Source organism: Parablautia sp. Marseille-Q6255 (assembly GCF_951230155.1).
Taxonomy (GTDB): Bacteria; Bacillota; Clostridia; order Lachnospirales; family Lachnospiraceae; genus Choladousia.
Genome location: NZ_CATNVD010000014.1, coordinates 1 through 115,343, shown reverse-complemented (window position 1 = coordinate 115,343; position 115,343 = coordinate 1). Strand labels below are relative to the sequence as shown.

The following is a 115,343-nucleotide window of genomic DNA, read 5'->3' as shown; positions in this document are numbered from 1 at the left end:
GCCATCTCATCCAGCAATGCAATCAGAATACTGTAGATCTGCGCATACTCCCGTGCTTCCTCGCGCGCGCCCTCCTGCATCAGCAAAAGCTCACGGTCCTTTAACTGCTGCTGTATCCCGCACGTCTCCAGCAGGCTGCACAAAACCTGCGCGTAAAAAAGAAGCGGCTGCTCCTTCTGGCTCATCTTCTCGAAAAACGGAAGAAACAGCTCTGCTGTCTGCGCACGATACACATTGCACTGCTGCAGCTCTTCCGGCGTCATCCCGCCCGGAAGATACGTCCATTCCTGCGACCATGCTCTGTGTCCCCGGATGCCCGCAGCCAGTACATAATTTTCCAGCCGGTCCACCGCCTCCATCGCAAGCCCTGCCATGGTAGTGCGCAGCACCCGGAATATCGTCTCACAGGAGAAATCCTTCTGCACCATAAGCAGCGCTCCCCGGATAAATTCCAGGCACGGATTCAGCAGGATATGCCGCGTTTCGTCGAGAAACGCCGGAACCTCATACTGCGGAAATATATTTTTGATATAATTATCATAAGCGCTCAGGTTTCCTGTGATCACGGCAATATCCTGATAGCGCAGCCCTTCTTCCCGCACCAGACGGCAGATCGTCCGGGCCGCAAAGTGTACCTCCTGCGCAGGATTGACTGATATATGAAACGAGATCCCTTCTCGATCCTCCCCGCGATAAATGCGGCTGCTCTTGCGAAACAGATTCTGCTCCAGATGCTGCAGCGCTCCTTCTGCGCAAAACCGCGGCAGCTTCCCGTCTCCGAGAAGCACCGGATCTTCTATAGAAGAAACTCGTCTGGCAGCCTCACTCACATGCCGGATCAGCTTCTTGCTCGGAGCAAACAGCTCATGCTCCTGGATTTTTCCGTAAATATTTTCCCGCACATCTATAGTCACTGTGATCCACAAAGCAGGGCAGATCGTCAAAAGCACCTCTATTACCTTCATCTGAGAAGGCGTAAAGCCTGCAAATCCGTCAAGCGCCAGCACACTGTTCTTCAGAAGCCGCGACTGATCCGCTACACTGCACAAAACATCCAGCAGCTCTTCCGGCTTCATGAAGCGCTCCCTCTGGTATTCCAAAAACGCGCGGTACAGTACCCTCACGTCCTCAAGCTTGGCGCGAAGCAGCGGTCTGTTCTGGGCAAAGCGGATCATCTCCTGAAGCTCAAAATCAGTAATCTCATACTGCATCAGCTCCGACAAAATCGACTTCACCTCTGAGACGTACCCCGGTCTGTCCATGCGCCTGCCCAGCACCTGCAGCTTTTCCTTCTGCTCTATCGCTACCTTGCGCAGCATCAGGTTTTTTCCTGTCTCCGTCAGCACCGTCCTGCGGTCGGCGCCGACCTCCTCAAAAATACGGTGCGCCAGACGGCGAAAGCTCAGAACATCGATATTCATGATCCCCCGGTCCGGATGCATCATCACAAGATCCTTCTGTGTCTGCATCGTAAACTGCTCCGGCACGATCACAATATAATTTTTCTTTGGATGTCTGCGCGACTCCTCAATAATTTTCTGGTATAAAAAATGGGACTTTCCGCTTCCGGAATTCCCCATAATAAACTGAAGCGACATACCTTCTCCTTCTAAAAAGTCCAAAACAGCATTTTCTTATTTATTGTACTAGGTTGTACTAGTATACCGCAAATCAAACTGCGTTGTCCAGCGCAACAGTATTTAGATTTTTTTCTAAATAGGTATTGACTTTTCCAGAAATCCATACTATATTCAATCTAAACTATTTAGATTTTTTTCTAAATACTATCCAGACTATTTTTTACAGGAGGTGACGTATGAGCTTCGCAGAAACTTTTAAGGCACTGTCTGACCCCGCGCGGCGTGAAATACTGATGCTGCTGCGGCAGGGCTCCCTCTCAGCCGGAGAGATCGGAAGCCATTTCGATATGAGCGGTGCAACCATATCCTACCATCTCGGCATACTGAAAAAGGCCGATCTGGTATGGGAAACACGGCATAAAAATTTTATTTATTATGAACTGAATACCTCAGCCGTAGAAGAGATCATGCTGTGGCTGTCAAATCTGAAAGGAGATACAAAAAAATGAAAGAACTGAAACCATACAGAAACAAGCTCATCTTAACCTGCTTTCTCACCTGTCTGCCCCTGTTTATCGGACTGCTTTTGTGGGATCGCCTTCCAGAGCAGATGGCAACCCACTTCGGTGCAGATAATGTCGCCAACGGCTGGAGCAGCAAGCCCTTTACTGTGATCGGCATGCCGCTGCTGCTGACGGCGCTCCATCTGTTCACGGTCCTGATAACACTTAATGATCCAAAAAAGAAAAATATCGGCGGAAAGATCTTTTCCTTTATCTTCTGGATCATTCCGGCAGTTTCTCTGATCTGCTGTCTTTCCACGTACGCATATGCCCTCGGACTTCCTGTTAATATCGGTCTGATCGTAAATCTGATGCTAGGTATCGTCTTCATCGTGCTGGGGAATTACATGTCAAAAAACCATCAGAACTACACCATAGGCATCAGGCTTCCATGGACACTCGACAGCTCGGAAAACTGGAACCGGACACACCGTCTCGCCTCTGTGCTCTGGGTCCTTGCCGGCATTGCCATTCTCGCAAACAGCTTTTTCCAGTCCACAGCCGTTTTGTTCCTTGTGATCATCGCTGCTTCCATGATCCCTGCTGTGTATTCCTTCATTTTACATACGAAGGGAATCTGACACAGGCGTTGCATGACGGCAGACTCCAAATGGCAGATTTTTTAATGATGGCTCATCTAACTACAATTTTTTCTTAAGAGTATTCTGAATCTCAACAGCGTCAGGGCTGTAAGGCCATTGATGCTGTGATTCAGCTCCGTTTCCAGCTGCGCAGCGGTGATCGTATCCAGCCGTCCAACCAGTGCAAGTTTTTCATACGATCTCGGCTTGTGCATTCAGCCGGATCCGCGTTGTAAAGGTTTCCGTCCCGGCATTAAACCTAAACTCTGCACTTCCGCCATACTTCTTTGCCGTATGAGCTATGCTGCGAAGGCCGTATCCGCCGTTATCCCGGTCGCTTACGAAGGCCTCCGCAGGTGAAAATCCATTTTCCGTCTGGTACTTACGATTAAGATGCACTCTCTTGCAGGCATTTGATATCTCGATAGCCAATGAATCTTGTACTGTCCCCACCCGAACGGTAATCCACTGATTTTCTGCGCATTCCTGACAGGCACGAATCGCATTTTCTATGACATTTCCGAACAGTATCGTCAGATCTACCGGTTCTATTGCTATTTCTCCGCATCTGGCATAAATTTCGCAGCTAATATTTTCATCTCTGGCCCGCCCTGCATAGTACTGCAGCAGACCGTTGATCGTCATGTTTTTGCAGTAAACCTCATTTTCCCGTCTGGCAGTAGCATCAATGATCTGGGAGAGATATTTTTTCATCTCATCCAGCTCTCCTTTTTCCAGCATATCGTTCAGAAAATTGTAATGATGCCTCAGATCATGTCGCATTCTCCGGGCATTCTCTATCTCTTTGGTGATCTTCTCATACTGTTGCTGCTGGATCTCTGCAGCATGCCGCTGATCACTGTCACGTTTATACCGCACCGATTCCCGGAATACCAGCCAGTAAATGACAGCCTGGTCGATAATCAGAAACAGCATCACCGGCAGCAGACAGAGCACATGGGCCACCGTCCAGCCAAAAGTCGTCCGCCACAGCGAGTTGCAGTAGAACATCAGCACAAAACAGACGGCGCTGGAGAAAATCGCCATGAAAAACTCCCGCTTCATCGTTTTCGGATTGATCTCCCGATTAAATTCTCCCAGCGGCCGGAGCACTACAAAAAACTCTACCGGGCACAGCAGCGCTGTGGTCGCAAAGTATAACAGCACATCGAGCAGACTGTAGACACTCATCGGCGGATACACAAAGCTACTTGTTACGGAGATAGAAATTATATTGACCAGCCAATATTGGACCGCCGCATAAAATAACACACTGAAAAAAGCCAGAAACTTTTTCGTCAGCGTCTCCTGTACCAGCCACACATAGGCCGCCAGCATCAGCAGGATCGCCGCAACCATATACAGATTCGCCGGCGCTCCGGAATCTATCTCAGGCCATACATGCAGCACATAGCAGATCAGTGCAGGAAACGCCAGTGCCAGAATTGCCGAACCCAGAATGATCCCTGTAAAAATATACTTTCGCCGGAAACGGTAAGCTTCTTCACCAAATGGAAGGAAAAGCATCAAACTGCAGGGAAATAACTGAAGGAAGAAACCGATAACATTACGCAAATAAATCCCCATATTGCACCTCACTCAAATTCTTTTCTCTGTGGAAGCTGCTGAAACACGTATTCATTGTAAGCCGAATGGATGGCGGCATTCTGCCGGACTGCGATAGGCAGCCGACTGCCATCCCGCAAAATACAGATACCGGTCCGCATCTGTGCAATATATTCCATGTTGACAACAATCCCACGATTGATCCGCAAAAAGCTTTTGTCCAGCTTTTGCTCAAGCTCATTTAAAGATGCGTAAATCCTCAGCCGCCGCCCGTCCGCCAAAGAGACATTTACGAAGTGATCATTGCTCTCAAGAAGGCAGACCTGATCCAGATACATCGTATATTTTGTCCCTCCCGCTGTGAACGTAATGCGCTCTCTGGGTTTGAAGCGGGCCTGCGTCAAACGCCGGAAGGCTTCTGTGATTCCCGCCGTCGTTACCGGCTTGACAAGATAGTGCAGCGAATGCAGAGAAAATGCATCAACCGCGTGTTCCGTGCTGGTTGTAACAAATACAATCCCTTTCCATAATCGCTTAACTTACAGTATACCATATTTCTTTAACACTAACACTGACGTTTACGAAGTAAAACATGACTTTTACGAATTTTCCTCTTTCTTTTTTCTTCTGATCCTCGTAGCTGATCTGTTATTTTGGCCTTTTATTTTTATTTCCAAATGGTATATTCTATGATAAAGTAAGCCCGAAAGAAGATTTTTATGAGACAATATACGTTACCGATCCGCATAATGATCGAACAAATTATGGATATTTTCTGTATCAAAAGAGGGGCACAATATGAACAGTCTGTTTCACGAATCTGCCGAGCAGCTATCTTATTTAAAAAAAGGTACCTTAAACCATTTTCCCATTTATCAGAGAGTCGAACTGTCTTTTACAGAATTCTCTTCTGAAGAAATTTCCTTTGAGCACAGCTCTGATGAACATATTTTGGAGGTCAATTATTGTCACAAAGGAATTATCGGCTGGGATATGAAAAATAATACTTCTGTGTATTTAAACCCGGGAGACCTGGAAATACATACGCTGGACTGTTGTGCTTCCTCTGTGATTCATCTTCCCTTATCCTGTTATGAGGGTATCACCATTTTGATCGATCCTTTTCATCTGGATCCTGTTCTGCAGAATATTTTTAAAGACTGGGGATACGATCCACATAATCTGATTGCAAAGCTCTGCCCTCTTGGAGAACCTCTTTCCCTGTCCTCAAGTATGCTGATCAGTTCTATTTTTGCAAACTTATATGATATGCCAGAACAATATCTTCTTCCCTATGCACGCTTAAAGGTGCAGGAATTGCTTTTTTTCCTGACTACGATTTACAGGCAGACAATTTCCAAGGTTCAGCCTTTTACCTTATCACAGGCAGAGCTCATACAGGAAATCCACGATTTTTTGATCCAGAATATCGAAAATCGCTTTACAATAGAGGAATTATCAAAAAAGTACTTACTGAATACTACTTCTCTCAAACACCTTTTTAAAGGAATTTACGGAAAACCGATCGCTACTTACTTAAAAGAATACCGTTTACAAATTGCGAAAAAAATGTTGTCCGAAACGACCAAACCGATTTCAGAAATTTCTTCCGAAATAGGTTATGAAAGTCCGGGAAAATTTACAGAGGCCTTTCGGAGTTATACAGGATTTCTTCCTACAAACTACAGGAAACAATATAAAACGATTACAAAGAAGGTGTTATCATAAAAAACCAGACGCGGAAAAATTCCGGAGAACGATGTAAAAAATTTTAAATGCCCAAATGGGATATTTTCTTTCCCATTTGGGTATTTTTTTCTGATGCTTTTGCAGATAAAATGAAAACGGTAATCATTATATAAGAAAGCGAGGCATATTTATGAAAATTATACTACCAAATGGAAATATACAAGATGCCGACTCCCCTCTGTCCATCATCCGTCACAGCACTTCTCATATTCTGGCCCAGGCAGTGAAGCGATTATACCCGGAAACACGATTAGCGATCGGACCGGCTGTTGACGATGGGTTCTATTATGATTTCGACCGGGAAACAGGTTTTTCTTCTGAAGATCTGGCAGCCCTGGAAAACGAGATGGCAAAAATTATAAAAGAAAACCTTCCAATAAAGCCCTTTATTCTTCCGAAAGATCAGGCGCTCAAGCTTATGGAAGAGCGAAATGAGCCTTATAAAATGGAACTCATTCAGGATCTGCCAGATGATGTGCCTATCAGTTTTTATCAACAGGGGGAATTCGTCGACTTATGTTCCGGCCCTCACATTCTTTATACAAAAGGTATCAAAGCCTTTAAGCTTACTAGCGTAGCAGGGGCTTACTGGCGCGGAAATGAGCATAACAAAATGCTCACCAGAATTTATGGCACGGCATTTGAGTCGAAAGCCGAATTAGCAGATCACCTTCATATGATCGAAGAAGCGAAGAAAAGAGATCACAGAAAATTAGGAAAAGAGCTTGGATTATTTCTGTTCACACCAGAAGGTCCGGGATTTCCTTTCTTTCTCCCAAAAGGTTTAACACTCAAAAATACACTGATTGATTTTTGGCGTGATATACACAAACGGGAAAATTATTCAGAAGTATCCACACCTGCTATTTTAAGCAGAAAGCTCTGGGAAACTTCCGGTCACTGGGAGCATTATAAAGAGAACATGTACACAACGATTATTGATGAGGAAGATTTTGCAGTCAAGCCTATGAACTGTCCCGGCGGTATGCTTGTCTATAAAAGTCAGATGCACTCTTACAGAGATCTGCCTTTGCGGATCGGAGAGCTTGGTGTTGTACATCGTCATGAAAAAAGCGGTCAGCTTCATGGATTAATGCGTGTGCGCTGCTTTACACAGGATGATGCGCACATTTTTATGCGGGAAGACCAGATTGAGGAAGAAATCGAAAACGTAACCAGACTCATTGATGAGGTGTACCGCCAGTTTGGCTTTGAATACTTTGTAGAATTATCTACCCGTCCTGATAATTCCATCGGAACTGATGAAGAATGGGATCTGGCTACCACCGGACTGCGCAATGCTTTAGAAAATATGAATATGGACTATACTGTAAATGAAGGCGACGGAGCCTTTTACGGTCCTAAAATTGATTTTCACCTCAGAGATTCCATAGGACGTACCTGGCAATGCGGTACCATACAGCTTGACTTCCAGTTGCCGCAGAGATTTGAGCTGGAATACACAGATGAGCACGGAAACAGTAAACGTCCGATCATGCTCCATCGAGTATGCTTTGGCTCTATCGAACGCTTTATTGGAATTTTAATCGAGCATTATGCAGGCCAATTTCCACTTTGGCTATCTCCTGTACAGGTAAAAGTCCTTCCTGTTTCTGAAAAATCTCTGGAATACTCAGTTCAGGTTTATGAAACTTTGAGAAAAGCCGGAATCCGCTGCGAGATTGATCGCAGAGACGAAAAAATCGGCTATAAAATCCGTCAGGCACAGTTAGAGAAAATTCCTTATATGCTTATTTTAGGAGAAAAGGAAGCCTCCAGCAGTACAATCACCGTTCGCAGCCATAAACAGGGGGATTTAGGCAGTGCACTGTTAGATGATTTCATAAATAAAATAACAACTGCTATTCACATGAAAAATGAATAGTGGATAGAAAATGGGGGAAACATCTTAAGCTAAATGTTTCCCTCATTTTTTATGTGTCCTCCCTAATCATTCCTTATTGCTTGACAAGTAAACGATTGTTTACTATACTGTATCAGTAAACATTCGTTTACTAATTGGAGGCTTAGGATGAGAAATACAAAGGAAAAAATATTAGTAGCTGCTTTGCGGCTATTTGCTGTCAATGGGTATGAGGCAGTATCTGTCAGCCAGATTGCCGGAGAACTGGGCATGACAAAGGGCGCGTTATACCGGCATTATAAAAACAAGAGAGATATTTTTAATTGCATATTTGAATATGTCTGCCAGCTGGATGTGGAACGTTCCAGAATGAATGGTGTTCCGGAAAAGGATTATTCGGATATGCCGGAAGCATTCTCTCACGTATCTCCAAAAAGCTTAGGCGATTATATGAAGGCGCAGTTCCGTTATTGGAGTGAGGATGAAATTGCCTGCAACTTCCGCAAAATGCTGACGCTGGAGCAATATAAATCTCCTGAAATGAATGCTTTATACCAGAAGGTTCTCGTCAGCGGACCTTTGGAGTATATCGAGAATCTACTTTGTGAAATGTCAAATGAACAAAAAGAGCCGCTGCCCTCCCCTCATGCGCTGGCGATCGAGTTTTATTCCCCCTTTTATCTTCTGCTCAACATGTCAGATGGCGCAGATGCAAAAGAAACAAAAGAAGAAATCGCTCAAAGCTATATGCGCTATATCGATGATTTCTTCCAAAAATATTTTTCGTAAAAAAACAAGAAGAAAGGAAATTACAGTGGACCATTCAATAAACATAAAAAAATACGGCTTCTCAGAAATATTTTCCAGTAAGCTCTCACAAGACAGCCCTTTAGAACCAGCTCGTGTTCTTTCCCAGGAGAAAGGGTTCTATCGAATCATAACGGACAAGGGAGAAAAACTGGCAGAGGTGTCAGGAAAGTTCCGCTTCCAGGCTACGGCTTCTTCTGAATACCCGGCTGTTGGCGACTTTGTACTGGTAAATTGGAATGCATCCGGAAACAGTGCCATCATTGAATCGCTGTTGCCCCGAAAAAGTGCTTTTATCCGAAAAGCAGCCGGTGAACCACAGCAGGAGCAGATTGTTGCTGCAAACATTGATATCGTATTTTTGTGCATGGCATTAAACAATGATTTTAACCTGAGACGCCTGGAACGATATATTGCGATTGCATGGGACAGTGGCGCTACGCCGGTTGTGGTGCTGACAAAATCAGATTTGTGTGATGATCTGGAGAATAAGCTTACAGAAGTATCTTCCGTTGCTTTCGGGGTGGATATTCTGGTTACAACTTCAACTGAGGAAAATGGATATAAGGAACTTCTGCCATTTATTTCGGACGGCAAAACGATTGCATTTATCGGTTCCTCCGGTGTGGGAAAATCCACCCTTATCAATCGCCTGTTGGGTAAAGAACAGCTAAAAACGAACGGACTTCGCAATGACGATAAAGGCAGACACACCACTACCCACAGAGAGTTATTCCTGCTCCCTTCGGGCGGTATGGTAATCGATACTCCGGGTATGCGTGAATTTGGAATGTGGGATAACGATACAGGAATTGAAAAAACCTTTGCAGACATAGAAACCCTTGCCTCTTTATGCAAATTCCGCAACTGCACGCACACAGGTGAACCCGGGTGCGCCATTCAGAAAGCACTGGAAACGGGAGAATTAGAGGCAGACCGATGGCAAGCCTATCAGAAGCTAAAAGCTGAAAATGATTATATAGAAGATAAAGAAAGCTACATGGCTGCAAAGGGGAAACAGGAAAAGGAAATTTCAAAACTGATCAAGAAAATGCCAATCAGGGTATAAAAAGGAGAACTTACTTTATGGAAGAAAAAATTATTATCAGAAATGAAAAAAAAGAAGACCGGGAAATTGTAGAGAAGATCACAAGACAGGCCTTCTATAATCTTTATGTGCCAGGCTGTGTGGAGCACTATTTAGTCCATATCATGAGAGAACATGAGGACTTTATTCCGGAACTGGATTTTGTTCTCGAACGGAACGGTGATGTGATTGGCAATATCATGTACACAAAAGCAACATTAACGGACGAAAACGGGAATGAAAAAGATATATTAACCTTCGGTCCGGTTAGTATCCTTCCGGCTTATCAGAGAATGGGGTATGGAAAAATGCTTATAGAGCATTCATTCCAGGCAGCCATGCAGTCAGGCTATGATACGATTGTCATCTTCGGAAGCCCTGCCAACTATGTCAGCCGCGGATTCAAAAGCTGCAAAAAATACAATGTCTGTATCGAAAATGGGAAATACCCTGCGGCAATGATGGTCAAAGAGCTTGTCCCTCATGTGCTGGACGGTCATAAATGGATTTATCAGGACAGCCCTGTTATGGCGATCAGCGAAGAAGAAGCAAAACGCTATGACGACACATTGGAGCCAATGGAAAAGAAGTATCTTCCAGGTCAAGAAGAGTTTTATATTCTGAGTCAGGCTTTCGTGGAGGAATAAAAAAGATACAACTAAAACAGCCAGTAAACCTTTTCCTCCGAAATCTGCATTCCCAGCTTTTTCTGCAGGTTCAGGGACTTTTCGTTCCATGTTTCTATCTGTGCAAATGCAAAAAGCCCCTGCCTGTGCATATGAGCGATCATAAACTGTTCCAGTTCCACAGCATATCCCCGCCTGCGATACGCAGGGAGGACCTCAAGCAATCCCATACTGCCCTCCAGATGGCTTCCGATAAAGCCGACACACACACCGTCCAGATATCCGGCATAGAGATTGTGGAGTCTGCGGATCTGCCACAGCTCCTCCTCCGAGATCTTGTCATAGTGGTGCTGTATCAACTCCATTGTCGCATCATCCGGCTCACAGATTACAAGCTTTCCGGGATTTTCCGGATTGCTTATCCCTGACCCGTCTTTCCCATCCTCTTTTTCTTTTACCCCCGCTGTCTCTTTGCCTTCTGCTGTCAAATCGGAAATCTGCGACGCGCCCTGCCCTTCATAAATTGCCTGCACGCAGATAAGCTCCGTCTCAAATCCGTACTTTCGTTTTGCATGCTCCACTGCCTCTTTATTACATATCTGCATCAGCGAATAGGAACGACTTTCAAACGCAGCCATCCACTCTATACCCGCCGCCGCATCATCTGTCGACAGCATATATGCATCACTCACCGTATCGCGCAGATATACGCCATTTTCATATGCACACAGGATTTCTGCCGTTCCCCTTCGCAGTACCTGAAGCATACCGATATTCAATATTCTGTTTCTGTTTAAATAGGCAAGTGCAATGTCCTTATCTTTCATCCTCTGTCTCCTCTATTTTTTTTTACTTTTTTACTTTTTCAAAATATACGGGAGAACTATTCTGGCTATTGTTTCTTCGCCTTTCTGACTTTCAAAAGTTAATCCGTATTCCACTCCAAATACATTTTTAATTCTTGCATTAATATTAAAAATTCCATATCCTGTCTGATTGACCGCCCGTTTAGAAAAATCTGTTTTTTCTAATTCTCTATTTAAATTAGTCAAGTATTCCTTTTCCATACCCGTGCCATTATCCTTCACTTCAAATATTATTTTCTCTTGCCCGCAATCCACTGTGATCAAAATCATTCCCCCTTCCTGTATTTCTTCAAATCCATGATAAATTGCATTTTCAGCCAACGGCTGAAGAATCAGTTTTGGTACATAGTACCGCATCATATCTTCCAATCCTATATAGGAATCTACCGAATAATCAAACCGCTTCCCATATCGCTTTTTCTGAAGTTTTAAATAAAGTTTTACATGCTCCATCTCATTTCTGACAGATACCATATCTGCACCTCTACTCAGAGATAAGCGAAAAAATCTGCTCAGGCTTACCACTTCTTCAATTGCATCCTGTTGGTTCCCTGTACGTATTTTCCAAGTAATATTATCTAACGTATTATAAAGAAAATGCGGATTAATCTGTGCCTGCAATGCTACATACTCTGATTTTCTCAACGCTTTTTGTTTTTCTTCTAACTCGCAAAATAATATTCTAAGGCGTTGTATCATTTGTTCATATTTTTGAAACAAACTCTTGACTTCACAAATGTCCGTACTAATCTTTACCTGTTCGTGATACTGCAATAACTCCTCATTCTTCATAATTTCAAGAAGCTGATGAATCGGTTCCGATATAGACGCGACAATTTTTCTGCTGAGAAAAAGAGAAATGCAAATCATTATTACTGACAAAACACCACCCAGTAGTAACGCCATTCCTACTGTTTGTCCAACCATACTCCACAAATCACAGCTAAAGCACAAACACCAGCCATTGCTCATATCTATCTTGCTCTCTATCCGCACGCTTTCCCTATCTAACTGCTTAATAATTCCGAAAAGCAACTCAGCATTACTGTCATAAATCTGCACATTTATATCTTCTAAGTAACCCGCTGCTACAAGGCTTTCTTCTATCGTCTGTATAAGAATCTCTTCTAATACTATGCCTTCACTTTTCCCAGTTCTTATATTATAAAGAGGATAACAGACTGACACATATCCACTTTTATAATTATTTGCCACTAGTGATTTTTCATATGCGGACATCCAAGTCATTTCTTTATACTGCCGAAGCTTTTCATAAGATGGCACTTCTTGCGCGCTACTATAAAAAAGAGGAAAATTTGTTGATTTAAACTGCCGTCCATCATCCAATGGTGCTAGAATATAAATAGTACAAGTCAAAATGAGAATTCCTTATAAGAAAAATCATGGTACAATGTAGGTACCGCACTGAAGGAGGAACTCATTATGGCAAAGCACTATGACAAACAATTTAAGCTGGATGCAGTCCAGTATTATCATGATCACAAGAACTTAGGACTGCAAGGCTGTGCTACAAACTTAGGAATCAGTCAGCAGACATTATCACGCTGGCAGAAAGAACTGCGTGAAACAGGTGATATTGAAAGCCGTGGTTCCGGTAACTATGCTTCTGATGAAGCAAAAGAAATCGCACGATTAAAACGAGAATTACGAGATGCACAGGATGCCCTTGAAGTATTAAAAAAAGCAATCAACATTCTGGGAAAATGACGGAAGCCATTTATCTCGAAGTTAAGGAGATGGCAGAAACTGCCCATAAGGCAAAACGCCGGGTTTCTGTCTCCGGAATGTTGAAACATCTTGGCGTTTCTCGTTCTGGTTATCATGCATGGCTAAAACGTGTTCCTTCTAATACAGAAAAAAGACGTGAAGCCGTAAAAGCTAAAATCAAAGATATTTATGATGAATCTAAACAGAATTATGGTGCCCCTAAAATTACCAGGGAATTGCGTAAATCAGGAGAAATCATCTCCGAGCGTACCGTTGGTAAGTATATGAAACAAATGGGCATCAAAGCTCAATGGAGCAAGCCATGGACCATCACGACCAAAGATTCTGACTTCAGCAGCGAATTAAAAAATATCCTTGATGAACAGTTTCATCCAGAACGACCAAATGCTGTTTGGTGTTCTGACATCACATATATCTGGACGATAGACGGATTTGTTTATCTGACCAGTATTATGGACTTATATTCCAGAAAAATCATTGCCTGGACACTTTCCAAAACATTGGAAGTATCCTGCGTGATTGAAACAATAAAGAAAGCCAAAGCAAGACGCAATATCGATAAACCTTTAATTTTGCATTCAGACCGCGGAAGCCAGTATGTATCAAAAGAATACAAACGTGTAACCGCAACCATGCAGTGTAGTTATTCTAAAAAGGCATATCCATGGGATAATGCATGTATTGAGTCGTTCCACTCCCTGATTAAGAGAGAATGGCTGAATCGGTTTAAGATTCGAGATTATGATCATGCATATCGTTTGATTTTCGAATATTTAGAAGCATTCTACAATACGAAACGAATTCATAGTCACTGTGATTATATGTCACCAAATGATTATGAAGAGCTGTATCGTAGGCTTCAGCAGGGCGAATTGCAGATGGCAGGTTAAGATGAGGAAAACCTCATTTTAACTTGTACTAAATCTTGACATAGGACCACAATAATACATAAAACGAATCTATATACGAAGTATTGTTTTCCTGTAAAGTGTAAAAATATCCATTAATTTGCAATTTTTGAGAATATGTACCGTTCTTACTCTTAGGCACATTACGCAACGCTTCTTGTACACCAGAATCATTTTGAATCAACGTATTAATCAACGCAGTTTCCTCGATAAGTTTTTCCAAAACATTACTGCTATAGTAAGCGGACGAGTCTAGAGAAATCTGCGCATTTTTTATAGAAACTGCAATAAAATAAACCAGAAAGAAACCATCTGTCAATAGTACTGTCATAATAACCACTGAAGCAAATCTTTTAAAAATCTTTTCATATAATTTTTTCATACCCTACCCATTCCATTGTTCACGATAATCTCTCGGAGAGCAGCCTTTCAGCTTTTTAAATACTTTATTGAAATACGTAGTATTCGAATATCCAACTTGGTCTGATATGCTGGAAACTTTAAAGTATTCGTCACGAAGCATTCTACAAGCAGCTTCCACTCTTACAGTATTTATATAATCTGTTATAGTTTGTCTGCAATTATTCTTAAATAGTGTAGAAATATATGCCGGGCTAAAACTAAATGCCTCCGCAATCCTAGATAAAGAAAGATCTGTCTGTGCGTAATGTTCTTTAATATATTGCTCAATACACACCACTGTCTGATTAGGCTTCTTTATTTTCACCTTATTTAACTGTCTCCCTATGGTGTGTAAAAATGATTTTAATTTTTCCCACATTTTTTCTTTGTCATCACAACTGCAAAAATCCATTATTACTGCTCCCGTATTTGAATATAAGGAAGCAATATCTATGTTAACCAATGCCTCATGACGAATAATTCCCACTAAAATAAGATACGTTGCCTGCCTCATATAATCACAATCAATTTTTCTTTTTTGAGCCTCTTCATAGAACTGTTCTAACAGATAGTCTATACTCTGTTCATTATAATAAACTGTATATTCAATAATTTTCTGAATCATTTTATTTAAAGCTAAACTCTCTGGTTCTGCATATGAAAAATCTGAATTTGTATAATACACCCTTCCACTACCATATATAAATTTCATATTCAATGCTCTGCTTGCCTCTAAAAAAGACTTTCCTGATTCTTCAACTGTATAATTTGTCGCACTTACTCCAACTGTATAATTACTATAATTTGCTCTCAGCAATGTATTCTGCACTATTTCTATCAATTCATCCGTCAATTTTCCTATATCTTCCTTTTCTTCCGCCAAAAAATAAATCATAATATTCTGTGGGCATTTTTCTAGAAGATAGCTTTCTGTATGTAAACTACAGTATTCTTTTATTTTCTGAAGTAAATTTTTATATATGCTTGATGCTCCGATATATAAAGCTTCACTAATATCTTCCATTTGTAACAATAGCACAGCCTGCCAGTTGTTCCATACCTTCTTAACCCTTTCATAAATTTTATCCAGTTGTTCTGGAGTATACTCCATATAAATAAGATTACGAATTACATTCTCAAAACCATTTACATTTTCTAGGCTTTCTCTTTTTTGTATCCTTTTCTCTTGGAGCATAATTATAATATTCAATAATTCGGATAAATCGACTGGTTTAAGCAGATAATTCTTAGCTCCTAAGTTTAATGCCTTCTGTGCAAACTCAAACTCATCAAATCCGCTCAATATCACTGTATCGATATCTAATCTGGCATTTTCAATTTTCTCAAGTAATTCTAAGCCATTTAATCTTGGCATTTTAATATCAACTATCACAAAATCTGGATTTAGAACACAAATCTTTTCCCAGGCGTCAATGCCATCAATAGCAGTACCAACTACTTCTATATCATAAGAATTCCAATCCATCTGTTCCGACACACACTTTCTGGTAAAATCCTCATCATCCACAACTAATAATTTCATTTTTCCCCCTCAGTTTTATACAGTCCCTACATTTCATAAAATCAGTGTATTATGCTACAAAAGTATCCCGCTGATCAGCAATTCAGCGGGATACTTCTACCATTGGGCATTGTGTGAAATATGATGTACAAAAATATTGTATTTTTCTTCCCATACTTCTGTATTTTTAGGGTAATACATTTTTGTACTATATGTATTGCACACTACCTGCCGCATTTCTTTTTTATCTTTTATTTCATTCGATCCATAGGCCTGCAGCAAAATATTTGCAATACTACTTCCTTCTGTTACTCCAGTATATACTGGATACCCCGTTGCGTTTGCCGTCAACTGATTTAGAAGACCATTCTTACTTCCTCCACCTAAAATATAAATTTTGGAAATTGTTTTATCTGCTACTTCTAAAATCTTATCACAATAATAACGATATTTCAATGCAAGGCTCTCATAGCAAATTCTGGAAATTTTTCCATAATCTTCCCAATCCACATCTACTCCAAAATCTCTTTTTACTGCTGTTGCTACTGCTTTGGCCATATTTTCCGGGGAATAAAACTCCTCCATGTCTACATCAATATATACCTGATTTTCTGAAACAGAACATGCCAATTCTACTAATTCACTATAAGAATAATCGTTATTCCACGCGCGCAGACACTGTTGAATAACCCACATTCCCTGTATATTTTTCTTCAACATATTAGTGCCAAGCGGCATAGAAGAATTAGACAAATTATAACGATATGACAATTCATTAATAATCGGAGCTTTCGTCTCTGTCCCCATCAGTGACCATGTACCACTACTAATAAACATCCAATCCTCTCCCAGATCCGGTACAGCTAACGCTGCACATGCTGTATCATGTGTACATGGTGTAATAATTTTAACCTCGTTATGAATTCCTGCTTCTTTTAAAATTTCTGAATCTACGTGGCCTATTACATCTCCCGCCCGAACAACTGGAAGCATGACTGAATCCGGAATATGAAATGCTCTCATAATTGTTTGATCCCATGCATCAGTATGATTATTATAAAATCTACAATAACTAGCTAAAGAATGTTCACAGCAAGGTTGTGCCCCCAGCATGTAATGATACACATCACCCATAAAAAGAATCCCCTGCGGATTATCCATAGATGAGTCTCCCTCTCGTATCAGGCGGATAAGCTGACTCAATGTATCTGTCGGCATTGCCTGGTTTCCAGTTCTCATATAGATTTCTTGAACTCCTATATTCTGCTCCAGGATTCTCACTACATCCATTGTCTTAGAAGTGGTCCGATATGATGCAGGAAGCCTGCTTATATTCCCGCTCCGATCCAATAAGACAAAATCACTTCCCCAACTATCAACTCCTATGCTTTCCAATGTATCCCCATATTTCTGCGCGTATAACTGTAGCGCCTTAATAATTTCTTCATGATATCGGTATATATTACGTAAACTTTTTCTATGAACCTGCATGAATTGCGTCTTAAAACGATGAATTTCTTCTGTAACAATCCTGCCATTTTTCAGATGCCCTATGTAAACACGGCCGCTCTCTGACCCAATATCAACTGCCATATGTCTGTGCACCATATTTTTCCCTCCAGTACATAGCACATTCTTTCTATTATTTTAATTTAAGAATAATCTTCTCTGCCAATTTTTCAATTGAGGTATCTGAAAGTTCAAGTTTCAAACAAGAATAGGCAGCTAAAGATATTCCTTTCTCCTCATTTGTTGTTTTATCCGGCGCATTTACCATTCGCTTGGGATTAATTTCCAATCCATGCGTATCTGCCAAAAGCTGTATTTGCTTTTTTGTAATTGGCCGATACATCCCTGTTATAAATTTATGAATCAGTGCCATTTTTGCATACGCTTCTGCATCCTCCAGAGTATACCATGCCTCTTTGGGTGTTTTCCCCCAAGCTATAGGTCCATGATTGGCTAAGAGTACAGCATTAAAATCTTTCACATATGGTGCCACTGAATCCGCTAGCTCATTAGACCCTGGATTACGATACGGAGCTACTGGAATTCTTCCCGAAATTGCCGCTGTTGCCGGAGTAATAGGCAAATCCAATTCTAATCCCATATTAGCAAATATGCTTAAATAGCACGGATGGGCGTGTGCAGTTGACATCACCTCATCATTTTCCTGATAAATTCGTAAATGCATTGGCAATTCAGAAGTCACCTTCCAGGTTCCATCCAAAATATTTCCTTCAAAGTCTGTTTTAACCAACATATCCGGAGTTAAATCTCCTTTAGATACACCCGTAGGGGTTACTATAACCTCTCTCTCCCCTACTCGTATTGTAATATTTCCATCATTTGCAGATACAAACTGCTTCTGATACATCTTACGCCCAATAGTACAAACCAATTCTTTTGCTTCTGTTTCTGGAATAAATGTTCTCATCTTCTCCTCCTTTAAAAGCAACTTACTGCATTTCATATATTTTTCTGTTATGCTCTGCCCTTCTTGCCGATATCTGCTGTAGCAAAACAACAATTAACACAAGAGAACCAGTAATAACACTTTCCCAAAATGTACTCAATAGTGACTGCATATTAAAAATGTTGGTTAAAAGTCCAACAATAACAGATCCAATAAACGCACCACTTATTTTTCCTCTGCCGCCTGTCAGATAAATGCCACCCACAACACAGGCAGCTATCGCATACATTTCATTTCCGTCTCCCGCAAGAGGAGAAACTGAGCCTAACCGGGCAGCCAAAATAATACCAGATATAGCACACATCAAACCACTTAAAACAAATGCCATGTTAATCGCCCGGTTCACATTGATTCCCATCATTTTTGCAGCTTCCCGATTACCACCACACACATAAAAATCTCTTCCTATCCTCGTATATTTCATCATAAATACAAAGGCTGCCACAAGTATTATGGTAATAATCAACGGATAATTCAAATATGGACCGATACTTCCTCTTGCAACTGCTTCAAATGATATATTTGGAACTTTAGGTTTATATGTATTTTCTCCAGTCAACACCAGAACCATCCCCCGCAATCCTAACATCATAGATAATGTCGCAATCCACGGATGAATCCTCATTCTAGTTACCAATATTCCATTCACATATCCTACTAAAGCGCCAAATAACAATGTTCCCGCGATTGCCAGTACCGTGTTATATTGGCTTAAATAACTGCTTACAAAAGCAGATAAACAAAACAACGAGCCAACGCTTAAATCAATAGAACCGGATATAATTACAACCGCCATCCCGAGCGTTACAATCGTAATTGTGCTGTTCTGACGCAATATATTTGAAAGATTACCTAAGGTCAAAAAACTGGAATTAATCAGTGTTCCCAACAATAACATAAATAAAAGACCAATAATTGCAGCGTTATCACCCAGAAAATGTTTTATCTTTCTCATATTTATCCCCTCCTTGTTTTTTTCACATTCTGCAAAAACACGGCTAAAATAATTATACCCGCCTTAATAATTTTTGCATAAGAGGATGATATGTTATTCATATTTACCATAATAGTAATCATTTGCAATACAATTGCACCACAAACAGTTCCCCAAATATGTGTCTTTCCCCCATCTATTGAGGTTCCTCCCAGTACAGTTGCCGCAATAGCATCCATCTCTTTTGTCAACCCCATGTTTCCAGGATCTACAATTGATGAATATCCCATTTCAATATATCCAGCTATACAAGCCAATATATTGCAAATGATATAAGAAGCCGTAATTATAAGTGTTACATTAATCCCGGCAATTCTGGCTGCACGTCCATTGTCTCCATAACTTTCAATACAAATCCCAAATCTTGTCTTTGCAACAAGCACAAATATAACAATAACAATTGCAAACCACATAACCGTTCGTACCGATATAGGACCTACCATTTCATATAAAAAATTATTTAATTCTCGATTACCCGGATTCATATTTTTTCCATCATTTAACAACTTTGCTATGCCTCTTAAAATAAACATCATAGACAACGAAGCAATCATCGGTTGCACATCAAATTTTATAATGACATATCCTGTAACTGCCCCACATATTATAGCAACACCTAATCCGAATACCATTCCCTGCCACATATACCCAGCTTTAATAAATTTTGCTGCTATCATAGCTGATACTGCCATTACAGAACCAACAGAAATATTAATTCCACCTGTTGCAATTACTACAGTCATTCCTACTCCCAGAAAAACTGTTGTGGCACACTGTGACAGAATATTTTGTATCGTTGTAATACTCAGAAAATTCTTAGTAAAAAGAGAATTTCCTATAAATAAAAGAATAAATGCTATAAACACCCCGTAATCTCCCAGGACTTTCCATATTCCTTTTTCATTCTTTATTTTTAATTGCTGCATATTCTCCACCTCCCATCTATTATTTTATATTTTGCAGTCCGATATCACCTCTGTAATTGTAGCCGGGCAGATTTCTTGTTCACTAATTTCTCCTGCCACGCATCCATCTCTCAATACATATACCCGATCACAATTCCGGGCTAGTTCTGACATTTCAGATGAAATCAGTAAAACCGCCAATCCCATGTCCGCAACTTCTGCTATCAAATTTTCAACGTCTCGTTTTGCACCAACATCAATTCCCCGGGTCGGTTCATCGAAAATAATAAATTCCGGATTTGTCGCAAGCCAACGAGCCAAAATTACTTTCTGTTGATTTCCACCCGACAAATTCTTTATCTTCTGATTTGGGCTTGGGGTCTTAATCTTGAATCTGTCAATATATTTTTGTACAATTTCATCTCCTTTAGATTTATTCAGGAAACCATAATTGCTGATTCCTTTTAAACTGGAAAGAAGTATATTATTACGAACACTCATATTAGGAATAATCCCTTCCTCTCTCCTATTTTCTGTACAAAAAGCCATCCGGTTTTTCACACCATCTCTTGGATTTCTTAGAAAAATATTTGCTTCTTTTAACCGAATTTTTCCCGAATCTGGAATTGTGTAACCGAACATTACCTGTGCCGTCTCTGTGCGCCCAGACCCAAGAAGTCCTGCCAATCCTACAATCTCTCCCTTTTTAATATGTATGGAAATATTCTTTAATTTTGGCTTCGAAACAATTGAATCCAGTGCAATTACACACTCCTCGCTGCTATATTGATGCGTTCTCTCAATCTTGTCTTTCTGCTCAATTTCATGCCCTACCATTTTTGTAATAAGTTCATTCTGACTCAATTCTTTGGTCAAGTACGTTCCTTCATACCTTCCATCTTTTAAAATCGTAATACGATCACTAATTTTATACACTTCATCAAGGCGGTGTGAAATAAACAAAATTGCAATCCCCTTTGTTTTTAATTCTCTTACCAAGCGAAACAGCATTTCCACCTCTTCTGTATCCAAAGATGAAGTAGGTTCATCTAGCACAATAATTTTACAGTGCAAACTAATTGCCCTTGCAATAGATACCATCTGTTGCGCAGCTGTTCCATAATTGCTTAACATTGCTTTTGCATTGATATTTAGTCCCATACTATCCAGAAGTTTCTGTGCATCTGAAAATAATGTTTTCCAATCTATTACATTATTCTTTTTAGGGTATCTTCCGACAAATATATTTTCGCCTACGCTCAAATGGGGAACCATATTTAATTCTTGATAGACCGTACTGATTCCAAGATTCTGTGCATCAATTGTATTTTTTATTTCTACTTTTTTTCCATTAAATATAATCGTTCCTTCATCTTTTTCATACACACCAGTTAATATTTTTATTAAAGTCGACTTTCCTGCCCCATTTTCCCCCATTAAAGAATGAATTTCTCCTGGTTTCATTCTAAAATCAACTTCTTGCAATGCTTTAACCCCAGGAAAAGATTTTTGAATCTTTTTCATTTCAAGAATAAATTCCATATTCCACCACCATTTTCTGTCAGCAAAAGGACTGCCCACATCTGCTTCCAATTTTCTGTCATACTTTTTCTGCAGTTTTGTGAGACAGTCCTCTTTCGTTTCCTGTCTTAAGTTTTATTTTTGTAAAACTCTTTTCATCAGAATCCAAATTCCAGCTGCTCTTCTGCATTTTCTGCCGTAATCAGTGTTTCCTGATTAATAATCTTCTCTGGCAGTTTCTCGCCCGCTAAGTATTTCTCCATTGCATCAAATGCTGCTTCACCAAACCTTGGACTGCAAGTTGCAATACAGTTAATTTCACCAGCAATAATCCCCTCTATTGCCTCCGCCTGACCATCAATGGCTACTACTTGTACATCTTCTCCTGGTTTCATACCTGCTGCTTTTAAAGCAAGTACAACACCAAGGGCCATCTCATCATTGTGACAATAAACCACATCAAAATCACCATTTGTTGCCTGGATAATATTCTCAGTAACTTCTTGAGCTGTTGTTCTAGACCATTCTCCAGACTGTGAAGAAACAATCTCAATATTATCATACTGTTCAGTAACATTACGCAATCCCTGAGCTCGGTCTCTCACATCAGATCCGCCTTGTACCCCAGTAATTTCAACAATTTTCAGTTCTTCATCCATATTGTTATTTTCAACAATCCATTCACCGCACATCTCACCCTGCTGTACATAATCTGCAATGATGGTTGTCAGCCAATCTTCTCCCCATGTTCCCGCTGCTTCACGATCCAAAAGCACCACTGGAATTTCTGCTTTTTTTGCAGCATCCAATGCAGGGACAATAGCATCCATATCAATCGGAGCTATGAACAGAAAATTGCATCCCTGTGCGATCAAATCTTCTACATCTGCAACCTGTTTTTCTGTATCATATTCTGCATTTGTCATCACATAATCATACCCTCTCGCGTTTGCCTGTTCCTGCATTGAATCTGTTTGACAAATACGCCACGCACCATCAATATCCAGTTCTGAAAATCCCACTTTAATATCTGTCTTTTCATTTGCAGATACTGGAAGCACAAGCATTGTACCTGTCATAATCCATGCCATTAACCCGATCAACTTTTTTTTCATTTTCCTGCCTCCTTGAATTATATATTTTTGATGTCCTAATCATAGCAAATAGAATGTACAAATTGAATAAACTTTTTTTCTCTCTTCTTCAACTTTTTTACTTTTTTATTGTTTTATCTACAATTTTTTATTTTTTTGTGTTTTTTTGCATAGTATTTCTGTTTTAATTTATACTCAAACCCATATCTAGATACAATTCAATCAGTCATCGCATTGTACAAAAACTCAGCATTTCCTGCAATCGCACATTTTCACACTCATAAATTCATAATTATTTTTCGCAAAAAGACCAGCGCATTTCCAGCAACTGCCCTTTTTAGATGATTAATGAATTTTTCTACTTACGAATCACGAACATATTACAAATTTTTCTATAAATAGCCAGAGACGATTTGTAAAGGACTTTTTAATCAAATTCATAAAGAATTCATAAGGCAAGGCGGCAGCTCTTTTTCCCTCCCGGTAAGTTTACTTTTATCACTGAATGGGATATACTATAAATGACCTCAAGTTTTCTTTAGTTCTCAAGAATAGAAAGGGTGATTTTTATGAATTTAGCGAAAATTTCTGCAAACGGTCAGATCACTGTGCCGGTAGAAATCCGGCGGCTGCTCGGCTTGAAGTCCGGGGATAAAATTTTGTTCTTCCAGAAGCAGGATGGGGAAATCGTTGTAAGCAACGCTTCTTCCAAAGCAATCTGCAAAGCGCAGGCTGCCTTTGCCGGTGCTGCTGAGACAATGGGTGTTATCAGCGAGGACGATATTCAGGCACTTGTGGACGAAGTACGCTACGGAAAGGAACGGTAATATGCGGATATTGGTTGACACAAATATCTTGTTCTCCGCATTGGTTTTCCCTCGTTCCAAACCAGCACGAGCGCTGTTGTATGTCGCGGATAATCACGAAATCGTTTTGTGTGACCGCAACATCGTGGAGCTGCGGGATATTTTGAAAAGGAAAGCTCCAAAGTTCTTGCCAGACGCAGAAGTGCTGCTTGCGGAAATGTCCTATGAATTGATTCTGGCGGTAGATCATGCGGAAAAGCTGATACGCGATGCAAAAGACCAGCCGATCTTAAATGCGGCGATTGTGTCCGATGTGGATATTATTTTGACAGGGGACAAAGACTTTTTAAGTCTGGAAATGGAACATCCGAAATGTATGACAGTTGCACAGTTCTTTGAAAGTGAGGGTGTGGAAGAATAACCCCCATATTCAACGAGTCAAGACCACCGGCTAAGCCCAACATCATAAACTTAAGAGAATCTGCTTTGAGATGGGCAGATTCTTTTATTTATGATAAAATTTAGGCAGGGGTGTATATGAGGGGTACCTATATTGAAAGAATCCAAAAACTTTCTGAAAAACTGTCAGATCCTGCTTTGGCAGAGCGTGCAAGAAAAATAAACAGCAATACTTTTTCAAGAAACAGAAAGATGCCTTTAAAAGATATCCTGCTGTGCTGTCTTTCTAAAAAAGGGCTTACTACTGCACTGGAACTGAGAAACTATTTTATACAAAAGGATATTCCCTCCATGAAAATGTCGAAACAAGGGTATTTACAACAGCGAAAACGTCTTAATCCTGAAGTTTTTTCTTATCTGAATGATGAATATATGGCTGATTTCTATCATTCTTCCGAGCCAAGGCTCTGGAATGGATTTCTGTTACTGGCAATTGATGGAAGTAAAGCAGAAGTGCCGAATTCAACAGAAAACCGAGAGCGTTTTGGAAAAAGCAACAATCAACACTCAGAACTTGGACAGGTGCGGGCACTGGTAAGTGGCATGTATGATATTTTGAATCAGTTTTATCTGGATATTGAAATTTCACATATTTCTACCAGCGAAACGGAGCTTGCCAAGAAAAATTTGCATCACTTAACGCATATGGATATCAAACAGCCCGTATTAGCTATTTTTGACAGGGGATATCCATCTATAGAATTTATTGATTTTCTGGAAACGGAAAAAATCAGTTACTTATTCCGCCTTTCTTCCAATGATTATAAATTTGAGCGCAGAAATATGAAATCGACTGACGAAACGGTTATTTTACGGCATACCTGTCAGCGATTAGAGAAAATAAGAAAAAAGCATCCTGAGAGACTAGAGCGCATGAAAGAAAAAGGAAATACGAATACAAGGATCATGACCTCTATGCTTCCTTCTGGAAATGAATTGGCACTTATGACAAATCTGCCCTTTGAATTTTCCCAGAAACAACTGGAGGATTTATATTATCAAAGATGGGAAATAGAGAAGAAATATCATACACTTAAAAATAAAATGAAGTTTGAAAGTGTAACAGGAAAATCAACCATCTATGTAGATCAGGATTTTCGTGCACAAGTGTTGGTATATAATATGCTGCAGGACATACGCAAAGAAGCCGATGAGGAGGTATTCGTAAAAGGTCGTGAAAAAGGCAGCAAATATCCTATGCATACAAACGAAAATATTTCCATAGGACTGTTTAAAGAACAGATGATAAAACTAATCCTTGAAAAAAATGCTGTAAGAAGAGAGCAATTGCTTTTTAAACTGCAAGCAGAAATGGAAGAATATATTTTGCCCCAAAGAAATTTGCCTGGAAGGGAACGGAAAAAGAATATTTCAAATAAATACAAAAACAATCAAAAAAATAGTTTTTAAAAAAGTCCATACAATTCCATTGGAGAAAGTATGGACTTTTTTCTATAAAATATAATTGTTATATTTAGGACTTGTTACAATGTTCCTTTCGGCATTTGTTCATTTGATGATTACCTGTATCGCGATCGTGCTGCTTGCCCCTGTTTTATTTGAAGCAACTTTGCCGACACAACTTCCGTTTTTCTTTCTTGCACTTGCTATATACATTATTGTGTCGTTAAGTATCGGAAGTGTTTTAGGATTGGTGGTAAAAAATCAAGCAAAACTGACAATGATAGCACAATTAGTGTTCTTGCCCTCAATTATGCTTTCGGGAATTATGTTTCCTATCGACTTGCTGCCTGATTTTCTTGAAACCATAGGGCATATTTTCCCTGCTTCTTGGGGATACCGATTAATGTTGGATAATGGATTTTGTTTTGAAAATCTATGGTACTTAATTGTTATCTTTTTTGCAGCAATATTCGTATGTGGAATAGTTTTGAAAAAACAAAAGGCAAAATGATTTGGAGTGGAAAAGGCTTGATCAAAACACAATGGATACTTTGTCCTGTCTGCGGAAATAAAACCCGAACAATGATACAAGAAAATACTGAGATGAAAAACTTCCCTCTCTATTGTCCAAAGTGCAAAAAAGAAACAATCATCAATGTTCGGGATATGAAAATCACGCTTGCAGACAGTAAATAATTATATATACCGCCGCTATGGGTAACGCCATAACGGCGGTTTTGAACTAAACGGTAAAATAAATACTGTTAAAATAAAGCGATAATAACAAGTTTTAATTTGCTATTTCGTATTAAATGTTAATATGCGTTGCTTGTGGCAACGAGCAATTTTTCGTACAATAACGGTGACCGATAAGAGAAAAAAGAGGATTGAATAGATATTTTTAATAAAGCAAAAAACAGCTGGGTGTATCATTTTTTGGTACACCCAACTGTATCTTTTTATTTCATTCCAAGGTTCTTTCTTTTAGTACAGCTTCGCTCCTGCCGGGATCTTATCATCCACGATCAGGACATTCAGTCCTTCTCTGCCCTCTACGATATGTGTCGCAGAGATGATCATACCGCAGGAATCAATCCCCATCATCTTGCGCGGCGGAAGGTTCGTGATCGCGATCAGTGTCTTTCCGATCAGCTCTTCCGGTTCGTAATAGTCGTGAATACCACTTAAGATCACACGGTCTGTACCGCTTCCATCGTCCAGAACGAACTTGAGCAGCTTCTTGCTCTTCGGCACTGCCTCACACGCTTTTACTTTTACGGCACGGAAATCAGATTTGCTGAAGGTATCAAAATCCACCATATCCTCAAACAGAGGCTCTACCTCTACCTTAGAAAAGTCGATCTCTGCCTTTGCCACAGCCTGTACGGATACTTCCTCTGCCTTATCAGACGGCTGCTCTGAGCCCTTTGCCGGCTCCGCTGCCTTCTTTGCTGTCTCAGCTCCGCCCAGCGTCTTAAGCGTCGGGAAAGATTTCACGTTTTCTTCATGATTCTTCGGGATGCGTCATTGTACTATATTGTCTAAATTTATAAACCTTATAATCACTTCATTATTCGTCATTATTAAATTTACTTTGTTGTCAATTTGCTGTAAACCAAACAAATTGTTGTCATCCGTTATACTAAGCACTTCTCAAAAAATATCTAATTTTGTTGCTAAATTCTCGAATGACTCTTGTTTCTTTTCTTCTGTTGCTTCCGCATAAATGTCCATCGTTGTTTCAATGTTTCTATGTCCCATAATGGATTGAATAACTTTTAAATTTGTTTCATTTTCGCAAAGTCGTGTACAAAAAGTATGTCTCAGATGATGGCAAGAAAAATTAGGTAGTATAATAGGATCTCTTCGTTCTTTTTTAGCTCGCACCACTTCGTCTGCATTATAACTATTCGCTATACGCTTAATCGTATGATTGACTGTTTGTGGATTTGGAACCATTCCAAAACGATTACAAAAAATAAATCCTGACATTCCATCAATTTCTGATTCATTAAAACCATTTTCCAGTTGTTCTTCATAAAGCATTTCAAAAGCATCTTTCACAATATCCAACATTGGAATTGTACGAATTCCCGCTTCCGTTTTGGGTTTGGATATTCTCAATACACTTTTGTTGCTTTCTGGTTTTTGATAATAACTCAAACTGTGATTGATACTGACTGTTCTTTTGTCATAATCTAGGTCTTGCCATCGAAGCCCTAATGCCTCACCAATTCTACATCCTGTTCCAAGCAACACCGTAAACATAGGCCACCAATGATAATATATCGGATGGTTCGCAATATATTCCATAAATGCTCTTTGCTGCTCTACTGTCAATGCATGTCTGATTCCTCTGTTCTTCCCGGATTCTTTGCTAATTTCTTTCATTACTCCATCAGTAGGATTATTTCGTATAATCTCATCCCGCACTGCCAACTGAAATGTTGGATGAAGTAAACAATGAATAGTATCTAATGTTCCTAATGAAATTTTTACTTCATTAAGAAGATAATAATAAAACTGCAATACATCAGAATACTTTATATCTGCAATCCGCTTTTTTCCAAAGGTGTCACGTACATAATGATCGTACGTATATAAATATGAACTTTTTGTAGATTCACGCAAATTATACTTCGTGGACATATACCGATCAAACGTATCATTCACACTTGCCTTGCCAGCAACATAGAGATCCAATCCGTCCAACTGATCCTTCATCAGTTTAGATTCTTTCTCTCTTAGTTCTGCCAGATCGTTAGCATATATAAATTTACGTCTACCCATCGGATCTGTATAGGTGTACATGTATCTTTTATCTGATGATCTTTGTACTTCTCCTTTACGTAAAGTTCTTCCTCGCAAATCTTTTCTTACTTTCGCCATAATAGTTTCCTCCTCTTAAGAGAGAAGCACTTACTATTTTTTCTGCTCGGATAAAAGTATCTCTACCCCTTTTAGGACAATGTCCGTTGTATTCATTTTATGTTGTTCGGCGTATGCAAGCATCTGGGAATATAGCTGATCAGGAACACGAATGCTTAATACTTTCTTCTTTGCATTGTCTGATTTTGGTCTTCCCATCTTTTTCATTTCAGCTCTTATACCTCCTATACCAACATTATACTTTCTGTATGACATAAAGTCAATTAAAAATGCAGAAAACTATAGAAGTTCTTCTCTCTTATTTTCTCTCTTAAAATTTTAATACTCTCGGAATGTTTCCAAATATTTTTCAAATATCTCACAATTTACTAAAGCTACTTTATCAATTTTATAGACTGCTTTCGCCTCTTTTGCTAATGCCTGAAATTTTGTCAATCCTAAACTATATTTCTCCGCACCTTCTGGATATCTCACGAACTTCTTTTCCATTTTCTTAGTAGCTTCCACATCTTTTCTTGCAAAACCCATTTCACAAAACTCCTTTCCATCTATAAATAAGAAAGAAAACAAATTTGTCTTCTCATATAACGAAAGGAAATCAATGAATTTTACAGGGTGATTATGAAAAAAAGTTTAAAAAAATAGTTGTCAAAGGATTTTCTTCGACAACTATCGTTACAAATTACTACTATTCATATTGAATTATTTTATTTTCATATTTTATATCACAACCCATTTCTATAAATCTCGTTTATAACAGCCTGCGCCTGTTCCATTTCTTTTTTCTTTATGAATTCTTCCCGGTCACTTAAAATTGCTATCATTTCATCTATTACATCTTCCATTCTAGGTTCCGTGTAACGATACAAGTATCCTAACATTCTAGTCGCCGTATAATCAGTATTCAAGATATTATAAGCTATTTCTGAACAAAGTTCTTTCGGATATCCTTTAGTAAGTAAAACCTTGTACAACTCATCTGTTCTTTCTGTTTTCATAAACCATCTCTCCTGTAAATTTTACGCTGCTTATATCAATATTCCTTCCCAATGATCCAATTCATGCTGACAGATCTGCGCGATCCATCCATCAAGTTTCAAATTCTGTTTCTTCCAATTCATATCCAAATATTCAACTTCTGGGGCAGATAGAATACTCTAGATACTTTATGGTACACATTTGTATTTTTTCATGTTAATATTCTCTGAATTATATCTGATGTTTTTCTTGCGCCAAATTATTAAAGCCAAAATCTAATCATAAAACACTATTCTTTCTGCTTTAATTTCTCTAATATTGATAACATATCCGGTTGTGTAGACATGAATTTCACACATAATTATTCCTTATTTACCTATTCATATTTTTTTAATATTACTGACAAATGCTATAATACACATCATCCGCAAGATATGTATTAAATTGTTGAGAGTATTTTTCACTATTCTTTAAAAAATCATCTATCATATTAGAAATCAAGTATGCCTGATCAAATCTGATTCTTAATAACGGAATGCCTTTGTTACGACAATATTCATTTTTTTCTATATCAGCTTGTCTTCTTTTCAAATATCCCTTTTTCCCTCCCCAGCGATTGATCGACTTAAAATGCTGTTCTCCATCAAATTCAATAAAAAGTAATGTTTTATTCCATTCCAGCGAAAAATCATATCTTTTTCGTATTTCTCGTATATAATGTTCTGTACGAAAAGAGATTTTTCTCGCTTCTAAATATTGTTTAACAAGCCCTTCTCCCAATGAACAGTCTGCTTCTTTATTTGTTACAACATGTATATTCGCAACAATATCATTAAAGTCTCCATTTACAAAAACTGGCTCTTTCCATTTTGTAATAATATCTTTTCTCCCTTCTCCCACATGATACCGCTCCCAATGAGCTTTTCTAATATGTGGTCGCTTTCCATTCTGACTGCTTTCACTGTTCTCATATTGTTGAATTTTATTTTTTTGATAACTTCTTATTTTTTCTCCATAACGGCATCCAACATTCCACTTACGTACTTCTGAATATTTATTTTTCACCAAACTTGATGGTTTATATGTTTTTATAGTTTCTGAACTTTCAATAACATCCGCTTCTTTCGAAGATAAATACATCAAAAATTGTAATAAAAACAGTCTAAAATTACTCACTCCTCCAATAAACCACTGCGTCCTAAAACTATCTGATGTATACATCAAATCTTTATGCAAATTATAATCAAAATAATATACGCCATTGTCAACACTATACATCTCTGGTTTTATCCAAAATGCATCTGCATATGCCGTGGGATTTTCGCCTTCATACTCATGTACCGGTATATGTGAATATCCGATTTCTGTCGGAAGAGAGGATATTCTTATTACTCCTGTATCGTATACTTTTACTTGTACAAAAAATCCTTCATATACGAAAAGTTCATTTTTTGAGAAGTCCAAATAAAAGGTATCAAACGGTATATGTTTGAGCATTTCCGGATATACTCTTAATTTATTTGTGCCTAAGAGTGCTTGCGAGAAATCATAATCCGGTTCATATACAATCTTATTATATTTCCAGACTCCAGCAAATCCAGCTGTTGCAAAACAAGCACTTATTGTATGCATAGCAAAATAGTTTTTATCAAACATATTATATGTATGAATATATCTTTCTTTATTTGGACCCGAATAATTACTGGTTCCCCAATCAGCATCTGCAATCATCTCTAGTAATACCTCAGGTTCACAATTAATATATTCCTCACTACAATATAACTCTGTCAAAACACTATAACGTTTCACGTACTCTAATGGCAAATACATTAATTTCAACTCCTAATCACACATTCAAAATTTTTTCTACATAAAACTATTATACATCATCTATTGTCTTACGCACACATAGAAGAGATAAGCATCCATCTTCTGTTTCATAAGGTGCATCTCGCCCTCTATTCTCAAAGTCTATTTTGGGGGATGATTCTGAAATGTAGTATAGCAGTTTTTTTACTTTTTTTCTATCTCGCCCTGTATTTTTCCCTCTGAGCATTTCGTTATATGAGAGGGTTAATCTTTCAAGAGCAAGATCCACCCAGTAATACGGTATCGCCATTTTGGCTTTCCTATTACTCTGAGTTTTATCTTGATGTGGATTACGCTCCCCATACCCTCGTTACTGACATTTACAAAATGTCAGATTAGCTTCCACATAAAATGTGTGCGCAACACCAGAAGTATCAGAAGGGACAGCTGATATTTCTAGTGGAGTGCCATGAAATTGGAAGCACTCAATTAAGGGAGGAGGAACATGGCACCAAAGAAAAAAAGAAATGAAATGAAACACTCTAATATCATCTGTTTAAGATTAAGTGACATTGAATTAGAGTTAGTCAATCATGCCGCTTCTCAGGCGAAATTATCCCGTTCTGATTATCTGAGAAACCTGATTTTAGATCACAAAATGGCAATACGCTATGAGGTTGTAATTGAAAGTAAGACAATAAAAATGCTTTTAGCAGAGTATGGAAAAATCGGCTCTAATCTTAATCAGATTGCAAAATATTTCAATACAGGAGGAGCGTACTCTAAATCTGTAACAAACGAAATCCAGCAATGCCTTTACGACCTCTATAGGTTAAAAAAGGACCTGCTAAAAATGATAGGTGATTATCGTGGCAATAGTGAAACATATTAAAAGTCGGAATGCAAACTATTCAGATGCTCTGAATTATCTCATCTTCCAGCATGATGAATCAACCGGAAAAATGATTCTCGATGAATTTAATCGGCCACTGCGAAGAGATGAATTATATGTGGATGGTCTCAACTGTAATCCCGATACTTTTGATGTTGAATGCTATGAATGTAATGAACATTTTAAAAAGAACCGAAGCAGATCTGAAATCAAAAGTCATCACTATATCATCAGTTATGATCCTACCGATGCTATTGAATGTAATCTGACGGGAGAAAAAGCACAGGCTCTATCTTTAGACCTTGCCCAAAAAATATTTCCGGGATATCAGGCTCTTATCGTGACACATACCGATGGTCACAATGGTTCCGGCAATATCCATACGCATATTGTGATCAACAGCGTCCGCAAGGAAGCTGTCAAAAGACAAAGCTACATGGATAAGCCCCATGAAGAAATTGCCGGTTACAAGCACCGGTCCACCAATAAATTTCTGAATTATTTCAAAAAAGAACTTATGGAAATGTGCATCCAGGAAGGCCTTCATCAGATTGATCTTCTCTCTCCGGCGGAAACGAAGGTGACACAGGCGGAATATACGGCTCAAAAATCCGGACAGAAAAAATTAGAAGCGATAAATAAAAAAATCATTGCTGATGGATTAAAACCAACTTCCACCACATTTCAAACGCAGAAACAAGAAATCAGAAATGCTATCGAAGAATGCAGCTCGCATTCTAAAAACTTTCAGGAGTTTCAATCTCTGCTTTTTGAAAAATATCAGATTTCCGTCATTGAAGAAAGAGAAAGATATCGTTATCTCCATCCGGATCGGGACAAACGGATCACAGAGAAGGCTTTGGGAACTCAATACGGCAAAGAACATTTGGAGCAGCTCTTCTTACGAAAAGATCCGATAACCATACTTTATGTCAGATCGCATTTACGGCTGGTGGTAGATCTTCAGAAAAATGTAAAAGCAATGCAAAGCCCTGCATATGCGCATCGGGTAAAAATATCCAATCTTCAGGAAATGGCAAATACCATTATCTATGTGCAAGAACATGGATACAATACCCAAACTGAATTAAAAGATGCCTTTTCCAAATCTCAAAAACAGTTAGATCAGACAACAGAGCAGCTTATGGAAATGAATGCAGATTTGAAAAACATCAACCGTCAGATCCATTACACCGGACAATATTTTGCACAGAAAGCAATCTATACCGAATTTTTAAAAGCGAAAAACAAAGGCAGATTCCGAAAGGAACACACCGCTGAAATTCAAGCATATGAAGAAGCCCGTGACTGGCTGAAATCTTTTTATCCAGATGGAAAGATGCTTCCTATCAAAACATTGAAGGAACAAAAAGCCAGCTTGCAGGAACAGATCGACCAGCAAAAATCATCCATCCGATCTCTAAAGGATCTGACACAAGATTTAAGAACCGTAGACAAAAATGTGGAAGCAATTCTCCACAACCAGGTTCCCAAAAAACAAAAGACACGGGAACCCGAATTATAAATCATTTTACGAAGGAGGAATTACAATATGACACAAAATGAATTTAATGTTGTCCTTGAACAACAATATCGAAAATGTGCCGATGTACTGGTACACAAGAAAAAAGAATACACCGGAGACCGCATTGATCGCCTGAGTGCATTTAAAATTGCTGCCTCATTACAGGGATGCACACCTAAGACTGCTCTGGCCGGAATGATGTCGAAGCATGTCGTATCTCTCTATGATATGTGTTACTCTTCGTTGCTCCAATTTGAGTTAGAACAATGGGATGAGAAGATCACAGACTGCATCAACTATCTCATTCTGCTGAAAGCATTGATAAAGGAGGAACAAGCCTATGGATCACATTGAGACAAAGATTTTAAATAGTTATACCATTCAGGAAGCAGCTCAAAACATGGTATTCGCAGCAAGGCTTACCCAACAGGGGCATTCCATTCAAAACATGGATGATCTTATGGCTCTTTATCAGAAATCTTTTACGGATAAAACTGTAGACCGGATTGCCAGTCTGCCTCATCCAACAGTACAGAAATTTACAGTGATCACCGTTGCGATTGTAGGTGCAAGCAGACGTTTTCTTGCACAGATCACTCGTCATCAAAACGAAGTAAAATTCATGAGTGCATCTCTGCAATATAGCAACTATTCAGAAAAAGCTGCATTTGTGATCCCATATGAAATCCTTTTTTCCGAACAGAGATACATTGATCTCTATCTGCAAAGCTGCTTATCGGATCTCAGATGTTATCAGGAATTGTGTTCTGTGGGATTTCATCATGATTCTGCCGGCTATGCCCTCCCCCATGCTTTAAGAAATATTCTGATCATCTGTGCTACACCTTATGAGTGGAAACATATGATCAGTCAGCGTATCTGCAGAAGAAATACCGACGAAACAAGAATTGTAATGTTGGACATCTGGCAGAAACTATATGAATTCGATCCGGTGTTATTTTCACCGAAGCTGACCGGTCCTTTCTGCCAAAGGGGATGTTGTGAAGAAGGTGCTATGTCCTGTGGAATCCCCATCCCAAAAGACTGGTCTCCATTAGAAATAATGAAAGCAGATTATCCTCTGCTCGTAGAAGGGAGGGAAGCTGTTTATGAAAATTAAATTGATCGACTTTGGGTTAGAGAAAGATCATTATCCCTTCCGACCTCATGAAAACGATGCCGGCGCCGATGTGTATATGCCTTATGACTGCACATTAAAGCCAGGAGAGATTGCAAGAATTCCCTTAGGATTTGGGCTCATGATTCCGGATGGATATGCCGGTTATGTCTTTCCAAGAAGCAGCATGGCTGCAAAAGGATTGGTCTGCGAACTTCCGCCTATTGATTCCGGATATCGTGGCGAAATTCATGCCATTATCAGCAATGTTAGTTCAGAATCCCAAATACTCAGCAAAGATACCCGTGTAGGGCAACTGGTTATCACTCCCGTTCTAATTGCCGACTTTGTTCTGGATCTCGGAGAAGCAAGAGATATTGGTGCTTTCGGAAGTACCGGGGAATAAAGATCATAAAACCAGAGGTGCCGAATGATATATCATTTGACACCTCGCACAATCAAAATAACTTACAGAAAGGATTTTCTATTATGATTACGTTTGGAAGAAAATTAAAACATTTGAGACAGAAAAATCATCTCACACAAAAAGAACTAGGTATTGCACTTGGCTTTCCGGAAGATTCTGCTGATGTCAGAATTGCACAATATGAAGCAGATGCAAGAAAGCCTCGTGATGAAATCCTTGCTAAAATGGCTAAAATACTTTACGTACCAATCGATGTCCTCACCGTTCCAGTATTATCTGAACCAAGAGAATATGATGCTGCGTCCTTCTGGATGCATGAACTTTCTGCAGAATTATAATTTTTTTAATAAAATAAAAAAAGCAGGAAATCTTTAGATATGCTCTCTTCGTGATGACAGTTTATTATTTTACTGTCTCTCATAAAGGGAGCATATCATTTCAGATTTCCTGCTTAGCAAAGCTGTGAAGATTTAATTGTGATTGGGTTGCCAGTTATACAAACTGCAATTTGAAAACCACATTTTTATAAGTGGTTATTAACCCTCACAGGGTTTTAATAAAATCCTCCGAAAGCCTTGAAAATAAAGGGCACTGAAAAAGTCTGATTCTAAAAAAGAATTGGGCTTTTTTATTATTTCCATTATAATAGAAATATAAGGAAGGAGGACCTATCATGTTAAAAGATCATTCGCAGTTACAATTATCATTGTCACCTTATCAGGGGCTTTATGATGCGATCATTCCCGCAGATCATCTTTTGCGTAGAATTAAAGAAAATATAGACTTCAGCTTTGTAAATCCAATGCTTCGTAAGCAATATTGTGAAAATTTCGGTCGCCCAGCAAAGGAACCAGAAATGATGTTTAAACTACTTTTCCTGAAAAAGCTGTACGATCTTTCTGACGAAGCCCTGATTAGCAGCGCCCAGACGGACATGGCATATAAATTTTTCCTTGATCTGGAACCAGAAGCAAAAATGATAGATCCCAGTCTTCTCACAAAATTCAGAAAAACTCGTATTACAGAAGATATTCTGGAAGAAATGTTAAAAGAAACCATTCAACAGGCTTTGGATAAAAACCTGATCAAATCGGGAACCATTATCGTTGATTCCACCCATACAATTGCTTCTGTCCGGGCAAAATCTCCAACGCAGATTCTGCGGGATATGAGCAAACAACTTCGGAAAGAGGTTTATAAAACAGCTTTTGAATTATCAGAGCGATTTCCTGAAAAACCCTCTTTGGAAGCAGGGCTGGATGAAGAAATTGCCTATACTAAGGAACTACTCCAGGTTCTGGAGGAAGGAATAAAATCCTGTGGAAATAAAAAGATACAGAAACTTTCTCATGAAATGAAAGAACTACTAGAAGATGAGCGGCTCAAAGAGATCCGATCCAAAGATGATAAAGATGCACGGTTTGGACATAAAACGGCAACCAGTACGTTCTATGGATATAAGAATCATCTTGCGATGACTGAAGAACGTCTCATTGCGGGGATCACTGTAACAGATGGAGGAGCACCAGATGGGCAGGAATTACCAAAACTGATAGAAAACGCGAAGGAAAATGGAATAAAAGTTACAGAAGTTATAGGCGATATGGCATATGTCAGTGATGACAATCTGGAAGTCTGCGGAAAAGAGATTACATTGATTGCCAGGACCAATACAGCAGTAGCTGCTGCAGCAAACGGGAACCTTGAGGAAGGTTTCTGCTTTAATAAAGATGCTGGGATGCTGCAGTGTCCTGCCGGAGAGCTTTCCACGCGTGTAGAAAAAAGAACGGCAAAAAATGGGAATACTTATTTAAGATATATATTTAGCAAAGTAACGTGTCGGAAATGCCCCCAAAGAGAAAAATGCCGTGTAGGAAGATCAAACGCTAAAACAAGAAGCTACAGTATCACGCAAGCAAGTGAGAAAAATCTTGAAAGGCTTAAATTTGAAGAAAGCGAATATTTTCAGGAGCGAATGAAGATTCGGCACAGGATAGAAGAAAAGAATGGAGAACTAAAGGAAGCTCACGGTTTGCGTAAAGCAGATTCGAGAGGTTTATTTGCTATGCATCTGCAAATGTATTTTACGGCATTTACAGCAAATGTAAAACGAATAGTAAGATTAGAAGAGCTGGCTATGGAGTAAACCATAGCTTTTTATGATTTTCCTAAGTAAAGATTTGAAAATAATAGAAAAGAAAAACTTCCACTTAAGAAGAAATGGAAGTTTTTCAGTGCCCTTGAAAATAAAGGGTTTATCGCAAAATGCTCACCTTAACTTATTATACGATTTCACTTACGTTTATTCTTCCCTTGGAAGCTGATAAGGGCAAACACAAGGGCAAGAAAATCTGATAACAAGATATAAGAGAATGTGGCAATCGGAGAACTGTGACGTATGTGCGAATATATTATACTGGAGGATTTATTATATGGACAAGTACATTTTTGATGAAAGCAACGGTTTATGGTATGAATTGCAGGGAGATTATTATATCCCTTGTCTGATACTTTCCGAAGAAGAAACACAGCCTATCGGTTTGTGGGGACAGCGCCACAAGCAGTATCTAAAGGAGCATAAGCAGTTCCTCTATACCACAATGCTGATTGAGGGTACACTAAACTCCTACCTTGCAGATATTGACAGACAGGCACAGGAGCGTTTGCTCCTGCTGACAAAGCAAATTGCAGAGCAGGAAAATGTGACCGAGAAACTGAAAGCAGATAATGCTATGCTGTGGGTACAGAAAATGAATGAAATTCAGTCCAGAGTTAGAGAAATCATTTACAGCGAGATTATCTACGCATAACAGAATGAGTGATTGGGGCGGTAAGCCAGCTTTTGGCTTACTGCCCTTGTCTGCTCATAAGCAAAATAAAGAAATACCGTCAATGGCAGTGCTTGCACTGTTCATCGAGACCATTGACGGTATTGCGTATTTTGCTATCGCTGTCCGTGGCTTTTTTCAATTTTAAACGTTGCTTAAAACAACTTATTGTGTTAAAATATATGCTGATACAAATAAGAGTTTAGGAGGAACCGAAACTATGACAGCCTCAATGCGTTTAAGATAAGCTGGCAATAAAAAAAGCAGAATCTATCCCCGATGATAGGCTTTTTTTCTTGTGCTTATTTATACGATATTGAGCATTCATTAGTTACGGTGAGATATAAGTTATTTAACTATACCTTTATTTAACTATACCTTTATTTAACTATGTCTTTAATATGAATGTTTCCAAATTGTATGTATGCAGACCAAAAGCCACATTGTGGATTTTGGCCTGCATTTTTTATTGCCTAGAATGCTGTTCAAAATAGAAATTCAAGCAAAATAATATGCAGGAGATAATATAAATGGAAAAATACAACAATTGGAAACTTAAGTTTTATACAATATGGGCAGGGCAGGCAGTATCATTAATCACTAGTGCCATCCTGCAAATGGCGATCATTTTTTACCTTACAGAGAAAACAGGATCTGCGATGGTCTTGTCTATGGCTTCACTAGTAGGTTTTTTACCCTATGCGGTCTTTGGACCAGCTATTGGTGTATTAGTGGATCGTCATGATAGGAAGAAGATAATGATTGGTGCTGATTTAATTATCGCAGCAGCTGGGGCAGTGCTTGCTATTGTTGCATTGTATATGGAGCTACCTATCTGGATGGTTATGGTAGTATTGTTTATCCGTAGCATTGGAACGGCTTTTCACACCCCGGCTCTCAATGCGGTTACGCCACTTTTAGTACCAGAAGAACAGCTTACGAAATGTGCAGGCTATAGTCAGTCTTTGCAGTCTATAAGCTATATTGTTAGTCCGGCGGTTGCAGCACTCTTATACTCCGTTTGGGAACTAAATGCTATTATTGCCATCGATGTATGGGGTGCTGTGATTGCATCTATTACGGTAGCAATTGTACGTATTCCTAAACTGGGTGATCAAGTGCAAAGTTTGAAACCAAATTTCATACGAGAAATGAAAGAAGGAATGGCTGTACTACGGCAAAATAAAGGATTATTTGCTTTATTACTCGTTGGAACATTATATATGTTTGTTTATATGCCCATAAATGCTTTATATCCTTTAATCACTATGGAATATTTTAATGGTACACCGATGTATATTTCTATTACGGAGATTGCTTATGCCTCTGGTATGTTGATAGGGGGTCTATTATTAGGGTTATTTGGGAATTACCAAAAGCGAATCTTATTAATAACGGCATCCATTTTTATGATGGGGATAAGCTTAACCATTTCAGGATTACTTCCCCAAAGTGGATTTTTCATATTTGTAGTCTGCTGTGCAATAATGGGGCTTTCGGTTCCGTTTTACAGCGGTGTACAAACAGCTCTTTTTCAGGAGAAAATAAAGCCTGAATATTTAGGACGTGTATTTTCTTTAACTGGAAGTATCATGTCTCTTGCTATGCCAATTGGGTTAATTCTTTCTGGATTCTTTGCTGATAGAATCGGTGTAAATCATTGGTTTTTACTATCAGGTATTTTAATTATTTGCATTGCAATAGTTTGCCCAATGATAACTGAGATTAGAAAATTTGATTTAAAATAAACAATATTGGAGGGATATTTATGTATCTTATTTTCATGTAATTCTTCCTGCTTAAATCGCAGGGTTTTCCCTGCGTACAAGCAAATGAAAACATGCGATTATAGACAGGAGGAAAATGTTATGGAATTGATATTAAAAGCAAAAGACATTCGTGTGGAATTTAAAGGACGCGATGTTTTAGATATAGATAATTTAGAAGTATATGATTATGACCGTATTGGTTTAGTAGGAGCAAATGGTGCAGGAAAAAGCACTTTATTCAAGGTGCTTTTAGGCGAATTAACTCCTCTAGGATGTAAAATGAATCGTCTGGGTGAACTTGCCTATATCCCTCAGTTGGACGAAGTAACCTTGCAGGAGGAAAAAGATTTTGCACTTGTAGGCAAGCTTGGTGTTAAGCAATTAGATATACAAACCTTGAGCGGCGGTGAAGAAACAAGGCTTAAAATAGCACAAGCTTTATCGGCACAGGTTCATGGTATTTTAGCGGATGAACCTACGAGTCATTTAGACCGTGAAGGAATTGATTTTCTAGTCGGACAGCTAAAATATTTTACAGGTGCACTGTTAGTTATTAGCCATGACCGCTATTTTCTTGATGAGGTAGTAGATAAAATATGGGAACTGAAAGATGGCAAAATCACTGAGTATTGGGGAAACTATTCTGATTATCTTCGTCAGAAAGAGGAAGAACGCAAGAACCAGGTTGCAGAATACGAGCAATTTGTTACCGAACGTGCCCGATTGGAAAGGGCTGCGGAGGAAAAGCGAAAACAGGCTCGTAAAATAGAACAGAAGGCAAAAGGTGCTTCAAAGAAAAAAAGTACGGAACGTGGAGGGCGTTTGGCTCATCAGAAATCAATGGGAAGTAAGGAAAAAAAGATGCATAATGCCGCTAAATCTCTAGAGCATCGGATTGCGGCCTTAGGAAATGTAGAAGCTCCGGAAGACATTCGCAGAATTCGTTTCAGGCAAAGTAAAGCATTGGAGCTCCATAATCCATATCCTATTGTCGGTACGGATATTACTAAAATATTTGGAGATAAGGTATTGTTTGAAGATGCATCTTTTCAAATTCCGCTTGGAGCAAAAGTGGCTCTAACTGGTGGGAATGGAACAGGAAAAACAACTTTAATCCAAATGATCTTAAACTATGAAGATGGAATTTCTATTTCACCTAAGGCAAAAATAGGATACTTTGCACAAAATGGTTACAAGTACAACAGTAATCAGAAAGTCCTGGAGTTTATGAAGGAGGATTGTGATTACAATGTTTCAGAAATTCGTTCCGTGCTTGCATCCATGGGGTTTAAACAGAACGATATTGGAAAAAGCTTATCTATTTTAAGCGGTGGCGAAATTATGAAATTATTGCTAGCTAAAATGCTTATGGGTAGATATAACATCCTACTAATGGATGAACCGAGCAACTTCCTTGACATACCAAGCCTGGAGGCCTTGGAAATACTAATGAAGGAATATGCAGGAACGATCATGTTTATCACCCATGACAAACGGTTACTTGAAAATGTGGCTGATGTAATTTATGAAATTAAAGATAAGAAATTAAACGTAAATGGTAAATAGCCGGTACCATGCCACTTGTTAGTTTTTGTGAGATAATTACTCTAAAAAATCTAAGGTTTTTTAGGGAGGAACATCTTATGGATAAAATTACTCACAAAGTCCGCTGCGAACAATGGGCTAACATAATAAAAGAATGCCTGGCTAGTGGAATGAATAAAACTGCCTGGTGCAGAGAACATGGTATTTCTGACAAGTCATTCTTTTACTGGCAACGCCGGCTTCGTGAAGAAGCTTATATTTCTACAGTAGAATCTTCTTCACTTCCAGCAGTAAGTGTACCGGCAGAGCCGTCGGTTGATTTCGTCGAATTAAGATTACCTGAACAATCCGCCGTATCATCATCTGCATTCAGACCAGATGTGATCATTCGAAAGGACTCCTTTTCGTTGGAGATTTCAAACACTGCTTCTGCGGAACTGCTAAGTAGGATCGGAGGCCTCTTACATGCTGAATGATGCAACCGGTTTTGACAAGATTTTTATCGCAACAGGATACACCGACTTAAGGCGTGGAATTGATGGTCTGGCATCCACTATTAAATATCAATTCGAGCTGGATCCCTTTCAGAAAAACATCCTGTTTCTCTTCTGTGGTAAACGTACCGACCGAATCAAAGGGCTGGTTTGGGAAGGAGATGGGTTCCTGCTTCTTTACAAACGATTAAATGTTGGCGGATTCAGTTGGCCTCGTACGAAGGAAGAGGCCATGAGCAGATAGATAACTGCCCGAAAAAAGGACATAAAAAAATCCCTCCAAATTTAAAAACAAATTCAGAGGGTAATTTAGGGTATAACAAAATAACCCACCCGAATATCGTTTTTTTTATTTGGTGAGTTTGTTCTTTCAAATACGAAACAAAAAGAGCCGATGATTCGTGAATTGTTCCACAATTTCATCGGCTCTGCGTCTTAAGCGTCTGGCTCTTTGATGACAGTTATCTTCAAGTTGTCAACTTTAATCAATCTTTCTTGTCTGCATTTTGGACAATAAAGGGGATAATTCTCCAAAACAGTGTCCTTCCTAATTTTATTACGGGTTTTGCTCCCACAAACAGGACACAATATCCATTCGCATTTCATCATAATTAGTCTCTAATCCTTTCAAATCTCATTTTATATGACTTTTGCAAGCTGTTAAGCTAACTTGTGGAACATATGCCGAACCTTATCTATACGGCTATTCGGGCGGCGGGGTTGGCAAATAAATTTACCAATAGCTGGCTGGTATCCTTTTAACTCTGTCAAGCAGACTCCCTGCCCATTTGTGAAATAAGTTAAATCGTTCCTGTATTCTTGAATACATCTAGCAGGGATTTCTCCTTTCAGAATGACCTCGTCATTCTTTATCTGAGTACTTACAATATCTGCACAATACCTTGGAGCATCATGATACGCCCGTGAGAGATATTCCTGCGGTGCATAAATTTCAAAGTGGAGATATGGCTCTAATAGTTCTGTCCCTGCTTTTTTTAAAGCCTGCTCCAATACGATAGGGGAAAGCAGCCGAAAGTCTGCGGGGGTACTTACAGGACTATAATACAATCCATATTCAAAACAGATTTTACAGTCTGTCACTTTCCATCCATACAGCCCCTGCTCGCAGCCATAAAGAACCCCCTCCATAACCGCATTTTGGAACGATTGATTTAAATATCCAAGTGAAACTCTGCTTTCATACTGCACTCCGCTTCCAATAGGGAGCGGCTCTATGGACAACCCGACAGAAGCCCAGAAAGGATTTGGCGGGACTTCTATGTGGATGGTATATTCTGCTTTTCTAAGCGGTCTTTCCATATATATAACAGTAGGCTCTTTTATTTCTGCCTCCACATGATATTTTTCCTCAAGGATGGCACAAATGACTTCCATCTGCACATTCCCCAAAAAAGAAAGTATAATCTCATGCGTTGTAGTATCCACATAATATTTTAAAAGAGGGTCGCCATCTGAAATTTCTGTAAGTGCCCCAAGCAATATTTCCCGCTGTTCAGATTTCTTTACTGCAATCGTTGTTTGGAGCATAGGGAGAGGATTTTCAATAAATTTTCTCTGCGGCAACAGTATTTCGTTCCCCAAAATACTGTTTAGCTGCAAAACATCATTTGGTAAAATTACAATATCACCAGAGCAGGCTGTATCGGATGAATATAATTCACCGTTTGTCGGAACACACATCTCTGTGATTTTTATTTTCTCTTTTTCAGATATTCTAATAACATCCCTCAAATGCAATGTTCCGCTATATATACGCACATAAACAAAACGCCGCCTTTTCTCTGAATATTCAATCTTAAAAACCTGCCCGCATAGTTCAGATTGACCTTCAGGCGTTGATGAATAAAATTTACTGGCAATTACTTCTATAAGCTGCCGAATCCCCAGATTGTTTTTAGCGCTTCCGTGATAAACGGGAAATAACGTTCCGTTTTGGAATCTCCTGTTTTCTTCCTGTTCCAGTTCTGACATTTTAAACGGTTTCCCTGACATATATTTCTCTAATAGTTCATCGTTTCCCATAATTACCGCATCCCACTGTTCCATATCGTCATTGTCCGTTACATTTATATGGGGATGCTGCCCAACCTTTTGCTTCACTATAATTTCCGAAGAAAGCTTTGCTTTCATTTCCCGATATACCATTGGCAAATCAATCCCCTCTTGGTCAATTTTATTGATGAAAAAAATTGTCGGAATCTTCATTATCTGTAGTGCATGAAACAGTATACGGGTCTGTGCCTGTATGCCATCCTTTGCAGAAACTAATAATACTGCTCCGTCTAATACGGATAAAGAACGGTATACTTCCGCCAAAAAATCCATATGGCCTGGCGTATCTATAATGTTGACTTTTACATCCTCCCACTGAAAAGATGTCACTGCTGTCTGGATAGTGATTCCCCTTTGACGCTCCAAATTCATTGTATCTGTCCTTGTTGTGCCTTCATCTACGCTCCCTAGTTCTGCAATTGCACCACTGGTATACAATAAACTTTCCGTTAATGTTGTCTTTCCTGCGTCAACGTGAGCCAGAATGCCTAAGTTAATTATTTTCATGTGATTTTCCTCCTATCAACACCCAAAAAAGGGCATAAAAATACCCAGTGATAAATACTCCTATCACTGGGTAAATAACTCCAATAGCCCCAAAACACTTATATGTTTTCGGGCATATAAAATTACATGATAAAAGTATTCTTAAACTGGGTACAAAAAACTAAGCCCCATATTAAAAGTGAAACGGGACTGCTACTTTTTGTTCCCACTATCAAATTGACAGTTTATTTAAGAATACCTTGCCGCATATTTATTAACTCCTTGTATAATACTGAATCTAATTATATTCCTTAACCCTTTATTTGTCAAGCTGACAAACTAAAGCAGAAAAAGCGGCAGGATTTCCCCCTGCCACTAATCATCTGTTTATGCAAAAATAATTTCCTTTTCCACAATCTCCCTCGCACAAGCCCTTATGTTATTGAGGCATCCTGTCCATTCTAAGGCGTTTTCTGCCTTTAGCTGTTCCGTTATGCCCTGTGCCTGTTTCATACCCTCTATGAGCCTTTCAAAGCGTTCCTGTGCCTGTCTGTTGATGTCGGCAAGGTAGGCGTTTAGCCTGCCGCTTGTAAGAAGATTGGTGTATGTAACTTTACGGTACTTGGTCCTATGTCAAGAAAAAGTACAAATTAAATGTAACCAATTTTCTCTGTTCTGAGCGAAGTTTAACTTGCTATTTTTATTGCATTCTCCTCGATGTTTTCAAGATATTGTTCCTCATATTCATTTGGAGACAAATATCCACAATGACTGTGAATGCGCACGGTATTGTAAAATGTTTCGATGTATTCAAAAATCAATTTATGTGCATGTGCATAATTAAAGATTTTAAACCGGTTGATCCATTCTCTCTTCAAAAGTGCATGGAAAGATTCTATACAGGCGTTATCCCATGGATATGCTTTCTTTGAATAACTGTGAATCATACCTTTGGTTGCTTTTTGAAATGCTTCCGATACGTACTGGCATCCTCTGTCGCAGTGGAAGATCAACGGCTTTTCAACATTTCTGACACGTTTTGCTTTTTCAACACATTCCACTACGTGGGATGCCTCCAGCGTCTCACTCAACACCCAGGAAATGATTTTTCTTGAATACAGATCCATCACACTGGTAAGATACACAAATCCTTCAAATGTCCAAATATAAGTGATATCTGAACACCAGACAGCATCTGGATGAGCAGGATTGAATTCCTCGTTGAGGATATTTTTGAGTTTCTGGCTGAAATCAGAGTCTATGGTTGTCTGGACATATGGTTTCACCCAATGGGCTTTGATTCCCATTTGACGCATATAGTTTCCAACTGTTTTTTCGGAAACATACTCCCCGGATTTTCGCAATTCTGCAGTAATTTTAGGAGCACCGTAGTTTTGATGGGATTCCTCGTAGATCTTTTGAATTTTTTCTTTTAAAACTGCACGGCGAACAGACGTGTCCGAAGGAACCCGTTTCTTCCATGCATTGTAACCCGAACGTGAAACGCCTAATTTTTTCAGTATTCCGCTGACAGAAACCTGACGTTTCACGGGCAGGGATTTGATTTCTTTCACGTACTCAGAAGTAGCCGTGTAAAGAGCTTTTGTCAGTTTCCCAGAATACCGATTGCTTTTTTTAACACTTCAAGAGCATCCTTCGTATCTCGTAATTCACGCTGCAATCTGGCAATCTCTTTTGCTTCCTCACTTGCATAATTTCCAGAACCACGGGTAGGAACCTCTCCTTTATGTTCCTTTGCTGCTTTCATCCAGTTTTTCAGTGCAGATTCGCTGACTCCAAGATTCTCAGAAGTCTTGCGAAGTGGCAGCTCAGGATGATCCAAGCGATACTGTACTGCATCCTCTTTAAACTGTTGGGAATATTTTGTACCTTTTGCCATAACCATTCTCCTCCTTGATCTATGACTATCATATACTATTTATTGAAAATGGTCATGTTTATTTTGTACTATTTATATTCTAACATCAACTGTTTTAGATAATCTAAATGCCGTTGCCCCCAGATGCCTATTGCCTGTTCTTCTTCGGCGGGTACAGTTAAGCACGGTATCAAATAATCCCCTTGCCTTTCGTATTTGCCGCCCAGTTCCTCAAATAATGATTTTGCCATTGTCTGTTACCTCCACATTCTTTTTTATTTTGAATGTCCGCAAAATCCGTCCTACATCTGCTGGCCGCCACGGACAATCCAGATGGTGCAGGGCGGCAAGCCGGGTCTGGACGTTGGTGCCCGCGCCCATTTTGGCCGTGGAGCCTAAAAGCACCCGCACCTGGCCTTTTCGTACTTTGGCAAACAGTTCGGCTTTCTGCGTTTCGGTTTTCGCGTCGTGGATATAGGCGATTTCCTCCGGCGGTACGCCCTGGGCCATCAGCTTTTGTTTTATATCATCATAGGCATTGAAAGAACCGTCGTTTTTGGGAGTGGACAAATCGCAGAATACAAGCTGGGTGCCCTTAATTTCCGCTGTATCACGCCACACCTGAAGCACATTTTTGACACAGGAATTGATTTTGCTCTCCGGGTCATCGGGCAGGGAGGGGTCGGCCAGCCGCTGATCCAGGGCCAGCTTTCTTCCGTCCGACGTGATTTTCAGCATATTGTCCTGGCGGGGTTCCACCTGTCGAGTGCGCACCAGATCGGCCCGTTCGCCCAAATCCTCCACCATCGCCCGCTGAAAATCGCTGGGCTTGGTGACTACCGTGATTTTATCTGCTTCCGGCACAGGCAGCTTTAACATTTCAGCGGTTTGAATGTCCGCCGCTTCCCGCCACATGGACATAAGTTCCGGGAGGTTGAAAAACTTGGCAAACCGGGTCTTGGAACGGAAGCCGGTGCCCTCCGGGGCCATCTCCAGCGCGGTGATGGTTTCGCCAAAGTTGGCCGCCCAGCTATCAAAGTGTTCCAGGCCGCTTTCTTTCAGCATGTCATATTGCAGGTAGCGCATCATGGTATAGAGTTCGACCATTGAATTACTGACCGGGGTTCCCGTTGCAAAGACGACACCGCGCCCGCCGGTGATCTCGTCCAGATACCGGCACTTGGCAAACATATCGGAGGACTTCTGCGCTTCGGATTGGCCGATACCGGCTACGTTCCGCATTTTCGTTGCCAGGAACAAATTTTTGAAGCCGTGGGCCTCGTCCACATACAGCTTATCTACGCCGAGTTCCTCAAAGGTGATTACATCGTCCTTGCGGCTCTGGTCGTTTAACTTGGCCATACGCGCTTCCAGGCTCTTTCGGGATTTTTACTGTTGATAATATCAAGGCTTCTACATTATCAACACTAATGGAATGAGCCGTACAGGAGTTTACTCTGCTGGCATATCCACCACAGCGATAAGAATACTGTAAGGAACGGTCTTTTTTGCTGTAATGTGTCTGTAAGGTCAATCTTCTGCCACAATCCGCACAATATAGATAACCGCTTAATCGGTTTGTGTGTGTACCTCTTGCAGCTGTTCTGTTTGCTCGTTGCCTTCTTCTTTGAACACTGTCCCAAAGTTCTTGCGATATGATAGGCTCGTGAGTATTATAAAACACATATTGTTCTTCTTCATCGGTACTTTTTCTCTTATGCAGCTTAAAATTCGTGCTGACAGACTTTCTCAAAACAGTATGCCCAAGATATTCCTGTCTGTCTAAAATCTTTCTAACGCTTGATACACTCCAAATACAAGGGTCTGCAAACTTTATTCCGTTATATTGTTCGGGGTGATATTCTTTAGCGTGTGCTGCTGGGATTAAAACCTTTTCTTCGGTCAGTATCTCTGCAATTTCTCGTGGACTTTTACCATCGTTTGCAAGCAGAAAGATATGCTTTACCACCTCAGAAGCCATAGGATCAACCACAAGTGTTTGTTTGTCGGTTGGTAATCGGTTATAGCCATAAGGAATTGAACCGCTACAACGCTTTCCATCTTTCATACGAGCGTCAAATACAGCCTTGATTTTGTTGCTTGTGTCTTTTGCATACCACTCATTCATAATATTCAAGAACGGAGCAAAGTCATTATCCGAAGCATTATCACTATCAATACTGTTGTTTATTGCAAGGAAACGAACATCTTTCTGTGGAAATAAAACTTCCGTATAAAAGCCAACTTGCAGATAATTTCGCCCTAATCGGCTCATATCTTTAACAATGATTGTTGCGACATTGCCTGCTTCTACTTCCTTAATCAACGCTTGAAAGCCGGGGCGATTGAAATTCACACCCGAAAAACCATCATCCGTAAAATGTCGAATGTTACCGAACCCATTTCTACGGGCATAATCTTCCAAGTATTTCTTTTGATTGATAATTGAATTTGACTCGCCAGTAAGGTCATCATCCCTTGATAAACGCTCATAAAGTGCAGTAATTTTTGAAGTCCTTGACATTCTCTTAACCTCCTTTCGTTATGTATTCTTGCAATTTAAAAAGGACGATGTTTATCGTCCTGTTAAAGTATAGCCCTCTGGTACAAATTTTACTATACTTATTGTCGTTTCAAAAACATATGTCCAAACTACTTTCTTACTAAAAAAAAGCCTAGAAGAGACATTTTCTCTTCTAAGCCTTATTACTTTATCACAGAATACTTTTTGCTTTCATTTTTCCTCATGGTCATGAGGCTTTTTTTGTTTAAATCGTGTCTTATGAATCATCCGACTTCTCCTCACGTGCTATTTGAATTGTTTCTAATGCTTTCTGAATTCGTTCCTTTGCATAAGGAGGTCTTAAATTCAATGATAACCGTCCCTTTTGGATTATATAGGTTTCACTTCCTTCTTTTGTTGAGTTGCTTAGATAGCAGCATTCCGGATATCTCTCTGCAAAATTCTTTAGTCGTTTCTGTAATCCCTGATTAAATGTATAGACACTATAATATCGATCTTCTTCATTTGTCAGGATAATCGTTTCTTTTTCATACTTTGACAATTTCATAGCATTTAGTCTCTCCTCCTTTCCATCTCCTGCTCCAAATATCTCGGTACCGGTTTTCCAGATTTCACAGCGATTGCAATCTGTTTTTCCCGTAATCTCTTGATTACTGACTCTCTTTTCTTTGGTTTCTTTTTTGAGGATTGGTATAGCTTCTGTGCCGGCTTTCTTTCCACACTTTTCTCTTCTGCATTTTTTAGATTATTTACCTGGCCATCCACCATATTATAGTTTTCTTCTGTTCCGGATTCCCAGCTTCTCTCATAAGTCCCATTCTCAAAAAATTTCTGATAATGTTCCAGCCTTTCTTTATATTTTTGATATTCCTGTTCCCTTTGTTCCGGTGTTTTCATAAGCTCATGGAGTTTCTGTTTGGTTTTTTCATCAAATCCATTCTTACATTCCTCCATGATCATCTTCCCATAACTATCTAGGATGATATAGGCAACCTGCCTGTGATATTCCTGATGCTCCATGAGATAAAACTGTTTTCCATCAATGATGATATCATCCGTAGCCATCCAGTTTCCCGGCTTTCCACTAATGCGGTAATTTTCCGTATCCAATGTGACCAATGTACCTGATGGGTTTAAACGGATGAACCCTGATAAAAGCTGTGGATAATCTTCATTGACATAATAACAATGGATTTCCCCATTCCGATTCAGTACAAGCACATCACTGACTTCACAGGACTCTTTCATGCGTTTCCATAAAGCAATTGCACTCTCCCCCGCCAATAATGGCCTGATATCCATCTGCCGGTAATATTCAATTCGTATCGCAAGTTTCCTGCTTACCGCTTCCTGATAGGAAAGGTGCCAGAGGTCTCTCCCTTCCGAATGACGGTCTACTCGGTAAACTGCAAATTGATCATTCTTCATAAGCATCATCCTCCAGGTTATTCAGATAACGATTCAAATCCAAGGAATAATAATATTTATCTTCTATCATCTGTAACTTACTGATCGCAGATGCAATCGTTTCCAGCAGATCGTCTTCCAACGGATCTTCTTTCGTTTCTTCCAATACCTCTAAAGTGTCTTTCAAAATATCTATCGTATCTTTTCTAGTGTTTTCCTGGAAAAGAGCCACAACCGCCAATTCATCTTCTTCAAATGTTACTTTACTCATAAGCTCATATCCTCCCTTCTTTTTTGAGATTTGGTTTTCTGTATCTCTCCTTTTTCTTCTTTTGGTCTGGTTTTCTCTACATTCAGAGACTTTTCTTCGATATATTGTTCTACACGTTTCAAAGCTTCCTGCACCAACTTATTTTCTTTATAGAATGGTATGGAATCTAAGATCTCTCTTTGTGATCTTCCGGCAACCATCAGATCCATCATTCCGTCATAATCGCTTCCTTCCTGCAGGTTAAATCCAACAGACTTGATCCCATTCATCCGTTCTGCCGGTATCTTCTCATACGCTTCTAAAGCTTCCGGCAAAGTAAGATCATGATGAACTTCTCCTAATACCGGAAACTCTGAACATTCTGCCGCATAGAAGCTGATACAGCTCGTTTGCTCTAAGACATCCTTTTTCTGAATGTCACTTTCCATTCCAAGTATCTTTTTTCTCTCTTCCACAAAATCCGGAAGTTCCTGGAAGCCAAAGCGATCCACAAAATATGCTTTCATATCCCCATTCTGATTCATAATCACAACATCACTGACAGACAGGGAGTGTACCTTATAATCTGCCGGTGGATCATCATTAAAAATACTGTAAATCGCATTCATATCTTCATTTGGCAGATACAGGCTGGAATAAACACATCGATACTGATCAGCAGTTACCGTGATCCCTTTTTTCTGCAAGTCTTCCATTCCTACAAATAATTGATCTTTTCCAGAGCCATTTTCATCTAAATGATAAATTGAGAGTCTGCATTCTTTTCTTGTAAACATCATTTCTTCAAAACTCTGTTCAAACCGTTCCGGATAGATTACTCGCTCTACACGTTCTTTCTGGATTGGATCTCCTTTTTCTATGATTGCATCTACCCATCGTTCCACTTCATTCCAGGATTTTGCAAATAAATGTCCCTGCATCCTATGAGTGCCGTCCGGAATAAACTGCAGATGTTGGGAATTGCTTTCTTCTTTTGCAAAACGGTATCCGGCAGCTTCTACTGCAGCAAGTAATTTCTCTTGTTTCTGTTCCAGCATCATTTCTATTTTTTCTGTCAGTTCATCGATCATTTCTCCGGCCGTCTTACGGATCACATCCATAGATGCTTTCAATTCTCTCATTTCTTTTCCACTGCTCCAACCTGCAATATACGGAAAACTGTATTCTGACGTATCCAGTTCAAAGGCAGAGCACACACAATACGCGACTGACTCTGCTTCCACTTCTTTTGTCAGCCGGTCCTTCTCGATGCCCTGGCTTTCCATGATCTCCTTATCATGTAACCTTGCATGTGCGGTTTCATGGATCGCTGTTTTTAAGGTCTGGCTCTGGCTCATTTCTTTTTTGATCACGATCTCTTTATCCAGGTTGTGATAATAACCGTTTGCAGATCCTTCGATCGCATCGAATCGTATCGGCACTGGTGAGATTTCCCGGATTGCTTCCAGGAATAAATCAAAATCTTCTACTGCCGCTGTCAAGATTTCCGGAGCAAGTGTCTGGATCGGCTCTCCTGTGGTCTGTTCAATATCAAATACTGTGATGGCCTTGAAACACGGAAGTGTGACCTCCACCTCTTCCGTCTTTGGTTTTCCATCCGGGCCGATGACTGGTTTCTGATCCTGATCCAATACTGCCTGCTCCTTTTTCCTTTTGATCGGCGCCGGTGCGATAATGGTGATTCCCTTCTCCCCTTTTTTTACCTGTCTGCCCATAGACTGCCAGTTCCGATATCCCGTTACTAGGGTGGCATCCGGTCTTTGCATGGCGATCAACAGCGTATTATTAAAAGAATAATTATGGAATTTTGACATGGTTTTCAAATATTCCTGATACCGTTCACTGGTAAATAATTCTGCGACTCCTGTTTCCAGGTTTTGCATGATACTGTCCATATCTTTCCCTTGTATGGGAAGTAATTTGGTTTTTGTCAATTCTTCGCTCATTCATTTCCTCTCTTTCTCTTTTAAAAAATCCCCCATACAGCCGTGTGTATGAGGGATTCCCATTTTATCGTTATACGGACTCTACACTTCTATAATTCCATCTCATGTTTCTTAGCTTTCGGCTGCTTCATACTCTGCTCTTTTCCGGTATATTCATTTTTATCGAGCTGAGCTGCCTTTTCTTTCTGACGCTCTTCAAATTTATCTGCCCTTTCAAATACCCGGTCTTTCACATCATAATGATAGACATGATCGGAAAGTCGTTCTTCCGGAGCGACTTCATTTTCATTGATCGTCTGGACCATATCCTCCAGAACCCGGTAATCAAATGCTCCATTATCTGGAATGACTAATGTTTCATGAGTGGAAGAAGGCAGAATAAAGAAGTCTCCCTGAAAGCCTTCCCCAATCTGATCCATTACTTCCGAATAAAAAATCACACCTGCTCCATCCACTGTCTGTGAGTTCGTTACAATAAACATCGGATTCTCACTTCCCATTCCATTTGAGATAGCTTCTGCAATACTCTGAACAGATTCATCTTTCAGAATTGTTTCTGATCCCATTCCCATAAGCTGCTCGATTATACTTCCCATTACCATCACATGGATGGGTCTGACATTCGGACTGTTTTCCATAGCATCTGCATGAAGCTGTTCCTCACTAATCCCATAACGCTTTAAAATATCATTCGTGATCGTCGTAGAACCCACCCCAATATCATCAATGCTGATTGCAAGATGATAGGTAATTGCCAGATCTTCTCTCATCTGGTGAGGTACGTTCTGCAGCATTTCTTCATTTTTTTCTGCTGAAGATACGCGGATGAACAGCTTATCCTTTGCATTCTCATATTCTGTGATGCTCTTCGGATCAAACTGTTCCGGTGCATCAAGCACCAGCTCCGTAATATTTCTCAAAATGTTTTCCATAGAATTCTGTGGATCTGACTGGAACATTTCGTATAACTGATTCAGGTTAAAGGTCGGCGCGATTACCTGATTTTCTTTTAAGACCGTGATTCCGAGATAATTCTCATTTAATTTCTTGATTTCTTCGATTCTTACCTGTGCATCTTCATATTCAATCGGAAGAAACTGTTTAATTCCTCCCTTTACTTCGTCAACAAATTGATTAAAATCCATATCTTATTCCTCCTTCTATTTTCTCTTATTTTTCTTCGTTGTTTTCTTTTTCGGGAAAGATAATGAAAATGTCACTCTCCCGTTTTCATCGGCTTCCATATGCAGATCTGCTTCAAAATACAGATCTTTTTTTCTGGAATACAGATCCTTCACATGAACACTTCCATTCTTCAAAAGCTCAGCAGCCATCCTGGCATCCATATCCTTTTCCATACTCTGTAAATACTTGTTTTCTTTCCAGAGACAAAAATTACATGCACGGTTACCGCAATAGAAATTTTTCTTTCCTTCATAGACCAGGCCGCCACAGACCGGACAGGTTCCCACGCTCTCTTTTTTCTGGAACCTTCGTGTCTCTTCTTCCGGAATGGAGTCACAATGATTCAGCATCATGGAAAGCAACTTTTCGATACCTGTCATAAACTGCCCCGGAGCCATCTTTCCCTGCTCCATCTCTAACAGTTGATTTTCCCATTCGGCTGTCATGGTGGCAGACTTCAAGAAATCCGGTAAGATATCGATCAATACTTTTCCGTCCTCTGTTGGAAGGATCTGTTTGCCTTTTCGTACCGCATACTGGGAAGCGATCAGTTTTTCTATGATCCCTGCTCTTGTTGCCGGAGTGCCCAGCCCTTTCTTCTCGGTATCTTCCTCAAATTCTTTATTTCCAGCGGTCTCCATAGCTGCAAGCAAGGTATCCTCACTGTATGGTTTCGGCGGTACTGTGAAATGTTCCGTTTTCACTGCCGATACGTTATAAAACTTCTGGTCTACTTCTACTTTGGGAATGCTGTCTTTTCCTGCATCCGCCGGGTTTTCTATGGCAAGTCCCTCCTCATTCTTAAAGCATTCCTCATATAGTTTCCAACCGATCTGTTTGATCACTTTTCCTTTTGCTTTAAATATTTCATCCTGACATCGTACTTCTACCTCTGTTTCCATGAATACATGATCTTCTTCCATTGCTTCTACGGTATGTACTGCGATCAGGAATAAAATCTTCTGTTCCCATTCTCTTAACTTAGAGAAGTCAAATTCTGCAAGTTCTACTGTAGGAATGATTGCATGATGATCTGATACTTTCTTGTTATTCAGCACCTTCTTTACCTCCGGTGTTTTGGGCTGGTCAAACGGTCCCATCAATTGATATTTCTCATGGATCTTACGGATCACTTGTTTCGCTGTTTCTTCCATATCACTTGTCAAATACTGGCTGTCTGTACGTGGATAAGTGATCAGCTTCTGCTCATACAGGCTCTGTGCCGCATTTAATGTCTGCTGAGCAGTCATTCCATAGATACGGTTCGCCTCTCTCTGTAGGGTTGTCAGGTCATACAGTTTCGGCGGTTTTACCGTCTTTTCCTTTGACTCCACCTTTTCCACAATCGCATCGCTGCCCTGACAGGTTTTCCACACTCTTTCTGCTTCTTCCACATCGAAGATTTTCTTCTTCTCTGCGATCAGTCCATCACAATCCAAAACTACATTAAAATATTTTTCTTTTTTGAAACCGGAAATCTGCTTCTGCCTTTCAACAAGCATGGCAAGTGTCGGTGTCTGCACGCGTCCAACTGTCAGCTTTTTAAAATATTTTGTTGTGTAAGCTCTTGTCGCATTCATACCGACAAGCCAGTCTGCCTGTGCCCGGCAAACCGCCGCTTCTGCCAGATTATGATAGGTTTCTCCAGCTTTCAGATGTTCCATCCCTTCTAAGATCGAAGAACTTTCCAGCGAACTGATCCATAATCTCTTGACCGGCTTTTTACTTCCGGACAGATCATATACATGCTTAAAGATAAGTTCTCCTTCCCGTCCGGCGTCACAGGCATTTACCACAAACTCGATATCCGGGCGGTTCAGCAGCTTTTTCAAAATATAGAACTGTTCTTTCTTATCTTTGGATACTGCCAGTTTCCATTCCTCTGGGATGATCGGAAGATCCTCATACAGCCATCTGGTAAACCTTTCATCATAAGAATCCGGTGGAACATATTCTGCAAGATGGCCAAAACACCAACTGACAATGCATCCCTTTCCTTCCAGATACCCTTCTTCTTTTTTTGATGCCCCGATCACTTCTGCAATCGCTTTGGACACGCTTGGTTTTTCTGCAATTACTAAATACATAACTTATTACCTCCTTCATATAACGAAAGGAAACGCCCCAAAAATACAGGGCGTTCCACTCATTTTTTTTATTTTTTATTCATTTTCTTCTTCCCGGTCTTCAAATTCATCCTCATTGATGATTTCCAATCCGTCACTTGTTTCCAGTCCTTCCTCTTCAAAATCCTCTTCTTCCTCTTTCTTTGGCTTATAGATCTTGAAGTAGTAATAAGCTGCAACTCCACCTAACGCAAGAATAAGGATCGCTGCCATTGCTCCCATATTCGCTTGTGGCATCTTCTCTTTTTCCGGCTTTTCTATCTCTTCTTTTTTATTGGTTTCTTCGGTTTTATTTTCATCGATGACTACCTGCGGAGTGGGTGTGACAGTTGCCGGCTCTTTTTCCTGATCCACAAATTCCTTCAGATCATTTTCATCTACCTGGGATAACAGATATACATTCTGGGAGGTAGAACTACGGTCAATCACAAGATAAAAGGTATTGTTATTCTTTGTTGTGATCGTAAGGAATTCTTTACTGGATCCATTCTGGATATCATCCTGAACTTCCCCATTTCCCGGTTCTGTAAAAGCATCTTCTTTCTTCTCTGTTGTATTATTTTCCGGCAGAACCCCCTCATCTACCGGCTTTTCTGTTTCTTCATTCTGTACCGTCTCCGTCTGTGCCGCTTCTGTATTTGCCGTCTCTGCTGACGGATCCACATATGCAAAGGCTGTTGTAGATGCGGAAAAAAGCACCATAACGCCTAACAATACTCCTGCCACTTTCTTATTCAGTTTTTTCCATTTCACCATACGGATGTCCCTCCTCTTTCTTTTCTGTAAATACAAAGGAGCCTGTTCCTTCTTCCTCAGACTCCTGGCTGACCTGAAATTTTACGGTTCCTTCCTGGATTCCATTCAGAAGATCATGCAGGGCATGACTGTCTAATTTCATTCCACGGATGCTTTTGATCATCTCATTATCTTCTTCCTGTTTTAAAGCAGCATGAAGTCCTTTGAGATACTGCTGAAGATCAGCGATCTTCTGTTCTGTCTTATGGATCTCCTCCATATATTTCTTGATTTTTTTATTCAAATCTTTCACTCTCCTTTTCTTATGGCAATCTGCCAAAACACATAAAATGTTGCTGCCAGTATGCTGTACCGATATTGGAATAATGGATCGGATCCCCACAATGGATCATCATGTTATTTCCCACATAGATACCCACATGGCTTGCTCCTGGCGTACTGTACGTTCCCTGGAAAAAGATCAGATCCCCTGGCTTTGCATCGCCCGGAGAAACAAACGTACAACTGTTTCGCAATCCCTCTGCGGTCTGTCTTCCCAGATTCCATCCATTTCCACAATGATTGATCACATAGGATACAAATCCGGAACAGTCAAATCCAGAAGGAGAATATCCTCCCCATACATACGGAACTCCCAGATATTTCTCTGCTTCCCGGATCATCCGGGCAAATTCTTCATCCTGCAATGCCTCCGGTGGTATCTCATAACTCATTCCGTCTGAACCGGATCCCGTGGAGATATTTCCGATATCCCACAAATAATTTCTGTTTCCATAGGTGGTATTTAAAGCATTGTATAGGATCATCTGTTCCTCATTCAGATTGGCTCTTGCGACTGCATCAAATCCTGTATTCCCTAAGGTTACATACAAGATCTTTTTCGTTGTTGTATTCGTTACCGTCACTTCATTGCTTCCGTTACTATCCGCAATAAACGCTTCCCAGGTCTTATGACCATGTGCGGATGCTGCGCTATGATTATCATAGTAAACATCGAACTGCACTCCATATCTTGCAAAGGCTCCCGTATCCTCTACGGTATATTCCACGCCATTCATCACAATCTTTGTTCCCATCGGAACAAATGGATCAGAAGCATCTACCGCGATCGTATGGTTTGCGGTTGGATAAACGCCACTCGCTGTAGGACCGCCTGACCATTGTCCGCAACAGATTGAACAATTACAGTAACCGCTGGTAACTACGTTCCCTAAGGATTCCCCTACCCGTACCGTCTTCGTTTCTGTCACGGTTTCTGTTTTGCTTTCTGTATCCAAGCTGTACTGTGCTTCAAATAAAGCCTGTAATTCATCCTTGATATCTTCAAATTTCCAATCCCCATATTTTGCTGTCAGATAGGAGATCAGATGATACGGATTATGAGCAATCTCTCCTACGTTGTACTGGTATTCATCATAGTCCGGATGAGTGGTTTCCATCTCATTGATCTGCTGGTTCAAAGCTGTTTCCAAAGAAACATAGTAGTTCTCAGCCGCATAGATATCTTCATCTGTTCCCGGATATGTGGTGATCTCGATCACAGAGCCGCCCCCTTGTATGGAAGCGCTGCAGCTTCCCAAAGATACTGCCACGATCAGAAATAAAAGCACAAAAATACCGGCGCCAAAAAATACAGCCCGATTCCGCTTCACAATCTCTTTTAATGCGATCTTCGCTTTCACGGTTATATTCTCAACGCCGGCAACAGTTGCTGCACTGCCTGCAGATTTTCCTGTTCTGGCAGCCCGATAGGCATCCTTATATCGTTTTCTCTGAAAAAAGCGGTTCAGAACCCTTTTCTTCTCTTCCGACTTTTTGGCCGTTTCCTCCGCCCCTGCTTTTCCCATGCTGTCACTCATATCAAATTTTAACTTTTCTCCGGTTTCATCCAGATGATATCCTCTCCGGTTTGCCTTTACATCTGCACGCTGGCTCCGAAGCTGTGCATAGCGCAGACCTCTTATTGCTGTTTCGGTTCCTCTTTCTGCAAACTGAACCGTTTCCGTTGCAACATCCTGTTCCTCTTCTTCTGGATCCGATACCCCTTTTGAAATTGCATCCCTTACCGCATACCTTCCAATGGTTCTGCCCGGTTTTATCCCCGGTCCTTTTACCATCTGATTTTCCTCATCATCAAAGGATAACCTTCCGGATTTTGCCTGCTCTTTTCTCATCTGTTTCTGGATCTGCTTTTTCCGGATCTTTTTCTTCTGTCCGGTCAAGGAGTCATCTTCCGGTATCTGCGCATGTTCCCGAAACTTTTTCTTGTATTGGGGAGATTTTTCAGATACGTTTTTCTCCCCAGCTCCCTCTCCGTCTAACACAGATTCTTCTAAAATAGGTTCCTCAGATATTGCTTCTTTTCGCAAAGAGGAGTTTCGGATCTGCTTTTTTTGCAGATTCCGTTCCTCGCTTTGTCCATCTGACAGCTTGTCTTTCTTCTTTTCCCGGTCAAAAACAAAGTCCTGTTTCATTTCCGGCGGTCTGCCTCGGCTTTTATGGCTGATATCTTTTACAGAACCATCTGCCAGATTTTCTTCCGTCAGACCGTCTCTTGTCATTTTACTTACAACTTTCTCTCTTCCTTTCAGTTCTTTCCCTGCCAAGACTTCCGCCTCCTTCCTTTTCTCTTTGTTCCACTTCTTCCGGCTTTGTTGTCATGAGCGAATATAACTTCAGCGACTTATCAAATTTATCCTTAAACGGAATGATTGTTGTCCCATAGAAGAGAAGTCCTTCTCCTTCCCCGGAATTCGTAACATAAGACAACTGATACGGTGAGATATTTAATTGTTTTGCCAGGATCTGCCGGTCACCTGCAGCCTGATTTAACATCAGAATAAAATCACTATTATCCAAAATATTTTCAATCTCACGGCTGGCAAGGAGGTCCTTTATATTCTGCGTGATTCCTGTCGGGATGCCTTGCCACTTCCTAAATCTCTTGAAGATCTCCACCGAATAAGATGCGGTCTGCTCTTCTTTCAGAAGAAGATGGAATTCATCGATATAGTACCAAGTAGATTTTACGCCACGGTTAACCGTCACCCTGTTCCACACCTGATCCTGTATGATGAGCATTCCAAGCTTTTTCAACTGCTTTCCAAGCTCCTTGATATCAAAACAGACAATCCTGTTATTCAGTTCTACGTTGGTCTGGTGATTGAACACCTTCAAAGAGCCGTTGACATAGATTTCCAGAGCTGTGGCAATCCTCTGTGCCTGAGGTTCTTTCTGTTTGCGGAGACAATCATACAGGTCTCCCAGGATTGGCATGTTTTCCGGTTTCGGATCAGAAAAATAGTTCTGATATACAAGGGGAAGGCATCGGTCAATGACCGACTTTTCTTCTGCTTCAATTCCATCCCGGCTTCCCATGATCAACTCACAAAGGGATAAAATAAAGTCAGATTTTACTCCCAGCGGATTATCATCCTCAGAATAATTCATGTTGATATCCATCGGATTGATGTAATCCTTACTGTTTGGAGAAATATGGATGACCTGTCCTCCCAAAGCATGGACCAAAGGATAATACTCGCCTTCCGGATCTCCAATGATAATATCATCATTGGTCGTAAAAAATACATTCGTCATTTCCCTTTTTGCCGCAAAGGATTTTCCTGATCCGGGTGTTCCAAGGATCAGTCCATTTGGATTTTTTGACTTTTTCCTGTCTACCATGATCAGATTATTGCTGGTAGCGTTCAGTCCATAATACAAAGAATCGCCGCCCATAAATAATTCCTGTGTGGTAAACGGTACAAAAATTGCTGTACTGGTCGTTGTCAGCGCTCTTTTTATCGGAATATGGCTGACTCCAAGGGGAAGGCTGCTCATCAAGCCTTCTTCCTGCTGATAGTCCAGGCGCTTTAACATACAATTATATTTCTGTGCGATACCAGCTGTCTGAAAGATCGTATTTTCCAATTCCTGTTTGCTTTTTGCTGTATTTAAAAAGAGCGCTGTTACAAGGAACATACGCTCATTTCGTGACTGCAGATCTTCCAAAAGCCGTTTTGCTTCCCCTCCATAGGTATTCAGATCCGATGGAATGATATCCATATCGTACCCTGCTCTTACTGCTTTTTTCTGCTCTTCAATTTTCATTCTGTTGATATCCGTTACTTTACTTTTTACCAGCTTGATCGCTTTCATCTGATCCACAGACTGAATATGCAGATTTACGATCAAGTCCTTATCAATATCCAAAAACTCTGCAAGCATCTTGTCTGTCAGCTCCGGAGCAAGGATCTGTAAATAAGAAACCGCCCCCATCGTATTTCCCATCTGGAAGGTCTTCCCATCCTTAAAGACAAAACTGGTAGGCGCTACATAATCTTTTGTGTTTAAACCGGTTTTGATCATAGAGCCATAATCAAACTGGAAATCTACTGTGGAATCCGGATTAAAGGTTTCATACAAAATCCGCAATCGTTCCTCCCCATTCAGAGGATACGCCATCACACCAAGGATCTTAAAATTATTCAGGATATCGGATTCGATACGCTCCAGCTTCGGTTTTGCTTCCCGGATATTTTCCGCTTCAATGGAAAAGGTGATGTATTTCGTTTTCACCAAACCATTGTTGCCTTTTGCAAGCTGTTTTTTCAGCATGTTGGCATATTCCATACGGATATCATCATAAGCATCTCCCTGTGGACTGATCTTGATCACCTGCTCAAATTCTTTCATGCTGCTCTTATGATTGATAAAACTGAGCTGAAAATGGATGCTGCTGTCAAAATAGTTCAGGAAATCACACCAGTTTTCAAAGATCGCATTCTTATCTTCATTCTGTGCTAACTGATAGTTGATATCGTAAAACCGGATACATTTGGAATAGACATTTCCTTGCACCCTGCAAATACCATCCCTTCCCATTTCTTTGTAGGCAATGGTCTGTTGAACGGTAAGTTTCTTTACATCTTTTTTTCCATTCTTCTTTTTATTTGCGGTCTTTTTCCTTTTTCTTACCACCGCTTTTTCCCCCTTTCCTCTCTTCCTTTCTCATCGTTTTCTGATCTTCTCCATCCGGATCCGATTCATAATAGTTTTCAGTTTCATATTTTCTGACAGATGGCCGGATAAATTTCATCCGGATCACATGCATCAACACGTCTTCCAGATGCATTCCATCTTTCTCATACATGGCAAACAAAAAGGCCGGCAGCATCATAAGGACCATAAGGACTGCAGCATTATTGATTCCAAGAGCATTTCTAAAGAGAAAATAACAGGGAATCCCCATAGCTGCTCCAATGCCAATACAGATCAATTGCCTTTTCGTAAGATTAAATGCCACTTTATTCTTTACTTTCGTTAAATCTTTCGGCACACTCACATACGCCATGTGTTTCACTTCCTTTCTTTATTAATGTGCATTAAAGATTGACTTACTGAGTGATCCTGTCTTGAACAGACTGAAACATAAGATCACCGTATATGCCATTACACCAAATAATGAGGAACTCAGATTATCTGAAAACTGGATGCCTGCCACTAATACTGCATAAATAGCAACACATACCATCATCAGAAATGCCTGGAATGCCAGGGCAAAGAGTCCTCTGAAATAATTCGTTCCGATCTGTCCCCACTCTCTGTTGCTCATCGTTGCGAATGGGATCGGTGCAACTGAGGTATAAAGGTAAATTTCTATCATACGGACATACAAGATAACCGTAATGAGTACAGACATGATCTTCATACAGAAACTTACGATCAAAGTTTCCAATGCCAATATCACAAGTTCTCCGATCTCCATGCTTTCCAATGTAGTAGATAAATCTGTGATCGCAGAGCTGATATCAATGGATGTATCTCCGGAAACCAGCCCTGCCGCCGAGTTTACGACGCTTTGTCCTACATCAAAGACTGCCATCGTAATGGTAAATGTATTGCTTACCAGATAAACGGCGATCCACATTTTCACAAAATATTTAAAGAACATCCATGTATCAATATCATGCATGTTATTGCGTTCTGTCAGCATGGAGATCAGTTCATAACACAAGACAAAGGTTATGATGATGCCTGCAATCGGCATGATGACCGAATTCGACAATCCTTCAATCATACTAAAGATACTGCCATTCCATCCTTGTGGTGTCTGTCCAACCTGGCCCGCAATCTCACTTGTCTTCTGATTGACATCCGTAAACATACGGTCCAGGTTAGAACTGATCATACCTGTTAGAAGTTCCCTCATCCATTCCTCAATCGCATCAAAAATTTGATTGAACATGGATCTCTACTCCTTTCCTTTAACCAAATAATCCACTCAAAAGCGGAATCAACTGTGTACCGATCAGGATCACACCACCGCCACTCATAAGCTGCTTAATTCCCTGTGATTTTGCGCCCGGATTATCATTTCCGTAACCTTCCATCAGGTTAATGACACCCCAGACACCAAGACCTGCACCAATCGCTACGACTAATGTCTGTAAGATTGTAATCGCACTTCCAAAAAATCCCATATTCTTTTCTGAATAAACGCTGTTTCTATGGTCTGTCAGCGTTTCCTCTCTCCTTTCCCTATTATTCAGACCTCTTTTTTTACCTGTTTTCTTTGCAAGGGGATCTTATTTTTATCTTCACTTCCTTCTCCTTTCTGCCTGATCATCAGGACTTTTTCTTAAAAAAACGCAAAAAAAGAGCACATAGATGGATATCTATATGCACTAACGCTTTTTATTCTGTTTTCATATCTTCTTCGCGCTTTTCTATGATATATTCTGTTCTGCTTCTTTCACATCGTCATCCGTTACATCCACTTCATACATCTCAAATTTTGTATCTTGCGAAAATACCAGCTTATGCTCCAGATATTTTTCCACATCAAAAGCATTTCTTTCATCTGCATCCGCAAGTTCCTTATATCTCTTATGCTTTGTGATATCATATTTGTTACTGAGAAATGGCCGTACGCCTCGAAGCTGTAAGATACATTTATTTCCATCCATTACAGCCAGTTCATCCCGGCTCATCAATTCTTTCCCTGTCTTCTGATAATTCAAACCATAGGACTGGCTTGTCCCTCTGGTATCAGAGGTATTGTAAAGATCGATGGTCTCTTTTCCCAGCGTTTCCGATATCTCCTTTAACGTGGAGCTTTCTTTTCCTCCAAGAAATAATACGGTATCGCAATTCCCTGTGATGGTTTCAGCCGCATCCTTATAAATGGTTTTTAACTGGCTCTGTGACTGTAAAATAATAGAAGCAGAGATTTCACGGCTTCGGATCGTTGCGATCAATTTGTCGAATTTCGGGATCTGCCCAATATTACTGAACTCATCCAGCAGTAATCGCACATGGTACGGAAGTCTTCCACCATGCTCATCATCTGCTTTATCACAGAGCAGATTAAAAAGCTGTGTGTACATGATCGCCACCACAAAATTGAATGTATCATCGGTATCACTGATAATCACGAACATTGCTGTCTTCTGGTCCCCGATCATATCCAGCTCCATTTCATCATAAGACATGATCTCCCGAAGTTCCTGGATATCAAAAGGAGCAAGTCTGGCACCGCAGGAAATAAGGATCGACTTCGCTGTTTTTCCGGCAGCCAGCTTATATTTTCGATATTGTCTGACTGCAAAGTGTTCCGGATTATCCGCCTCCAATTCTTCAAACAGTTCATCGACCGCATTCTTAAATTCTTCATCTTCTTCTCTCGTTTCACTGGCATTGATGAATTCCAAAAGAGTAGAAAAGTTCTGTTCTTCTTCCGGCGCTTCATACCAAATATAACCGATCAGAGCAGAATACAGAAGGCGTTCCGCTTTCACCCAGAAATCTTCCGTAGATTTTTCTCCTTCCCCCTTCGTATTTGCTATGATGGTATTCACAAGTTTGAGGATATCTTTTTCACTACGGATGTAATGGAATGGATTATAGTGCATCGACTTTTTGAAATTGATCGTATTCAGCACCTTGATCCGATATCCTCCATTTACTAGCATCTTTCCACATTCTACGATGATCGTTCCCTTTGGATCTGTCACCACATAGGATACATGATCTGTCATTTGCATAAGTTGAGGCTTTACATAAAACCTTGTTTTTCCAGAACCTGATCCTCCGATCACAATCACATTCTTGTTTCTGGCATATTTAGGAGCTTTCGGTCTGCTATTCATCGTAAGCCGTTCTGTTTCGGTCAGAATGATATTGTTCTCAAATACCGGATCTTCAAATGGTTCGATATCTTTCCGATTTCCCCACCGGGCTGATCCATACTCCTCTCCATGCCGGAACTTCTTTGCATTCTTCGCTTTATAATACAAGACGATTCTAAAAATAAGTGCTACGATCACACCTCCCAGCAAATCTTGTAGATAAAAGCTCGGAAACCAGTTGGTAAATGCCAATGGGAAATTCATCAGCATCACACCGATTTTTTCAATCATGCTATTTCCCATACAATGACGATAAAGCCAAAAGCATTTATCTGCAAGATAGAAGATGATCAGATACGGAATGCTTAATATCACCACTCTCTTCATCTGGATATTCTGCATCTTTTCCCGGATCATCGTTCCTGTCCTCTGACTTTCTGTCTTGTTTTTACTCTCTGACGTTGTTTTGCTTTTCTCTCCTTTGTCTTCTGTAGTTTCTTTCGGACAGAAGGTTTTTTCTTTTTAGACTGATCCAGCTCTATACCTGCATATTCTTTAAAAGCAGCCGTCATCACATCCACATCTTTCGATTTAAAAAATACCAGATACAACGGCGGTTCCACACGGGAATCCTTTTTCAGACTATAATCAATCCCATATTTTCGGGCTACCCGGTCAAAAGACTTGATATTTTGATCTGTAATCTGGATATTTGTAAGCTGTGCTCCCTGTGCGATCAGTTGCTTTATCGTCTGCTTTCCATGAGGCTTTTTCATCTCCTGTCGTTTTCTTTCTTTTTCTCTGCCCTTTTCCTGTGCTTTCCCCGTTTTGACAGCCTGTTTTACCTGTACTCGCTTCTGTTTCTGTCTGTTCATTCCATCCAGAAATTTTCTCATAGATGCCTTTAACACACCGGTACTCATCCGGGTTGTCTGGACACACAGAGCTATGATTTTTTCATTCACTTCATCCTGCAATTAACCACTTCCTTTCTTTCCTTGATCCTTTGTGGGAAGCAAATAATAGCACTGCTTCTCAATGCATCCCTTTTTTCTTCCTTCCCACCAATAACAATATTTACAAGACCAGGGTTTTTCTTCACTGTATTTTCTCCCCGGCATTGCTGCATTTGGTTCCACGATCAGGTTCTTGTCTCTTCTCCTGTCCATCCTCATGTTCCTCCTTACAAAAAAGCGTTCACAGATTCCCTCAGGTTTCCATGAACGCTTTCCCTTACATTATTTCTTCTTTATTTTTCTTCCAAGGACTACCACTCCACTTAAACTCATTCCAAGCACGAGCAGCCATAACAGCAAGTTGGTGTTATCCCCAGTCTTCGGTGCATCTTTAGAAGGTTTTCCACCTTCCGGAGTGCTTTCTTTTGGTTTTTCCTCATCAACCATAACAACCTTCTGCACTTCGGCGGTATCTTTTACTTCAAATTCCACATCCTTTGCAACCAGATAACCTTCCGGTGCCGTTTCTTCCCTGAGCGTGTACTTTCCGATCGGAAGCATCTCTATATAATGTGCCTCTTCTGTAGATGTCCAGCTTTCTACCACTTTTCCATCTTCATCTAAGATCGTAAGCTTTGCACCTGGAAGCTCTTTTCCTGCGATATCCTGTTTCGAGATCAACACCTTTGTCACATCATCTTTCATCTCCTGTTTCTGGATTTCTGCAGTATTTTCTACTGTAAAGGTAATGCTCTCAGCAGTTACATATCCATCTGCCGGTTTTGTTTCTGTCATCGTATAGGATTTTCCAACTGTCAGTTCCTTGATCACATGGGCTTTCTCTGTAGATACCCACTCCTCGATTACATTTCCATCTTCATCTGTCACCTTCAGATGCGCTCCCGGAAGTTCTTTCCCTGTGGTAAGGTCTGTTTTCGTAAGTTCTACCGTTGTCGGCTCATTTTCAAAAACAAACTCATAGGAAACCTCAGCTTCTTCTGGTTTTCCATACTCAAAAGTGAATTCCTTTTCTTCATTCGATGTCACAAAACCATCCGGTGCATAGATTTCTTTTACGATATAGGTCCCATCCACTGGAAGATCTGCTTTGAAAAGAATCTGTCCATTTTCATCCGTTGTTTTCTGCTCGATCAACGTTCCAGCTTCCATCAGGACTTTTCCATCTCTGCCTTTGATATCTTCTTTTGTAAATAAGCCGAAGATCGCACCTTCCAGCATACGTTCTGTTTCCTTTTCTTTTTTAAGGATCGTTACTTTTATCTTCTGCCGGTTGTTCTGCCATTCTTCATCAAAAGTAACCACCGGTGTATCCTGGTCACGATAGGTCAGATCCACAAATCTAGGCTCTCCATCCAGTACAAAACCATGTGCCGTTTTCACTTCCTTCACATAATATTTTCCTACCGGAAGGTCTTCCATTTTTGCGATTCCCTTCTCATCGGTTGTGACCGTGCCTACCAGCTCATCTTTCTTATAATGGTCTGCACTTATGCCATCTGCAGCCTTGATATCTTCTGCAGCATAGACTTCAAAGGTGACTTCACTTAAGTTTCCTGTGATATATTCAAAGAAATGTTCTACCGTTCCTTTCACATTATCCAGAAGAGTGATCTTCTCTAAAAATTCTCCCTTTTTGTTGATGATCAGAAGCCCTTTTGGAACTTCATCCTTCATTTCCACTTTCTGTACTTCGGCAGTATCTTTGACCGTAAATGTCACATCCGTTGCTTTCAGATAACCGTATGGAGCAAACTCTTCATGAAGGGTATAGGTTTCTCCGACAACCAGACGCTTGATCACATGTGGCTTATCCTTTTCAGATGTCCATTCATCGATCACATTTCCATCTTTATCCATGACCTTCAATCTTGCGCCCTCCAGCTCTACGCCTGTGGTCAGATCAGACTTTGTGAACTCTGCTGTAGTCGGTTCATTCTTCTTTACGGCCTGTAAGGAAACAATCTTTGTCTCCTGTCCCTGATACTCTGCAACAAATTCCAGAACCTCATCCGAAGAAACAAAACCTTCCGGCGCTTTTAATTCTTTTACATAGTATTCTCCAAATGGAAGATCCAGGGTGCATGTTGCCATACCGTTCTCATCGGATGTCATTTCCTGTAATAAGGTATCTGCTTTCACAAGAACTTTTCCATTTGCCTGGATATCTTTCTTGTTATAGATGCCAAACACAGCCCCGGATAATACCCGTCCATTTTCTGCATCCTGTTTTTCTACGGAAATAGCGACTTTCTGTCTGTCATTTCCTACGATTGCTTCTGCTTCCACGATCGGTGTATCCTGATCCTGATAAGTTAATGTAACCTTTACCGGCTCCGGATTTAATACAAATCCTTCCGGCGCCTTTGTTTCCACTACATAGTATCTTCCAAGCGGCAGATCCTTTGCTACAGCTTTTCCACTCTCTCCCGTTGTGATCGTTGTCACAAGCGTATCCTTTGCATAAAGTACGATACGGTTTCCATCTGCATCTTTCTGATGATCCGGAGTGCAGATATCCTCTGCCGCACGCACTTCAAATTCCGCCCCGGAAAGATACTGTTCCTTATAGATAAAGTCTTTCTCAAAACCGGAAATCATCTCGCCTTTCTTATACACAACAAGATTTCCCTTTACCGGCTGATCTTCATAGGAAACTTCAATGATCACGTCTCCACTTACCCCATCTACTTCATAGGCAGTATCCGAATCCACGGTGATCTCTACATAGTTTTTGTTCACAACATATCCATCCGGTGCTGTCACTTCTTCAATACGATAGTGCCCGATCTCTAAGTTTTTCGGCAAGATCAGGTATCCCTGGCTGTCCGTAAAGAAAGATTTATGGACTGTGACCGTAGGATAGGTTGTTACCTGTTCCACATATTTCTTATGATCCAGATCATAAATTTTGAATTCTGTGCCGGCTACTAATACCGGTTTCTTTGTTTCATCATCTTTTTTGATGATCTTTAACTTTGCGGAAAATTCTTTGTCCAACAGTACCTTCCAAACCTGTGGTTTGTTTGGATTGTTTTCACGGATGGTAATCTCAAAATCCTCTACCGGTTTATAATTATGAGGTGTGGTTGTTTCTCGTACAATATACGTTCCATATGGAAGCGGAATACTGCACGCATACCCTTTCTCATCTGTGAACATTTCCGTTTTACCATCTGCTGTAAGGATGACTGGCTCTGCATGGGAAAAATCATTACTTCCATCTTCTTTTTTCTCCAGGCTGCTCTTTAAGTAAGCGCTGAAACCTGCCCCTTTTAACAGATCTGCATCCGTTTGCCCATTGTTCGCAGCTTTTATGATCTGGAACGGCTGTTTCATAACAAGTTCTGTTGATTTCACAGTACGTTCTATCATTGGGACTGTGCCACCTTCATAAGAACATTTCACATCATGCTCTGTCTCGTCTAACAGATATCCTTCCGGCGCCTGGATCTCTTTTACAAAATATTTTCCAAGATACAGGTCTTTTACCACAGCATCTCCTTTCTGATCTACTTTTAAGGTAGATACAAGATCACCGGCTTTATGTACAATTCCTGTTGTTCCATCTGGATGTACAATGTTTTCTCTCGCATAGAGGCCATACACCGCACCTTCTAAAGTCGCATCTCCTTGTGGATTTGCTCCTGTTTGCGCATCTTCTTTGATCAGATGGATCTTTGCATAAGTACGTTCATTCAGAACATTCTTTGTACTTGTTTTACCGATATTGACATCTACCGGATAAACAGTTGGATCTGCCTGATAATTTGCCGGTGGCTGGATCTCTTTTACATACACAATCTCCTGTGTTTTTTCGACTGTTACTTTAGAAGCACCTTTGCTGTCTGTTGCTGGCATCTGTGTGATTAAATCTGAGCATTCCTTATCACGGTAAACACCATAGATTGCTCCTGCCAGATGGTTTCCGGTGTCTTTATCATTTTTTACAATCGCAATTTCTGCCTGTTTTGTCCATGTAACATTCAGACTTACTTTATTTGTTGTTTCCACACCTTCTCCAAAAATAAAGGCAAGATCTTGAGTACTGGAATTCGTTGTCAGTTTATACGCAGAATAATCTTTCTTTAATCCACCTGCCATGGTTGTAGCAAATACTTCTGCGGTATCTTCTGCCTGTGTCAGAGGTGCAGAAAGATAAAACTTTGTACCTCCCTTGACCGTTACCTTTGCTCCCGGTGTACTTGTACTTCCTGTACTCACGTTGTGAAAACGCACGCCGGATGGAAGGCTGATCGTCACACTCTGCTGTCCTGCCGCATGGAATGTGATTTCCTTTGTACGCTGTGTATTTCCTTCTACATAAGCCTTTACATTGGCATCGGAAAATGACATGGATACATCCGGTATCTCAGGCTTCTTTACACAATAATTGTAAATATCCATTGCTAGTTCCTGTCCTGTTGCATTGGTTCCATAGAACGCATCACTACTGCCATAAGCATAAGCAGCCGCCATATGGACAAGGATAAATCTCTTTCCTGCTGAAAAATCACTGTGCTTGTTCGCAAAATAACTTTCTTCACCTGCCGCATCGGTACCGTAATAACAGACCTTTGCAAGAGCCTGATTATCAGCCAGCTTTGTGATGGTATAGGTACCGGAACCCGGACCTGGCTTTGCCGGCTGGATACAATAAGCCGTTGCTCTTACACTTCCATAAGAAATATAATACGGCTCTGTAAGATATGTTCCAAGCCCATAGTCTGCATATCGATATATTGGACCTTTTTCAATAGTTACCTGCTGAGATCCTACACTTGCATCTCTGGCTGCTATTGCTGAAAAAGTCGCAACTTCTCCGGTTTCCATAGCCTCAAAATCCACTCCCTGATTTGCAGCCTGTTCCATTACATCATGTAATGCTAATCCCGATCCTTCATCAAAGGTATCCTGTTCTGTCATCTGTTCTACCAAAGCATCAAAAGCAGCATTTCCTTCTGATACATCCGGTGTCTCTGTTGGGATTTCTGACGGCTTCTCTGAATCCTCCTCATCTTCTTCCGTCTCTTTTGTTTCGGGTTGCTCTGCATCTGCTGAAGGACTTTCACTCTCTTTTTCTATTTCCTTTACGACCACATTTCTGCTGATCTGATAATTCGGATGTTCCTGATTGACCGTTTCTACCTGATAAACAGTTTTATAGGTATCTGCATGGGATGTTGTAAAATCCTCTCCCTGCTCATTCTTTGCTTCTTCAAAAGTAATCTTTACCTTTGCCGCATCCTTGATCTCTAACCCTGTAAAATCTGTTTTTACATCAAAATTTGTTCCCACTTCCACCTGATGATCCTTTGCCAGAACAATCTCATCTTCATCTAACTGGCTTTGTACCTCTTCCAAAAGAGGCAGTTTTCTTTCTTTGGGAAGCTCCGCAGCATAACTGCTGATTGGTGATAACACCGTAGATAAAAGAGTGACCGCTGTCAGCAATCCGGATACAACCCGCTTTGCTTTTTGTTTCACTTTCATGTTCTTAAATCCTTCCTTTCTTCTGAATCTTATTTATCCGTTATACTTGTTCATCGTTTTCCATCATTCTTTCCTGAAAATAATCCCCTCCTTTCCTGGTTTTGTGCTATTTGGGACAGTCAGCACTTTGCTGAGATAACAGCACAAATATATGGCGGTATCTGCTTTTTCAAACAAACACCGCCATATGATTTCTACTGTCATCCTCATTTTGATTCAGACAATTATTTTTTATTTAAGATTTAAGCGTTTTCCTGTTCTCTTCCCCGGATCCGTTCCTGTTTTAGAGTCCATATCTCCAAAACGTTTTCTCTGTCAGGACACGCACAATGCACATTCAAGGCAGGTATCACTCCGGGCAGGCTATTCTCTTTTCAAGGTACATGAAGTGTTTCTTACAAACGTCTTCATATAACGAAAGGAAAACGGCCTGTTTTACAGGGTGCTTTTTAAATTTTTTTGATTTTTTTTAATTTTCTTCTTTATCTGCATGTTTTTTCATAACAGAAAGTGCTCTTTTTATCATTTCACAAACACTCTGCTGTCTGATTCCAAGATAGTCCGCAATCTTGTTTTGATTCATTTCTTCAAAGTAAAATAATTGGATGATTTCTTTCTGTCTGGCAGTCAGACAATCTAAAAGATCATGAAGCATCTCTTTTTCAATATACTGGTCGAGAATATCCGAAGATGGATCTACCAATATGGTTCTGTCATCCACAAAATCGCTATAAGAAATGATCCTATGGTTTGATGCCACCTTAGTCTGATTTATTTCCATACGATCCGTTGCTTCCATTAACAAACGAATGTACCAATTTTCGTTGTCAAAAAATTCTTCGTTCATAATACTTCGATCTTCCTTCACATCCATGTATTGATAATCTTTACAGGAATGGAGTGGAAAGATGGTTTTCTTTCCGTTTTCCCTGTATAACACATACCCATTTGCGTAAACGGTAATATCACATTCCCCACTCAGAATTTCCTTTACTACAATCTCTTCTTTTTCTAACGCCTTTTCAGAAGGGACTCTCTTTGTCATACCTGCCACTTTTACTACTTTCTTTAATTCTTTTAATGTCAACATATGGACCACCTTTCTGCCTTACGGCTACGGGTGATCCATGAACTCTATAAAAAACTCATCACAATTAGCCACGAACTCACCCGTTTTTTTTGAACGGGAGTCCGCAGCTCCTATGTAATTACCTCCTTCGGCTATATCATACAAAATTCCGTATCCTCTCTGATTTTTGCACACGAAACTTTGCCCTCTATATATAGAAAGGAAAAAGCCCTGTTTTACAGGTTAAAAACTCAACTTTTTTTAAAATTTTTGAGAAAACAAAAAAAGCCGGCAAAACAAATGCTTCCACAGACACAGAATGAAATATCATCCTGCATTGTATCTGCAAATGTTTTGCCGGGCTCTTCATGATTCCAGTCAGGTTCAGCTCCTTGACAAACTCTTGCTATCAGGTGCAGCCTTGATGGTTCCAGCCAAATCCACCGCTTATTCTAATAGCTCATTTTATTTAGTTTCCTTTCGGGAATTCATCATTTTTTGAGAATATACCCGCATTCTTTCTTTCAGTTTTTCGTCTTTGATGTGCAAAGGCCGTACTGAAACAATATCATCTTTTACTAAAATCTCCAAAGTGCTTCTACATTTCTTGCACTCTACTTCTGAATCGCAATGTGCGCTTTTTTCAATAAATGCTCCGCATACAGAGCAATGTACATGCCATCTGATAGCATCTGATCCCATAGGCTTCCTCCTTTAAGCAATAATAAAAAATTCCATTTTTATTACTCAACGGATCAAAGGGAAATCAAATCCGCCTTATGAGCATCATGTTGTCCATTCCGTAAGTGCCAAAGCTGCACGAACAGCATGATCATCAAATCCCAGATCTGCTTTGTTGATCTGGTGCATCCATCCTTATTCTCTCCGGATTCCCACTCACCCAGGATACTAAGAATTTCTGCCGATTGTATTTAACAAGGTAATTCCAATTCTTCAAATATATCTCCGGATAACTCACAAAGATCCTGGATCAAAATGATCGTATCATCAATCCGTAAATGAATGGATGGATCAAAAAATTCAACGGTTCCGCAAATCGTATGATACTGGCCTGCCGGTTTCATTTCCCGGTTTTCTTTAAAATAGGTTGCCTGTATCTTCATTCCAACAGAAACCATCTGTAGCTTCCTATCCAATCCACATTTTTGTTCTTCGGATAAGACCTTCCTTTGTTCATAAAGAACTTCCTGTTTCCGAACGATCTCCTCAAATCCCCGAAGTGCTGCAAAGGGGGCAAATTGCTTCGCTCTGTGCTGCACATCCATAGGATATCTTTTGGAAACCGGTCTCGGAATATATAAATATTTCTGATAAGCCTTTGCCAGCATACTTTCACCTCCTACGCACGATGTCCCCCAACCTGATTATTTCTTTCCCGATAGGTAGAACATTCCAACAGATTGGATCCCCGCATGATCGCATTTTTTCCATAACGCTTTTTCACCTGTAATACTGCTTCCTGCAGATGTCTTTCCTTTTCTGCTTTTATGGAATTCTGGAAAAGAGTATATTGCTGATAGCCTTCTGGTGTTATCTTATTTGCAATGATCTCTATCCGTCTGATCCCGGTATGTGGATCTGCGATCTTTCGATAAAGTGCTTCTACTGTATCAATCATTTCCTTGGAACAATTGGTACGATCTGGAAACCTTACGGTTCCTTTCGATGGCTCCCTTTCAAAACGATGATCGTAAGCGATCCACAAGGTTACAGAATTCGTTACCAGTCCCTTTTCCACCAGATCCAAAACCAGTACATCTGTCATTTCTCTTACAACAACAGCAGCTTCTTCAAATGTGTAATTTCTCATCAATACCTGTCCATTGGAAAGACTATGCTCTTCTGTATGATAATTTTTGATATCACTCATTTTACAGGACTCACAGCCCCATGCATGATCGATCAATAGTTCTGCATCGATCCCAAACATTTTATACAGCCAGTCTTCCGACTGGATAGAGGCAAGTGCGATATCTCCCATCGTTTGGATTCCATATCCGGCTAATTTTTTCTCTGTTCTGGAACCAATGCGCCAGAAATCACTCAATGGTTTATGTCCCCATAACTGTTCCCGGTAAGAGATCTCATCCAGCATTCCGATATGATCCTCTATATGTTTTGCCACAATATCCATTGCGATCTTTGCAAGATACAGGTTAGTTCCAATTCCTGCTGTTGCTGTAATTCCGGTTTCTTCCATGACCGCATCCATCAGTTTTTGTGCCATTTCTTTCTCTGTAAGGTGATACAGGGAAAGGTATCTTGTAACATCCATAAAGCACTCATCCACACTGTAAACATGGATATCTTCTTTTGCCACATAGTTTAAATAAATCCCGTATATCCTTGCCGAATACTCCATATAGAGCTGCATCCTCGGTTTTGCCACAATATATTCGATATGATCCGGTATCTCATGGATCCTGCAACGGTTACGGATCCCCAGCTTTTTCATAGCCGGCGTGATGGCAAGGCAAATGGTGGATACCGATCGGTCCGGATCTGCAACAACCAGATTGGTAGTAAACGGATCCAGTCCTCTTTCCACACACTCAACAGAAGCATAAAAAGATTTCAGATCAATACAGAGGAATGTTTCCTTCTGTTTCAAATCAATCACCTCCCATAAGTTGCCTATCTTTCTCCTTCCCCTAAGCAATCAGATCTCATCCCAACTCTTTTTCACACGATAGTGATCGTGTCAAAATAGGCAATTTTCAGTAAATCCATTGACAAGAAAGGAAATATCATTTATATTATAGGCAAGTAGTTGCCTTTCTGTTGTGATTCACATTATAGGCAATCATTCGCCTCTTGTCAAGAGGCAACTTGTTGATTATGGGAAATTTATTTCCTATCCCGTTTCAGCATCATACATAAAGATCCTGAAACGCCAATTAGAAAGTAGGTATTTTTATGACATTCGGTGAAAAAGTGAAAAATTTAAGAAAGAACAAAGGACTCAACCAAACCCAATTAGCCGATGCTGTCGGTGTCTCCCTTCGGACTGTTCGGGGATGGGAAATTGAAGGCCGTTATCCAAAGAAACATGACCTTTACCAGAAACTTGCAGACATTTTAAGCTGCGATATCTCCTATCTCATGACAGAAGAAGAGGCTTTTATCACAGAAGCATCTGAACAATTTGGAAACCGTGGAGCAAAACAGGCTCAGCAGATCTTAGAACAGGCCGCTGCAATGTTCGCTGGCGGGGAGCTTTCTGATGAAGACAAAACAGCCTTTATGGATGAGATCCAGTCTTTATATCTGGATTCCAAGAGACGTGCAAAGAAATTTACACCAAAGAAATATTTAGATGCCAAATAGATGGGGTGATTATGGGACAGCCTATAGGATATAGTTTTATTGTCAAAAGTACCATTACCCGCTTCTATTTGATTCATACACGAGGTGATATATTTGGGGAATTCATATATTTACAACAAAGTAGAAAAACTTGTAAAAAAGTTCAAGACCAGGGATCCTTTTGAAATATTGGAAGAAATGAATGTGATCGTTGGTGAAACAGACCGCTACGAAAAATTAAAGGGATACTGTTTCATGAGCTGCCAGACCATTTATGTTATGGTAAGCAGTTTTCTCTCTGAGGAAGAGAAAAAGATTGTTGCCGCCCACGAACTCGGTCACATCATTCTGCATCGTTCTCAGCTCAAAATGGCGCCGATGAAAGATGATGTCTTATATAACATGAGGGATAATACGGAATACGAAGCGAACCTTTTCGCTGCAGATCTTATCCTGGATGATAAAGAAATCGCAGACCTGTCAAAGAACGAAGACCTGAACTATTTCGGGCTCTGTAGCTGCTTAAACTCCAGTCCGGAACTCATGAGCTTCAAGTTATACAGTCTGATCAAGCGTGGTCAGAACTACAATATGCCGCTGGAAATACAGAGCAACTTCCTGGCCAAATAAAATTTGCCCGTTCCATACAACTGAACGGGCTTTTCTTATATCCATATGTGAAGATTCTTTTATTTCAGTTCTCCATGCTTATTTTCAAATTCCATGATTGCCTGACGTATTAAATATAGCACTTCTCCATTGATCGAACGCCCTTCAAATTCTGCCAGGCTTTTCAGTTTTTTATGCGTTTCAGCATCAATCCGTAATCCTAAATGCTTCTCTTTCTCCATGATTATTCTCTCCATCTCTATAAGTACATATTAAGTTCATATTTCAAGTTCATTTTAAGTACAAATAATGGTAGAATGTTTTAAATGGACTTATTTTAAGTACACTATATTTTTTCACGGAGGAATTCAATTATGCATGAAAAAAGAAAAAAATATTATCATATCAGAAAAGATTTATTCTGGTGCACCATCCTATTAGCTATATCCTTTCTCATCGGTTATGCTATACATCACCGCATTTTTCTAACACATTCCCTGAAAGCAGATGCCCCAAAAGAACGGACAGAAATAACCTTTGACGATCTGCAATCAAATCTGAAAGATATCTCTATATGCTATTTATGTGGAAGTTCTGATTATAGTATGATGGACTATTATCGAAAATTTGATACGGTTGGACTGATTTCCCTCAATGACTGGTACGTCTTAGATTTCCAACTAAAAGCATATGATGAAAACGGAAATGAAATACCAAATAAAACCGGTTCAAATATACTTTTTGGAAACACCGGCGAAATCACGTATTCCTCTCATGGAGATGTTTCCAGAGGAATGGCTGAGATAGATATCACGTTACCGGAAAACTACAAATTGAACAAAAGAAATCTAACGGATCATCTCTGCCAAGGTTGCCTTGATAAAGTTGCTGCTTCCTTAGAACATTGGAAATATGAAAACGAAAAGAAAGAACCGATTCCTCTGTGTTTGGTTGATTTTAAAACTCTTGATATTTATTCCTTACAAGATTATTACCGATCAATTTTCATCCGGGATTATTATGTGGAAATGGAGTTTGAAGACAATTCCGTAGAAACAAAAGCCTTTTATCTACCGGAAATATAAAAATTATGATATACTGAAAAAAACGACAAATCTGAATTTTAAAAAGGAGTGTGATGACCATGATTTTTGATTTTGAGCCTTGGCAATTAGATATTGATATTGACTTAACTAAACAATTATATAGAAGTTGTAAAGGAGACTTTGTATGGGTAGAAAAGAAATAACAACAAAAGAAGATTTAATGAAAGTAATAGAATTATTCGAAAATACTGGAATTACATACTGGTTGGATGGCGGATGGGGTGTAGATATTTTAGCTGGTAAACAAACAAGAATTCATAGAGATATAGATATAAATTTTGATGCTCAACATACGGAAAAATTGTTAAATGTGCTTTTGAATCTGGGCTATAAAATTGATACAGACTGGAAACCGGTTAGAATAGAGTTATATAGTGATGAACTTGGTTACTTAGACATTCACCCGTTCGTTTTAAATGAGGACGGAACTTCAAAACAAGCTGATTTAGAGGGTGGATGGTATGAGTTTGAAAAAGATTACTTTGGTAGTGTTTTTTTTGAAGGCAAAACAATTCCTTGTATATCTTTAAAAGGCCAAAAAGTTTTCCATTCAGGTTATGAATTAAGAGATAAAGATAAGCATGATATTTCAATTCTTGAAAGTTTATCAAAATAACATTGCTGTAATTTCTAAGATAAATTCTTTAGGTTAGAATCGATGATGGGGTAAACGAAAAAGCAGTTTTGGCATTCCAGTGAACTGCCCCTTCGTTTACTCCATTTTCGATTTGACCTAATTGAACAAAGTGAGCGTCCGGGTAGTTGCTACCTATGGACTTTCAATCTTTTGTTCTTATCCATAATTATACAGGATTTCCTGTGCAGACGCTACAGAAATCAAGTGTTTTCAGATAAATAGGTACAACAATAAAACCTCAGGATTTTGAGGCTTAAAAACATATAAAAGATTTGGATTTTAACACCTTTGCGGTATTCTCAGTTGTGGTTTTCCAAGATGTCCACCGCAGGATTTACATACACAGATGTTTATCCCGTATAGCTGTTTCAGTATTTCCGGCATTTCCTTAGCCCTGAGCCTTGAAAGATATTTTTTACATCCGAGAAGATTCCGGCATAAAGTGAGTTTTTTGTGCTTGCTGCGGGAACATAGAAGTCCATAATGCCGGATCCTGACAAAACGTCTGGGTGGCACATGCATCAGAAAACGCCGTATAAATTCAATGCCGGAAAGGGTCAGTTCCTTCCATTGTCCTTCTTTCCGGTAATCCTTAACGGAAAAAGTAACATTTTCATCATCCATATGGATGATGCGGTGATTGCTGATAGCGATCCTATGGGTATACTTTCCAAGGTAATCAATCACAGATTGTGCACCGTTAAAAGTTTTCTTACAGTAAGGAACCCATTCTGCGTCATAACAGGAATCTATAAGTTCTTTGAATGCATAATGATTACGGTATTTTTCTGCTGTTCCATGAAACTCAAGCTGATCTGTATTCCAGAGATTTTTCAACTCATCCATATATTTCCCACGAAAGACTTTGGAGATAGCCCATATGGGGAGAAAAAACTCCGTACCATTGTCTTTCCACTCATTTTTCGGTGTCAGGCCGCCGCCAAGCAGTATCGTATGGATATGGGGATGAAAATTCATTTCTGAGCCCCATGTATGCAGGATGCAGATATAACCAACAGAAGCCCCAAGGTGCTTTGGGTCGGATGTCAGTTCCTGAATAGTAGTGGAAGTTGCATGATACAGCGTGTCATATAACAGTTTCTGGTTACTGTAAATGACCGGATTCAGAATGTCAGGGACTGTAAACACCAGATGGAAATAAGGTGCATCAAGTACATCTTCTCTGCGGGCATCCATCCACATTTCCTTTGGAACTGCCTGACACATGGGACAACAGCGGTTACGGCAGGAATTATAATGGATCTGGACAGCACCACAGTCTTCACATACACTGATATTTGCACCATAGGCTCCTGTTTTGCAGTTCAGGATGTTCCGGACAGCTTTTGCCTGTTCCGGGGATGGAGAATATTTTTCAAGGTATGCTGTATAAAAATGTCGGAAAATATCCTGGACGGTGGGTTTATTCATGGTCAGCACCTTCTTTCCTGTCAAAAGGGCTTTGAATGCCCATGAGGGATTTGTTGCTGACATGAAGATAAACTTCCGTAGATTTCGGGTCACGGTGTCCAAGCAGAGCTTGAATGTTCTGCCGTTCTATGCCTTGTTCCATCAAATGGGTTGCAAAGCTATGGCGGAGACAGTGAGGGGTTGCTGCCTTTGGAAGTTCTGCATCAGCTACTGCCCGTCGCATTACCTGTTCCAGAGTACTGACTGTTAGATAATTACCGGTAAATTTATTCGGAAACAGGATGCCACGGGGACGACCTTTCTCAAACCAGTATTGTGTAAGGATATCCAGACAACGTTTGGAGAGAATGGTATAACGGTCCATTCTATTCTTGGTATCCCGGACATGGATCTGCATATTTGAACGGGAGATATCGTCATAATGAAGATGGATCACTTCAGAAACTCTCATACCTGAGGAATACATGACTGCGAACATAGCCTTATATTTGATATCATCAACAGCATCTAACAGGCGGTCAATCTCAGAGGCAGTCAGTACAGTAGGAAGCTTATGTTCCAGGATCATACGTGGAACTGTGATGTCATCCCAAAGGATATGCAGGACATTTCGATAGAAAAAACGGATGGCAGAATTGTAAAGATTCAGAGTTGTGGCTTTCAGTCCTTCCTCTTTTTTCGCAAGCAAAAAAGCCCTGACATCCTGACAGGTAAGTTCTTTGGGATTCTTATTCTGATATTTCAGAAAGTAAGAAACATAGTTTTTATAGCAACTGATGGAACGTTCTTTGAGGTTACGGATTTTCCCGGCTTCTTCAAGCTGTTCTAAATATTTTTCATACATAATAAAATCCTCCATATAAAATCAGTAGTTATCCGAAACACTGCTTTATATGGAGGTGCATTTGGGTCATAAAACCGCTTGCCAACCAAGCGGAAGGGTGGTATTCTTTTCATAGGCAGTGGGAAGGTCGATCCTGTTTGATTGTTTCGTTGTGGTGACTTAACAATACTACTTTTAGGACTTGCTTTCCACTGTTTTGTTATAGGAAAAAGAAAATCGCTATGCCACAGCCTTGGCAGGCCATCGCGCAGCGATTTTGTTCAATTTCAGTTTGGACTTTTCTTATAGAGCCTTTCCATGAAGGAGAGGCTCTATTTTCATCTGAAATCACTAAGACTCTTTCAACTATCATCATCTTTTCTTAACCTAAAATCAATGCACATATTTTTTCTCTAAGTAAGTCGATTACAGTATCTATAAATTCTCCGGCAAATAAGATAAAGATCAGAACACCTCCCATACAAGCCAGAAAAGCTGCCTGTAGCCAGTCTTGATAACAGATTACTGTTCCAATGAACAACGCCATAATTCCAAATCCCAATATTTTTTTTGCGACTGCCACCATATGTACTAATAGCTTCACTCCGACACCTATGATCGAAATGATAAACCACAATGGAATCAATAACACTTTTCCTGCCACTTTTAAAATACCCATATCTGTCCTCCTATCTTGCCAGCCACGGCATATCATGATTTACTTCTGCTCGGTAATATCCACTGATTGTTGAAGGTGCATTGAACAATGCCGCAAGTAAATATTTCTTGATATTCTTGATTTTACTCGTATTTCCTTCCAGACAATGCAGCACATACTCTACATGGGAATAATCCAGCTTCATGAATTTTCCTCTTACCAAGGCTCCTGAATACCAGTTGCTTGCAATCAGTACTTTATCACTCTTACACATAACAGTCTCTACGATCAGATCCACGATTTCATCAATCTGATTTTTGTCATGAGGATGACTCACTAACAAAGAATCATAATCCAGATTGTCTTTGATCAGAGATTGATACGCATGTAACGTTTCCATCTCATCCTCTTCGGATCCTATCCCACCTGCAGATACGATATGATTAGATTTATTCTCACTAAGATTAGTATTGTTAATATTAGTATTATTAGAGTTTGAAATGTAAACTTCTTGAAGTTTATTTTCGGGACTTCTTGAAGTTTGTTTTTCGGACTTCTTGAAGTTTGAAATGTAAACTTCTTCTGTCTCTTCTTCCTCTACAGAAGTTTGATTTATAAACTTCACCATCTTTGATTTTTCTTTTTTCTGTTCCTCACATTCCTCCTGAACAAATGATTTTACATAGATGATCGTAACCTTTCCAAAGCCCTGTCTGCGCTTTTCAATCAAACCTATCCCTTTTTCATCATCCAGCTCCTGAAGAGATTTCACCGCTTTATTTCTGCCACAATTCAATAATTCCATGATATCTTCAATGGAAAAATAGATATATGCCCGATTTTCTTCATCAAACCACTGATTCTTAATGGATAAAGACATTCTGTCCAGCATCAAACCGTATAAGATCTTCGCATCACTGGAAAGATCCTTAAAACAGTCATTGGTAAATAACGCTTTGGGTATTCTGTAAAAACTAAACTGGTCTGCTTCTGTTCCATAAAAATATTTAAAATTCATTTTTTTGTCCATGTATCTTCCTCCCTTCCTTTCTCTCATAGAAGTCCTTTTTTTAAACTTCTGTATCTCTTTTTCTTTGGGGTATCTTATTTTGACACCCCTTATTCCTGTTCTCTTTTCCATTGTTCCAGTAATGCCTCAATCACCTTTTCCATATCCGTTTCCGAATAATCTTCCGGAAAATACTTTGTGAGCTTCTTTCCTGATAACACCACTTTTCGTTCCGGTGCTTTTACTGCTATGCAGCTATTAAAAATCGAAATCATAAATCCCTGGTTCACCGATCCTTCTTCCAACTGTTTTCTCAAAGCTGTAATCTGCTTTGGTTTAACAAATCCTGTATCACGGATATACTCGTAGATCCATTTCTGTATTTCCTTTTCAATGTAGGAAATATCAACGGCAATGGTAAAATTCAATTTTTTTGCATCTACCATATCTAATAATTCTGGAATCAATTCTGTAAGGCGAATGTAACGCTGAACATTACGAGCGCTCTCTCCTACCTGTTCAGCTATAACTACATCAGTACGATACTTCGTGCCATTTTGGCACAAAGTTAAATCGTTTCTTACCCCTTGTCTCTTCATTGCCTCCAATTTCATTCTATAAGCAAATGCTTTTTCGCTCGGAAGTAACTCTTCTCGTTGGATATTGGCATCTACCATAGCGATGACTGCATCATCATCGGATAATTCTCTCACAATTGCAGGAATTGTTGCCAATCCAGCTATAACAGCCGCGTGCATTCTTCGATGACCTGAGATCATCTCATATCCATTTTCACCATCGGACCGTAACAAAACTGGTGTCAATACCCCGTAGGTCTTTACACTCTCTACTAAATCTGCCATCTTTTCATCATCCAATACTTTGAAAGGATGATCTTTAAATGCATGTATTCTGTTGATTTCTATTTCCATTGCAGACTCTTCATTGACTACTCCTAGCAATTCATCAATGCTTGTCAATTTGATTTTTTCTCCACTTCTACTTTTCATTTTCCAAAACCTCCTGCGTCAGATTTTCATAAGCCATAGATACTTTTCCATTTGGACAATGACAATAAATACTTTTTCCTTCCGCACTTGCTTCAGCTACCTTAACTGATAATGGAATGACATTTTCAAAGATAGAAATCTTAGATCCATAAGTTTCTCTCACTCTAGAAGCAATATCTTTGGCGTAATTAGTACGAAAATCCACCATTGTCAAAAGAATTCCCTGTATCGTCAGCTTCCGGTTCAATCTCTTCTTTACCATAGAAATAGTCCTGATCAACTGTTGAAGTCCTTTAACCGGCAGATATGCAGCTTGTACAGGTATCAGAACCGTATCAGAAGCTACTAAAGCATTGATGGTCATCATGCCTAAACTCGGCATACAATCAATTAAAATATAATCGTATCGTGATCGCATCGTATCAATATATTCCTTCATGATCAGCTCTCTGCTCATTACATTACTCATGGTTACTTCTAAAGCAGATAACTCAATATTGGCCGGTAGGAGATCCACTTGTTCCTCATGATGTAAAATGCCTTCGTCCTCAGCAATTTCCTCGTCATTGATAATATTCATCATAATAGTTGCAAGTGTAGTTCCAATATCATCCGGTTCTACATACCCAAGACTAGCAGTCAAACTTCCCTGTGGATCCGCATCGATCAATAACACTTTTTTTCCTTGTCTTGCCAATCCTACCCCAAGATTTAAAGTCGTTGTACTTTTTGCAACTCCGCCTTTCTGGTTTGCTACTGAAATAACCTTTCCCATTCTTCTTTCTCCCTTCTGATATTTTCTCTCAGATATTTTTCAAATGTGCTTCGCTTAATTAGAACTTTTTTTCCAACCTTATAAACTGCTCCTGCCTTGTGAGATAATCTTACGATTGGCTTATATCCAAGCTCGTAATAATCCATAGCTTGTTTATAACTTATAAATTCATGTTGCATAAATTCTATATCTTCATCATCAATAAGATTAGAAAACATCCATACCTTTCCATGCATCTCAACTAAATTCCTTTCTCCGATTTGTCATCTTATTTTTCATGAAATTGTTCAAGATATTCATCAAAGATTTCTCTGTTTATCAAAACGATTCCTTCCATTCTGTAAATCGCACCCGCATCATTTGCAAGTTCCATCAACTTTTTATGTGACAGGCTATATACGATTTCTGCTTGTTGATAACGAAGAAATTTTCTTCTAAGTCGACGGGCTTCTTCTTTTACCTCTGAACGCTTCTGTTGGTTATAGTACATATTTTCTGTTTTCAAATCTGTTTCTCCTTTCAGCTTTTACTCAACCACAACGGACATTGTTAATGAATAAAAAAAGGGCACTCTCTGAAAGATTTTTCTTTCAAAAAGTGCCCTCAACAATCTATATTGTTGGAGTAGTATTACTGACAACTAATCACCATTCTTCATGATGATTCATGTTGGAATACAAATTTGTTGTCAAATTGTTGTCAAAGAAAATTTTTGTTGTCAAATTGTGAAGTATTTTTACTCACTTAGTACAATTTTGCTCCTGCCGGAATGTGATCATCCAGGATCAGAACATTCAATCCTTCTCTTCCTTCTACAAGGTGTGTAGCGGAGATGATCATACCGCAAGAATCAATTCCCATCATCTTACGTGGTGGAAGGTTTGTGATTGCAAGCAATGTCTTTCCAACCAGTTCTTCCGGCTCATAATAATCGTGAATTCCGCTTAAAATCACACGTTCTACGCCACTTCCATCGTCTAATACGAACTTCAAAAGCTTCTTAGATTTTGGAACTGCTTCACATTCTTTTACCTTTACAGCACGGAAATCTGACTTGCTAAATGTATCGAAATCAACCATGTCTTCGAATAATGGTTCTACTTCTACATTAGAGAAATCAATCTTTTCTGCCATGTCAGATGTAGCGGTAAATGTTGCAACAGATTTTGCCGGAGCAGACTGTGCAGCATTGTTAGCTTCATTCTTTGCGGCTCCCATGCTCTTCATTGTCGGGAAGAGCAGCACATCGCGGATGGCTGCAGAATTTGTCAGCAGCATGCACATACGGTCGATACCAAAGCCAATGCCTCCTGTCGGCGGCATACCGATCTCCAGCGCATTGAGGAAATCCTCATCCGTTGTATTGGCTTCCTCGTCGCCCTGTGCCAGCTGCTCTTCCTGTGCCTTAAAGCGCTCACGCTGGTCGATCGGGTCATTGAGCTCAGAGTATGCATTTGCCATCTCCCAGCCGTTCATAAAGAACTCAAAACGTTCGGTATACTCTGGATTTTCCGGTTTTTTCTTGGTCAGCGGAGAGATCTCGATCGGGTGATCCATGACAAAGGTCGGCTGGATCAGATGCTCCTCTGCAAATTCCTCAAAGAACAGTGCGAGAATGTCGCCCTTCTTGTGGCGCTCCTCATACTCTACATGCTTCTCTTTCGCGATCGCACGCGCTTCTTTCAGTGTATGGATCTCATTGAAGTCCACACCTGCATATTTCTTTACGGCGTCTACCATTGTGATACGCTCAAATGGCTTTCCGAGATCCATCTCCACGCCATTGTATACGATTTTTGTCGTTCCGAGTACATCCTGAGCCACATGGCGGTACAGATTCTCTGTCAGATCCATCATTCCGTTGTAGTCGGTATATGCCTGATACAGCTCCATCAGAGTAAATTCCGGATTGTGTCTCGTGTCAAGACCCTCGTTGCGGAATACACGGCCGATCTCATAGACACGCTCCATGCCGCCTACGATCAGGCGCTTCAGATAAAGCTCCAGAGAGATGCGCAGCTTTCTGTCCTCATCAAGCGCGTTGAAATGCGTCTCAAACGGTCTTGCGGCTGCTCCTCCTGCATTCGATACGAGCATCGGAGTCTCTACCTCCATAAATCCCTGTCCGTCCAGATATTTACGGATACTGCTGATGATTTTAGAGCGCTTGATAAAGGTATCCTTTACCTCCGGGTTCATGATCAGATCCACGTATCTCTGGCGGTAGCGGATATCCGTATTCGTCAGACCGTGGAATTTTTCCGGAAGCACCTGCAGGCTCTTGGAAAGCAGAGTCACAGAAGCTGCATGAATGGAGATTTCTCCTGTCTTTGTCCGGAATACTTCTCCCGTGATACCGATAATATCACCAATATCAAGCTTTTTGAATGCTTTGTACTCCTCCTCGCCGATACTGTCACGCGCAATGTAAGACTGGATATTTCCCTTCAGATCCTGAACATTGCAGAAAGAAGCCTTTCCCATCACACGTTTGGACATCATGCGGCCGGCGATCGATACTGTTTTGCCGTCATATGCCTCAAAGTCCTCTTTCACATCTGTACTGTGATTTGTCACGTCAAATTTTGTGATCACAAACGGATCCTTTCCGTTTGCCTGAAGCTCCGCCAGCTTCTCCCGGCGCACCTTCAACAACTGATTTACATCCTGTTCCTGAACCTGCTTCTTCTGTTCTGCCACTGTACTCTCTCCTCTTTCTCTTTATATGGATCTCTGAATTTCAAGCACTCTGTACTCGATCGTGCCGGCCTGTGTCTCCACAGAAACCTTATCATTGACACACCGTCCGATCAAAGCTTTTCCTACTGGAGACTCATTGGAAATCTTACCCTGAAGGCTGTTTGCCTCAGAAGAACCGACGATCTGGAATTCCATCTCCTCCTCGAACTCCTCATCATATACCTTTACGGTACATCCGACATTGATCTTGTCGACATCCACCTCATCCTCTACAACAACCTCTGCGTTTTTAAGGATCTTCTCGATCTCCTCGATACGCGCCTCGATATCACGCTGCTCATCCTTTGCTGCATCGTACTCTGCGTTCTCTGAGAGATCCCCCTGCTCTCTTGCCTCTTTGATCTTTCCGGCTACTTCCTTTCTCCGGTTGACCTTCAGATCATGAAGCTCGTCCTCCAGTTTTTTCAATCCTGCATATGTCAGTAATTTCTTCTTTTCTTCCATCTTGCTCTACACCCTTTCTGGTCCCTTTTTCAAAAGGAACTGTGTACTACTATTATATTTCACAATCACACAATTATATATGATAGCCCTCCTTTTGTCAAGGAACGCGCCCTCAAAAACGCTCCTCCAAAAGCTGCGAGAAATGTAAAAGTAACTTCCGGTTCTTCTTCGCACTTCCGGAAGCTTGTTTTTCATTAAGGCTTTATGAAAGACTTATTTCCGGTTATCCTCTTCCTGTGATGTTCATGGGAGAAAGGATGTACATAATGAGAGCAAAACATTTAACCTTAGAAGAAAGAAAAATAATCCAGGAGGGCATCGAAAAGCGCTTGTCCAAAACAGCCATTGCCCGTTCCCTCCACAAAGATCCGACTACCATTGCAAAAGAAATCAAAAAGCATAGAACCTTAAAACCACGCAACCGCTTCAATTCACCTGTCATCTGTTCAAACTTTAAACAGTGCAGCAAACCCCGTAAATACTGTTCTGAAGCCTGCCCGTCCTATGCCGAACAGTCCTGTTCCCTGCGTGACCGCTCCGTCGGCGCCTGCAACCATTGTCCGGACATCAAACACTGCCGGCTGGATCATTACTTCTACAACGCCAGTCATGCTCACGAAGATTATCTCTTTCACCTGTCCGATTCCAGACAGGGCGTTAATCTTTCAGAGCCGCAACGTCTACTCATTGCACAAACCATTGCCCCGCTCCTCAAAAAAGGGCAGTCCCTTTATCAGATCCTTGCTAACCATCCGGAACTCTCCCTTTCGGTAAAATCCCTCTACACCTACATCGAAGGCGGCGTTTTTAAAGACTTTGGCGTTGATAACTTCTCTCTGCGCAGACAGGTTTCCATGCGCGAACGCAAAAAGCTGAAAAAACGCAGAGAGCCGGTCAACTATGAGGGGCATAAGTTTTCAGACTATCTCGCGTTTCTTGCCGACAATCCTTCCATCCCGACAACGGAGATGGATACTCTGTACAACCAACCGCAAGGACCTTATATCCAGACCTTTTCTTTTCAGAATACCGGACTTATGATCGGATTCCTCCATCAGGAAAAAACTTCGGAATCCATGGCTTCTGCCTTAGATTTCCTTCAGGAGCTTCTCGGCATCGACTATTTCCGCCTCTTTTCCCTGATCCTCACTGACCGTGGGACAGAGTTTGAAAAAGTCTCCCTCTTTGAACAGAATCCAAAGAGCGGACAGATACGGACAAATATCTTTTATTGCGACCCACAGACACCAAGCCAGAAACCTCATGTAGAAAATAACCACAACTATGTCCGGAATATCCTTCCGAACCAGCGGAATCTCGAACACCTGACGCAGAAAGATCTGAATCTTATGTTCGATCATATCAATTCCGTTCCACGAAAGGTATTAGGCGGAAGAACTCCTTATGAGGTCTTTTCCTTCTTTTATGGGGAAACGCTGCTGCATAAGCTGGGTGTCAGACGGATCGAACCGGATTCCGTAACGCTTCAGCCGTATCTGCTGAAAATAGAATAAGCCAGCCACAACCGCTGACTTATCCTTACACCATTAATTTTGCCCCTATGAACACACGTCCCATATGTATTCTTCTGGGCAACGGAACTTTGTCTTTCACAAAAAAAGAAAAAGCTCCCTTTGCTCCGCTTTGCATGCGCAAAAAAGCGGAACTGTACTTAAAGTTTACACAAAAAAAGTCTTTTAGGCAAGAAAAACTTCCGTTTTCCTGCCTGAAAACAGAAGTTTCTCTTTCATCCGGACGTTACTTTTACAACCGGAAGTTACTTTTATAATTCACCCCTCCAAAAGCTGCTCCAGCTGTGCATAGGAGTCTACCATATTGATCTCTCCCCTCAGCTTTGCAGAGCCCGGATAGCCTGCCGTATACCACGAAATATGCTTTCGCATTTCCCGTATGCCGATATAATCTCCCTTGTATCCGATCTGCATACGTGCATGGCGCAACATCATCGCGCGTACCTCTTCTTTAGACGGACGCTCCGGGATCCTTCCAGTCTCCAGATATTCCCGGATCTGGTCGAACAGCCACGGATTTCCCCGCACAGCCCGTCCGACCATAATGCCGTCGCAGCCCGTCTGCTCAAGCATCTGGCGCGCCTTTTGCGGAGTATCAATGTCGCCGTTCCCGATCACAGGGATCTTCACTGCCTCCTTCACCTGCCGGATAATATCCCAGTCTGCCTGTCCGGAATAATACTGCTCTCTCGTCCTGCCATGCACCGCGATCGCAGACGCCCCGGATGCCTCCGCGATCTTTGCGATCTCGACCGCATTTACCTCCTTCTCCGTAAAGCCCTTTCGTATCTTTACCGTGACCGGTTTTTTAATCGCACGCACGGTCTTCCTGATGATCTCCCCGACCAGCTCCGGATTTCTCATAAGAGCAGAGCCTTCTCCGTTTCCTGCGACCTTTGGCACCGGACACCCCATATTGATATCCAGAATGTCAAACGGCCTTTCTTCAATATATGCTGCCATTTCACTGATTATATCAGGATCCGACCCAAACAGCTGCAAAGATACCGGTCTTTCTTCGGGCGAGGTTTCCAGAAGCGCCTCTGTATTCTTATTATGAAAGGAGATCGCCTTGGCGCTCACCATCTCCGTACACACCATCCCCGCTCCCTGCTCCTTGCAGAGCAAACGAAATGGCAGGTCTGTCACCCCTGCCATCGGCGCCAGTATAATATTGTTGTCCAGCTCTACTGTCCCAATCCTCATAATACGATCTTCCTTTGCCCCTTGATCACGATCTGATAATAGAGCTCCAGGGAACGCAAAAGCTCCTCCTTTGTCCTCTGGATCTCCCGTATTTTCAAGGCAGCCCCTATCTCATCGTATGTATAATCTCCCTCTGCAGCCTCTGTCTTAAACTGCAGGCTGCCCTTTTCATCAAATTCGACCAGAAAAATACCGCCTACATCATGTGTATAAAGGACGCACATGATCCGCAGCTCCTCTTTGATCTGCTCCGGAAGTCCGCCAAATCTTTCATTTAAATAATACTTTTCTTCGTATGCGTTTGCCCCGCACAGCACCATTGTTTCCTGTTCCATTGTCATCCTCACCTTATCAGATATATCCATAGATCCCGCGCACAGACACTTCTCCGGCATACACCGTCTCCAGCGTTCCATCGTCTCTGCGCACAAGCAGTTCTCCTTTTTCGTTGATCCCTTCGGAACGTCCCGTATATTCACCGGACGGCTCCAGCACACGCACCGGATCTCCCAGTCCGGCAAGCATATCGTTGTACTCCTCCCGAAGCTGCGACAGATCCTGCGTCTGCAAAAACACTGCATAGTACTTCTCAAACCATTTCAGGCAGGAAGCGATCAAAAGCGCCCGCTGCGGCGTTCTCCCCAGGATCTCATGCAGAGACACTGCCGTCTCCCGCAGCTCTTTTGGAAAATGCTCCACCTTTGTGTTGATCCCGACTCCGATCACGATATAACGGATGTAATCGATCTCGCTGCTCATCTCTGTCAGGATCCCGCAAAGCTTCCTGCCGTTTATTACAATGTCATTCGGCCACTTGATCTTTGTCTGCACCCCATAGCAGTCGCGGCAGGCCGATGCGACAGCAAGCCCCATTACGAGCGTAAGCATCGAAGCGCGCTCCGGCCAAATATCCGGCCGAAGAATCAGACTCATCGCCACTGCACTCCCGGCAGGCGTCTCCCATGACCGGCCCCGCCGTCCCTTTCCGCTCTCCTGCTGCTGTGCGAGCACAAGTGTCCCGGCTTTGGCTCCGCCGTGTGCAAGCCGTGCTGCTTCGCTGTTTGTTGAGTCGATCTTTTCAAAATAATGGATCTCGCTCCCTGCCCATTCTGTCTCCAGATAGCTTGTCACCTCCTCAGCCGTCACTGCATCCGGACGACTGATGATCTGATAACCGCGACGCGGCACAGAAGCGATCTCATATCCTTCCTCTTTTAGCTGATTGATTACCTTCCAGACTGCTGTGCGCGATACGCCAAGCATCTCACACAGCTCCTGCCCTGACACATAGCCCTGCGCATGACTAAGTGCTTCCAGTATCCTGCCCTTCATCCTCTGATGCTCCTTTTATATATCTACATAAAATAAATCAGGCAGCCCGCATAAAATACCGCTGCCAGAACAGCCAGTGTCATCTGCAGATGCCTGCGCCTGATGAAAAATAAAAGCGACAGCGATACATGGAGCAGCACTGCAAGCCCCATGATAAAGCTCAAAAACCAGTGGTTCTGCAGCAGATCCAGCAGGTAAAGGATGCAAAGGACACCAGTTGCAATCGCTGTCACACCGCAAAATCCTTCCAGTATCCTTCTGTCCTTCTCTTTTATCTGTTTCATATCAAATCCCCAGAGTCGCCGCCATCACCGCTTTGATAGTATGCATACGGTTCTCTGCCTCATCAAAAACTACGGACTGCGGTGACTCAAACACCTCATCTGTGACCTCCATAGCCTCAAGGCCATACGTTTCATAAATCTTTTTGCCGATCTGCGTATCCAGATCGTGAAAAGCCGGGAGGCAGTGCATGAAGATCGCGCTTTTCTTTGCATAGGACATAACTGTGGCATTGACCTGATACGGCAAAAGTGTGCGGATACGCTCTGCCCACACCTCTTCCGGTTCTCCCATGGATACCCAGACATCTGTGTAGATCACATCCGCGTCCTTCGCTCCTTCTTCAATACTCTCTGTCAGCGTGATCGTCGCGCCGCTTTCCTGCGCATATATCTGACACTGCTCCACCAGCGACGGATCCGGAAAATACTCCTTCGCCGTGCAGGCTGTAAAATGCAGCCCCAGCTTCGCGCATACGATCATCAGGGAATTGCCCATATTGTATCTCGCGTCTCCAAAATATGCAAATTTTCTTCCTTTAAGTTCTCCCAGATGCTCCCGCACCGTAAGCATATCCGCAAGCATCTGCGTTGGATGGTATTCGTTTGTCAGACCGTTCCAGACAGGCACGCCGGAATACTGTGCAAGCTGCTCTACGAGCCTTTGCCCGTAGCCGCGGTACTCGATCCCGTCATACATGCGCCCCAGTACTCTGGCAGTATCCTTGATGCTCTCCTTTTTCCCGATCTGAGAGGCTGACGGATCCAGGTATGTCACATGCATCCCGAGATCATGCGCTGCTATCTCAAAGGAGCATCTTGTGCGGGTACTGGTCTTTTCAAAGATCAGCGCGATATTTTTCCCTGCCAGATAATGTGTCAGCTCTCCCGCTTTTTTCTTTGCCTTTAAATCCGCTGCCAGATCAAGCAGATACAAGATCTCCTCCGGCGTATAATCCTTCAGTGTCAGAAAACTCCTGCCCTTTAAATCCATGGTATGTTCCTCCGATTCCCCCTGGGGGCAAACCGTTCTTCCGGCCGTGCCCCCTATGTGTTTCCCAGCTTCTTCTTTTTATCCCGTCCCGTTGTATTTTTCTTATCTTTGCCCGTCTCTCAGTCCTTTGCCACCTCTACCACTGACTTGACCATGCCGGCCACATTCTGAAGCTCTGACGGGATAATGATCTTGGTTGCCTGACCGTCAGCCACCTTCTCCAGTGTCTCAAAGCTCTTCAGCGCAAGCACCGCCTGGTCAGCTCCGGCCTCGCGGATCAGACGGATGCCTTCTGCCTTTGCCTGCTGCACCTTGAGAATTGCTTCCGCCTCACCTTCTGCCTCACGGATCTTCTTTTCCTTCTCTGCCTCTGCATGGAGGATCGCCGCCTGCTTCTCAGCCTCCGCATCGAGGATCGCAGACTGCTTATTTCCTTCTGCTACAAGGATCGAGGATTTCTTCTCTCCCTCTGCTTTGAGGATCGCCTCTCGTCTCTCACGCTCTGCCTTCATCTGCTTCTCCATCGCATCAACGATCTGCGCCGGCGGGAGGATATTCTTCAGCTCCACACGGTTTACCTTGATCCCCCACGGATCTGTCGCCACATCAAGCGTAGAACGCATCGTTGTGTTGATCACCTCTCTGGAGGTCAGCGTCTGATCGAGCTCCATATCGCCGATAATATTTCTAAGCGTTGTGGCTGTGAGATTTTCGATCGCCATGATCGGATTCTCTACACCATAGGTAAAAAGCTTTGGATCTGTGATCTGGAAAAACACAACTGTGTCAATCCGCATTGTGACATTATCCTTTGTGATCACCGGCTGAGGATCAAAGTCAACGACCTGCTCCTTTAAGTTCACCCGCTTTGCCACACGGTCAACAAACGGGAGCTTAAAATGCATCCCGACCTCCCAGGTGCTCTGATAGCCGCCGAGACGCTCCAGGATAAACGCCTGTGCCTGCGGCACGATCTTGATGCAGCTTGCGAGGATCAAAAGTACAAGAATCACCAGTATCACGATCAGTATTGTGCCAAACGATATTCCTGTATAGCCCATATGCTCATACCTCCTCTACGATCAGCTTTACTCCGCTGATCTTTTTTATTTTTACTTTGTTGCCTGCCGCGATCCTTCCCTGATCTGACACAGACCGTGCAGTCCAGAACTGACCCTTCACCTGTACCTGACCTGTGCCCTCCAGATTGTCGACCGCTTCTGTCACGACTGCCGTCTCACCGATCAGGCTCCCGGCATTCGTCCGCGTGCGCTCCCGGTTAAACCAGCGCAGGGCGGCCGGGCGCGTCACTACCAGGAGCAAAACGGACACCACACAAAATACAATGATCTGGAGCAGCACCTCTGTCCCGGCTATCGCAAGGCCAAACGCAATCAGCGCGCCTCCCGCAAACCAGATCGTCGTCAGACCGAGTGTGATCGCCTCCGCAGCCAGTAAGGCTACAAGGACCACAAGCCATACTACTGCCTGCATGTTTATCTCCATATCTGCCGCCTCCTTTTTATCTGTGCGTCATCTGTCGCTTTACCGCCGGAGCATCCGGCTGGAATTATGCTCATTTTACTATATCTTATCTCAAAACACAACTGTTTATGCAGGCTTATCGTTCCTCTGCGCCAGCCTTTCCTTCTCTCCTTCTTTCACACGTACTGCCGCATGTCTGCGCTTGCCGGCTGCAGCCGGCACAGCTTCCCGTGCAGCCCCCGCACGCTTTGTATCCGTCCTTTTTCTTTATCAGTCTCCAGACAACAGCCAGAAACCAGACAGCGATCACTGTCAGAATCACTGCATCCAACATGATTCTATCCACCTCCTCCTGTGAACTGCAAATCTCCTCGGATCCCCGGATCACACTTATTCTCCGGCTCATCGTATCATTTTGTTTTTTAACTGTCAACTGCTGCTTTTTCCTGTTTTTTTCCAGTTCTTTTGCGGTTTTTCTTGTATTCTCTGTCTTTAACTGCTATCATATTCCTGTAAAATATTCTATTTTTTGTGGGAGGGATACGTATGAAAAAACAAAGAAAACTCTATTTTTTGCTGGCACTCGTATTTATTCTGAGTTTCTCGTGTCTGCATGTATCTGCTGCGTCTGATTCTGCAAAATCATCCAAAGCCGCAGTTCAAAGATCAGTAACATCATTTTTTAATGCTACCAAAAAGTACAATATCAAAAAGATAACGAAATGCTTTGCAGATCCGGATGATGTCCTGGTTGCCAGAGGGGATAAGACATTTCAGAATCTTTATAAACGCACAAACAAAAAAATCAGTTATTCTGTTAAGAGCATCCGGGTAAAGGGAAAAAATGCTTCTGTTAAGGTAAGATGCAAATACCCGAATCTCACAAACATGTACAATACGCTCACTACGGAGCTGATTGTGTATCAGGCCATGTATCCAAATGCAACGCTTAAGGATCTGACCGCCTATGTAGATTACCGTCTTCCGCTGCTCTACAGGGATCTCAGCAGCAAAAATAAGATCCGGTACACAACCAAAAATCTCACATTAAAGCTGAAAAAGACACAGAACACCTGGAAGCTTACGACCTGCACCAGCGCTATGACAAATATGATGCATGGAAATTACCTGAAATTCTATAAACAGTATATGGAAATGCTGGAATCCTATCTGTAAAAAGCAGAAAATACCGGCAGCACGATCCCCGGAAAGCGTTTCTATTACACTGAGTGCAATTTCCCCGTACAGAATAAAAACAGCACGGGCAGGAGGAATCCGATCAGATTCCCTGCCCGTGCTGTTTTTACTGTACGTGCATAATCAAAGTGTTTTATCGAATGCGGAAAAAGGGACTCGAACCCTCACGCCCTGCGGCACAGGAACCTAAATCCTGCACGTCTGCCAATTCCGTCATTTCCGCTTCTGCCAGCGTCCGTGCAGAGTACGGCCAATGTCTCCTGACACAGCGCTGATATGCAGAAGTCCCTCATCTGTGTCCACACAGTGAGAGACTTCTATCTGGGCCAGCTGGATTCGAACCAGCGAATGCAGGAGTCAAAGTCCTGTGCCTTACCGCTTGGCGATGACCCATTAATGAAATACCCCGCAGCAATATCTACGGGGTATTTTTTAATCAGGGTGGATAAAGGGATTCGAACCCTTGGCCTCCAGAGCCACAATCTGGCGCGCTAACCAGCTGCGCTATACCCACCATATTTATTTAAACGAGCCTGAAGGGATTCGAACCCCCGACCCACGGCTTAGAAGGCCGTTGCTCTATCCAACTGAGCTACAGACTCAAAAAGCGGGTGATGGGAATCGAACCCACGTATCCAGCTTGGAAGGCTGGTGTTCTACCATTGAACTACACCCGCATCTGCGTGACCACCTGTGAAAATCGGGGTGACAGGATTCGAACCTGCGACCTCCTGGTCCCAAACCAGGCGCTCTAGCCAAGCTGAGCCACACCCCGTTTCAGGTATATCCGGCGTCCTTCGCTTGACGCAAGTTGTATTATAGTATAACATACTTCAAAAGTCAACAACTTTTTTCAAAGATATTCCTGATTGTCACTATTGTCAATAAAAGTGGAATTTTTGCACCGCCCATTTGACTATTTTATACGAAGGAGTCTCCAGTTCACGCACCGCTTCTTTTAGTTTCTCGCGGATCGGTATCCCCTGCGGGCAGTATTTTTCGCATCTCCCGCATCCGATACACTGCGATGCGCTCGTAGTCTCACGGCGCATGGCCGTAGACTGCAGGTATTCTTTTCTGCCGGATTTTTTTCCTTCTGTATATTTTGCATTGTAGGCATGAAATGCCATCGGAATGTCCACCCTGTTCGGGCATGGCATGCAGTAGCCGCATCCCGTACATCCGACTTTTACACTTCTGGCGATCTCCTGCCTGACCTGACGGATCAGATCCTCCTGCTTTGGCGACAGCTCCTGCATGCCGGCGTTTTGTGCGATCCGGATATTTTCCTTGACCATATCAAGCGAATTCATCCCGGACAGTACACACGTGACCTCTGGCTGTGCCCACAGCCATGCAAGCGCCAGCCCGGCAGGTGTATAGCCTGCATCGGCGATCAGACGCTTTGCCTCCTGCGGCAGGTCATTGACGAGACGTCCTCCCCGCAAAGGCTCCATAATGATCACCGGGATTCCTTTTTCGGCCGCATATAAAAGCCCCTCCCGACCGGCCTGCGTATGCTCATCCAGATAATTATACTGGATCTGGCAAAAATCCCAGTCATACACATCCAGCAGCGCCTTAAAATTTTCCGAGTTGCCATGATAAGAAAAACCAATATGGCGGATCTCACCCGAGGCGCGCTTTTGCGCGATCCAGTCTCCGATCCCCTGATCGACCAGACGTTCCCATGTCTTTACATCATTTAGCATGTGCATCAGGTAATAATCAATATAATCCGTCTGCAGCCGGTGCAGCTCCTCGGTAAACTTCTTCTGGGCGCCGGATGCGCTGCGGATCAGATAATGCGGCAGCTTCGTTGCCAGATATACCTCTCCCCGGCAATTGTTTTTCGCGAGGATTTTTCCGACAGCCTCCTCGTTGCCCGGATATACATAAGCTGTATCAAGGTAATTGACACCATGGCGGATCGCATACATCAGCTCCTGTTCTGCCTTATCCAGGTCAATCTCTGCGCCCTTTTTGGTAAAGCGCATACATCCGTAGCCGAGAATGGACAGCGCATTCCCGGCCTTGTCTGTGCGGTACTGCATCTTCTTAGCAGACCATGCTGCGCGTAATGGACGCCAGGTCCTTCGCGCCGCACATTGCCATGGTATCTGCGAGCTCCGCGCCTATTTTTTCAATATACAGCTTCACGCCTTCCTCGCCCCCGCCAAAGACAGCCGGGACAAATGGACGGCAGATCAGGACAGCGTCTGCGCCAAGCGCCAGCGCCTTAAACACATCCACACCACTGCGTATCCCGCCATCGACCAGCACCTTCATCCCGCTTCCCTCCAGGGATGCCGCGATATCCGCAAGTACCTCTGCCGTCGCCGGGCACTGGTCAAGCACACGTCCCCCGTGATTGCTGACTACGATCGCCGCTGCTCCGGCTTCTTTTGCCTTTTGTGCGCCTCTGACACTCATGATCCCCTTTACAATAAACGGTACGCCCGCAAGCTCGGCCACCCTGGCAAGCTCTTCAACGGTCTTGCTTCCTGCCGGCGGAGTCATATTTTTCAGAAATGGCAGTCCCGCTGCGTCGATATCCATCGCCACTGCAAAGCTGCCTGCCTTTTTGCAAAGCTCCAGCTTCTCCCGGATCAGCTGGATATTCCATGGCTTCACCGTCGGCACGCCTGCTCCGCCCTCTGCAGCGATCGCCTCGGTCGCCGCTTCCATGACTGCCGGATCTGTTCCGTCCCCGGTAAATGCCGCGATCCCATTGTCATGGCATGCCTTTACGAGCACATTGTTGTAGGTAAGGTCGTTGTATTTCTCTCCGTAATGCAGCGTTACTGCTCCGACTGGTCCTGCAAAAAACGGATAACGGAACGTACGTCCGAACAATTCCAGCGAAGTATCCGGCACTGCATTCTCGCAGATCGTATCCATCACCACCCGGATCGCCTGCCATTTGTCATAATTGCGGATCGCCGTATCGCCGACTCCTTTTGCACCCGGACCCGGCATCTGATTTTTACATGCCCTGCCGTTGCAGATGCTGCACGCCTTACAGTAATCCCCGATACATCCTCTTGCCTGCTCCAGCACTTCCTGATAGTTCATCTTACACCTCTCCTTTTCCGTCTCTTTGATATTTTCTGTAGGGTTCTGTCTCATTTTACCATATCCCCGGTCTGTTTGCCAGCGCTTCATCCCTCTAAAGGCAGAGGCTTTCGGCCAAATACCTTCTTCATCACGTAAAAATAGCTAGGCACAAGGATCAGATCTGCTCCCAGCCACGCCAGGACCTCTGCAAAGAAAATTCCATCTGCCCCGAAAAGCGCCGGGAGCACAAGCGCCGCCCCTGTTCGCATCACAAATTCAGCAATCCCTGACGCCATCGGCAATATCGTATTTCCAAGTCCCTGGATACAGCTTCTGACAATATGTAAAAGGTAGAGCACAGGCAGGCAGATCGCCATGATACTCAGATAATGGAACGCGATATCGAGCGCCTGCTCTCCTGCTCCGCCGTCTGCTGTGATAAAGCAGCTAAGGATCAGCCGTCCAAAAACAAGCATCAGCCCTGTGATCACGCAGGAGGTGACCATGGAGATCACGATCCCTGCCCGAAGGCCCTGTGAGACGCGTTTGGGTCTGCCCGCTCCCATATTCTGCCCCGCGTACGTTACCATCGCATAGCCGTATGACGTAGCCGCCGTTTCTAAAAGCCCGTACAGCTTATTCGTCGCAGTAAAGCCGGCAATAAAGATAACGCCAAAACCATTCACTACCGTCTGTACGATCATCCCCCCTACAGAGATGACTGCATTCTGGAATGCCATCGGAGCGCCAAGGAGCATCAGCCTTTTGCAAAGCGCAGCCTCTGCCTGTCTTTTTTCTCCCGGTGCACGCAGAATATCAATCCTGCGGATATGCCAGAAGCAGTAAACTGCGGAGAGAAGCTGCGCAAGCACCGTCGCAGCGGCAGCTCCCTGTACTCCCCATCCGAGCACCGGCACAAACAGGAGATCCAGTCCGATATTCGTAAAGGATGCCAGCACCATTGCGATCAAAGGCGTCCTGCCGTTTCCCAGAGAGCGCAGGATCGCTGCCGCCAGATTATAGGCCATCACAACCGGTATCCCGCCAAAGAGCACCCTCAGATAAGCCATAGAGATCGGCTTGATCTGCGCCGGCGTCTGCAGAAGCGTCATCACTGCATCCGCGCAGCCCTGCGTAAATACCGTCAGCACGACTGCACACACAGCTGCCAGGAGCACAGAATTGGCAATGACCTGCCGCAGCCTCGCGTATTCACCGGAACCGAATTTCTGTGCCATCAGTATCGCAAATCCCTGTGTAAATCCCTGTATCGCGCCGAGGGCAAGCCAGTTCAGCCACTCTACCGCGCCGAGCGCAGCCAAAGCCTCCACACCGAGCACCTTCCCTACTACTGCCGTATCGACAATCGTATACATCTGCTGAAAAATATTTCCTGCCATTAAAGGCAGAGAAAAGAGCAGCAGCAGACGCCATGGTCTGCCCTGCGTAAGATTATTCGTCTTCATCCCAAGTATCCCTTACCTGTCTTTCTCTTATTTTTTCTCTTATTGTTTTTCTCTTACTGTCTTTCTCTTACTCTTTTTCTTGTTATCTGTCTCTTATTATCCTGCCTTCTCATTCTCATACGGGCTCATCCGCCCGCACTAGCCAAGCGCCACATCCAGCACCATCATCAGCGCAAAACCCAGGGCAAAACCGATGGTGCCAAGGTCGCTGTGCTCTCCCTGTGCCGTCTCCGGGATCAGCTCCTCTACGACTACATAGAGCATCGCTCCTGCCGCAAATGCCAGAAGATACGGTAAAAGCGGCGTAATATGGCGCGAGAGCAAAATCGTTGCCACGCCTGCGATCGGTTCTACTACGCCCGAGAGAACACCTTTTACAAAGGCATTTCCCCGGGACAGCCCTTCCTCGCTTCGAAGAGGAAGGCTGATCACCGCCCCCTCCGGGAAATTCTGGATGGCGATCCCCACCGACAGCGCAAACGCTCCTGCCAGAGTGATCTCTGCCTGATCTGCAAGCATTCCTGCAAAAATAACCCCGACCGCCATTCCCTCCGGAATATTGTGTAGCGTCACAGCCAGCAAAAGCATCGTCGTCTGCTTCAGCTTCACCCTCGGTCCTTCTGCCTCGGTCCCGCCCAGATGGAGATGGGGGATGAGTTTATCCATTGCGAGCAAAAAAACAAAGCCGCCTCCAAGGCCCACAACTGCCGGAAGAAACGCAAACCGTCCCATCTGTTCTGACATATCCATCGCCGGGATCAGAAGCGACCATACGGATGCCGCCACCATGACACCTGAGGCAAACCCGAGCAGCATTTTCTGAACTCGCTGGTTCAGCTCTCCCTTCAGGAAAAATACACAGGCCGCTCCCGCGCTCGTTCCGACAAACGGCAGCAGCAGCCCTGCTATGATCTCTTTCATGTATAAGCTCCTTTGTCTGTTGATGCGCTTATATTATCATATTCCGGCTGCACGTAACAAGTGCCTGGCCGTATAAATTTTACGTTTGCCAGGCACCTGTTTTTCCTTATCTGTCAGTTCAGGAGGATATCCTCCAGTCTCCGCTTTGGCACATAGTGTACATCATCCTCATCGCGATAATATGCCGTCGGCTCTCCTTCTCCGATCTGCGTAAGCACGACCTTCTCTGCCGGTTTTCCGACTGCCACGATCAGAAGCGGCGCCAGGTACTCTGCCAGTCCCAGCGTCTCCTTTACCTGCGCTGCAGAAAAATTACCGATCATACAGCCTCCAAGCCCCATCTCTGTGGCCTCTAAAAGTATCGTCTGAGCAGCGATCCCCACATCCTTCTGAAACCGCGCCACGGACTCCCAGACCCGCGTATCCTGACAGATCACGATGAATCCGGTCGGGCACATGCCCTCGTGCGGCAGGGAAAGATCCGGAAGATTCTTCGCCCATTTTGTGATCGGCTGAATCCGGTCCACCTCTTCCTTCTCCCACGCCAGATAATACCGGAATGGCTGCATATTCACGCTGGAGGCTGTCAGCCGCGCACAATCTACCATCTGCACCAGCTCCTCCCGCGTGATCCGTCTGTTCTCATCAAATCCTCTGTAGCTTCTGTTTGCTATTACAAGATCTTTTAACATTTCAGATACCTTCTCTCCCTCTAAGATGCCTCCATAATAAGGCATTTTTCCTGAAATGTAAATCCCTCATACGTACGGATCGCTTCCTGCATCAGTGCGGCGTCCGTCGGATATTCCTGCAGCCCCTCTCCGGTCTTCTGATATCGCTCACAGCCTTTTCCCAGAAGCAGGATCATCGTTTTCTCCCCATACTGCGCGGCCTTTCTCACAGCCAGCGCCACCGCATCCTTTCTCTCCTGCGAAAAGCCGCAGCCACATCCTGTCATCTCGACATATCGCCTGATCTCTTCTGCGATTTTTTCCGGACACTCCTTTCCCGGATCATCGGAAGTGATCATCACGTAATCAGAAAAAAGTCCCGCGAGAAGTCCCAGCTCTCTGCGCCTGTTAAGCGCCTTTCCGCCCGGACATCCAAATACTGTAATAATCTTTTTATACGAGCTGTATTCCTGGAACACTGCATCAAAAAGCTTCTCAAAGCTTAAACGGTTGTGCGCAAAATCTACGATACCGCAGATTTTTCCGTCTCTGCTCGCAAACGTTTCCATACGTCCCGGCACCCTCGTCTGTGCCAGCGCCTGCTTCATGCATTGCACCGGTACGCCGTACACGTATGCCGCGGCGATCGCCGCCATCGCATTTTCTATATTAAATCTCCCCTTCATAGCAAGCGTAAAGGATTCTGTAAATGTCGCGCACGATACCGTAAAGCTGGTTCCGTTTTCTCCGGTGCGGATATTACTGCAGCGCAGATCCGCATGCGGATGTCTGCCAAAGGTCACGACATGTCCTGCTTTTCTGGCCGCTTTTAGAATCCGCTGCGCATGGTCGCTGTCAAGATTGACGCAGGCCGTGTCGCACTGACGGAACATGGAAAGCTTTGCACTAAAATAATCCTCAAAATCTTCATGCTCCTGAGGACTGATATGATCCTCGGAAATATTCAAAAAGATCCCCACCTGAAAACGAAGCTCCCGCACGCGCTTATATTTAAGCGCCTGACTCGACACTTCCATAGTCGTATACAGCAGTCTGTTTTTTACTGTCCGCGCCAGAAATTCATGGAGTTCCACCGGCTCCGGGGTGGTCATCACTGCATCGCTCCATTCATTTCCATCGTAATTTCGGATCGTAGACAACAGTCCTGTCTCCGGCCTGTGCTCTTCGTGCATCCACGCGTCAAGCATTGCCTTCAGATACCACGCCGTCGTTGTCTTCCCCTTCGTTCCCGTAATGCCTGTAAGCTTTGGACAGCCCGGCGCATAACCAAAATAGCATGCTGCCGCTGCTGCCATCGCTTTTCGGATATCGCTTACCAGAAGCAGCTTCAATCCCCGGCCTTCCGGCAGCGCACGCTCACTGATATAGGACGCTGCTCCGCGTCTTGCTGCCTCAGCAAGATACTCCGGCCGAAAAGCAGCTCCCTTGCAGATAAACATTGCCCCCGGACATACCTGTCTCGAATCACACGTAAGGCGGGTCACTGCAGCTGCCGCTCCCCGCTGCGCCTCAAGCAAAAGGCCGCGGTCCGCCAGCGCCCCCGCTATCTGTTCCGTCGTTATCATCCCAATTCCTCCTCATATCTGTCAGACACCCGAAGCCATGCTCCGGTCTCATGCTTTTCCTAAAAATTCTTCCAGCGTAATACCGCGCTCCATAATCTCCTGCGCAGCTTCCTTCCCTACATAGCGAAAATGCCAGGACTCATAGTCAATCCCTGTGATTGCTTGTGCACCGCGCGGATAGCGAAGGATAAAACCATATTTGCTGCAGTTCTCCCGCAGCCACTGATTCTCGGGCGTATACTCCTGCGCCTCATCAAGCACCTGATAATCCAAAGAGACGATATCTGCCGCCAATCCGGTACTGTGTTCACTGTATCCCGGAGGCATCGTCTCTCTTGTCTCCTTTGCATACGCTTCCTCCCAGGTGAGCCCTTCGCTTTCCATAGACGCCAGAATATCCTCGTCCAAAAGCTGCTGCTGATACTGCGCGTCCCGGTATCCCGACGCCACGACAAATTCCAGACCTTCTTCGGATCCGTCCGTCAGCATCTCTTTTAATGCCCCATACATCTCCTCCGCCACCGCACAGGAGCCGTTGTTCAGCCAGTGGAGCTGTGGCTCGTACGTCTCCGGCAGCGGATGATCCTTATTGACCAGCATCAGCAGATCTGCCTGTCCCTGTCCTTCGCCATAATACTCAATAACACGGTTTCCCCAGGTCGCCTCCCCGCTTCTGCCTCCCTGCAGCCCCCACGCTGTGACTGTCCCCGCTGCTACGATCACCAGGCCAAGCAGGAGTCGCTTCCCCAATAATGGACCGCCCGCTGTCCTGCGGCTGCGGCCCCTTTTACCGCGCTCCTGCTCCCTGCCGCATGCTCCCCTGTTCATCCTGCGGCGTTTTTGCACCTGGCAGTCCTCATCATCCAGCGAAATATATTCAAATGTATTCATAAAAAAATCCCCTCCGTAGCATATTCTACGAAGAGGATAAATGATCCGTGTATCAGATTGTCCTCAAAATTGTATCAAAGTTGTATCATCTTATTCATTATAACTATACGCCTCCTCCTTCTCCTGCATTCCCTCATTCTTTGTCATTTCAAGAAACTCTTCTGTAGAGATACATTCGGCCACAGCCCCCTGCATGGCAAACAGCTCTGTGATATACCGCGCCCCCTTGTCTGTGCCGTACATTGCCGCGATCCCCGGAGTGCCCCCATTAGCCCATGTCAGGCAGCGCATCGCCTCTGCTTCAAACGTGTCAAAAGTAAGCTTTGCCGTTATCTCAAAAAGATCCGGTTCCTCATGTACCTGCGCGCTCTTTGCCCCAAATGCCGCCGCAAAATCAATCTCCCGAGGCTCGACCTGCGGCTCCTGCAGCTCTCCATGCTCCTGCAGATACCGCTCCGCCTCATCGCTTGAGCCGTATCCCAGTTCCTTTATGATCTGCTGCACCGCCATATCACCGCTAAATACTGCCCAGTAAAGCACCTCCACCTCTGGATCCATGGCAAAAATCAGGTTGCACATCCCATATTCATCTGAGACACGAACCGTAAGCATCGGCAGCATCCCCTGCTCTTCATAATCTCCAAATATCCCATACCACCATACAGGATAAAGCTCCACTTGATATGAGTACTGCTCCACATCACCCATCGCTTCACTGAGCAGCCTTTCACAGCTCTCCGGCAAAAGCCCTGCCTCGCACCAGCCGCCGATCAGACGTTTGCTCATTTCTATAAATTCCGCATCAGAACTTAGATACATCATTGGACCGTCATTCGCCAAAAAATAAAAATCATCCGCATTCTGAAGCATCTCCAGCCGTTTCTCAATATCCAGTTTTTCTATATTTAAAAACTCGATCGTATCCCGCTTAGACAGAGTCACCTTTCCTATGGTCTGCTCATCCGACCACTGCGCATACTGCTCTGGCAAAAACATCGCAGCAGTAATGCAAAGCGCCACTATCACAATCCCCGCTGTATACTGTATCACTGTTTTCCACCGGTTGTTCTGATGCATCCTGTCTTCCTCCGCCTAATGTTGCAGTTCCTTCCTGACATGCCTGTTTGCGTACCTGCTTTTTTCTGCCTTTTTACTTTCTTTCCGGTCCTTTCTTGCCGTCCGCCTGCGGCGTGCCCGCTCGCGTCCGGTCACCTCTGGAAGCCCAAACCGTACCGTAATGCGCATGCCCTTTCCCGGCTCGCTTTCAAACTGCCAGCTTCCCTGATGCAGATCAATGATCTTGCGGCACAGCGCCAGGCCAAGACCTGCGCCGCCTTCTTTTCTTGCACGTGATTTGTCCACCATATAAAATGGCTCCGCGATCCTGGCAAGCTCTTCCTGCGTGACCCCGCGCCCTTCATCTGCCACTGTTACGGTATAGCCTCCCGGTACAGCCACACCGTATACCCATATATTTTTTCCCGGCTCGGATGCCTTGCGCGCATTATCGATCAGATTGATAAACACAGAGCCCAGCAGTTCCCTGTCACCAAAAATCACACCTGACTGTGCCTCCACATGAATGGTAAGCTGCTTCTCCAGAAGCGATTCGGCTACTGTCCTTTGTACCTCCTGCAAAAAGTCCGGCACAAAGATCTCGCGGTGCGGTACTTCCTGCTGTCCTGCAAGCGTCATTTCCAGGAGCTTATACGATAAAGACTGGAGCCGCTTTCCCTGTCGGTAAATATAGTCTGCGCACATATCCGTCTCCTCCGGCGTAAGCTCCATCTGCCGGATCGTGTCTGCATATCCGATGATCGATGTCAGCGGTGTCTTCAGTTCATGTGCAAAAGCAGCCGTAAATTCTTCCTGCCGCTGCACTTCATTTTGCAGCTGTACCATCTGCGTATTCATAGCATTTGCCATCCAGTTAAAATCGGATGCCAGCGTACCGATCTCATCTTTGCTGCGGATATTGACTCTTGTATGGTACTGGCCTGTGGCAAACTGGCGCGTTGCCCTAGAGAGCTTTTGCATATTTCTCATCACAAAGAACAATACAAGCAAAATGATCCCACCCAAAAGGACCGCCACCAAAAGGACACCGATCTGATAACGCTCATACATCTGAGATCGGTTGCTGTAAATCTGCGAGATATTTTTTGTTGTCTCGATATACTCATCCAAAGTTCCAGTACTCATCACTACAATATAGACCTCTTGCTCTTTCTTTACGATCTCATAGCCTACATTGTGCGATGCGTCCAGTTTCTCCTGGATCCCATGCGGCACCACCACGCCCCCGTCCTGATAGAGGACCTCTTTCCGCTCCGAGAGGATACGCGCGCCGCTCCCGCCTGCATCTCTGTGATGGAAGCTTTCCACGATCTTCTGCTTGGATACCCTGTCCCTTTGCTCCCTGGGAAGTGCATTGATCGTCAGCTCATAGGCATTCTGGAACATCTGGTTTTCTACCATGCACTGCTCCACTTCCCGGTCAAAGCTGTTCCAAAAGCTGTCCTGGATCATCCACGTCCCAAATACAGTCAGAAAAATAATAAAGATCGGTGTTGTAATAAAAAATATTTTCCAGGATAATTTCATCCCTTCCTCCTGATATTCTCTCAGATCACAAGCCGGTATCCTACCTTATAAATCGCAACGATATGGTCCTCCAGACCAAGCTTCTTCTTCAGACGCTGCACATGCAGATCTACCGTACGGCCCGTTCCGTTATATTCCCCGCCCCACACATTTTCATAGATCGTCTCCCGGTAGAGCGCTCTGTTCTTATTTCTTACAAATAAAAGCAGCAGCTCGTACTCCTTCATCGTCAGATCCACCGGATGGCCTCCCTGGGTGACAGTGTGCGAATCTGTATCAATCTCTATGTCCAGAAAGCCAAGATGTCTCTGTGTTTTTTTGTACCGGCGCAGCACTGTTTCCACGCGCGCCAGAAGTTCTGCAATATCAAATGGCTTTGCAATATAATCCTCTGCGCCAAGCTTCAGCCCTTTCACCTTCTGCTGCGTCTCCCCCATCGCAGTCAGAAAGATCACCGGGATCCCTATCTCCTTGGCGTATTCCAGGACTTCATATCCATTCAGCTTTGGAAGCATAATATCAAGCAGCATCAGATCAAAGGTCCGCTCTGCAATAATATCTGCCGCCATCTCTCCGTCTGAGGCGATCTCACACTGATACCCCGCTTTTACGAGATTCATCCGTATCAGGTTTGCGATCGGCTCCTCATCCTCCACGATCAGAATCTTAATCATTTTCTTCCCCTCCTCATATCTAAAGATATACTTCGCGAAGCAGTTTCCTGCGCTTCCTGTAATCCGGGAGCACCTGCTCTACGATCCGCCAGAATGCATCTGAATGATTCATCTCCCTGCGGTGCGCCAGCTCATGCACAACCACATAGTCAAGCACCTCCGGCGACAGCAGGATAAGCTTCCAGTTAAAATTCAGGTTCCCCGCGCTGCTGCAGCTTCCCCACCGCGTCTTCTGCTCTCTGATCGTAATCCTGCCATAATCGACTCCCATCACATCCGCAAAGTATGCCGTCCGGCGCGCAATCACCTCGCCTGCGCGCTCCATTCCCTGCCTGCGCTGTTCACTGCTTACACAAAGCCTGTTTTTGCTGCGCTCCAGGCAGATTTCTTTCTGACGTCTGATCCAGTCCTGCTTCTCACTCACAAAGGCTTCGATCACACTGCCTGAAAGCCTGTCCGGAGCGCGCACGATCACGCTGCCGTCCTCTCTCACCTGCAGTGCCACTGTCCTTCTCCTGGATCGGATCACCGTATATGCTTTTATTTCCTGCTGTGTATTCGCATTTGCCGTCATGCCTTTTCCTTTTTCTGAGCTCACAGCCACGCTTCCCTCCTGATATCTGCTCCGACTCCCGCTTTTATTTTATTTCCATCATACCGCTAAGTCCCGTCTCTGTCCAGAAACACTTTAACAAAAGTGTGCTTGTGCCGGATGCCTATTGCGAAGCAATGCATTTCCTTTTGCATCCGTGCGCATCTTGATTTTGTGGTATAGGAAAGTGAGAACTTTCCTGTACCGTAAAAAAGCTGCCGCAAGATCTCTCCTGCCGCAGCTTTCCTGTTTCTCTTAACTATTTCTTCCGGCGATGTTCCTGTCTATTTCCCAAATTTTCCAAGCAGATACACGATCGCCATGATAATAAAAACCGCGACAAAAATGCCTGCCATGCCCTTCCACATAATCTCCAGCGCCATGAGTATATTTTCCATATGTTTTCCCACTCCTTCCTGTCAGCTTATAAAAAGGATGTCACAAGATTGATGATCAGCCCTCCGGCTACCACAGACGCGATCTGTCCGGATACGTTTGCTCCTGCCGCATGCATCAGCAGAATATTGCCCGGGTCCTCCTCCATCGCCATCTTCTGCACAACACGGGAAGACATCGGGAAGGCGGAAATACCGGCAGCGCCGACCATCGGGTTGATCTTTTCCTTTGAAAAAAGATTGATAAGCTTTGCAAGCATCACGCCGCCGATCGTATCTACTACAAATGCAAACACACCGATCAGCATGATCATCAGCGTATCAACAGTCACAAAACGTTCTGCACGCATACTAAATGAGATCGTGATCCCAAGCAGCAGCGTGATCAGGTTCGACAGGTTATTCTGTGCTGTCTCTGACATCGTGTTCAGTACGCCGCATTCGCGGATAAGGTTTCCAAACATCAAAAATCCTACAAGAGCGACAGAAGACGGCGCAACAAATCCGACTACGATCGTTACCGCGATCGGGAAGATGATCCTTGTCCGCTTTGTCACACTGGCCGGCTCATAGTTCATACGGATCATGCGTTCCTTCTTCGTCGTTACCAGCTTAATCGCAAATGGCTGGATCACCGGCACAAGCGCCATATAGGAGTATGCCGCCACAGCGATCGCACCAATATAGTCTGATTTCAGGATCTGTGATACAAGAATGGAGGTAGGTCCGTCTGCCGCTCCGATGATCCCGATGGCTGCACCGTCTTTTAAATCAAAGCCGAGGATCACTGCAAGCAAAATTGCCGCGAAGATTCCAAACTGAGCGCCTGCTCCAAACAAAAACATCTTTGGATTTGATAAAAGCGGGCCAAAGTCGATCATCGCGCCGATACCAATAAACAGCAGTACCGGAAGCGCCTCGGAGGCCTCGATCCCCACCTGAAAGAGCCACTCAATGATACCGCTCGTCTCACCCACGCCCGGCAATACCTGATTGAGCACTCCGCTCACCGGGAGATTTACCAGGATCGCGCCAAATCCCATGGGTAAAAGCAGCGCCGGCTCATACTCCTTCTTGATCGCCAGCCAGATCAGCAGGATACCGACTCCATACATCACCACCTGCTGCCATGTAAGCATACGTAAGCCCTCTGTTAAAAATTCCATATACCTTCCTCCTTGCATCACTTTATTTTTATATAAATAAAAGAGACCTCTACTACAGCAGCTGTAGTAAAAGTCTCACTATTTCAACCTTCTGCGGACAGCAGTCCTTGCTGCCGTCGTATTGACGCCTGAAGATACATACCGGATCACCTTCGCTCCGGCATGCCAGTTACTCCCTTTTATCCGTGGGTCTATAGTATCATTTTCTTTTGGAAAATGCAACCGAAACATTGTTTTTCCGGGCCTTTTTCCGGGCGCCGCTTTGCTCATCTGTAGAGCTTTACCAGAAACTCTGTTCCCTTCCCGACCTCACTTTGCACCGTAACAGTTCCATTTTGAAGCGTGATGATCTTTTCCGCTATGGCAAGCCCGATCCCCACACTTTCGGCAGACTGATTGGAGCCTTTATAAAAACGTTCAAAAATGTGGGAAAGCTGTTCACGGTCAATGCCCTCGCCATTGTCCCGGATACAGATATTCGTAGAAAAATTGTTCTGGCTTACGGATATCATGATCTGACCCCCGGGAGGTGTATGCTCAATGCAGTTTTTTACGATATTAGAAAGTGCCTCGCCGCTCCAGTGCCTGTCGCAGGTCAGCTCAATCGTCTGTGCACATTCCACACACAGCTGCAGCTCCTTTAGCTCAAGCAAAAGCTCAAACGGCTGGAGCACCGTATCCAGAAGCGCCCTGGCCATGACCTGCTCCCGCTTCAGCTTCAGCCGGTTCGCATCAAGCTGCGACAGGGTGAGAAGATTGCGGATCAGCCACGTGATGCGGGTAACCGAATCGTCTATACGCTGTGTAAATTCCATCCGCTTCTCCTCCGGGAGCCCCGGAGTTTTCAAAAGATCCGTCATGATCGTAACAGCCGCCAGAGGCGTCTTAATCTGGTGTGAAATATCGGAAAGCATATCTGCCAGATACTCCTTTTCCCGGACCGCTCCTGACGACTGCTCCTTCATCTGGATCATCAGCTTATAAAGCTCACTTTGTAAAATACCTGTCTGACCTTCCCTGCACCGCGACAGCTGAGGAAGCTCTGACTGATCCTGAAGCCTCATCAAATACTGTGTCAGCTCTGCAAGCTCCCGCTCTCTTCGGCGATCCCTGCGCAAAAGAATCGCCAGCCATACGCACACGCCCGCAAGGACTGCTGCAAGGAGGGCTGCTATCTGTAACGCCGCCGTTTCTGTCATCTCACTTTCCTCCCACTTTTCTGCTCCTTCATTCCATGAGATACCCGATCCCCCTCACCGTGCGGATCAGCTGTCCCTGCGGCGTATCATGCAGTTTTGCGCGCAGACGCCGGATATAGACACTGAGCGTGTTGTCATTTACAAATTCTCCTGCCTCGTCCCAGATACAGCCCAGGATCTGTCTGCGCGTCAGCGTCTGTCCACGGTGATTCAGAAAAATCAGCAGCAGGCGGTATTCCATTGCTGTCAGCAAAATTTCTTCCTCCGCACAGTACAGCCTGCCTGTGCGAAGATCTACCCGCACATCGCCGATCACAGCACTGTCTGACTGCGCTGCTTCCTGTACCTGCGGTGTATGCGTACCGCCCGTTCTCCTGCGGACCGCCTTCATCCTCGCCAGAAGCTCCCGGATGCGAAATGGCTTTGCAATATAATCATCTGCGCCTTGTTCCAGCGCGCGCACCGTACTTACCTCATCATCACATGCCGTCAGAAACAGTACCGGAGCATTGCTGTGCTGCCTGATCTCGCTGCATAAGGTGCAGCCATCTCCATCCGGCAGCATCAGATCAAGCAAATAAAAATCAATTGGCTCCCCCTGGCAAATCTGCGTCCGTGCCTGCGCCATATCCGATGCAGTCACTACCTGATACCCCTCCTGCGTCAGCGCAAACTTCAGTCCCTCCAAAATAATGGCATCATCCTCTACCAGCAATACTCTCACGCCTGCATTCCTCCATCTCTCCCGCTGTCATGCCGCTCCTCATACGCCATGCTGATCATTTTCTCTATTTTATCACTGTAATGTCACTTTGTTCCAGCTCTTTTTTCAGACTCCAGAAGCTAAATACTGCCAGAACGATCCCAACGAGCAGCACAGCCAGTACAAACAGCAGAAGCGGGAACTGCAATACCAGATTTCCGAATATCACAGTCATACCATTGTAGATCACTGCGATCAGCAGTCCTGAGCCAAGCAGCGCAAGCAGTACGGCACGCAGAATAATCCCGCCGCACTGCAGCAGCAGCATCTGCCTCATCTGCCCCTTCGTCATTCCTACGGACCGCAGCACTGCATACTCACGGATACTGCCTGCCATCCAGCCACGGACAGAATTAAACAGATTTAAAAGACAGATCAGCGACGACAAAATCACAAAAGACAACAGCAGTCCATCCGCCAGAGCCACCACTGCATGCTCTATACTCTGTATATAGCCCGATTCTGTCAGATAAAAAGCTCCTTCCTGCAGATCTGAAAGCTGTGAGAGCCTCTGGATCAGATCCGTCTCCTTCCCATTTAATCGGATATGGAGCTCCGGCGTCATATAAGGAGCGCCCTCTGCATCCTTTGTAAGCTCCATCACATCTCTTCCGACCGATGGTCCGGTTATGATCCAGAGATAATAATCGCCCGCCCCGCTCAGATATTTTTCCAGCTGCGCCGTCTTCGCATAGCCGACTATAGACAGCTTCCTCGTCACATATTCTCCTTTCTGATCCGAATAAAACTGCACAGGCAGCTCATCTCCCGGGTGCAGACTCGTCATATTGTCGACATGATAATATCTGTAACGGTCCGGTTCCATCCCCATAACCCCCACATTATCTGTGGAAAACTCTCCTTCATTGAGCACGAGCACGGAATTTTCCTCAAGAGTATCCGGATCTATTCCACAGGCCTTCGCCATTTCACCGAAGATATCCCCATCTACCGAGATCATATTCACAGCGGGGTGGGATTTTTCCACTGCTTCTCAAAGGTTTCTCTGGAAAGTGTCCCGTGATGGTAGGAGTTAAAAATATCATAGCTTGCCTCCCAATATTCTTCACTGTAAACACCGGCCTCCACATTGCCTATAAACATCGCCAAATACCATTCCTGCACCGACTCTACGCCGGGATCCCGGACAATCTCCTCCTTCAGCGCTTCATAAGCCCCGCCCAATGCAGAGCCGTACGCCTGCAGAATATAATCACAGCTCTCCGGGTTCATGCGAAGCCCGCCAGACTGCAGCTTCTTTTCCATTACCTGATGCAGACTTTCTGACCCAAACGCTGTGACCGCAAGAAGGACCAGAAAAACGGCTGCCGCACGCGCTACGGACCGTATCTTCTGGCTGCGCCGGTTCAGAGTATTCCATGCCAAAAGTCCCTGCGCACCAAGCAGCCCGATCGCCCGCCTGCTCGTCCTGTAGGTACGGCTTTTTCGTTCTGTATTTCCCCTTATACTCTCGATCGGACCGATCCTTCCTATCCTTCTCGCCGGAAGATATGCGGACAGTAAGACCGTCAGGATACTCAAAGCAGACACCGCAGCCAGATTTTTTATGGAAATCTGAACCTGCACAGCAAGCGTCTCTGCCCCATAACCAATATTCATAAACTGCACCAGCAGCGGCCGGAATGCCGTCATTGCGATCCAGACCACTCCGATCCCAAGGAATATCCCCAACGGCAGCCCAAGCAGCAGCAGATAACATGCTTCATAATAAATACTGCTGCGCTTCTGTCTGCCCGTTGCCCCCACAGAGCACAGCATGCCCAGATACCTGCTGCGCTCCCGGAAGGACATATGAAACACATTATAGATCAGCACAACAGACACTGCCATGATCAAAAGAGTAAACAGCACCGTCATATATCTTACTACGAGATTTATCGTTGTATCCGAAGAATCTGCCGAAAAAGCAAGCAGCAGATCATTCGTCTCAACCTCACAGTCAGGGAACATTTTCTCCCAGTCCTGAAAATAAGTATCCGGCAAAAGCTCCTGATCAAATATCACAGACAGATTAAAAGAATCCCGGCCAAGCACCTGCTCCGTCGTAAGTGTCGTAAGCGCCGTGTAGCCCGCAGCAACTCCGGATTCATATGCGGGAGGTTCTATAATCCCTACGATCTCATACTGCTTCTGTTCACCGGTATACCGGTGATTTTCCTGAAAGCTGTCATTTTCTCCGTAATACGGAAAATTCTCCGGCACATCCATGGTATCACCGGACTGAATGGACAGACCGGAAAATGGAAAATACGTGGTTCCGCCGTCCCTGCCAATACCGGTAATAGACCGCTCAAAAAATTCAGCGTCTATGCGATCCCCTAATTTCATCGAAGAACCATCCTCCACAGCGCTCCTGCTGACTGCGATCTCCGACTCATTTTCCGGAAGCCTCCCCTCTGCCAAAGAAATATTCATCCATTCATAACAGTTTTTCGTATATCCCTTGATATTCAGATACGGGCGCTCCTCATTGGCCGAAAGCTCAAATACCGTACTGCCAAGGCCTGCCGATGCTGCCGTCTGTTTTACATATGGTAAACGCAGGATCTCCTGATACTCTGTTTCTGAAATATCATATACAGACGCGTGATACCTGCCGTTCTTCTGAGAGGCCAGTGCCTCCAGATACTTCACACCTGTATCCCTTCCGATAAAGACGCAGGTCATCAGCAGTACCATCAGGACAATCCCTGCAAACGTGGTAGCTGTCCGGCACCTGTTTTTCTTCATATACTGCCTGGTGACATAGAACACGATGTTTTTGCCTCTCACTGCTGCGCACCTCCGATCACCCGGATTCTCTCATCTCTGAGTATCCGTCCGTCCTCAATCCAGAGCATCCGGTCTGCCTGTAAAGCAATCCGCTCATCATGCGTGATCAGAAGCTGTGTCTGACGCAATTCCCGGTTTGCCCGCTTCATCATAGCAATAATCTCTTCCCCCGTTCTCCGGTCAAGATTTCCCGTCGGCTCATCCGCCAGCAAAATTGCCGGATGATTGTAAAGTGCACGTCCGATCGATACTCTCTGCTGCTGACCTCCTGAGAGCTGCTCCGGAAAATTATACCTTCTTTCCTCCAGCCCCATACTCTTCACTACCTGAGTAAGTCTCTGCCGATCAAGCGTTCTGCCATCGAGCAGATGCGGCAAGACAATATTCTCCTCAACATTCAGCACTGGAAGCAGATTATAAAACTGATAGATCAGACCAATCTGACGCCTTCTGAAAATCGCCATCCGATCTTCATTCAGCGCATGAATATCCGTCCCTCCAATCCACACCTTTCCCCCTGTCGGCTTATCTACTCCACCCAAAATGTGCAAAAGTGTTGATTTTCCGCTGCCAGAAGGCCCCACGATGGACACAAATTCTCCAGCCTCCACAGAAAACGAAACGTTATCCAATGCTTTGACACAGGTATCCCCCTTCCCGTAAACCTTCGTCAGATTTTCACATCTCAATATCTCCATATTTTCCTCCTCTTCCCCCTCTAAAGCGGTGTGCAGTTGTTCTTCCTTTGTATTCCGGCTTTAAAAACAGTATAAAACAGGAAGATGACACTGTGGTGAATTTGCAAGTGACATTTTTGTCATTTTCACAGTAAAATAACTGTGCAGCCCGCACCACCCATGATCGACTGCAGCTATTACTGCCATAAACACAAAAAAAACACCTTCAATCATAAATTGAAAGTGCTTTATCTGCCGGCGACCGGACTCGAACCGGTACGAAGTTGCCCTCGAGGGATTTTAAGTCCCTTGCGTCTGCCTATTCCGCCACGCCGGCATATTCAGTTTTTATAAAGAAAAGTGGGGCCTATAGGGCTCGAACCTATGACCCTCTGCTTGTAAGGCAGATGCTCTCCCAGCTGAGCTAAGACCCCATAACGACCCAGAAGAGACTCGAACTCTCGACCTCCGCCGTGACAGGGCGGCGCTCTAACCAACTGAGCCACTGGGCCAAATATTTATTTGATTAAAATGGACCTTCGGGGACTCGAACCCAGGACCGACCGGTTATGAGCCGGTTGCTCTAACCAACTGAGCTAAAGGTCCAAGAAGCCGATGATCGGACTCGAACCGATAACCTGCTGATTACAAATCAGCTGCTCTGCCAATTGAGCCACATCGGCGGACTACGATGACTCCTACGGGAATCGAACCCGTGTTACCGCCGTGAAAGGGCGATGTCTTAACCGCTTGACCAAGGAGCCGTATTTACTTTCCCCTTAGTAAGCACTGCGGGTCAAAAGAAACTCCCCCTGTTGGACTTGAACCAACGACACTGCGGTTAACAGCCGCATGCTCTACCGACTGAGCTAAGGAGGAATACTTCAAAAGGTACTATATTTTACACATACCTTCAAAACCACATACAGAATATCATATCTTTCCGATCTTTACAAGTCTTTTTTACCCTTCCGATTGCTTTGATCAGCGTCTTTTCTATGTGTCTACGCTCTCCCGTTCGGAATCACTTTGTGCTTCCTTCCGCTCTCGCGTACCCACATCCGCCTTTCTCCGTCTTTGGATAAGCTTGCGACCTATTAGTAGCAGTCAGCTCCATGTGTTACCACACTTCCACCTCTGCCCTATCTACCT

General features: G+C 42.7%; 114 protein-coding genes, 13 tRNA genes and 4 pseudogenes (1 of these 131 running past the window's edge). 32 read left to right on the top strand and 99 right to left on the bottom strand.

All coding sequences use genetic code 11. From position 1 onward, the window contains the following. Positions 1-1,598, bottom strand: partial view of a helicase-exonuclease AddAB subunit AddB gene (gene addB / locus QOX44_RS12305; protein ID WP_283683405.1) — the 5' end (the start) only. It extends 1,894 nt beyond the left edge of the window; only the first 1,598 of its 3,492 coding nucleotides appear in the window; the start codon lies at positions 1,596-1,598; its stop codon lies off the left edge, out of view. A 218-nt stretch (positions 1,599-1,816) separates the two neighbouring features. Here addB and QOX44_RS12300 point away from each other — a divergent pair, with 218 nt between their 5' ends. Together QOX44_RS12300 and QOX44_RS12295 are read left to right on the top strand one after the other, a co-directional pair. Beyond that, positions 1,817-2,089, top strand: coding sequence for an autorepressor SdpR family transcription factor (locus tag QOX44_RS12300; protein WP_283683404.1), 273 nt, complete (start codon positions 1,817-1,819; stop codon positions 2,087-2,089). Continuing rightward, the gene (locus tag QOX44_RS12295) at positions 2,086-2,724 is read left to right on the top strand and encodes an SdpI family protein (RefSeq protein ID WP_331488391.1); all 639 of its coding nucleotides are present in this window, start codon (positions 2,086-2,088) and stop codon (positions 2,722-2,724) included. The genes QOX44_RS12300 and QOX44_RS12295 overlap by 4 nt, the downstream gene beginning before the upstream one ends. Positions 2,725-2,916: 192 nt before the next feature. On the opposite strand, the gene QOX44_RS12290 is transcribed toward QOX44_RS12295, so the two are convergent. Both QOX44_RS12290 and QOX44_RS12285 read right to left on the bottom strand, forming a co-directional pair. Next, positions 2,917-4,311, bottom strand: a complete 1,395-nt coding sequence (locus QOX44_RS12290; protein WP_283683403.1) for a sensor histidine kinase — start codon at positions 4,309-4,311, stop codon at positions 2,917-2,919. Between the two features lie 8 nt (positions 4,312-4,319). Beyond that, a complete protein-coding gene (locus tag QOX44_RS12285) occupies positions 4,320-4,628 on the bottom strand; it encodes a LytTR family DNA-binding domain-containing protein (RefSeq protein WP_283683402.1) in 309 nt (102 codons plus the stop codon). A 655-nt stretch (positions 4,629-5,283) separates the two neighbouring features. Between QOX44_RS12285 and QOX44_RS12280 the strand changes: the two genes are divergently transcribed. The 5 genes from QOX44_RS12280 to QOX44_RS12260 all read left to right on the top strand — a co-directional run bounded on the left by QOX44_RS12280 (position 5,284) and on the right by QOX44_RS12260 (position 10,444). Then, the gene (locus QOX44_RS12280; RefSeq protein WP_283683401.1) at positions 5,284-6,018 is read left to right on the top strand and encodes a helix-turn-helix domain-containing protein; all 735 of its coding nucleotides are present in this window, start codon (positions 5,284-5,286) and stop codon (positions 6,016-6,018) included. A gap of 151 nt (positions 6,019-6,169) precedes the next feature. Beyond that, the gene (gene thrS / locus QOX44_RS12275) at positions 6,170-7,924 is read left to right on the top strand and encodes a threonine--tRNA ligase (RefSeq protein WP_283683400.1); all 1,755 of its coding nucleotides are present in this window, start codon (positions 6,170-6,172) and stop codon (positions 7,922-7,924) included. Between the two features lie 147 nt (positions 7,925-8,071). Then, positions 8,072-8,692 carry a TetR/AcrR family transcriptional regulator gene (locus tag QOX44_RS12270; protein ID WP_283683399.1) on the top strand — a complete coding sequence of 207 codons (621 nt, stop codon included), beginning with the start codon at positions 8,072-8,074 and terminating at the stop codon, positions 8,690-8,692. Positions 8,693-8,717: 25 nt separating this feature from the next. Continuing rightward, the gene (rsgA, locus tag QOX44_RS12265; protein ID WP_283683398.1) at positions 8,718-9,779 is read left to right on the top strand and encodes a ribosome small subunit-dependent GTPase A; all 1,062 of its coding nucleotides are present in this window, start codon (positions 8,718-8,720) and stop codon (positions 9,777-9,779) included. A gap of 17 nt (positions 9,780-9,796) precedes the next feature. Then, complete coding sequence (locus QOX44_RS12260) at positions 9,797-10,444, top strand: GNAT family N-acetyltransferase (protein ID WP_283683396.1); 648 nt, start codon at positions 9,797-9,799, stop codon at positions 10,442-10,444. Positions 10,445-10,455: 11 nt separating this feature from the next. Here QOX44_RS12260 and QOX44_RS12255 read toward each other — a convergent pair whose 3' ends face one another. Next, complete coding sequence (locus QOX44_RS12255) at positions 10,456-11,250, bottom strand: GNAT family N-acetyltransferase (RefSeq protein WP_283683395.1); 795 nt, start codon at positions 11,248-11,250, stop codon at positions 10,456-10,458. Between the two features lie 30 nt (positions 11,251-11,280). Beyond that, positions 11,281-12,666 carry a sensor histidine kinase gene (locus tag QOX44_RS12250; RefSeq protein ID WP_283683394.1) on the bottom strand — a complete coding sequence of 462 codons (1,386 nt, stop codon included), beginning with the start codon at positions 12,664-12,666 and terminating at the stop codon, positions 11,281-11,283. Positions 12,667-12,732: 66 nt separating this feature from the next. Between QOX44_RS12250 and QOX44_RS12245 the strand changes: the two genes are divergently transcribed. Together QOX44_RS12245 and QOX44_RS12240 are read left to right on the top strand one after the other, a co-directional pair. Continuing rightward, positions 12,733-13,017 carry a transposase gene (locus QOX44_RS12245; protein WP_009261811.1) on the top strand — a complete coding sequence of 95 codons (285 nt, stop codon included), beginning with the start codon at positions 12,733-12,735 and terminating at the stop codon, positions 13,015-13,017. After that, a complete protein-coding gene (locus tag QOX44_RS12240; protein WP_283682379.1) occupies positions 13,014-13,928 on the top strand; it encodes an IS3 family transposase in 915 nt (304 codons plus the stop codon). The genes QOX44_RS12245 and QOX44_RS12240 overlap by 4 nt, the downstream gene beginning before the upstream one ends. Positions 13,929-13,956: 28 nt before the next feature. Here QOX44_RS12240 and QOX44_RS12235 read toward each other — a convergent pair whose 3' ends face one another. From QOX44_RS12235 to QOX44_RS12200, 8 genes are all read right to left on the bottom strand, one after another. After that, on the bottom strand, positions 13,957-14,328 hold the full coding sequence (locus QOX44_RS12235; RefSeq protein WP_283683393.1) for a hypothetical protein: 372 nt from the start codon (positions 14,326-14,328) through the stop codon (positions 13,957-13,959). Between the two features lie 3 nt (positions 14,329-14,331). Beyond that, entirely contained in the window at positions 14,332-15,891 is a 1,560-nt protein-coding gene (locus tag QOX44_RS12230; RefSeq protein WP_283683392.1) for a response regulator transcription factor, read from the bottom strand. Positions 15,892-15,987: 96 nt separating this feature from the next. Further along, the gene (locus tag QOX44_RS12225; RefSeq protein ID WP_283683391.1) at positions 15,988-17,478 is read right to left on the bottom strand and encodes a rhamnulokinase; all 1,491 of its coding nucleotides are present in this window, start codon (positions 17,476-17,478) and stop codon (positions 15,988-15,990) included. Between the two features lie 34 nt (positions 17,479-17,512). After that, positions 17,513-18,307, bottom strand: a complete 795-nt coding sequence (locus QOX44_RS12220) for a class II aldolase/adducin family protein (protein ID WP_283683389.1) — start codon at positions 18,305-18,307, stop codon at positions 17,513-17,515. A 22-nt stretch (positions 18,308-18,329) separates the two neighbouring features. Beyond that, entirely contained in the window at positions 18,330-19,301 is a 972-nt protein-coding gene (locus QOX44_RS12215) for an ABC transporter permease (RefSeq protein ID WP_283683388.1), read from the bottom strand. Between the two features lie 2 nt (positions 19,302-19,303). Continuing rightward, a complete protein-coding gene (locus QOX44_RS12210) occupies positions 19,304-20,266 on the bottom strand; it encodes an ABC transporter permease (RefSeq protein WP_283683387.1) in 963 nt (320 codons plus the stop codon). Positions 20,267-20,290: 24 nt separating this feature from the next. Then, on the bottom strand, positions 20,291-21,826 hold the full coding sequence (locus QOX44_RS12205) for a sugar ABC transporter ATP-binding protein (RefSeq protein ID WP_283683386.1): 1,536 nt from the start codon (positions 21,824-21,826) through the stop codon (positions 20,291-20,293). A gap of 98 nt (positions 21,827-21,924) precedes the next feature. After that, positions 21,925-22,881, bottom strand: a complete 957-nt coding sequence (locus QOX44_RS12200; RefSeq protein WP_283683385.1) for an ABC transporter substrate-binding protein — start codon at positions 22,879-22,881, stop codon at positions 21,925-21,927. A gap of 548 nt (positions 22,882-23,429) precedes the next feature. Between QOX44_RS12200 and QOX44_RS12195 the strand changes: the two genes are divergently transcribed. From QOX44_RS12195 to QOX44_RS12175, 5 genes are all read left to right on the top strand, one after another. Continuing rightward, a complete protein-coding gene (locus QOX44_RS12195) occupies positions 23,430-23,687 on the top strand; it encodes an AbrB/MazE/SpoVT family DNA-binding domain-containing protein (RefSeq protein WP_283683384.1) in 258 nt (85 codons plus the stop codon). 1 nt (position 23,688) lies between these two features. Beyond that, positions 23,689-24,087: a putative toxin-antitoxin system toxin component, PIN family gene (locus QOX44_RS12190; RefSeq protein ID WP_283683382.1), complete on the top strand. Its 399-nt coding sequence runs from the start codon at positions 23,689-23,691 to the stop codon at positions 24,085-24,087. 116 nt (positions 24,088-24,203) lie between these two features. Further along, a complete protein-coding gene (locus QOX44_RS12185) occupies positions 24,204-25,535 on the top strand; it encodes an IS4 family transposase (RefSeq protein WP_283683381.1) in 1,332 nt (443 codons plus the stop codon). A 79-nt stretch (positions 25,536-25,614) separates the two neighbouring features. Next, positions 25,615-26,040 (top strand): ABC transporter permease, encoded by a 426-nt coding sequence (locus QOX44_RS12180; protein ID WP_331488390.1) that lies wholly within the window; start codon positions 25,615-25,617, stop codon positions 26,038-26,040. Continuing rightward, the gene (locus QOX44_RS12175) at positions 25,965-26,225 is read left to right on the top strand and encodes a cysteine-rich KTR domain-containing protein (RefSeq protein WP_442955416.1); all 261 of its coding nucleotides are present in this window, start codon (positions 25,965-25,967) and stop codon (positions 26,223-26,225) included. The genes QOX44_RS12180 and QOX44_RS12175 overlap by 76 nt, the downstream gene beginning before the upstream one ends. A gap of 288 nt (positions 26,226-26,513) precedes the next feature. On the opposite strand, the pseudogene QOX44_RS12170 reads toward QOX44_RS12175, so the two are convergent. The 8 genes and pseudogenes from QOX44_RS12170 to QOX44_RS12135 all read right to left on the bottom strand — a co-directional run. Continuing rightward, positions 26,514-27,029: pseudogene (locus QOX44_RS12170) on the bottom strand (lysine--tRNA ligase); the annotation flags it as partial. Positions 27,030-27,182: 153 nt separating this feature from the next. Then, the gene (locus QOX44_RS12165) at positions 27,183-28,418 is read right to left on the bottom strand and encodes a site-specific integrase (RefSeq protein ID WP_072447139.1); all 1,236 of its coding nucleotides are present in this window, start codon (positions 28,416-28,418) and stop codon (positions 27,183-27,185) included. A gap of 33 nt (positions 28,419-28,451) precedes the next feature. Beyond that, on the bottom strand, positions 28,452-28,625 hold the full coding sequence (locus tag QOX44_RS12160; protein WP_009246937.1) for a hypothetical protein: 174 nt from the start codon (positions 28,623-28,625) through the stop codon (positions 28,452-28,454). 111 nt (positions 28,626-28,736) lie between these two features. Further along, positions 28,737-28,946 (bottom strand): DUF6462 family protein, encoded by a 210-nt coding sequence (locus QOX44_RS12155; RefSeq protein ID WP_008976866.1) that lies wholly within the window; start codon positions 28,944-28,946, stop codon positions 28,737-28,739. A gap of 197 nt (positions 28,947-29,143) precedes the next feature. Beyond that, positions 29,144-29,416, bottom strand: a complete 273-nt coding sequence (locus tag QOX44_RS12150) for a hypothetical protein (RefSeq protein ID WP_054703388.1) — start codon at positions 29,414-29,416, stop codon at positions 29,144-29,146. 30 nt (positions 29,417-29,446) lie between these two features. Further along, on the bottom strand, positions 29,447-29,545 hold the full coding sequence (locus tag QOX44_RS12145; RefSeq protein ID WP_330390365.1) for a peptide deformylase: 99 nt from the start codon (positions 29,543-29,545) through the stop codon (positions 29,447-29,449). Between the two features lie 247 nt (positions 29,546-29,792). After that, entirely contained in the window at positions 29,793-31,226 is a 1,434-nt protein-coding gene (locus QOX44_RS12140) for a hypothetical protein (protein ID WP_283683380.1), read from the bottom strand. 49 nt (positions 31,227-31,275) lie between these two features. Continuing rightward, on the bottom strand, positions 31,276-31,515 hold the full coding sequence (locus tag QOX44_RS12135; protein WP_283683379.1) for a hypothetical protein: 240 nt from the start codon (positions 31,513-31,515) through the stop codon (positions 31,276-31,278). Positions 31,516-31,710: 195 nt separating this feature from the next. On the opposite strand from QOX44_RS12135, the gene QOX44_RS12130 reads away from it, so the two are divergent. The 12 genes from QOX44_RS12130 to tnpB all read left to right on the top strand — a co-directional run bounded on the left by QOX44_RS12130 (position 31,711) and on the right by tnpB (position 42,046). Next, positions 31,711-32,097, top strand: a complete 387-nt coding sequence (locus QOX44_RS12130) for a plasmid mobilization protein (RefSeq protein WP_283683378.1) — start codon at positions 31,711-31,713, stop codon at positions 32,095-32,097. Continuing rightward, positions 32,075-33,622 carry a relaxase/mobilization nuclease domain-containing protein gene (locus tag QOX44_RS12125; RefSeq protein WP_283683376.1) on the top strand — a complete coding sequence of 516 codons (1,548 nt, stop codon included), beginning with the start codon at positions 32,075-32,077 and terminating at the stop codon, positions 33,620-33,622. The genes QOX44_RS12130 and QOX44_RS12125 overlap by 23 nt, the downstream gene beginning before the upstream one ends. 27 nt (positions 33,623-33,649) lie before the next feature. Then, positions 33,650-33,976, top strand: a complete 327-nt coding sequence (locus QOX44_RS12120) for a hypothetical protein (protein WP_008976871.1) — start codon at positions 33,650-33,652, stop codon at positions 33,974-33,976. Continuing rightward, entirely contained in the window at positions 33,963-34,742 is a 780-nt protein-coding gene (locus QOX44_RS12115) for an FAD-dependent thymidylate synthase (RefSeq protein WP_008976872.1), read from the top strand. Before QOX44_RS12120 ends, QOX44_RS12115 begins: the two co-directional genes overlap by 14 nt. Continuing rightward, complete coding sequence (locus QOX44_RS12110) at positions 34,732-35,145, top strand: dUTP diphosphatase (RefSeq protein ID WP_008976873.1); 414 nt, start codon at positions 34,732-34,734, stop codon at positions 35,143-35,145. The genes QOX44_RS12115 and QOX44_RS12110 overlap by 11 nt, the downstream gene beginning before the upstream one ends. Before the next feature lie 83 nt (positions 35,146-35,228). Then, positions 35,229-35,504, top strand: coding sequence for a helix-turn-helix domain-containing protein (locus tag QOX44_RS12105; protein ID WP_008976874.1), 276 nt, complete (start codon positions 35,229-35,231; stop codon positions 35,502-35,504). A gap of 335 nt (positions 35,505-35,839) precedes the next feature. Continuing rightward, positions 35,840-37,312, top strand: coding sequence for an IS1182 family transposase (locus tag QOX44_RS12100; protein WP_009263863.1), 1,473 nt, complete (start codon positions 35,840-35,842; stop codon positions 37,310-37,312). 286 nt (positions 37,313-37,598) lie between these two features. After that, positions 37,599-37,976, top strand: a complete 378-nt coding sequence (locus QOX44_RS12095) for a TnpV protein (protein ID WP_008976875.1) — start codon at positions 37,599-37,601, stop codon at positions 37,974-37,976. A 548-nt stretch (positions 37,977-38,524) separates the two neighbouring features. Then, positions 38,525-39,742 carry a macrolide efflux MFS transporter Mef(A) gene (mef(A), locus tag QOX44_RS12090; RefSeq protein ID WP_009246943.1) on the top strand — a complete coding sequence of 406 codons (1,218 nt, stop codon included), beginning with the start codon at positions 38,525-38,527 and terminating at the stop codon, positions 39,740-39,742. Positions 39,743-39,862: 120 nt separating this feature from the next. Further along, positions 39,863-41,329 (top strand): ABC-F type ribosomal protection protein Msr(D), encoded by a 1,467-nt coding sequence (gene msr(D) / locus QOX44_RS12085; protein ID WP_072447152.1) that lies wholly within the window; start codon positions 39,863-39,865, stop codon positions 41,327-41,329. A 77-nt stretch (positions 41,330-41,406) separates the two neighbouring features. Further along, positions 41,407-41,784: an IS66 family insertion sequence element accessory protein TnpA gene (gene tnpA, locus QOX44_RS12080; protein WP_072447154.1), complete on the top strand. Its 378-nt coding sequence runs from the start codon at positions 41,407-41,409 to the stop codon at positions 41,782-41,784. Continuing rightward, positions 41,774-42,046: an IS66 family insertion sequence element accessory protein TnpB gene (gene tnpB / locus QOX44_RS12075; RefSeq protein WP_072447156.1), complete on the top strand. Its 273-nt coding sequence runs from the start codon at positions 41,774-41,776 to the stop codon at positions 42,044-42,046. The genes tnpA and tnpB overlap by 11 nt, the downstream gene beginning before the upstream one ends. Positions 42,047-42,237: 191 nt before the next feature. Here tnpB and QOX44_RS12070 read toward each other — a convergent pair whose 3' ends face one another. The 29 genes and pseudogenes from QOX44_RS12070 to QOX44_RS11930 form a co-directional block, all read right to left on the bottom strand. Continuing rightward, entirely contained in the window at positions 42,238-42,408 is a 171-nt protein-coding gene (locus QOX44_RS12070; protein ID WP_004614788.1) for a cysteine-rich KTR domain-containing protein, read from the bottom strand. A gap of 54 nt (positions 42,409-42,462) precedes the next feature. Beyond that, positions 42,463-44,382 carry a tetracycline resistance ribosomal protection protein Tet(O) gene (gene tet(O) / locus QOX44_RS12065; RefSeq protein ID WP_000691758.1) on the bottom strand — a complete coding sequence of 640 codons (1,920 nt, stop codon included), beginning with the start codon at positions 44,380-44,382 and terminating at the stop codon, positions 42,463-42,465. Between the two features lie 366 nt (positions 44,383-44,748). Then, a pseudogene (locus QOX44_RS12060) lies at positions 44,749-44,985 on the bottom strand (TnpV protein); the annotation flags it as partial. Between the two features lie 62 nt (positions 44,986-45,047). Further along, the gene (locus QOX44_RS12055) at positions 45,048-45,935 is read right to left on the bottom strand and encodes an IS3 family transposase (RefSeq protein ID WP_283683371.1); all 888 of its coding nucleotides are present in this window, start codon (positions 45,933-45,935) and stop codon (positions 45,048-45,050) included. 32 nt (positions 45,936-45,967) lie between these two features. Beyond that, a complete protein-coding gene (locus tag QOX44_RS12050; RefSeq protein ID WP_283683370.1) occupies positions 45,968-46,261 on the bottom strand; it encodes a transposase in 294 nt (97 codons plus the stop codon). An 89-nt stretch (positions 46,262-46,350) separates the two neighbouring features. Beyond that, a pseudogene (locus QOX44_RS12045) lies at positions 46,351-46,491 on the bottom strand (TnpV protein); the annotation flags it as partial. Then, a pseudogene (locus QOX44_RS12040) lies at positions 46,472-47,629 on the bottom strand (helicase); the annotation flags it as partial. The pseudogenes QOX44_RS12045 and QOX44_RS12040, both read right to left, overlap by 20 nt. After that, complete coding sequence (locus tag QOX44_RS12035) at positions 47,553-48,764, bottom strand: recombinase family protein (protein ID WP_283683369.1); 1,212 nt, start codon at positions 48,762-48,764, stop codon at positions 47,553-47,555. The pseudogene QOX44_RS12040 and the gene QOX44_RS12035, both read right to left, overlap by 77 nt. A 256-nt stretch (positions 48,765-49,020) precedes the next feature. Beyond that, positions 49,021-49,311: a molecular chaperone gene (locus QOX44_RS12030; protein ID WP_117537637.1), complete on the bottom strand. Its 291-nt coding sequence runs from the start codon at positions 49,309-49,311 to the stop codon at positions 49,021-49,023. 5 nt (positions 49,312-49,316) lie between these two features. Further along, positions 49,317-50,192: a DUF4316 domain-containing protein gene (locus tag QOX44_RS12025; RefSeq protein ID WP_283683367.1), complete on the bottom strand. Its 876-nt coding sequence runs from the start codon at positions 50,190-50,192 to the stop codon at positions 49,317-49,319. Beyond that, positions 50,182-50,442: a transposon-transfer assisting family protein gene (locus tag QOX44_RS12020; RefSeq protein WP_117468702.1), complete on the bottom strand. Its 261-nt coding sequence runs from the start codon at positions 50,440-50,442 to the stop codon at positions 50,182-50,184. Before QOX44_RS12020 ends, QOX44_RS12025 begins: the two co-directional genes overlap by 11 nt. After that, the gene (locus QOX44_RS12015) at positions 50,439-52,388 is read right to left on the bottom strand and encodes a YodL domain-containing protein (RefSeq protein WP_283683366.1); all 1,950 of its coding nucleotides are present in this window, start codon (positions 52,386-52,388) and stop codon (positions 50,439-50,441) included. Before QOX44_RS12015 ends, QOX44_RS12020 begins: the two co-directional genes overlap by 4 nt. An 89-nt stretch (positions 52,389-52,477) precedes the next feature. Beyond that, positions 52,478-53,533, bottom strand: a complete 1,056-nt coding sequence (locus QOX44_RS12010; protein ID WP_120106246.1) for a DUF5688 family protein — start codon at positions 53,531-53,533, stop codon at positions 52,478-52,480. Positions 53,534-53,548: 15 nt separating this feature from the next. Then, positions 53,549-55,660, bottom strand: a complete 2,112-nt coding sequence (locus QOX44_RS12005; RefSeq protein WP_120106243.1) for a DNA topoisomerase 3 — start codon at positions 55,658-55,660, stop codon at positions 53,549-53,551. A gap of 75 nt (positions 55,661-55,735) precedes the next feature. Further along, a complete protein-coding gene (locus QOX44_RS12000) occupies positions 55,736-56,455 on the bottom strand; it encodes a CD1107 family mobile element protein (RefSeq protein WP_120106240.1) in 720 nt (239 codons plus the stop codon). Next, positions 56,430-56,738, bottom strand: coding sequence for a DUF4315 family protein (locus QOX44_RS11995; protein ID WP_016439433.1), 309 nt, complete (start codon positions 56,736-56,738; stop codon positions 56,430-56,432). The genes QOX44_RS12000 and QOX44_RS11995 overlap by 26 nt, the downstream gene beginning before the upstream one ends. 19 nt (positions 56,739-56,757) lie before the next feature. Next, the gene (locus tag QOX44_RS11990) at positions 56,758-59,016 is read right to left on the bottom strand and encodes a C40 family peptidase (protein WP_120106255.1); all 2,259 of its coding nucleotides are present in this window, start codon (positions 59,014-59,016) and stop codon (positions 56,758-56,760) included. Between the two features lies 1 nt (position 59,017). Next, positions 59,018-61,435, bottom strand: a complete 2,418-nt coding sequence (locus QOX44_RS11985; protein ID WP_120106237.1) for a VirB4-like conjugal transfer ATPase, CD1110 family — start codon at positions 61,433-61,435, stop codon at positions 59,018-59,020. After that, positions 61,404-61,808 carry a PrgI family protein gene (locus tag QOX44_RS11980; RefSeq protein WP_120106234.1) on the bottom strand — a complete coding sequence of 135 codons (405 nt, stop codon included), beginning with the start codon at positions 61,806-61,808 and terminating at the stop codon, positions 61,404-61,406. The genes QOX44_RS11985 and QOX44_RS11980 overlap by 32 nt, the downstream gene beginning before the upstream one ends. Positions 61,809-61,829: 21 nt before the next feature. After that, the gene (locus tag QOX44_RS11975; protein WP_117537621.1) at positions 61,830-62,702 is read right to left on the bottom strand and encodes a VirB6/TrbL-like conjugal transfer protein, CD1112 family; all 873 of its coding nucleotides are present in this window, start codon (positions 62,700-62,702) and stop codon (positions 61,830-61,832) included. A 19-nt stretch (positions 62,703-62,721) separates the two neighbouring features. Then, the gene (locus tag QOX44_RS11970; protein WP_009268903.1) at positions 62,722-62,937 is read right to left on the bottom strand and encodes a Maff2 family mobile element protein; all 216 of its coding nucleotides are present in this window, start codon (positions 62,935-62,937) and stop codon (positions 62,722-62,724) included. 246 nt (positions 62,938-63,183) lie between these two features. Beyond that, positions 63,184-65,001 carry a VirD4-like conjugal transfer protein, CD1115 family gene (locus QOX44_RS11965; RefSeq protein ID WP_283683363.1) on the bottom strand — a complete coding sequence of 606 codons (1,818 nt, stop codon included), beginning with the start codon at positions 64,999-65,001 and terminating at the stop codon, positions 63,184-63,186. Continuing rightward, a complete protein-coding gene (locus tag QOX44_RS11960; RefSeq protein ID WP_072447168.1) occupies positions 64,998-65,561 on the bottom strand; it encodes a PcfB family protein in 564 nt (187 codons plus the stop codon). Before QOX44_RS11960 ends, QOX44_RS11965 begins: the two co-directional genes overlap by 4 nt. Beyond that, entirely contained in the window at positions 65,562-65,753 is a 192-nt protein-coding gene (locus tag QOX44_RS11955) for a hypothetical protein (RefSeq protein WP_009268908.1), read from the bottom strand. A gap of 69 nt (positions 65,754-65,822) precedes the next feature. Further along, positions 65,823-71,051, bottom strand: coding sequence for a SpaA isopeptide-forming pilin-related protein (locus QOX44_RS11950; protein ID WP_072447171.1), 5,229 nt, complete (start codon positions 71,049-71,051; stop codon positions 65,823-65,825). A gap of 469 nt (positions 71,052-71,520) precedes the next feature. Next, complete coding sequence (locus tag QOX44_RS11945) at positions 71,521-72,141, bottom strand: sigma-70 family RNA polymerase sigma factor (protein WP_072447173.1); 621 nt, start codon at positions 72,139-72,141, stop codon at positions 71,521-71,523. A gap of 444 nt (positions 72,142-72,585) precedes the next feature. Then, on the bottom strand, positions 72,586-72,822 hold the full coding sequence (locus QOX44_RS11940; protein ID WP_072447175.1) for a hypothetical protein: 237 nt from the start codon (positions 72,820-72,822) through the stop codon (positions 72,586-72,588). A gap of 230 nt (positions 72,823-73,052) precedes the next feature. Then, entirely contained in the window at positions 73,053-73,469 is a 417-nt protein-coding gene (locus QOX44_RS11935) for a hypothetical protein (protein ID WP_072447177.1), read from the bottom strand. Between the two features lie 11 nt (positions 73,470-73,480). Then, complete coding sequence (locus QOX44_RS11930) at positions 73,481-74,752, bottom strand: Y-family DNA polymerase (protein WP_283683361.1); 1,272 nt, start codon at positions 74,750-74,752, stop codon at positions 73,481-73,483. Between the two features lie 305 nt (positions 74,753-75,057). On the opposite strand from QOX44_RS11930, the gene QOX44_RS11925 reads away from it, so the two are divergent. Together QOX44_RS11925 and QOX44_RS11920 are read left to right on the top strand one after the other, a co-directional pair. Next, positions 75,058-75,468: a helix-turn-helix domain-containing protein gene (locus QOX44_RS11925; RefSeq protein WP_009263234.1), complete on the top strand. Its 411-nt coding sequence runs from the start codon at positions 75,058-75,060 to the stop codon at positions 75,466-75,468. Between the two features lie 93 nt (positions 75,469-75,561). Continuing rightward, entirely contained in the window at positions 75,562-76,077 is a 516-nt protein-coding gene (locus QOX44_RS11920) for an ImmA/IrrE family metallo-endopeptidase (protein WP_009263235.1), read from the top strand. A gap of 59 nt (positions 76,078-76,136) precedes the next feature. Here the strand turns inward: QOX44_RS11920 and QOX44_RS11915 are convergent, their stop codons facing one another. Then, on the bottom strand, positions 76,137-76,298 hold the full coding sequence (locus tag QOX44_RS11915; protein WP_009263236.1) for an Arc family DNA-binding protein: 162 nt from the start codon (positions 76,296-76,298) through the stop codon (positions 76,137-76,139). A 132-nt stretch (positions 76,299-76,430) separates the two neighbouring features. Between QOX44_RS11915 and QOX44_RS11910 the strand changes: the two genes are divergently transcribed. Both QOX44_RS11910 and QOX44_RS11905 read left to right on the top strand, forming a co-directional pair. Beyond that, positions 76,431-77,141 carry a hypothetical protein gene (locus QOX44_RS11910; RefSeq protein WP_072447181.1) on the top strand — a complete coding sequence of 237 codons (711 nt, stop codon included), beginning with the start codon at positions 76,431-76,433 and terminating at the stop codon, positions 77,139-77,141. 145 nt (positions 77,142-77,286) lie between these two features. Next, positions 77,287-77,778 carry a nucleotidyltransferase domain-containing protein gene (locus QOX44_RS11905; RefSeq protein WP_009263190.1) on the top strand — a complete coding sequence of 164 codons (492 nt, stop codon included), beginning with the start codon at positions 77,287-77,289 and terminating at the stop codon, positions 77,776-77,778. A 300-nt stretch (positions 77,779-78,078) separates the two neighbouring features. On the opposite strand, the gene QOX44_RS11900 is transcribed toward QOX44_RS11905, so the two are convergent. The 10 genes from QOX44_RS11900 to greA all read right to left on the bottom strand — a co-directional run bounded on the left by QOX44_RS11900 (position 78,079) and on the right by greA (position 86,709). Further along, the gene (locus QOX44_RS11900; protein WP_283681944.1) at positions 78,079-79,230 is read right to left on the bottom strand and encodes an IS91 family transposase; all 1,152 of its coding nucleotides are present in this window, start codon (positions 79,228-79,230) and stop codon (positions 78,079-78,081) included. Continuing rightward, complete coding sequence (locus QOX44_RS11895) at positions 79,223-80,074, bottom strand: tyrosine-type recombinase/integrase (RefSeq protein ID WP_283681924.1); 852 nt, start codon at positions 80,072-80,074, stop codon at positions 79,223-79,225. The genes QOX44_RS11900 and QOX44_RS11895 overlap by 8 nt, the downstream gene beginning before the upstream one ends. Positions 80,075-80,435: 361 nt before the next feature. Further along, entirely contained in the window at positions 80,436-80,732 is a 297-nt protein-coding gene (locus tag QOX44_RS11890; RefSeq protein WP_072447183.1) for a hypothetical protein, read from the bottom strand. A 10-nt stretch (positions 80,733-80,742) separates the two neighbouring features. Further along, a complete protein-coding gene (locus tag QOX44_RS11885) occupies positions 80,743-81,741 on the bottom strand; it encodes a DUF6017 domain-containing protein (protein WP_072447495.1) in 999 nt (332 codons plus the stop codon). A gap of 89 nt (positions 81,742-81,830) precedes the next feature. After that, entirely contained in the window at positions 81,831-82,730 is a 900-nt protein-coding gene (locus QOX44_RS11880) for a ParB/RepB/Spo0J family partition protein (protein ID WP_072447185.1), read from the bottom strand. Further along, on the bottom strand, positions 82,720-83,505 hold the full coding sequence (locus QOX44_RS11875; protein ID WP_072447187.1) for a ParA family protein: 786 nt from the start codon (positions 83,503-83,505) through the stop codon (positions 82,720-82,722). The genes QOX44_RS11880 and QOX44_RS11875 overlap by 11 nt, the downstream gene beginning before the upstream one ends. Then, on the bottom strand, positions 83,484-83,741 hold the full coding sequence (locus tag QOX44_RS11870) for an excisionase (protein WP_072447189.1): 258 nt from the start codon (positions 83,739-83,741) through the stop codon (positions 83,484-83,486). The genes QOX44_RS11875 and QOX44_RS11870 overlap by 22 nt, the downstream gene beginning before the upstream one ends. 32 nt (positions 83,742-83,773) lie before the next feature. Then, the gene (locus QOX44_RS11865; protein ID WP_072447191.1) at positions 83,774-84,010 is read right to left on the bottom strand and encodes a DUF6462 family protein; all 237 of its coding nucleotides are present in this window, start codon (positions 84,008-84,010) and stop codon (positions 83,774-83,776) included. A gap of 239 nt (positions 84,011-84,249) precedes the next feature. Continuing rightward, on the bottom strand, positions 84,250-86,205 hold the full coding sequence (gene lysS / locus QOX44_RS11860) for a lysine--tRNA ligase (RefSeq protein WP_283683358.1): 1,956 nt from the start codon (positions 86,203-86,205) through the stop codon (positions 84,250-84,252). A 21-nt stretch (positions 86,206-86,226) separates the two neighbouring features. Beyond that, a complete protein-coding gene (gene greA / locus QOX44_RS11855; protein ID WP_283683357.1) occupies positions 86,227-86,709 on the bottom strand; it encodes a transcription elongation factor GreA in 483 nt (160 codons plus the stop codon). A gap of 266 nt (positions 86,710-86,975) precedes the next feature. On the opposite strand from greA, the gene QOX44_RS11850 reads away from it, so the two are divergent. Continuing rightward, on the top strand, positions 86,976-88,223 hold the full coding sequence (locus QOX44_RS11850; RefSeq protein WP_283682841.1) for an IS30 family transposase: 1,248 nt from the start codon (positions 86,976-86,978) through the stop codon (positions 88,221-88,223). Between the two features lie 276 nt (positions 88,224-88,499). Here the strand turns inward: QOX44_RS11850 and dusB are convergent, their stop codons facing one another. From dusB to QOX44_RS11810, 8 genes are all read right to left on the bottom strand, one after another. After that, positions 88,500-89,447, bottom strand: a complete 948-nt coding sequence (gene dusB / locus QOX44_RS11845) for a tRNA dihydrouridine synthase DusB (protein WP_283683355.1) — start codon at positions 89,445-89,447, stop codon at positions 88,500-88,502. After that, positions 89,444-89,782, bottom strand: a complete 339-nt coding sequence (locus QOX44_RS11840; RefSeq protein WP_283683354.1) for a DUF6145 family protein — start codon at positions 89,780-89,782, stop codon at positions 89,444-89,446. Before QOX44_RS11840 ends, dusB begins: the two co-directional genes overlap by 4 nt. 16 nt (positions 89,783-89,798) lie before the next feature. After that, on the bottom strand, positions 89,799-90,779 hold the full coding sequence (locus tag QOX44_RS11835) for a biotin--[acetyl-CoA-carboxylase] ligase (RefSeq protein ID WP_283683353.1): 981 nt from the start codon (positions 90,777-90,779) through the stop codon (positions 89,799-89,801). 23 nt (positions 90,780-90,802) lie between these two features. Beyond that, positions 90,803-91,063, bottom strand: coding sequence for a hypothetical protein (locus QOX44_RS11830; RefSeq protein WP_283683352.1), 261 nt, complete (start codon positions 91,061-91,063; stop codon positions 90,803-90,805). 1 nt (position 91,064) lies between these two features. Continuing rightward, positions 91,065-92,054 carry an ornithine carbamoyltransferase gene (gene argF, locus QOX44_RS11825; protein WP_283683351.1) on the bottom strand — a complete coding sequence of 330 codons (990 nt, stop codon included), beginning with the start codon at positions 92,052-92,054 and terminating at the stop codon, positions 91,065-91,067. A gap of 119 nt (positions 92,055-92,173) precedes the next feature. After that, positions 92,174-93,115, bottom strand: coding sequence for an SPFH domain-containing protein (locus QOX44_RS11820; protein WP_283683350.1), 942 nt, complete (start codon positions 93,113-93,115; stop codon positions 92,174-92,176). Positions 93,116-93,119: 4 nt separating this feature from the next. After that, on the bottom strand, positions 93,120-93,560 hold the full coding sequence (locus QOX44_RS11815; protein WP_283683349.1) for an NfeD family protein: 441 nt from the start codon (positions 93,558-93,560) through the stop codon (positions 93,120-93,122). A gap of 115 nt (positions 93,561-93,675) precedes the next feature. Next, the gene (locus tag QOX44_RS11810) at positions 93,676-93,972 is read right to left on the bottom strand and encodes a FeoB-associated Cys-rich membrane protein (RefSeq protein WP_283683348.1); all 297 of its coding nucleotides are present in this window, start codon (positions 93,970-93,972) and stop codon (positions 93,676-93,678) included. Positions 93,973-94,085: 113 nt separating this feature from the next. Here QOX44_RS11810 and QOX44_RS11805 point away from each other — a divergent pair, with 113 nt between their 5' ends. Continuing rightward, positions 94,086-94,715, top strand: a complete 630-nt coding sequence (locus tag QOX44_RS11805) for a hypothetical protein (protein WP_283683347.1) — start codon at positions 94,086-94,088, stop codon at positions 94,713-94,715. 162 nt (positions 94,716-94,877) lie between these two features. Here QOX44_RS11805 and QOX44_RS11800 read toward each other — a convergent pair. The 30 genes from QOX44_RS11800 to QOX44_RS11655 all read right to left on the bottom strand — a co-directional run bounded on the left by QOX44_RS11800 (position 94,878) and on the right by QOX44_RS11655 (position 115,070). Continuing rightward, a tRNA-Leu gene (locus QOX44_RS11800) sits at positions 94,878-94,959 on the bottom strand. A 98-nt stretch (positions 94,960-95,057) separates the two neighbouring features. Further along, positions 95,058-95,129 (bottom strand) — tRNA-Gln (locus tag QOX44_RS11795). A 47-nt stretch (positions 95,130-95,176) separates the two neighbouring features. Further along, positions 95,177-95,250: transfer RNA gene (locus QOX44_RS11790), tRNA-His, on the bottom strand. 14 nt (positions 95,251-95,264) lie between these two features. Beyond that, positions 95,265-95,338: transfer RNA gene (locus QOX44_RS11785), tRNA-Arg, on the bottom strand. A 4-nt stretch (positions 95,339-95,342) separates the two neighbouring features. Next, positions 95,343-95,413 (bottom strand) — tRNA-Gly (locus tag QOX44_RS11780). A 23-nt stretch (positions 95,414-95,436) separates the two neighbouring features. After that, positions 95,437-95,511: transfer RNA gene (locus tag QOX44_RS11775), tRNA-Pro, on the bottom strand. A 106-nt stretch (positions 95,512-95,617) separates the two neighbouring features. After that, a complete protein-coding gene (locus QOX44_RS11770) occupies positions 95,618-96,790 on the bottom strand; it encodes an aldo/keto reductase (protein WP_283683346.1) in 1,173 nt (390 codons plus the stop codon). A gap of 4 nt (positions 96,791-96,794) precedes the next feature. Then, a complete protein-coding gene (locus QOX44_RS11765) occupies positions 96,795-97,811 on the bottom strand; it encodes an alpha-hydroxy-acid oxidizing protein (RefSeq protein ID WP_283683345.1) in 1,017 nt (338 codons plus the stop codon). Positions 97,812-97,897: 86 nt separating this feature from the next. Then, entirely contained in the window at positions 97,898-99,259 is a 1,362-nt protein-coding gene (locus QOX44_RS11760; protein ID WP_283683344.1) for an MATE family efflux transporter, read from the bottom strand. Positions 99,260-99,397: 138 nt separating this feature from the next. Then, positions 99,398-100,180: a ZIP family metal transporter gene (locus QOX44_RS11755; RefSeq protein WP_283683343.1), complete on the bottom strand. Its 783-nt coding sequence runs from the start codon at positions 100,178-100,180 to the stop codon at positions 99,398-99,400. 113 nt (positions 100,181-100,293) lie between these two features. Then, positions 100,294-100,872 carry a nitroreductase family protein gene (locus tag QOX44_RS11750; protein ID WP_283683342.1) on the bottom strand — a complete coding sequence of 193 codons (579 nt, stop codon included), beginning with the start codon at positions 100,870-100,872 and terminating at the stop codon, positions 100,294-100,296. Between the two features lie 20 nt (positions 100,873-100,892). After that, the gene (locus QOX44_RS11745) at positions 100,893-102,437 is read right to left on the bottom strand and encodes a Mur ligase family protein (RefSeq protein ID WP_283683341.1); all 1,545 of its coding nucleotides are present in this window, start codon (positions 102,435-102,437) and stop codon (positions 100,893-100,895) included. 48 nt (positions 102,438-102,485) lie between these two features. Continuing rightward, positions 102,486-103,328 carry a M15 family metallopeptidase gene (locus QOX44_RS11740; protein ID WP_283683340.1) on the bottom strand — a complete coding sequence of 281 codons (843 nt, stop codon included), beginning with the start codon at positions 103,326-103,328 and terminating at the stop codon, positions 102,486-102,488. A gap of 90 nt (positions 103,329-103,418) precedes the next feature. After that, entirely contained in the window at positions 103,419-104,405 is a 987-nt protein-coding gene (locus tag QOX44_RS11735; RefSeq protein WP_283683338.1) for a hypothetical protein, read from the bottom strand. A 15-nt stretch (positions 104,406-104,420) separates the two neighbouring features. Next, positions 104,421-105,932 carry a sensor histidine kinase gene (locus QOX44_RS11730; RefSeq protein ID WP_283683337.1) on the bottom strand — a complete coding sequence of 504 codons (1,512 nt, stop codon included), beginning with the start codon at positions 105,930-105,932 and terminating at the stop codon, positions 104,421-104,423. A 20-nt stretch (positions 105,933-105,952) separates the two neighbouring features. Beyond that, positions 105,953-106,606: a response regulator transcription factor gene (locus tag QOX44_RS11725; protein WP_283683336.1), complete on the bottom strand. Its 654-nt coding sequence runs from the start codon at positions 106,604-106,606 to the stop codon at positions 105,953-105,955. A gap of 19 nt (positions 106,607-106,625) precedes the next feature. Further along, a complete protein-coding gene (locus tag QOX44_RS11720; RefSeq protein ID WP_283683335.1) occupies positions 106,626-107,204 on the bottom strand; it encodes a M48 family metallopeptidase in 579 nt (192 codons plus the stop codon). Between the two features lie 418 nt (positions 107,205-107,622). Next, entirely contained in the window at positions 107,623-108,759 is a 1,137-nt protein-coding gene (locus QOX44_RS11715; protein ID WP_283683334.1) for a sodium ion-translocating decarboxylase subunit beta, read from the bottom strand. Positions 108,760-109,025: 266 nt separating this feature from the next. Continuing rightward, complete coding sequence (locus QOX44_RS11710; protein WP_283683333.1) at positions 109,026-109,958, bottom strand: sensor histidine kinase; 933 nt, start codon at positions 109,956-109,958, stop codon at positions 109,026-109,028. Between the two features lie 28 nt (positions 109,959-109,986). Next, a complete protein-coding gene (locus tag QOX44_RS11705) occupies positions 109,987-110,682 on the bottom strand; it encodes a response regulator transcription factor (protein ID WP_283683332.1) in 696 nt (231 codons plus the stop codon). A 64-nt stretch (positions 110,683-110,746) separates the two neighbouring features. Then, complete coding sequence (locus tag QOX44_RS11700) at positions 110,747-111,682, bottom strand: FtsX-like permease family protein (RefSeq protein ID WP_283683427.1); 936 nt, start codon at positions 111,680-111,682, stop codon at positions 110,747-110,749. Positions 111,683-111,684: 2 nt separating this feature from the next. Further along, positions 111,685-113,514 (bottom strand): ABC transporter permease, encoded by a 1,830-nt coding sequence (locus QOX44_RS11695; protein WP_283683331.1) that lies wholly within the window; start codon positions 113,512-113,514, stop codon positions 111,685-111,687. Then, positions 113,511-114,212 carry an ABC transporter ATP-binding protein gene (locus QOX44_RS11690; protein WP_283683330.1) on the bottom strand — a complete coding sequence of 234 codons (702 nt, stop codon included), beginning with the start codon at positions 114,210-114,212 and terminating at the stop codon, positions 113,511-113,513. Before QOX44_RS11690 ends, QOX44_RS11695 begins: the two co-directional genes overlap by 4 nt. 232 nt (positions 114,213-114,444) lie before the next feature. Beyond that, a tRNA-Leu gene (locus QOX44_RS11685) sits at positions 114,445-114,528 on the bottom strand. Between the two features lie 24 nt (positions 114,529-114,552). Further along, a tRNA-Val gene (locus tag QOX44_RS11680) sits at positions 114,553-114,625 on the bottom strand. Between the two features lie 4 nt (positions 114,626-114,629). Beyond that, positions 114,630-114,703, bottom strand: a tRNA-Asp gene (locus QOX44_RS11675). A 20-nt stretch (positions 114,704-114,723) separates the two neighbouring features. After that, positions 114,724-114,797 (bottom strand) — tRNA-Ile (locus tag QOX44_RS11670). A 4-nt stretch (positions 114,798-114,801) separates the two neighbouring features. Continuing rightward, a tRNA-Thr gene (locus tag QOX44_RS11665) sits at positions 114,802-114,874 on the bottom strand. Positions 114,875-114,883: 9 nt separating this feature from the next. Continuing rightward, positions 114,884-114,955, bottom strand: a tRNA-Glu gene (locus QOX44_RS11660). A gap of 42 nt (positions 114,956-114,997) precedes the next feature. After that, positions 114,998-115,070, bottom strand: a tRNA-Asn gene (locus QOX44_RS11655). Positions 115,071-115,343: the final 273 nt, after the last annotated feature.

Bases quoted from the DNA above. Each gene is read 5' to 3' on its own strand.
- dusB (WP_283683355.1), bottom strand. From the start codon at position 89,447: ATGAGGATTGGGACAGTAGAGCTGGACAACAATATTATACTGGCGCCG.
- QOX44_RS11715 (WP_283683334.1), bottom strand. From the start codon at position 108,759: ATGGAATTTTTAACAGAGGGCTTACGTATGCTTACATGGCAGCAGGTG.
- QOX44_RS11710 (WP_283683333.1), bottom strand. From the start codon at position 109,958: ATGACAGAAACGGCGGCGTTACAGATAGCAGCCCTCCTTGCAGCAGTC.
- QOX44_RS11820 (WP_283683350.1), bottom strand. From the start codon at position 93,115: ATGGGCTATACAGGAATATCGTTTGGCACAATACTGATCGTGATACTG.
- QOX44_RS12105 (WP_008976874.1), top strand. From the start codon at position 35,229: ATGATTACGTTTGGAAGAAAATTAAAACATTTGAGACAGAAAAATCAT.
- QOX44_RS11885 (WP_072447495.1), bottom strand. From the start codon at position 81,741: ATGGACAAAAAAATGAATTTTAAATATTTTTATGGAACAGAAGCAGAC.
- thrS (WP_283683400.1), top strand. From the start codon at position 6,170: ATGAAAATTATACTACCAAATGGAAATATACAAGATGCCGACTCCCCT.
- tnpB (WP_072447156.1), top strand. From the start codon at position 41,774: ATGCTGAATGATGCAACCGGTTTTGACAAGATTTTTATCGCAACAGGA.
- QOX44_RS12150 (WP_054703388.1), bottom strand. From the start codon at position 29,416: ATGAAAACAGAAAGAACAGATGAGTTGTACAAGGTTTTACTTACTAAA.
- QOX44_RS11900 (WP_283681944.1), bottom strand. From the start codon at position 79,230: ATGAATAAACCCACCGTCCAGGATATTTTCCGACATTTTTATACAGCA.
- QOX44_RS12160 (WP_009246937.1), bottom strand. From the start codon at position 28,625: ATGAAAAAGATGGGAAGACCAAAATCAGACAATGCAAAGAAGAAAGTA.
- QOX44_RS11940 (WP_072447175.1), bottom strand. From the start codon at position 72,822: ATGGGATCAGATGCTATCAGATGGCATGTACATTGCTCTGTATGCGGA.
- QOX44_RS12120 (WP_008976871.1), top strand. From the start codon at position 33,650: ATGACACAAAATGAATTTAATGTTGTCCTTGAACAACAATATCGAAAA.
- QOX44_RS12095 (WP_008976875.1), top strand. From the start codon at position 37,599: ATGGACAAGTACATTTTTGATGAAAGCAACGGTTTATGGTATGAATTG.
- QOX44_RS12130 (WP_283683378.1), top strand. From the start codon at position 31,711: ATGGCACCAAAGAAAAAAAGAAATGAAATGAAACACTCTAATATCATC.
- QOX44_RS11890 (WP_072447183.1), bottom strand. From the start codon at position 80,732: ATGGGTATTTTAAAAGTGGCAGGAAAAGTGTTATTGATTCCATTGTGG.
- QOX44_RS11880 (WP_072447185.1), bottom strand. From the start codon at position 82,730: ATGAAAAGTAGAAGTGGAGAAAAAATCAAATTGACAAGCATTGATGAA.
- QOX44_RS12035 (WP_283683369.1), bottom strand. From the start codon at position 48,764: ATGTCAAGGACTTCAAAAATTACTGCACTTTATGAGCGTTTATCAAGG.
- QOX44_RS12195 (WP_283683384.1), top strand. From the start codon at position 23,430: ATGAATTTAGCGAAAATTTCTGCAAACGGTCAGATCACTGTGCCGGTA.
- QOX44_RS11965 (WP_283683363.1), bottom strand. From the start codon at position 65,001: ATGATCCGGGAAAAGATGCAGAATATCCAGATGAAGAGAGTGGTGATA.
- QOX44_RS11700 (WP_283683427.1), bottom strand. From the start codon at position 111,682: ATGATCTCGGTAGATGGGGATATCTTCGGTGAAATGGCGAAGGCCTGT.
- QOX44_RS11745 (WP_283683341.1), bottom strand. From the start codon at position 102,437: ATGATAACGACGGAACAGATAGCGGGGGCGCTGGCGGACCGCGGCCTT.
- greA (WP_283683357.1), bottom strand. From the start codon at position 86,709: ATGGAAGAAAAGAAGAAATTACTGACATATGCAGGATTGAAAAAACTG.
- QOX44_RS11740 (WP_283683340.1), bottom strand. From the start codon at position 103,328: ATGAATACATTTGAATATATTTCGCTGGATGATGAGGACTGCCAGGTG.
- QOX44_RS12270 (WP_283683399.1), top strand. From the start codon at position 8,072: ATGAGAAATACAAAGGAAAAAATATTAGTAGCTGCTTTGCGGCTATTT.
- QOX44_RS11755 (WP_283683343.1), bottom strand. From the start codon at position 100,180: ATGAAAGAGATCATAGCAGGGCTGCTGCTGCCGTTTGTCGGAACGAGC.
- QOX44_RS12295 (WP_331488391.1), top strand. From the start codon at position 2,086: ATGAAAGAACTGAAACCATACAGAAACAAGCTCATCTTAACCTGCTTT.
- QOX44_RS12260 (WP_283683396.1), top strand. From the start codon at position 9,797: ATGGAAGAAAAAATTATTATCAGAAATGAAAAAAAAGAAGACCGGGAA.
- tnpA (WP_072447154.1), top strand. From the start codon at position 41,407: ATGGATAAAATTACTCACAAAGTCCGCTGCGAACAATGGGCTAACATA.
- QOX44_RS12235 (WP_283683393.1), bottom strand. From the start codon at position 14,328: ATGAAAAAATTATATGAAAAGATTTTTAAAAGATTTGCTTCAGTGGTT.
- QOX44_RS11840 (WP_283683354.1), bottom strand. From the start codon at position 89,782: ATGGAACAGGAAACAATGGTGCTGTGCGGGGCAAACGCATACGAAGAA.
- QOX44_RS12240 (WP_283682379.1), top strand. From the start codon at position 13,014: ATGACGGAAGCCATTTATCTCGAAGTTAAGGAGATGGCAGAAACTGCC.
- QOX44_RS11830 (WP_283683352.1), bottom strand. From the start codon at position 91,063: ATGAAACAGATAAAAGAGAAGGACAGAAGGATACTGGAAGGATTTTGC.
- QOX44_RS12140 (WP_283683380.1), bottom strand. From the start codon at position 31,226: ATGTATTTGCCATTAGAGTACGTGAAACGTTATAGTGTTTTGACAGAG.
- QOX44_RS11835 (WP_283683353.1), bottom strand. From the start codon at position 90,779: ATGAAGGGCAGGATACTGGAAGCACTTAGTCATGCGCAGGGCTATGTG.
- QOX44_RS12200 (WP_283683385.1), bottom strand. From the start codon at position 22,881: ATGAAAAAAAAGTTGATCGGGTTAATGGCATGGATTATGACAGGTACA.
- QOX44_RS12185 (WP_283683381.1), top strand. From the start codon at position 24,204: ATGAGGGGTACCTATATTGAAAGAATCCAAAAACTTTCTGAAAAACTG.
- QOX44_RS12005 (WP_120106243.1), bottom strand. From the start codon at position 55,660: ATGTATTTAGTAATTGCAGAAAAACCAAGCGTGTCCAAAGCGATTGCA.
- QOX44_RS12245 (WP_009261811.1), top strand. From the start codon at position 12,733: ATGGCAAAGCACTATGACAAACAATTTAAGCTGGATGCAGTCCAGTAT.
- QOX44_RS12180 (WP_331488390.1), top strand. From the start codon at position 25,615: ATGTTCCTTTCGGCATTTGTTCATTTGATGATTACCTGTATCGCGATC.
- QOX44_RS12230 (WP_283683392.1), bottom strand. From the start codon at position 15,891: ATGAAATTATTAGTTGTGGATGATGAGGATTTTACCAGAAAGTGTGTG.
- QOX44_RS12300 (WP_283683404.1), top strand. From the start codon at position 1,817: ATGAGCTTCGCAGAAACTTTTAAGGCACTGTCTGACCCCGCGCGGCGT.
- QOX44_RS12030 (WP_117537637.1), bottom strand. From the start codon at position 49,311: ATGAAATTGTCAAAGTATGAAAAAGAAACGATTATCCTGACAAATGAA.
- QOX44_RS12280 (WP_283683401.1), top strand. From the start codon at position 5,284: ATGAAAAATAATACTTCTGTGTATTTAAACCCGGGAGACCTGGAAATA.
- QOX44_RS12215 (WP_283683388.1), bottom strand. From the start codon at position 19,301: ATGAGAAAGATAAAACATTTTCTGGGTGATAACGCTGCAATTATTGGT.
- QOX44_RS11850 (WP_283682841.1), top strand. From the start codon at position 86,976: ATGAGAGCAAAACATTTAACCTTAGAAGAAAGAAAAATAATCCAGGAG.
- QOX44_RS12210 (WP_283683387.1), bottom strand. From the start codon at position 20,266: ATGCAGCAATTAAAAATAAAGAATGAAAAAGGAATATGGAAAGTCCTG.
- QOX44_RS11980 (WP_120106234.1), bottom strand. From the start codon at position 61,808: ATGGCGTATGTGAGTGTGCCGAAAGATTTAACGAAAGTAAAGAATAAA.
- QOX44_RS11725 (WP_283683336.1), bottom strand. From the start codon at position 106,606: ATGATTAAGATTCTGATCGTGGAGGATGAGGAGCCGATCGCAAACCTG.
- QOX44_RS12155 (WP_008976866.1), bottom strand. From the start codon at position 28,946: ATGGGTTTTGCAAGAAAAGATGTGGAAGCTACTAAGAAAATGGAAAAG.
- QOX44_RS11955 (WP_009268908.1), bottom strand. From the start codon at position 65,753: ATGGACAGGAGAAGAGACAAGAACCTGATCGTGGAACCAAATGCAGCA.
- QOX44_RS11950 (WP_072447171.1), bottom strand. From the start codon at position 71,051: ATGAAAGTGAAACAAAAAGCAAAGCGGGTTGTATCCGGATTGCTGACA.
- argF (WP_283683351.1), bottom strand. From the start codon at position 92,054: ATGGATTTAAAGGGCAGGAGTTTTCTGACACTGAAGGATTATACGCCG.
- QOX44_RS12000 (WP_120106240.1), bottom strand. From the start codon at position 56,455: ATGGTGAAATGGAAAAAACTGAATAAGAAAGTGGCAGGAGTATTGTTA.
- QOX44_RS11970 (WP_009268903.1), bottom strand. From the start codon at position 62,937: ATGGGATTTTTTGGAAGTGCGATTACAATCTTACAGACATTAGTCGTA.
- QOX44_RS11895 (WP_283681924.1), bottom strand. From the start codon at position 80,074: ATGTATGAAAAATATTTAGAACAGCTTGAAGAAGCCGGGAAAATCCGT.
- QOX44_RS11730 (WP_283683337.1), bottom strand. From the start codon at position 105,932: ATGAAATTATCCTGGAAAATATTTTTTATTACAACACCGATCTTTATT.
- QOX44_RS12220 (WP_283683389.1), bottom strand. From the start codon at position 18,307: ATGAGAACATTTATTCCAGAAACAGAAGCAAAAGAATTGGTTTGTACT.
- QOX44_RS12175 (WP_442955416.1), top strand. From the start codon at position 25,965: ATGGTACTTAATTGTTATCTTTTTTGCAGCAATATTCGTATGTGGAAT.
- QOX44_RS12225 (WP_283683391.1), bottom strand. From the start codon at position 17,478: ATGGTGCACAGACATATGGCAGTTGATATTGGGTCAGAGAGCGGCCGT.
- QOX44_RS11915 (WP_009263236.1), bottom strand. From the start codon at position 76,298: ATGGAGAAAGAGAAGCATTTAGGATTACGGATTGATGCTGAAACGCAT.
- QOX44_RS11870 (WP_072447189.1), bottom strand. From the start codon at position 83,741: ATGCATGGAAAGGTATGGATGTTTTCTAATCTTATTGATGATGAAGAT.
- QOX44_RS11905 (WP_009263190.1), top strand. From the start codon at position 77,287: ATGGGTAGAAAAGAAATAACAACAAAAGAAGATTTAATGAAAGTAATA.
- QOX44_RS11770 (WP_283683346.1), bottom strand. From the start codon at position 96,790: ATGCAGTACCGCACAGACAAGGCCGGGAATGCGCTGTCCATTCTCGGC.
- QOX44_RS12165 (WP_072447139.1), bottom strand. From the start codon at position 28,418: ATGGCGAAAGTAAGAAAAGATTTGCGAGGAAGAACTTTACGTAAAGGA.
- QOX44_RS12050 (WP_283683370.1), bottom strand. From the start codon at position 46,261: ATGGCAAAAGGTACAAAATATTCCCAACAGTTTAAAGAGGATGCAGTA.
- QOX44_RS12255 (WP_283683395.1), bottom strand. From the start codon at position 11,250: ATGAAAGATAAGGACATTGCACTTGCCTATTTAAACAGAAACAGAATA.
- QOX44_RS11925 (WP_009263234.1), top strand. From the start codon at position 75,058: ATGACATTCGGTGAAAAAGTGAAAAATTTAAGAAAGAACAAAGGACTC.
- QOX44_RS11990 (WP_120106255.1), bottom strand. From the start codon at position 59,016: ATGACAAGAGACGGTCTGACGGAAGAAAATCTGGCAGATGGTTCTGTA.
- QOX44_RS11760 (WP_283683344.1), bottom strand. From the start codon at position 99,259: ATGAAGACGAATAATCTTACGCAGGGCAGACCATGGCGTCTGCTGCTG.
- QOX44_RS11910 (WP_072447181.1), top strand. From the start codon at position 76,431: ATGCATGAAAAAAGAAAAAAATATTATCATATCAGAAAAGATTTATTC.
- QOX44_RS12285 (WP_283683402.1), bottom strand. From the start codon at position 4,628: ATGTATCTGGATCAGGTCTGCCTTCTTGAGAGCAATGATCACTTCGTA.
- QOX44_RS12115 (WP_008976872.1), top strand. From the start codon at position 33,963: ATGGATCACATTGAGACAAAGATTTTAAATAGTTATACCATTCAGGAA.
- QOX44_RS11815 (WP_283683349.1), bottom strand. From the start codon at position 93,560: ATGGAGATAAACATGCAGGCAGTAGTATGGCTTGTGGTCCTTGTAGCC.
- QOX44_RS12290 (WP_283683403.1), bottom strand. From the start codon at position 4,311: ATGGGGATTTATTTGCGTAATGTTATCGGTTTCTTCCTTCAGTTATTT.
- QOX44_RS12110 (WP_008976873.1), top strand. From the start codon at position 34,732: ATGAAAATTAAATTGATCGACTTTGGGTTAGAGAAAGATCATTATCCC.
- QOX44_RS11735 (WP_283683338.1), bottom strand. From the start codon at position 104,405: ATGCATCAGAACAACCGGTGGAAAACAGTGATACAGTATACAGCGGGG.
- QOX44_RS12190 (WP_283683382.1), top strand. From the start codon at position 23,689: ATGCGGATATTGGTTGACACAAATATCTTGTTCTCCGCATTGGTTTTC.
- QOX44_RS12020 (WP_117468702.1), bottom strand. From the start codon at position 50,442: ATGAGTAAAGTAACATTTGAAGAAGATGAATTGGCGGTTGTGGCTCTT.
- QOX44_RS11750 (WP_283683342.1), bottom strand. From the start codon at position 100,872: ATGTTAAAAGATCTTGTAATAGCAAACAGAAGCTACAGAGGATTTGAT.
- QOX44_RS11875 (WP_072447187.1), bottom strand. From the start codon at position 83,505: ATGGGAAAGGTTATTTCAGTAGCAAACCAGAAAGGCGGAGTTGCAAAA.
- QOX44_RS12025 (WP_283683367.1), bottom strand. From the start codon at position 50,192: ATGAAGAATGATCAATTTGCAGTTTACCGAGTAGACCGTCATTCGGAA.
- QOX44_RS12135 (WP_283683379.1), bottom strand. From the start codon at position 31,515: ATGGCGATACCGTATTACTGGGTGGATCTTGCTCTTGAAAGATTAACC.
- QOX44_RS12100 (WP_009263863.1), top strand. From the start codon at position 35,840: ATGTTAAAAGATCATTCGCAGTTACAATTATCATTGTCACCTTATCAG.
- QOX44_RS12070 (WP_004614788.1), bottom strand. From the start codon at position 42,408: ATGAAATGCGAATGGATATTGTGTCCTGTTTGTGGGAGCAAAACCCGT.
- QOX44_RS11945 (WP_072447173.1), bottom strand. From the start codon at position 72,141: ATGTTGACATTAAAAGAATTAAAGAAAGTAGTAAAAGTGGCAGGTATG.
- QOX44_RS12010 (WP_120106246.1), bottom strand. From the start codon at position 53,533: ATGGATTTTAATCAATTTGTTGACGAAGTAAAGGGAGGAATTAAACAG.
- QOX44_RS12015 (WP_283683366.1), bottom strand. From the start codon at position 52,388: ATGAGCGAAGAATTGACAAAAACCAAATTACTTCCCATACAAGGGAAA.
- QOX44_RS11935 (WP_072447177.1), bottom strand. From the start codon at position 73,469: ATGCTGGCAAAGGCTTATCAGAAATATTTATATATTCCGAGACCGGTT.
- QOX44_RS11690 (WP_283683330.1), bottom strand. From the start codon at position 114,212: ATGGAGATATTGAGATGTGAAAATCTGACGAAGGTTTACGGGAAGGGG.
- QOX44_RS11975 (WP_117537621.1), bottom strand. From the start codon at position 62,702: ATGTTCAATCAAATTTTTGATGCGATTGAGGAATGGATGAGGGAACTT.
- QOX44_RS11805 (WP_283683347.1), top strand. From the start codon at position 94,086: ATGAAAAAACAAAGAAAACTCTATTTTTTGCTGGCACTCGTATTTATT.
- QOX44_RS11765 (WP_283683345.1), bottom strand. From the start codon at position 97,811: ATGAACTATCAGGAAGTGCTGGAGCAGGCAAGAGGATGTATCGGGGAT.